General features: G+C 71.0%; 85 protein-coding genes (1 of these 85 running past the window's edge). 57 read left to right on the top strand and 28 right to left on the bottom strand.

The features are described from left to right. Nucleotides 1-71: 71 nt before the first annotated feature. Nucleotides 72-698: a hypothetical protein gene (locus tag Ate02nite_RS45855; RefSeq protein ID WP_203814265.1), complete on the bottom strand. Its 627-nt coding sequence runs from the start codon at nt 696-698 to the stop codon at nt 72-74. Nucleotides 699-775: 77 nt separating this feature from the next. On the opposite strand from Ate02nite_RS45855, the gene Ate02nite_RS45850 reads away from it, so the two are divergent. Genes Ate02nite_RS45850 through Ate02nite_RS45840 form a run of 3 tightly spaced genes read left to right on the top strand, consistent with a single transcriptional unit; the run spans nt 776 to nt 5,095 of the window. After that, complete coding sequence (locus tag Ate02nite_RS45850; protein WP_203814264.1) at nt 776-3,406, top strand: valine--tRNA ligase; 2,631 nt, start codon at nt 776-778, stop codon at nt 3,404-3,406. 13 nt (nt 3,407-3,419) lie between these two features. Next, nucleotides 3,420-4,745 (top strand): bifunctional folylpolyglutamate synthase/dihydrofolate synthase, encoded by a 1,326-nt coding sequence (locus Ate02nite_RS45845; protein ID WP_203814263.1) that lies wholly within the window; start codon nt 3,420-3,422, stop codon nt 4,743-4,745. Further along, nucleotides 4,742-5,095, top strand: a complete 354-nt coding sequence (locus tag Ate02nite_RS45840) for a DUF4233 domain-containing protein (protein ID WP_203814262.1) — start codon at nt 4,742-4,744, stop codon at nt 5,093-5,095. Before Ate02nite_RS45845 ends, Ate02nite_RS45840 begins: the two co-directional genes overlap by 4 nt. Nucleotides 5,096-5,100: 5 nt before the next feature. Here Ate02nite_RS45840 and Ate02nite_RS49650 read toward each other — a convergent pair whose 3' ends face one another. Continuing rightward, nucleotides 5,101-7,257 (bottom strand): VOC family protein, encoded by a 2,157-nt coding sequence (locus Ate02nite_RS49650; RefSeq protein ID WP_275423004.1) that lies wholly within the window; start codon nt 7,255-7,257, stop codon nt 5,101-5,103. Nucleotides 7,258-7,462: 205 nt separating this feature from the next. On the opposite strand from Ate02nite_RS49650, the gene ndk reads away from it, so the two are divergent. Continuing rightward, nucleotides 7,463-7,879 carry a nucleoside-diphosphate kinase gene (gene ndk, locus Ate02nite_RS45830; RefSeq protein ID WP_203814261.1) on the top strand — a complete coding sequence of 139 codons (417 nt, stop codon included), beginning with the start codon at nt 7,463-7,465 and terminating at the stop codon, nt 7,877-7,879. A 10-nt stretch (nt 7,880-7,889) separates the two neighbouring features. Here ndk and Ate02nite_RS45825 read toward each other — a convergent pair whose 3' ends face one another. The 4 genes from Ate02nite_RS45825 to Ate02nite_RS45810 are packed head-to-tail and all read right to left on the bottom strand — an operon-like array spanning nt 7,890 to nt 11,457. Continuing rightward, entirely contained in the window at nt 7,890-8,675 is a 786-nt protein-coding gene (locus tag Ate02nite_RS45825) for an ABC transporter permease (RefSeq protein WP_203814260.1), read from the bottom strand. Continuing rightward, nucleotides 8,672-9,427, bottom strand: coding sequence for an ABC transporter permease (locus tag Ate02nite_RS45820; RefSeq protein ID WP_203814259.1), 756 nt, complete (start codon nt 9,425-9,427; stop codon nt 8,672-8,674). Before Ate02nite_RS45820 ends, Ate02nite_RS45825 begins: the two co-directional genes overlap by 4 nt. A gap of 11 nt (nt 9,428-9,438) precedes the next feature. Then, nucleotides 9,439-10,416 carry an ABC transporter ATP-binding protein gene (locus Ate02nite_RS45815; RefSeq protein ID WP_239148197.1) on the bottom strand — a complete coding sequence of 326 codons (978 nt, stop codon included), beginning with the start codon at nt 10,414-10,416 and terminating at the stop codon, nt 9,439-9,441. A gap of 30 nt (nt 10,417-10,446) precedes the next feature. Continuing rightward, on the bottom strand, nt 10,447-11,457 hold the full coding sequence (locus Ate02nite_RS45810; RefSeq protein WP_203814258.1) for an ArsR/SmtB family transcription factor: 1,011 nt from the start codon (nt 11,455-11,457) through the stop codon (nt 10,447-10,449). Between the two features lie 59 nt (nt 11,458-11,516). Here Ate02nite_RS45810 and Ate02nite_RS45805 point away from each other — a divergent pair, with 59 nt between their 5' ends. From Ate02nite_RS45805 to Ate02nite_RS45795, 3 genes are all read left to right on the top strand, one after another. Next, nucleotides 11,517-13,049, top strand: a complete 1,533-nt coding sequence (locus tag Ate02nite_RS45805; RefSeq protein ID WP_203814257.1) for an alkaline phosphatase D family protein — start codon at nt 11,517-11,519, stop codon at nt 13,047-13,049. 247 nt (nt 13,050-13,296) lie between these two features. Next, entirely contained in the window at nt 13,297-16,425 is a 3,129-nt protein-coding gene (ileS, locus tag Ate02nite_RS45800) for an isoleucine--tRNA ligase (protein WP_203814256.1), read from the top strand. Between the two features lie 145 nt (nt 16,426-16,570). Then, complete coding sequence (locus Ate02nite_RS45795) at nt 16,571-17,245, top strand: lysophospholipid acyltransferase family protein (RefSeq protein ID WP_203814255.1); 675 nt, start codon at nt 16,571-16,573, stop codon at nt 17,243-17,245. Here Ate02nite_RS45795 and Ate02nite_RS45790 read toward each other — a convergent pair. Beyond that, nucleotides 17,242-18,414: a hypothetical protein gene (locus tag Ate02nite_RS45790; RefSeq protein WP_203814254.1), complete on the bottom strand. Its 1,173-nt coding sequence runs from the start codon at nt 18,412-18,414 to the stop codon at nt 17,242-17,244. The genes Ate02nite_RS45795 and Ate02nite_RS45790 overlap by 4 nt on opposite strands. A 99-nt stretch (nt 18,415-18,513) precedes the next feature. Here Ate02nite_RS45790 and Ate02nite_RS45785 point away from each other — a divergent pair, with 99 nt between their 5' ends. The 11 genes from Ate02nite_RS45785 (at nt 18,514) to Ate02nite_RS45735 (ending at nt 31,735) form a co-directional block, all read left to right on the top strand. Continuing rightward, nucleotides 18,514-19,368: an alpha/beta fold hydrolase gene (locus Ate02nite_RS45785; protein ID WP_307873305.1), complete on the top strand. Its 855-nt coding sequence runs from the start codon at nt 18,514-18,516 to the stop codon at nt 19,366-19,368. Between the two features lie 22 nt (nt 19,369-19,390). Next, the gene (locus tag Ate02nite_RS45780) at nt 19,391-21,886 is read left to right on the top strand and encodes a SpoIIE family protein phosphatase (protein ID WP_239148196.1); all 2,496 of its coding nucleotides are present in this window, start codon (nt 19,391-19,393) and stop codon (nt 21,884-21,886) included. An 11-nt stretch (nt 21,887-21,897) separates the two neighbouring features. Further along, nucleotides 21,898-22,224, top strand: coding sequence for an STAS domain-containing protein (locus tag Ate02nite_RS45775; RefSeq protein ID WP_239148195.1), 327 nt, complete (start codon nt 21,898-21,900; stop codon nt 22,222-22,224). 22 nt (nt 22,225-22,246) lie between these two features. Then, nucleotides 22,247-24,190, top strand: coding sequence for a TIGR03960 family B12-binding radical SAM protein (locus Ate02nite_RS45770; protein ID WP_203814252.1), 1,944 nt, complete (start codon nt 22,247-22,249; stop codon nt 24,188-24,190). Nucleotides 24,191-24,220: 30 nt separating this feature from the next. After that, complete coding sequence (locus Ate02nite_RS45765; RefSeq protein ID WP_203814251.1) at nt 24,221-24,958, top strand: TIGR03936 family radical SAM-associated protein; 738 nt, start codon at nt 24,221-24,223, stop codon at nt 24,956-24,958. A gap of 150 nt (nt 24,959-25,108) precedes the next feature. Continuing rightward, nucleotides 25,109-28,267 (top strand): Rne/Rng family ribonuclease, encoded by a 3,159-nt coding sequence (locus tag Ate02nite_RS45760; RefSeq protein ID WP_203814250.1) that lies wholly within the window; start codon nt 25,109-25,111, stop codon nt 28,265-28,267. A 164-nt stretch (nt 28,268-28,431) separates the two neighbouring features. Beyond that, on the top strand, nt 28,432-28,917 hold the full coding sequence (locus Ate02nite_RS45755) for a hypothetical protein (RefSeq protein WP_203814249.1): 486 nt from the start codon (nt 28,432-28,434) through the stop codon (nt 28,915-28,917). A gap of 145 nt (nt 28,918-29,062) precedes the next feature. Beyond that, a complete protein-coding gene (rplU, locus tag Ate02nite_RS45750; RefSeq protein WP_203814248.1) occupies nt 29,063-29,377 on the top strand; it encodes a 50S ribosomal protein L21 in 315 nt (104 codons plus the stop codon). Nucleotides 29,378-29,390: 13 nt separating this feature from the next. Continuing rightward, entirely contained in the window at nt 29,391-29,648 is a 258-nt protein-coding gene (rpmA, locus tag Ate02nite_RS45745) for a 50S ribosomal protein L27 (RefSeq protein WP_203814247.1), read from the top strand. A 71-nt stretch (nt 29,649-29,719) separates the two neighbouring features. Continuing rightward, entirely contained in the window at nt 29,720-31,225 is a 1,506-nt protein-coding gene (gene obgE, locus Ate02nite_RS45740) for a GTPase ObgE (RefSeq protein ID WP_203814246.1), read from the top strand. A 57-nt stretch (nt 31,226-31,282) separates the two neighbouring features. Further along, nucleotides 31,283-31,735 (top strand): GNAT family N-acetyltransferase, encoded by a 453-nt coding sequence (locus Ate02nite_RS45735; protein WP_203814245.1) that lies wholly within the window; start codon nt 31,283-31,285, stop codon nt 31,733-31,735. Here Ate02nite_RS45735 and trpS read toward each other — a convergent pair. Further along, a complete protein-coding gene (trpS, locus tag Ate02nite_RS45730) occupies nt 31,724-32,683 on the bottom strand; it encodes a tryptophan--tRNA ligase (protein ID WP_203814244.1) in 960 nt (319 codons plus the stop codon). The genes Ate02nite_RS45735 and trpS overlap by 12 nt on opposite strands. A 224-nt stretch (nt 32,684-32,907) precedes the next feature. Here trpS and pepN point away from each other — a divergent pair, with 224 nt between their 5' ends. From pepN to Ate02nite_RS45695, 7 genes are all read left to right on the top strand, one after another. Then, nucleotides 32,908-35,391, top strand: coding sequence for an aminopeptidase N (gene pepN, locus Ate02nite_RS45725; RefSeq protein WP_203814290.1), 2,484 nt, complete (start codon nt 32,908-32,910; stop codon nt 35,389-35,391). A 46-nt stretch (nt 35,392-35,437) separates the two neighbouring features. Continuing rightward, complete coding sequence (locus tag Ate02nite_RS45720; RefSeq protein WP_203814243.1) at nt 35,438-36,943, top strand: hybrid sensor histidine kinase/response regulator; 1,506 nt, start codon at nt 35,438-35,440, stop codon at nt 36,941-36,943. Nucleotides 36,944-36,957: 14 nt separating this feature from the next. Next, entirely contained in the window at nt 36,958-37,557 is a 600-nt protein-coding gene (gene nadD, locus Ate02nite_RS45715; RefSeq protein WP_203814242.1) for a nicotinate-nucleotide adenylyltransferase, read from the top strand. A gap of 39 nt (nt 37,558-37,596) precedes the next feature. Beyond that, entirely contained in the window at nt 37,597-37,986 is a 390-nt protein-coding gene (rsfS, locus tag Ate02nite_RS45710) for a ribosome silencing factor (protein WP_203814241.1), read from the top strand. Continuing rightward, nucleotides 37,983-38,612, top strand: coding sequence for a histidine phosphatase family protein (locus tag Ate02nite_RS45705; protein ID WP_203814240.1), 630 nt, complete (start codon nt 37,983-37,985; stop codon nt 38,610-38,612). The genes rsfS and Ate02nite_RS45705 overlap by 4 nt, the downstream gene beginning before the upstream one ends. Before the next feature lie 44 nt (nt 38,613-38,656). Further along, nucleotides 38,657-39,049 carry a hypothetical protein gene (locus tag Ate02nite_RS45700; protein ID WP_203814239.1) on the top strand — a complete coding sequence of 131 codons (393 nt, stop codon included), beginning with the start codon at nt 38,657-38,659 and terminating at the stop codon, nt 39,047-39,049. A gap of 64 nt (nt 39,050-39,113) precedes the next feature. Continuing rightward, complete coding sequence (locus tag Ate02nite_RS45695; protein WP_203814238.1) at nt 39,114-39,962, top strand: DegV family protein; 849 nt, start codon at nt 39,114-39,116, stop codon at nt 39,960-39,962. A gap of 222 nt (nt 39,963-40,184) precedes the next feature. Here Ate02nite_RS45695 and Ate02nite_RS45690 read toward each other — a convergent pair whose 3' ends face one another. Both Ate02nite_RS45690 and Ate02nite_RS45685 read right to left on the bottom strand, forming a co-directional pair. Then, entirely contained in the window at nt 40,185-41,303 is a 1,119-nt protein-coding gene (locus Ate02nite_RS45690) for a hypothetical protein (RefSeq protein WP_203814237.1), read from the bottom strand. Nucleotides 41,304-41,337: 34 nt separating this feature from the next. Beyond that, a complete protein-coding gene (locus tag Ate02nite_RS45685) occupies nt 41,338-42,105 on the bottom strand; it encodes a putative protein N(5)-glutamine methyltransferase (protein ID WP_203814236.1) in 768 nt (255 codons plus the stop codon). Between the two features lie 984 nt (nt 42,106-43,089). On the opposite strand from Ate02nite_RS45685, the gene Ate02nite_RS45680 reads away from it, so the two are divergent. The 5 genes from Ate02nite_RS45680 (at nt 43,090) to Ate02nite_RS49310 (ending at nt 48,767) form a co-directional block, all read left to right on the top strand. Further along, a complete protein-coding gene (locus Ate02nite_RS45680; RefSeq protein WP_203814235.1) occupies nt 43,090-44,007 on the top strand; it encodes a helix-hairpin-helix domain-containing protein in 918 nt (305 codons plus the stop codon). Next, nucleotides 44,004-46,514 (top strand): ComEC/Rec2 family competence protein, encoded by a 2,511-nt coding sequence (locus Ate02nite_RS45675; protein ID WP_239148194.1) that lies wholly within the window; start codon nt 44,004-44,006, stop codon nt 46,512-46,514. The genes Ate02nite_RS45680 and Ate02nite_RS45675 overlap by 4 nt, the downstream gene beginning before the upstream one ends. A 21-nt stretch (nt 46,515-46,535) precedes the next feature. Further along, nucleotides 46,536-47,081: a GNAT family N-acetyltransferase gene (locus Ate02nite_RS45670; RefSeq protein ID WP_203814234.1), complete on the top strand. Its 546-nt coding sequence runs from the start codon at nt 46,536-46,538 to the stop codon at nt 47,079-47,081. A 196-nt stretch (nt 47,082-47,277) separates the two neighbouring features. Further along, nucleotides 47,278-48,261 carry a DNA polymerase III subunit delta gene (gene holA, locus Ate02nite_RS45665; RefSeq protein WP_203814233.1) on the top strand — a complete coding sequence of 328 codons (984 nt, stop codon included), beginning with the start codon at nt 47,278-47,280 and terminating at the stop codon, nt 48,259-48,261. Beyond that, a complete protein-coding gene (locus tag Ate02nite_RS49310) occupies nt 48,258-48,767 on the top strand; it encodes a hypothetical protein (protein WP_239148193.1) in 510 nt (169 codons plus the stop codon). Before holA ends, Ate02nite_RS49310 begins: the two co-directional genes overlap by 4 nt. A 1,064-nt stretch (nt 48,768-49,831) precedes the next feature. On the opposite strand, the gene rpsT is transcribed toward Ate02nite_RS49310, so the two are convergent. Beyond that, nucleotides 49,832-50,098 (bottom strand): 30S ribosomal protein S20, encoded by a 267-nt coding sequence (gene rpsT, locus Ate02nite_RS45655; RefSeq protein ID WP_203814232.1) that lies wholly within the window; start codon nt 50,096-50,098, stop codon nt 49,832-49,834. A 128-nt stretch (nt 50,099-50,226) separates the two neighbouring features. Beyond that, nucleotides 50,227-51,183, bottom strand: a complete 957-nt coding sequence (locus Ate02nite_RS45650) for a phosphotransferase (RefSeq protein ID WP_203814231.1) — start codon at nt 51,181-51,183, stop codon at nt 50,227-50,229. A 54-nt stretch (nt 51,184-51,237) separates the two neighbouring features. Here Ate02nite_RS45650 and Ate02nite_RS45645 point away from each other — a divergent pair, with 54 nt between their 5' ends. The 4 genes from Ate02nite_RS45645 (at nt 51,238) to Ate02nite_RS45630 (ending at nt 55,176) form a co-directional block, all read left to right on the top strand. Further along, on the top strand, nt 51,238-51,771 hold the full coding sequence (locus Ate02nite_RS45645) for a DUF4240 domain-containing protein (protein WP_203814230.1): 534 nt from the start codon (nt 51,238-51,240) through the stop codon (nt 51,769-51,771). A 62-nt stretch (nt 51,772-51,833) separates the two neighbouring features. Continuing rightward, nucleotides 51,834-52,790 carry an MOSC domain-containing protein gene (locus Ate02nite_RS45640; protein ID WP_203814229.1) on the top strand — a complete coding sequence of 319 codons (957 nt, stop codon included), beginning with the start codon at nt 51,834-51,836 and terminating at the stop codon, nt 52,788-52,790. A gap of 153 nt (nt 52,791-52,943) precedes the next feature. Next, nucleotides 52,944-54,824 carry a translation elongation factor 4 gene (gene lepA / locus Ate02nite_RS45635; RefSeq protein ID WP_203814228.1) on the top strand — a complete coding sequence of 627 codons (1,881 nt, stop codon included), beginning with the start codon at nt 52,944-52,946 and terminating at the stop codon, nt 54,822-54,824. Nucleotides 54,825-54,900: 76 nt separating this feature from the next. After that, nucleotides 54,901-55,176 (top strand): GlsB/YeaQ/YmgE family stress response membrane protein, encoded by a 276-nt coding sequence (locus Ate02nite_RS45630; protein WP_203814227.1) that lies wholly within the window; start codon nt 54,901-54,903, stop codon nt 55,174-55,176. Between the two features lie 111 nt (nt 55,177-55,287). Here Ate02nite_RS45630 and Ate02nite_RS45625 read toward each other — a convergent pair whose 3' ends face one another. The 3 genes from Ate02nite_RS45625 to Ate02nite_RS45615 all read right to left on the bottom strand — a co-directional run bounded on the left by Ate02nite_RS45625 (nt 55,288) and on the right by Ate02nite_RS45615 (nt 58,766). After that, entirely contained in the window at nt 55,288-56,919 is a 1,632-nt protein-coding gene (locus tag Ate02nite_RS45625) for a PAS domain S-box protein (protein WP_203814226.1), read from the bottom strand. Between the two features lie 141 nt (nt 56,920-57,060). Further along, on the bottom strand, nt 57,061-57,918 hold the full coding sequence (locus tag Ate02nite_RS45620) for a hypothetical protein (protein WP_203814225.1): 858 nt from the start codon (nt 57,916-57,918) through the stop codon (nt 57,061-57,063). 74 nt (nt 57,919-57,992) lie between these two features. Next, nucleotides 57,993-58,766: an enoyl-CoA hydratase-related protein gene (locus Ate02nite_RS45615; RefSeq protein ID WP_203814224.1), complete on the bottom strand. Its 774-nt coding sequence runs from the start codon at nt 58,764-58,766 to the stop codon at nt 57,993-57,995. Between the two features lie 37 nt (nt 58,767-58,803). Between Ate02nite_RS45615 and hemW the strand changes: the two genes are divergently transcribed. Continuing rightward, nucleotides 58,804-60,006, top strand: a complete 1,203-nt coding sequence (hemW, locus tag Ate02nite_RS45610) for a radical SAM family heme chaperone HemW (protein WP_203814223.1) — start codon at nt 58,804-58,806, stop codon at nt 60,004-60,006. A gap of 39 nt (nt 60,007-60,045) precedes the next feature. Here the strand turns inward: hemW and Ate02nite_RS45605 are convergent, their stop codons facing one another. Then, the gene (locus tag Ate02nite_RS45605; protein WP_203814222.1) at nt 60,046-60,636 is read right to left on the bottom strand and encodes a DUF4870 domain-containing protein; all 591 of its coding nucleotides are present in this window, start codon (nt 60,634-60,636) and stop codon (nt 60,046-60,048) included. A gap of 160 nt (nt 60,637-60,796) precedes the next feature. Between Ate02nite_RS45605 and hrcA the strand changes: the two genes are divergently transcribed. Both hrcA and dnaJ read left to right on the top strand, forming a co-directional pair. Next, a complete protein-coding gene (hrcA, locus tag Ate02nite_RS45600) occupies nt 60,797-61,819 on the top strand; it encodes a heat-inducible transcriptional repressor HrcA (RefSeq protein WP_203814221.1) in 1,023 nt (340 codons plus the stop codon). A 37-nt stretch (nt 61,820-61,856) separates the two neighbouring features. Continuing rightward, nucleotides 61,857-63,002, top strand: a complete 1,146-nt coding sequence (dnaJ, locus tag Ate02nite_RS45595) for a molecular chaperone DnaJ (RefSeq protein WP_203814220.1) — start codon at nt 61,857-61,859, stop codon at nt 63,000-63,002. 166 nt (nt 63,003-63,168) lie between these two features. Here the strand turns inward: dnaJ and Ate02nite_RS45590 are convergent, their stop codons facing one another. Then, a complete protein-coding gene (locus Ate02nite_RS45590; RefSeq protein ID WP_203814219.1) occupies nt 63,169-63,801 on the bottom strand; it encodes an FMN-dependent NADH-azoreductase in 633 nt (210 codons plus the stop codon). A 96-nt stretch (nt 63,802-63,897) separates the two neighbouring features. Here Ate02nite_RS45590 and Ate02nite_RS45585 point away from each other — a divergent pair, with 96 nt between their 5' ends. Both Ate02nite_RS45585 and Ate02nite_RS45580 read left to right on the top strand, forming a co-directional pair. After that, the gene (locus Ate02nite_RS45585; RefSeq protein WP_239148192.1) at nt 63,898-64,425 is read left to right on the top strand and encodes a MarR family winged helix-turn-helix transcriptional regulator; all 528 of its coding nucleotides are present in this window, start codon (nt 63,898-63,900) and stop codon (nt 64,423-64,425) included. Continuing rightward, a complete protein-coding gene (locus Ate02nite_RS45580; protein WP_239148191.1) occupies nt 64,422-64,817 on the top strand; it encodes a nitroreductase family deazaflavin-dependent oxidoreductase in 396 nt (131 codons plus the stop codon). Before Ate02nite_RS45585 ends, Ate02nite_RS45580 begins: the two co-directional genes overlap by 4 nt. 154 nt (nt 64,818-64,971) lie before the next feature. Here the strand turns inward: Ate02nite_RS45580 and Ate02nite_RS45575 are convergent, their stop codons facing one another. After that, on the bottom strand, nt 64,972-65,283 hold the full coding sequence (locus Ate02nite_RS45575; RefSeq protein WP_203814218.1) for a hypothetical protein: 312 nt from the start codon (nt 65,281-65,283) through the stop codon (nt 64,972-64,974). A 146-nt stretch (nt 65,284-65,429) separates the two neighbouring features. Here Ate02nite_RS45575 and Ate02nite_RS45570 point away from each other — a divergent pair, with 146 nt between their 5' ends. Continuing rightward, on the top strand, nt 65,430-66,122 hold the full coding sequence (locus Ate02nite_RS45570) for a GH12 family glycosyl hydrolase domain-containing protein (protein WP_203814217.1): 693 nt from the start codon (nt 65,430-65,432) through the stop codon (nt 66,120-66,122). Nucleotides 66,123-66,156: 34 nt separating this feature from the next. Here the strand turns inward: Ate02nite_RS45570 and Ate02nite_RS45565 are convergent, their stop codons facing one another. Further along, nucleotides 66,157-66,960 carry an IclR family transcriptional regulator domain-containing protein gene (locus tag Ate02nite_RS45565; RefSeq protein WP_203814216.1) on the bottom strand — a complete coding sequence of 268 codons (804 nt, stop codon included), beginning with the start codon at nt 66,958-66,960 and terminating at the stop codon, nt 66,157-66,159. Between the two features lie 20 nt (nt 66,961-66,980). Continuing rightward, nucleotides 66,981-68,387, bottom strand: coding sequence for an amidohydrolase family protein (locus Ate02nite_RS45560; RefSeq protein WP_203814215.1), 1,407 nt, complete (start codon nt 68,385-68,387; stop codon nt 66,981-66,983). 183 nt (nt 68,388-68,570) lie between these two features. Between Ate02nite_RS45560 and Ate02nite_RS45555 the strand changes: the two genes are divergently transcribed. From Ate02nite_RS45555 to Ate02nite_RS45535, 5 genes are all read left to right on the top strand, one after another. Further along, nucleotides 68,571-69,701 (top strand): CaiB/BaiF CoA transferase family protein, encoded by a 1,131-nt coding sequence (locus tag Ate02nite_RS45555; RefSeq protein ID WP_307873306.1) that lies wholly within the window; start codon nt 68,571-68,573, stop codon nt 69,699-69,701. Further along, nucleotides 69,686-70,465 carry a citryl-CoA lyase gene (locus Ate02nite_RS45550; RefSeq protein WP_203814213.1) on the top strand — a complete coding sequence of 260 codons (780 nt, stop codon included), beginning with the start codon at nt 69,686-69,688 and terminating at the stop codon, nt 70,463-70,465. The genes Ate02nite_RS45555 and Ate02nite_RS45550 overlap by 16 nt, the downstream gene beginning before the upstream one ends. Before the next feature lie 2 nt (nt 70,466-70,467). Beyond that, complete coding sequence (locus tag Ate02nite_RS45545) at nt 70,468-71,331, top strand: DODA-type extradiol aromatic ring-opening family dioxygenase (RefSeq protein ID WP_203814212.1); 864 nt, start codon at nt 70,468-70,470, stop codon at nt 71,329-71,331. Nucleotides 71,332-71,416: 85 nt separating this feature from the next. Then, complete coding sequence (locus Ate02nite_RS45540; RefSeq protein WP_203814211.1) at nt 71,417-71,779, top strand: hypothetical protein; 363 nt, start codon at nt 71,417-71,419, stop codon at nt 71,777-71,779. Continuing rightward, the gene (locus tag Ate02nite_RS45535) at nt 71,776-72,735 is read left to right on the top strand and encodes a quinone oxidoreductase family protein (protein ID WP_203814210.1); all 960 of its coding nucleotides are present in this window, start codon (nt 71,776-71,778) and stop codon (nt 72,733-72,735) included. The genes Ate02nite_RS45540 and Ate02nite_RS45535 overlap by 4 nt, the downstream gene beginning before the upstream one ends. A 108-nt stretch (nt 72,736-72,843) precedes the next feature. Here Ate02nite_RS45535 and Ate02nite_RS45530 read toward each other — a convergent pair whose 3' ends face one another. After that, nucleotides 72,844-73,677, bottom strand: coding sequence for a sigma-70 family RNA polymerase sigma factor (locus Ate02nite_RS45530; RefSeq protein WP_203814209.1), 834 nt, complete (start codon nt 73,675-73,677; stop codon nt 72,844-72,846). 81 nt (nt 73,678-73,758) lie between these two features. Between Ate02nite_RS45530 and Ate02nite_RS45525 the strand changes: the two genes are divergently transcribed. Continuing rightward, complete coding sequence (locus Ate02nite_RS45525) at nt 73,759-74,217, top strand: carboxymuconolactone decarboxylase family protein (RefSeq protein WP_203814208.1); 459 nt, start codon at nt 73,759-73,761, stop codon at nt 74,215-74,217. Between the two features lie 32 nt (nt 74,218-74,249). Beyond that, nucleotides 74,250-74,921, top strand: coding sequence for a hypothetical protein (locus tag Ate02nite_RS45520; protein WP_203814207.1), 672 nt, complete (start codon nt 74,250-74,252; stop codon nt 74,919-74,921). A gap of 143 nt (nt 74,922-75,064) precedes the next feature. Here the strand turns inward: Ate02nite_RS45520 and Ate02nite_RS45515 are convergent, their stop codons facing one another. The 3 genes from Ate02nite_RS45515 to Ate02nite_RS45505 are packed head-to-tail and all read right to left on the bottom strand — an operon-like array spanning nt 75,065 to nt 78,217. After that, nucleotides 75,065-76,216: a vWA domain-containing protein gene (locus tag Ate02nite_RS45515; RefSeq protein ID WP_203814206.1), complete on the bottom strand. Its 1,152-nt coding sequence runs from the start codon at nt 76,214-76,216 to the stop codon at nt 75,065-75,067. Then, nucleotides 76,188-76,784 carry a class F sortase gene (locus Ate02nite_RS45510; protein ID WP_203814205.1) on the bottom strand — a complete coding sequence of 199 codons (597 nt, stop codon included), beginning with the start codon at nt 76,782-76,784 and terminating at the stop codon, nt 76,188-76,190. The genes Ate02nite_RS45515 and Ate02nite_RS45510 overlap by 29 nt, the downstream gene beginning before the upstream one ends. Beyond that, nucleotides 76,784-78,217, bottom strand: coding sequence for a hypothetical protein (locus tag Ate02nite_RS45505; RefSeq protein ID WP_203814204.1), 1,434 nt, complete (start codon nt 78,215-78,217; stop codon nt 76,784-76,786). The genes Ate02nite_RS45510 and Ate02nite_RS45505 overlap by 1 nt, the downstream gene beginning before the upstream one ends. On the opposite strand from Ate02nite_RS45505, the gene Ate02nite_RS45500 reads away from it, so the two are divergent. Both Ate02nite_RS45500 and Ate02nite_RS45495 read left to right on the top strand, forming a co-directional pair. Then, nucleotides 78,195-79,622: a serine/threonine-protein kinase gene (locus tag Ate02nite_RS45500; RefSeq protein ID WP_203814203.1), complete on the top strand. Its 1,428-nt coding sequence runs from the start codon at nt 78,195-78,197 to the stop codon at nt 79,620-79,622. The two genes, Ate02nite_RS45505 and Ate02nite_RS45500, sit on opposite strands and share 23 nt — an antisense overlap. Nucleotides 79,623-79,652: 30 nt before the next feature. Beyond that, nucleotides 79,653-80,387, top strand: a complete 735-nt coding sequence (locus tag Ate02nite_RS45495; RefSeq protein ID WP_203814202.1) for a 16S rRNA (uracil(1498)-N(3))-methyltransferase — start codon at nt 79,653-79,655, stop codon at nt 80,385-80,387. Between the two features lie 11 nt (nt 80,388-80,398). Here Ate02nite_RS45495 and Ate02nite_RS45490 read toward each other — a convergent pair whose 3' ends face one another. Next, a complete protein-coding gene (locus tag Ate02nite_RS45490; protein WP_203814201.1) occupies nt 80,399-81,235 on the bottom strand; it encodes a hypothetical protein in 837 nt (278 codons plus the stop codon). A 2-nt stretch (nt 81,236-81,237) separates the two neighbouring features. Then, nucleotides 81,238-81,645: an S-adenosylmethionine decarboxylase gene (locus tag Ate02nite_RS45485; RefSeq protein ID WP_239148189.1), complete on the bottom strand. Its 408-nt coding sequence runs from the start codon at nt 81,643-81,645 to the stop codon at nt 81,238-81,240. 148 nt (nt 81,646-81,793) lie between these two features. On the opposite strand from Ate02nite_RS45485, the gene Ate02nite_RS45480 reads away from it, so the two are divergent. The 5 genes from Ate02nite_RS45480 (at nt 81,794) to Ate02nite_RS45460 (ending at nt 87,971) form a co-directional block, all read left to right on the top strand. After that, nucleotides 81,794-82,822 (top strand): iron chelate uptake ABC transporter family permease subunit, encoded by a 1,029-nt coding sequence (locus Ate02nite_RS45480; RefSeq protein ID WP_203814200.1) that lies wholly within the window; start codon nt 81,794-81,796, stop codon nt 82,820-82,822. Next, nucleotides 82,819-83,853, top strand: coding sequence for a FecCD family ABC transporter permease (locus Ate02nite_RS45475; RefSeq protein WP_203814199.1), 1,035 nt, complete (start codon nt 82,819-82,821; stop codon nt 83,851-83,853). Before Ate02nite_RS45480 ends, Ate02nite_RS45475 begins: the two co-directional genes overlap by 4 nt. A 17-nt stretch (nt 83,854-83,870) precedes the next feature. After that, a complete protein-coding gene (locus tag Ate02nite_RS45470) occupies nt 83,871-84,632 on the top strand; it encodes an ABC transporter ATP-binding protein (protein WP_203814285.1) in 762 nt (253 codons plus the stop codon). Between the two features lie 85 nt (nt 84,633-84,717). Further along, the gene (locus Ate02nite_RS45465; RefSeq protein WP_203814198.1) at nt 84,718-86,241 is read left to right on the top strand and encodes an ABC transporter transmembrane domain-containing protein; all 1,524 of its coding nucleotides are present in this window, start codon (nt 84,718-84,720) and stop codon (nt 86,239-86,241) included. Continuing rightward, nucleotides 86,238-87,971, top strand: coding sequence for an ABC transporter ATP-binding protein (locus Ate02nite_RS45460; RefSeq protein ID WP_203814197.1), 1,734 nt, complete (start codon nt 86,238-86,240; stop codon nt 87,969-87,971). The genes Ate02nite_RS45465 and Ate02nite_RS45460 overlap by 4 nt, the downstream gene beginning before the upstream one ends. Here the strand turns inward: Ate02nite_RS45460 and Ate02nite_RS45455 are convergent. Beyond that, nucleotides 87,968-88,963, bottom strand: coding sequence for an ABC transporter substrate-binding protein (locus tag Ate02nite_RS45455; protein WP_203814196.1), 996 nt, complete (start codon nt 88,961-88,963; stop codon nt 87,968-87,970). The two genes, Ate02nite_RS45460 and Ate02nite_RS45455, sit on opposite strands and share 4 nt — an antisense overlap. Before the next feature lie 35 nt (nt 88,964-88,998). Further along, nucleotides 88,999-91,371: a beta-glucosidase H gene (locus Ate02nite_RS45450; protein WP_239148186.1), complete on the bottom strand. Its 2,373-nt coding sequence runs from the start codon at nt 91,369-91,371 to the stop codon at nt 88,999-89,001. 23 nt (nt 91,372-91,394) lie between these two features. On the opposite strand from Ate02nite_RS45450, the gene Ate02nite_RS45445 reads away from it, so the two are divergent. The 3 genes from Ate02nite_RS45445 to Ate02nite_RS45435 form a co-directional block, all read left to right on the top strand. After that, nucleotides 91,395-91,748, top strand: coding sequence for an HIT domain-containing protein (locus Ate02nite_RS45445; RefSeq protein WP_203814195.1), 354 nt, complete (start codon nt 91,395-91,397; stop codon nt 91,746-91,748). Beyond that, a complete protein-coding gene (locus Ate02nite_RS45440) occupies nt 91,745-93,124 on the top strand; it encodes a serine hydrolase domain-containing protein (protein WP_203814194.1) in 1,380 nt (459 codons plus the stop codon). Before Ate02nite_RS45445 ends, Ate02nite_RS45440 begins: the two co-directional genes overlap by 4 nt. Before the next feature lie 108 nt (nt 93,125-93,232). Continuing rightward, nucleotides 93,233-93,643: the beginning of a PhoH family protein gene (locus tag Ate02nite_RS45435; RefSeq protein ID WP_203814193.1), read on the top strand. The gene runs 666 nt beyond the window's last position; 411 of the gene's 1,077 nt are visible here — the first part of the coding sequence; the start codon lies at nt 93,233-93,235; the stop codon falls past the right edge of the window.

The raw sequence follows: 93,643 nt of genomic DNA, 5'->3' as shown, positions 1-93,643 counted from the left end.
GAGAAGGCCCACCCGGGCAACCGGGTGGGCCTTTTTGCTGCCCAAAACAAATGGCCCAAAACAAAGCAAACTCAGCGGCTTTCCACCGCGGTGCGGATCTGCTGGAACAGCGGGGCCGCTTCGGCGACCGTGCGGTTCGGGAACATCGCCAAGGCGAGGCTGCCGTGGTCGGCCCAGCCGCAGACCGGCAGCTCGCCGGCGTCCGACTTCGTGGTGCCGCACTTCATCGTGCCGCCCAGGTCGCCGGCTTCTACCTCATGGATGCCGGTGACCGAGCCCTCGTTGTCGGAGATCAGGTCGAAGGCCGTATCGAGGTCGTCCTCGGGTGTCCAGAACAGGGTCGTGCCGCCGAAGAACAGGACGTTCTTGTTGGCGCCGCCGTCCTGGTAGACCGCGGCGACCGTCTTGTCGAGATCGACCTCGGCCGCGAGCGCGGTCTGCAGGTAGTCGGCGGTGGACTTGGCGTCCTCGGACTGGTCCAGGGTCAGTGAGCCGATCGTGTCGGGAGTGGCCAGCTTCGCGTCCTTCTGGGACGAGATCTGCCAGGCGGTCCAGCCCAGCACGCCGGCGCCGCCGACCGCCACGACCAGTAGGGAGGAAAGGACGATCATGCGGGCCTTCGACCTCGGGCGGGGAGCCTGCTCGGGCTGCTCCTCGGTGAGCTCGACGGGGCCGATGTCGATCGGGGCGTCGGACATTGCGCGAGCGTAGCAATCCACCCCCGGGGGAGGAGGTGCGAATTCGGGTTCGGCGCGGGCGTCCGTAGACTTGTCGGGTGACCGATACGACCGAGACCCGCACCCCCGACAGCCGGCCCACCGGTGGCCTCTCCGCCCAGTACCAGCCGGGCGAGGTAGAGCAGCGGCGGTACGAGTCGTGGGTATCGGCGGGCTACTTCACGGCCGACCCGACGAGCGACAAGCCGGCCTTCTCGATTGTCATCCCCCCGCCCAACGTGACCGGCTCGCTGCACGTCGGCCACGCCCTCGACCACACCATCCAGGACACCCTTTCCCGCCTCAAGCGGATGCAGGGCTTCGAGGTGCTGTGGCTGCCCGGCATGGACCACGCCGGCATCGCCACCCAGAACGTCGTGGAGCGTCAGCTCGCCGCGCAGCAGCTGTCCCGGCACGACCTCGGCCGGGAGAAGTTCGTGGCGAAGGTCTGGGAGTGGAAGGCCCAGTCCGGCGGCGCGATCCTCGGCCAGATGCGCCGGCTCGGCGACTCGGTCGACTGGTCGCGCGAGCGGTTCACGATGGACGAGGGCCTGTCCCGGGCCGTGCAGACCATCTTCAAGCGGCTGTACGACGATTCGCTGATCTACCGGGCCAACCGGATCATCAACTGGTGTCCGCGCTGTCTAACCGCGCTCAGCGACATCGAGGTGGAGCACACCGACGACGACGGCGAGCTGGTCTCGATCCGGTACGGCGACGGGGCCAACGCGATCGTGGTCGCCACCACCCGGGCCGAGACGATGCTGGGCGACACCGCGGTGGCCGTGCACCCCGACGACGAGCGCTACAAGCACCTGGTCGGCACCGAGGTGGAGCTGCCGCTGACCGGTCGCCGCATCCCGATCGTGGCCGACGAACACGTCGACCCGTCGTTCGGGACCGGTGCGGTCAAGGTGACGCCGGCGCACGACCCCAACGACTTCGAGATCGGGCAGCGGCACCACCTGCCCAGCATCACGATCATGGACGAGCGCGCGGTGGTCACCGTGCCGGGGCCGTTCGAGGGCCTCGACCGGTACGAAGCCCGGCCCGCGGTGGTCGCGGCGCTGCGTGAGGACGGGCGGATCGTCGCCGAGAAGCGGCCCTACGTGCACTCGGTGGGGCACTGCTCGCGCTGCAAGACCACGGTCGAGCCGCGGCTGTCGCTGCAGTGGTTCGTGAACACCGGGCCGCTGGCCAAGGCGGCCGGTGACGCGGTGCGCGACGGGCGGGTCACCATCGAGCCGGCCGAGCTGTCCAAGCGTTACTTCGCCTGGGTCGACAACATGCACGACTGGTGCATCTCGCGTCAGCTGTGGTGGGGTCACCGCATCCCGGTCTGGTACGGCCCGGACGGCGAGGTGGTGTGCGTCGGACCGGACGAGCAGCCGCCCACCGGCGACGGCTGGCACCAGGACGAAGACGTACTCGACACGTGGTTTTCTTCGGCTCTTTGGCCTTTCTCGACGATGGGCTGGCCGGAGAAGACGCCGGAACTCGACAAGTTCTATCCGACAAGCGTGCTGGTCACCGGCTACGACATCCTGTTCTTCTGGGTCGCCCGGATGATGATGTTCGGGCTGTACGCGATGGACGACGTGCAGCCGTTCGAGGTGGTCAACCTGCATGGCATGGTCCGCGACGGGCACGGCAAGAAGATGTCGAAGTCGTTCGGCAATGTGGTCGACCCGCTGGACTGGATCGAGCGGTACGGCGCCGACGCCACCCGGTTCACTCTCGCGCGGGGTGCCAACCCCGGTTCCGACGTGCCGATCAGCGAGGACTGGTGCCAAGGCTCCCGCAATTTCTGCAACAAGCTCTGGAACGCCACCCGGTTCGCGCTGATGAACGGTGCGACGGTCGAGGGCCCGCTGCCCGATGTGTCGGAACTGTCAGCCATCGACAAGTGGATCCTGTCCCGGCTGCAGCACGTGGTGGCCGAGGTGGACGAGCAGTTCGCGACGTACGAGTACGCGAAGGTCTGCGACACCCTCTACCACTTCGCCTGGGACGACGTCTGCGACTGGTACCTGGAGCTGAGCAAGCCGGTGCTGGCCGAGGGCAGCGCGACGACCCAGCGGGTCCTGGGCCATGTGCTCGACCAGCTGCTGCGCCTGCTGCACCCGGTCATCCCGTTCGTCACCGAGGAGCTGTGGATCGCTCTCACCGGCGGCGAGACGGTCGTCCGGGCGACGTGGCCGTTGGCTGACAAGGCGCTGATCAACGACGCCGCCGAGGAGGAGCTGGCCGCGCTGCAGAAGGTGGTCACCGAGGTCCGCCGGTTCCGTTCCGACCAGGGCCTCAAGCCCACCCAGCGGGTGACGGCCGCGCTGACCGGCCTCGGCAACGTCGGCATCGACGCGCACGAGCCGCTGATCCGCTCGCTGGCCCGGCTCGACCGGCCGGACGACAGCTTCACGGCCACCGCGACCCTGGCGATCACCGGTGCCATCACCGTCGACCTGGACACCCGGGGCACGATCGACGTGGCCGCCGAGCGGGCCCGCCTGGAGAAGGACCTGGGCGCCGCCGAGAAGGAAGCGGCCCAGTGCCGGGCCAAGCTCGGCAACGATTCCTTCGTCGGAAAGGCCCCCGAACAGGTGGTCGCGAAGATCAAGGACCGCCTGGCCACGGCCGAGGCGGATCTCACGCGAATTGCGGCAGCGCTTTCCGCGTTGCCTACGGCATGAGGAAGACAAGAGCATGAGCGAGTACGACGAGGTAGTGGCCGCGCTGGACAAGCGCGGCTTCACCCGCATGGTGTTCGACATGCGCAAGATCCGGGACCTGATGGACGTGCTGGGCAGCCCGCAGCGGGCGTACCCGGCCATCCACCTGACCGGCACCAACGGCAAGACCAGCACGGCCCGGATGATCGACGCGCTGCTGCGGGCGCACGGCCTGCACACCGGCCGATACACCAGCCCGCACCTGGAGACGGTCCGCGAGCGGATCGCCCTGGACGGCGAGCCGATCTCCGAGGAGCGGATGGTGGCCACCTACGAAGAGGTCGCCCCGCTCGCCGACCTGATCGACGCGCGCAACACCGAACCGCTTACCTACTTCGACATGACGACCGCGATGGCCTATTCGGCCTTCGCGGACGCGCCGGTGGACATCGCAGTGGTCGAGGTGGGCCTGGGCGGCGAGGAGGACGCCACCAACGTGCTCGAGGCCGGGGTCTGCGTGATGACCCCGATCGGGCTCGACCACACCGAATGGCTCGGCGACACCATCGAGGACATCGCCTGGGCCAAGGCCGGCATCATCCACAAGGGCGCCACCGTGATCAGCGCGCTGCAGACCGAGGAGGCCGCTCGGCCGATCCTCGAGCGCTGCGCCGAGATGGGGGCCACTCTGGCCCGCGAGGGCAGTGAGTTCGGGGTGGTCGAGCGCAACCAGGCGGTCGGCGGCCAGGTGCTCACCCTGCAGGGGCTGGGCGGGATCTACGAGGAGATCTTCCTGCCGCTGTTCGGGGCGCACCAGGCGCAGAACGCGGTGCTGGCGCTCGCCGCCGTCGAGGCGTTCCTCGGCGCCGGCAAGGACAAGCAGCTCCAGGCCGACCTGGTCCGGGAAGGCTTCGCCCAGGTCGACTCGCCGGGCCGGCTGGAGCGGGTGCGCAGCGCGCCGACGATCCTGCTGGACGGCGCGCACAACCCGCACGGCATGGCCGCCACGGTCAGCGCGCTGGAGGAGGAGTTCTCCTTCCGGCACCTGGTGGCGGTGGTCGCGGTGCTCGGCGACAAGGACGCGTCCGGCCTGCTCGACCTGCTCGAGCCGGTGGCCGCCCGGATCGTGGTCACCCAGAACAGCTCGCCGCGCTCGATGCCGGTCGACGAGCTCGCCGAGGTGGCGATCGAGCTCTTCGGCGAGGACCGGGTGACCGTCGCGCAGAACATGCCGGACGCGATCGAGGAGGCCGTGGTGATCGCCGAGGAGGACACCTCCGGCGAACTCAGCGGCGTCGGTGTGCTGATCACCGGCTCGGTCGTGACGGTGGCGGACGCACGGAAACTGCTGAAGCGATGACCGAGCAGGCGCCGCGCTCCGGCCTCAAGAACCCCCAGGCAGCGGTACGCGGTCTGGGGGCGGGCACCCTGGTGCTCGAGGCGATCGTGCTGCTCCTGGCCATCCAGCCGATCCGGATCATGGGTGGTCACCTGAGCGGCTGGGGCATCGGAGCGGTGGTCGGGCTGGCCGTGCTGGCCATCCTGCTGGCCGGGATGATGAAACGCCCGTGGGCCTGGCCGGCCGGGGCCGTGCTGCAGGTGCTGCTTGTCGCGTGCGGCCTGCTGCACTGGTCCCTGGCCGTGCTCGGCATCATCTTCGGCGCAGCCTGGGCGTACGCCGCCTATGTTCGTAAATCGATCCTGGGCTGACCGCCTCAGCGGGTGGCCCGCCACTGGGTGATCGCGATGTTGTGGTCGTCCGGGTCGCGGAAGGTGGCCGACCACAGCTCGAGCCGGTCGCCCCGGTTCACCGGCTGGGGCGGGTGCACGAAAGTCACGCCCTTTGCGGACAGCTCGGCGTACACCGCTTCGACGTCGCCCACCTCGAGGTTCAGGTAGATCAGCCGGCCCGCCTCGGCGGACAGGCCGCTCACCGTGCGCAGGACCAGCCGGGTGTCGCCGGAGGCGAGCACGGCGCTGCCGTCGCCGCTGTCGATCTTGTTGAAGCCGAGCGTGTCCTGGTAGAAGGCGACCGACCGGGCCAGATCGGTGACCAGCACCGTGATGCCCACCCCGTAGATGGCGCCGGCCGGGCCGGTCCGGGCGCTCGGGTACGCGGTGATCACGTCGTCCGCGTGCTCGTCGGGCGGCGGGGTGACCGGGGGTGGATCCGACCACGGGCCGGCCTCCGGGGTGTCCCGGGCGGCGGCCGCAGTCGGCGCGGCCGCGGTGTCCGCCTGATCGGGGTGGCCGACCTTCTTGACCGCCGCGAACGCCGCAGCGGCCGCGGCGCCCACCGCGGCGGCTGCGCCGGCGATGACGCCGGGGTGGGCGGCGGAGCGCGCGGCCGCGGACGATTCCTCGTCGTGGGCCGCGTTGGTCATGAACTGAGTGGTCGGCCGGTCGCTGGAGTCGACGATGTCGTCGGCCGGCGATGTCGTCGCGGCCGGAGCGGGCTGCTCCTGGACCGGCGAGGCGATCGGATCCGCCGCCGTGGCGGCCTCGGATCGCGCCGGCGGCGGAGGGAACGGATCGGCGGCCGTGCCGGTGGGTGCCGGCGGCGGAGCGAACGGATCGGCGGTCGCGGCCGGGCTGGTTCGGGCCGGCGGTGGGGCGAACGGATCGTCGGTCACGGCCGGGCCGGTTTGGGCCGGCGGTGGGGCGAACGGATCAACGGTCGCGGCCGGGCTGGTTCGCGCCGGCGGCGGGGGGAACGGATCGTCGGTCACGGCCGGGCTGGTTCGGGGCGGCTCGGGGTCGCCGTCGAGGGGCAGGTCGAGCGGGTCCCAGTCGGTCCGCGGCGGCTGGGCGGCCGGGCGCCGCGTGGACGGCTCGGGTGCGACGGGCGGCGGCTGCACCGGTTCCGGGGCGGTCGGGAAGGCGCTCGTCGGCGACGGCGTCGCGGTCGTCGCGGCGGCGGTCGGCTCGGGACGCCGCAGCGGCTCGGGGGCCGGTTCCGGGTCGTCGAGCGGCAGGTCCACCGGCGTCTCGGCGGGAAGGTCGGCGGGCGGTGCGGTGCGCTGCGCCGGGGCCGCGAACTCCTGGTCGGCGGCCGGCGCGGCGGCGGTGGTCTCCGGTTCGGCCGTGGCGGTGGCGGTGCCACCTCGGCGGTGCGGGCTCGGCCGCCCACCGGCGGGACGGCTCGCGGCGGCACCGGCAGCGGCTCCCGCCGCGGCACCTGCGGCAGTTCCCGCCGCGGCGGCGGCGCCGGGGGCCGACGCGCCCGGGGCCCGGCGGGGCAGCGGCTGCGCGGTCTCGTCGTGGTCGACCAGCTCGCCCTCGAGGATGGTGCCCTCGGGCGTGTGGTGCACGACGACCGTCTCGGCGCCGGGCGGCGGGGGCGGCGGCGGCTCGTCGACCGGGTCCCACTGGCGGTCCCGGGTCGTCCACGGCGGCGGTTCCGGGTCGCCCAGCAGATCGTTGTCGAGGTCGTCGGTGAGGTCCTGGTCGTAGACGGTGAGCGGCACCGGCGGCGGGTCCTCGCCGCGCTCGTGCGGGGTCGCCTCGTCCCAGTTGATGCGGACCCGGCGCATGTCGTCGACGTCGACGGTGATCGGGAGCGTGTCGCCGATCACCGGCCACTTCACCACCGGCACCCGCGGTTCCCGAATGACCACCTCGGAGGTGGGCAGGCCCGGCGCGACCACCACGGCCTGAATCTCGGCGCGCCCGTAGACGGCCGACGAGGTGGGTGGCGGCGAGATCGCCCGGACCTCAGCCGTGCCGGTGACCCAGGCGCGGGCACCGCGCCGCACCACATTGACCATGCCCAGTGCGATGGAGAGGGCGAGCACGGCCAGGCCGAACACCACCACCCCCCAGCTGGACATGCCGAGGCCGAGCGCCACGACGAAGACGGCGATGGTGCCCATGACGGCCGCCACCAGCTTGCGCGCTGGTGCGATAGGACGGCCGGTCTGGTTTGCCAATGTGGACCTCCCGCTGTTCACGTCAGGTTATTGCCCGTCCCCGTCCGAGCGAAAGTGCGGTAGTCCCGGCGTTGCCGCCTGCCGCAAACCTGGTACCGATAGGCTGAACCTCGCGCGTGTTGCCGCACAGCTAGTTCTGGAGGACTTCGTGACCAGCCCCATCGAGCGTTCCCTCGTGCTCGTCAAGCCCGACGCGGTGCGCCGCGGCCTGCTCGGCGAGATCATCTCGCGTTTCGAGCAAAAGGGTCTGGCGATCGAGGCGATGGAGCTGCGCTCGATGGATGCGAGCCTGGCCGACCAGCACTACGCCGACCACGTGGAGAAAGCGTTCTACCCGCCGCTGAAGGAGTTCATGACCAGCGGCCCGCTGGTGGCCCTGGTGCTCGGCGGCGACCAGGTGATCGAGGTGGTCCGCGCGATGATCGGCGCGACCGACGGCCGCAAGGCGGCCGCCGGCACGATCCGCGGCGATCTCTCCCTGTCCAACCGGGAAAACCTGGTGCACGCCTCCGACTCGCCGGAGAGCGCGGCCCGCGAGCTGGCGCTCTGGTTCCCCAAGCTCTGATCTTTCCGCGCTACAGCGTCTCCAGGCTCGCCGTCCGGCGCGACTCGAACTCGAAGACTTTGAGAAGCACGGCGGCGAGCACCGCGTAACCGAGGCCGACAAGCGCCTCCCGGCCCAGCTGCGGCCCGGCCGCCGACCAGCCCTGCCCGGCGGCGAACTGCCGGGCCGCCTCGGCCGCGTGGGTGATCGGCAGGTACTGCCCGGTCGTCGCCATCCAGCCGGGCAGGTTGGCCCGGGGCACGTTCACGCCGGTGAGCAGCATCAGCAGGGCCACCGCGACGTTGGAGATCACCCACACGTCGCGGAAGCGCAGGCCGAGCGCGCCCAGCGTGAGCCCGAAGAAGGCGGACGCCAGCGAGCCGATCGCCATCGCGGTCAGCAGGCCGGGCACCGCCCCGATCGGGATCCGCAGGCCGAGCATCAGCGCGCTCACGCTGAGCGTGAACACCGCGATGAATAGGCCGTTCGCCCCGTACGGCAAGGCCCGGCCGAGGAACACGGCGGTGCGGCTGCGCGGGGACAGCAGCACGTGGCCGAGCGTGCCGTAGCGCCGCTCGTTGCCGACCGCGAGGGTGCCGCCGAACACCCCGGCCAGCGTGGCCGCCAGCACCGCGTTGCCGACCAGGTAGAAGCGGTCGTCGGCGACCTGCAACTGGCGGCCCAGGTAGGCGAAGAACAGCAGCTGGAACAGCGGCCCGATCAGCAGGGTGCCGATGAAGATGCTCGGCCTGGTCCAGTTGAACAGGGCCCGGTAGGCGATCACGCCGCCCACGGTCATCAAACGGATCGTCTTCATGCGAGAGCCAGGGTCGCGGTGGCACGAGCGCGGCGTTCGACGTACGTCAGGGCGAAGCTCCCCAGAATGAGGCAGACGATGCTGATGGCGAGGCAGATGCCGGCCGAAGGCCACACCGGCCCGCCGGTGGTGGCCTCGCGCAAAGCGCGGGCCCCCCAGGTGGTCGGCAGCACCGCGGCGATCGGGCCGGTCCAGGCGGGCAGCACGGTGATCGGGACCAGCATCCCGGAGACCAGCCAGATCGGGTATTCAAGGGCGTTGGTCAGTGCGTTCGCGTTGCGCATCAGCACGAAGGTGGCGGCCAGCAGCAGCCCGAACATGCCGAGCGCCACGATGCAGACCACCGCCGCGACCACGAACGCGGCCGGGTGCACGAAGTCGAGCCGGATGCCGTAGAGCAGCCGGCCCCAGGCCAGGGTGGCGAGCAGCGAGTAGGCGCCGGTCAGGCCGGTGGCCAGGGTGATCGGCAGGATCACCAGCACCGGCCGCCGGGGCGCCAGCATGATCATTTCGAGGGTGCCCTGCCAGCGCTGGTTCTGGATGGCGCCGCCCGAGCCGAACAGCACCGAGGACCAGACGCCCATCAGGCCGGCCCCGACCGCCGCCTCGATCAGCCGGTGCTGCTCGCCGCCCGAGCGGAACAGGTAGACCGCCAGGGTGGCCTGCACGATCGGTACGACCATGGCGATCGCCACCTCGAGCGGGGAGCGGCTGATCTGCTTGATGTGGGTGATCGTGCCCAACAGCAGCATGCGCAGCGTCCTCAAGAGGAGCTCACGATCGCTACGTACGCGTCTTCGAGGGTGGGCTCCCGGCTGGAGACCCGGCCGAGCCGGATGCCGGCCAGTTCGCGCAGGATGTCGCTCTGCACGTCGACGTGCGCGTCGGACTGGACGGTGAGCAGCTGCAGCGCGCCCCGTTCCTCGACCGCGGTCTCCCGCACCCCGGGCAGTCCGCGCAGCGCGGAGACGGCGGTGTCCGGCACGCCGTACGCCTCCACCTCGACCACCCGGCGGCCGTCCGCCCGGTGCCGCAGCTCGGCCGGGGTGCCGAGGGCCTGGATCCGGCCGTCGGCGATCACCGCGATCCGGTCGCACAGCTCGTCGGCCTCGGCCATGTAGTGCGTGGTCAGCAGCACGGTGGTGCCGCCGGCGGCCAGGTCGGCGACGGTGCGGCGCAGCTCGCGGGCGGCCACCGGGTCGACCCCGATCGACGGCTCGTCCAGGAACAACACCTCGGGGGCGTGCAGCAGGCCGCGGGCGATGTGCAGCCGCTGGCGCATGCCGCGCGAGTAGCCCTCGACCCGCTCGCGCTCCCGGCCGGCCAGGCCGACCAGGTCGAGCAGCTCGGCGATCCGGCGCTTCTGGTCGCGCGGGGCCACGCCGTACAGCTCGGCGAAGTACCGCAGGTTGTCGAGAGCGGACAGCCGCTCGTAGAGGCCGCGGTCGCCGCCGAACACGTAGCCGATCCGGCGGCGTACCTCCCGGGTCTGCCGGACCACGTCCTGGCCGCACACCACCGCCGTGCCGGAAGTGGGGATGAGCAGGGTGTTCAGCATTTTGATGGTGGTGGTCTTGCCGGCGCCGTTCGGGCCGAGGAGGCCGAACAGCTCGCCGCGCCGGACCGTGAAGGACACTCCGCGCACCGCGTCCACCTCGGTGCGGCGCGGTCGCAGCCATCCGGTCCGCCCCCGATAGGTGCGGCGTAACTGATCGGCCTCGATGGCGTACTCGCTCCCCATGGGCCGGAACGCTAGGGGGAGAACGCGGGCCTAGGAAACGAATTCGGCTCCGGCCGAATCTCCGCCGAGCAGGTTGACCAGTGCGATCCCGGCCGGTTCCAGGCCGTAGAGGACGCGGCGCCCGGCCCGGCGGCGATGCACGACCCCGGCGGCCTGCAGGCCGGCCAGGTGTTCGGAGACCGTGCTGGGGGCCAGGCCGAGCGCGGTGGCCAGCCCGGTCGTGGAGGCCGGCACGGTCAGCGCGCGCAGCACGGCGGCCCGGCCCCGGCCGACCAGGATGGCCAGCCGGTCGTCGGCGTGCGGTGCGGGTGCCGCGGCGAGCAGGGCGGAGCCGCGCGACTGGTAGGTCACCATGATCACGTCGGGATGGTCGGACGAGCAGCTCAGCGCCCCGCGCGAGAAGATCAGCGGCACCAGCAGCAGGCGCTGGTCGACCGCCTCGAAGGAATACTGGAGCGGCTTGACCAGGGTCAGCACTGGCGGTTCCCAGCGGATCCGCTCGTGCAGCTGGGCGAGCAGGGCGTCCGGGCCGTCGGCGGCCAGCGCCCGCGCCCGTAGCAGCACCTCCTCGTCCAGCGCGGCGCGCATGGCCGGCCAGTGCGGTGCGATCGCCGCGTCCCAGTACGCGGCGATGCCGTCGGCGAGTCGGTTCAGCGCCGCCTCGCGATCGTCGCGGAATGGGCGCAGCAGCTCGGGGACGTCGCCGTTCGGGTAGTACTTCGCGAATTGCTCGGCGATGACCTCGGCGGGCGTGACGCGGAACCGGTCCAACTGCTCGCCGATGGTCGAGACGGCGGTCTCCGGGATCGGGTCGAGGAAGTCCGGCGAGCTCGCCGGCAGTTGCAGATAGAGCGAAACCGGCGCGGTCGCGGGGACGGTCCGCAGGATCTCCCGGGCCCGCAGCGCCCAGGTGTCATAGGGCCACGGCGCTCCGGCCGGGTTGCGCTGCAGCAGGAACAGGCTGCACACGACCTCGGCGAACGGGCTGATCGCGATCCGGGTGCGGGCCAGCGTCGGTTCATCGAGCTCGATGCGGATCACGGGGTGAAGTTTAGGGAACGGCTACTCGCAGGCCACGTCCGATCGATAGGCATCAGGGTATGACCTCGATCTCGCGACGCAATCTGCTGCGCGCCGGTGCCGTCGGCCTGGCCGGCAGCGCTCTTCTCGAAGCTCCCGCGTTCTCCTCGGCCGGCGTGCGGCCGCTGCTCACGCACGGCGTGCAGAGCGGCGACGCCACCGCCGACTCGGCCATCGTGTGGAGCCGGGCCGACCGCCCGGCGCGGCTCTGGGTGCAGGTGAGCCGCCGGCCCGACCTGCGCGGTGCCCGCCTGCTGCGCGGTCCGGTGGTCACCCCGGACACCGACTTCGCCGGCAAGCTGCGGCTGCGCAATCTGCCGGCCGACTCCAAGATCTACTACCGGGTGCGGGCCGAGAGCCTGGACCGGCCCGGCCTCTACGGTTCGTCGCTGGACGGCTCGCTGTCGACCGCCCCGGTGCGACGGCAGGACATTCGGTTCGTCTGGACCGGTGACGTGGTCGGTCAGGGCTGGGGCATCGATCCGGCGTACGGCGGCCTGAAGCTCTTTGAATCGATGCGCCGCAGGCGCCCGGACTTTCTGCTGCACTCGGGCGACACCGTTTACGCCGATGGGCCGCTCACCGAGACCGTGACGCTGCCGGACGGCCGGATCTACCGCAACCTGGTGACCGAGGAGAAGCTCAAGGTCGCCGAGACGCTCAAGGAGTACCGCGGGCAGTACGCCTACAACCTGCTGGACGAGCACTACAAGCGGTTCGCCGCCGAGGTCGCCCAGATCAACCAGTGGGACGACCACGAGGTGCGCAACAACTGGTTCCCGGGGCAGATCCTGGACGACGCCCGGTACACCGAGAAGTCGGTCGACGTGCTCGCCGGCCGCGCCCACCAGGCCTATCACGAGTGGACGCCGATTCCGGGGCAGAGCGGCCCGGTCTATCGCAAGCTCTCCTACGGCCCGCTGCTCGATGTGTTCATCCTCGACATGCGGACCTTCAAAGACCCCAACGACGGCAATACGTACGCCGATCCGCAGCGCGGTCTGCTCGGGCGGGAGCAGCGCGAGTGGCTGATCCGCGGTCTCCGCCGGTCGACGGCCACCTGGAAGATCATCGCGAACGACCTGCCGCTCGGCCTGGTCGTGCCGGACGGCGCGGCCGCGCAGGAGGGTGTCGCGCAGGGTGACAACGGCGCGCCGAAGGGTCGCGAGCTCGAGTTCGCCCAGGTGTTGCTGGACGCGCACCGGCACCACGTGAGCGGGATCGTGCTGCTCACCGCGGACGTGCACTACACCGCGGCCCAGCACTACGACCCGTCCCGGGCTGCGATCGGGGACTTCACGCCGTTCTGGGAGTTCGTCTCCGGTCCGGCGCACGCCGGTGCGTTCGGCCCGAACGCGCTGGATGGCACGTTCGGCCCGAAAACCGAGTTCGTGCACGCCCCGCCGGTCGCCAACACCTCGCCGGCCGACGGCTACCAGCACTTCGGCGAGGTCGAGATCGACGGGCACTCGGGCGACCTGACGGTGTACCTGCGCGACCGCGAAGGGGTCTCGCTCTGGTCCACCACGCTGGCCGCACCTCGGCGGAGGTAATCCGGGTGAAGGAATCCCGGGGTGGCCGGTATCGTTGTGCCCACGCAGGCACTGAACCGGCCATCACCGGGGAGCCTCCGGAAGAACGAGCCCTCGGGCTTCAGTAGAACCGGGCGGATCGGACCGCGCATCGTAAATCCGGCGAACGAGCGGGCGTCTCCATGACGCCAAGCGAGGTGGTACCGCGGGCCGCAGAGGCTCGTCCTCGCAGTCGCATCTGTTGACTGCATCGAGGAGAACCGCCGACATGGCCTATCCCAAGCACACCGACGCCACGGGCGTACCGGCCAGCCCGGACCTGCCCGCGGTCGAGCGCGCCGTGCTCGACCACTGGGCGGCCGACAAGACCTTCGAGGCGTCCGTCGCGCGTAACCCGGCCGGCGAGAACGGCAGCAACGAGTACGTCTTCTACGACGGACCGCCGTTCGCCAACGGCCTGCCGCACTACGGACACCTCTTCACCGGGTACGTGAAGGACCTGGTGCCGCGCTACCAGACGATGCGCGGCAAGCACGTGGAACGCCGCTTCGGCTGGGACACGCACGGCATGCCCGCCGAGATCGAGGCGGAGAAGCAGCTCGGCATCACCACCAAGGCGCAGATCGTCGACCTGGGCATCGACAAGTTCAACGAGGCCTGTCGCACGTCCGTGCTGGCCTACACCAAGGACTGGGAGGGGTACGTCACCCGGCAGGCCCGGTGGGTGGACTTCGAGAACGACTACAAGACGCTCGACCCCAGTTACATGGAGTCGGTCATGTGGGCGTTCAAGACGCTGTCCGACAAGGGCCTGGTCTACGAAGGCTTCCGGGTGCTCGCGTACTGCTTCCGGTGCGAGACGCCGCTGTCGAACACCGAGACCCGGATGGACGACGTCTACCGGGACCGCACCGACCAGGCGGTGACCGTCACGTTCCGGCTGGACAGCGGCGAGGACATCGCGGTGTGGACGACCACGCCGTGGACGCTGCCGTCCAACCTGGCGCTGGCCGTCGGACCCGACATCGAGTACGCGGTGCTGCAGAACGGCGAGGGTCGCAAGCTCATCGTGGGGGCGACACGGCTCACGGCGTACGCGAAGGAATTGGAAGGTTTTGATCGGGTTGGTTCGGTCTTCGGGCGGGACCTGGCCGGGCGTCGGTACACGCCGATGTTCGACTTCCTGGTCGAGGCCGGTGGACCCAACGCCTTCCAGGTGCTGGCGGCCGATTACGTCACCGACGAGGACGGCACCGGGGTCGTGCACCAGGCGCCGGCCTTCGGTGAGGACGACCAGAACGTCTGCAACGCGGCCGGCATCCCGACCGTGGTGGCGGTCGACGAGCACGCCCGGTTCACCTCGCTGGTGCCGCCGTACCAGGGTGTGCAGGTCTTCGACTCGAACAAGCCGATCATCGCTTCGCTGCGCGACAAGGGCGTGCTGGTCAAGCAGGAGAGTTACACGCACTCGTACCCGCACTGCTGGCGCTGTGACACCCCGCTGATCTACAAGGCGGTCTCGTCGTGGTTCGTCGCGGTGACGAAGTTCCGGGACCGGATGGTCGAGCTCAACCAGGAGATCACCTGGACGCCGGCGCACATCAAGGAGGGCTCGTTCGGCAAGTGGCTGGCCAACGCCCGGGACTGGTCGATCTCCCGGAACCGGTTCTGGGGCTCGCCGATCCCGGTGTGGAAGTCGGACGATCCCACGTATCCCCGGGTGGACGTCTACGGTTCCTTCGCGGAGCTGGAACGTGACTTCGGGGTCGAGGTCACCGACCTGCACCGGCCGTTCGTCGACGAGCTGACCCGGCCCAACCCGGACGACCCGACCGGCAGGTCGACGATGCGGCGCGTGCCGGAGGTGCTGGACTGCTGGTTCGAGTCCGGCTCGATGCCGTTCGCCCAGGTGCACTACCCGTTCGAGAACAAGGACTGGTTCGAGCACCACTACCCGGGTGACTTCATCGTCGAGTACATCGGGCAGACCCGCGGCTGGTTCTACACCATGCACGTGCTGGCCACGGCGCTGTTCGACCGGCCCGCGTTCCGCAGCTGCCTGAGCCACGGCATCCTGCTGGGCGAGGACGGCCGGAAGATGTCCAAGTCGCTGCGCAACTACCCGGACGTCTACCGGGTGTTCGACAGCTACGGCTCGGACGCGATGCGCTGGATGCTGATGTCGTCGCCGGTGCTGCGGGGTGGGGACATGCCGGTCACCGAGGTCGCGATCCGCGACTCGGTGCGCCAGGTGCTGCTCCCGCTCTGGAACGTCTGGTACTTCTTCAGCCTCTATGCCAACGCTTCTGGCTATGTTGCGAAATTCCGGACAGATTCCAAACACCTGCTTGACCGGTACGTCCTGGCCAAGACCGGTGAACTGGTCACCGACGTGCAGCGGCAGATGGACGAGTACGACATCTCCGGTGCGGCCGCGTCCGTGCGGTCATACCTGGACGCACTGACCAACTGGTACGTGCGCCGTTCGCGGGACCGCTTCTGGGCCGGTGACGAGGATGCGTTCGACACCCTCGCGACCGTGCTCGAGACGGTGTGCCGGGTGGTGGCGCCGCTGGCGCCGCTGACCGTCGAGGAGATCTGGCGCGGCCTGACCGGGGAGCGGTCGGTGCACCTGACCGACTGGCCGTCCGCGGCCGACTTCCCGGCCGACCACGAGCTGGTCGCCTCGATGGACGCGGTGCGGGACGTCGCCTCGGCGGCGCTGTCGCTGCGCAAGGCCCGGGCCCTGCGGGTGCGGCTGCCGCTGGCCAAGCTGACCGTGGCCAGCGCGGACGCCGGCAGGCTGGAAGCCTTCGGCGACCTGCTCTCGGACGAGGTCAACGTCAAGGACGTGGTCTTCACCGACGACGTGGCCGCGTACTGCGAGCAGGTCCTCACCGTCGTGCCGCGGGCCCTCGGCCCGCGTCTCGGCAAGCAGGTCCAGCAGGTCATCCAGGCGGTAAAGAAGGGTGACTGGCAGCTGGTCGACGGCGCGCCGGTCGCGGCCGGGGTCGCCCTGCAGGAGGGGGAGTACGAACTGAAGCTGGTCGCCTCCGACGTGGTGAACTCGGCGCCGTTGCCGGCCGGGGCCGGCGTGGTCGTGCTCGACAGCGTGGTGACGCCGGAGCTGCTGGCCGAGGGGCTGGCCCGGGACGTGATCCGAGTGATCCAGCAGGCCCGCCGGGACGCCGACCTGGACGTCTCGGACCGGATCGCGCTGACCGTGTCGGCCCCCGACATCGTCCGGCTCGCGGTGGATGCTCACCGGGAGTTCGTGGCCGGGGAGACCCTGGCGACGTCGGTCGCGTTCGGTCCGGCCGGATCCGACGGGTCCGGCGGGTTCGCCGGTGAGGTCGGCGACGGCGAGCAGGTAACGGTTTTCGTGCAGCGGGTGTGAATCTGTTAACCCGGCCCGGGCATTTGCCGCCTTCGCGGTGATTGTCCGGGCCGCTTGGCAAGCTCGGCGGGGACTTCCCGGGTGCCTTCCGATAACCTCAGCGTGCCACCCCCACTGCACCACCCCGTACCGGAGGATCCCCAAGTTGCCGCTGCTCTACTCCATCGGCAAAGTCACCGTCGGCAACATTTTGTCGCTCGGCTGGCGTCCGCGCGTCGAGGGCCTCGAGTTCGTGCCCCGCACCGGCGGCGCGATCTTCGCGGGCAACCACCTCTCGGTCGCCGACGAGCTGTTCCTCGGCGCGGTCGTGCCCCGGCACCTGGCCTTCTGGGCCAAGTCCGAATACTTCGACGGCACCGGCCTCAGCGGCTGGTTCACCCGTAACCTGCTCAACGGACTCGGCGCGATCCGGGTCCAGCGGGCCGGCGGCCGGGACGCGCTCGCCGCGTTCGACGGCGCCATCCCGGTGCTCAAGGCCGGCGACTGCGTGGTCGTCTACCCCGAGGGCACCCGCTCGCCCGACGGCCGGCTCTACCGCGGCCGCACCGGCGCGGCCCGGCTCGCCGTCGCGGCCGGCGTCCCGATCATCCCGGTCGGCATGCTCGGCACCGACAAGGTGCAGCCCATCGGCCAGCCGTACCCGATGCCGTTCCGCGGCAAGATCACGGTGAAGTTCGGCAAGCCGATCGACACCACCGGCCGGGCCGACGACCGCACCTCGCTGCGCGCGCTCACCGACGAGATGATGGGCGAGATCCAGAAGCTGACCGGCCAGGAGTACGTGCCGCGCTACGCCCCCGCGAAGCCGACGGCGTCCTAGCCCGGGGTCAGCACCTGGCTGCGCAGGGTGCTGACCAGCTCGGCGCTGTCGCTGATCGAGCGGCGGGTCAGCAGCACGGTGGCCAGGCTGCCGTGGTCGGCCCATGCGCACACCACCACTGAGGAGCCGTCCACCCGGCCGGCGCCGCAGCTCTCGTGCGCGCCGGTCTCGCCCAGGTCGAACGACTGCACCTGGGACAGGTGCAGCTGATCGGTCAGGTTGTCCAGCTGCGCCTGCACGTCCGACTTCGGGGTGAACCGCCAGCCGGTGACGCCGAAGACGGTGACCCGCTTGCCGCGGCTGTCGCCGTAGACGCCGGCGAACGGGGCGCCGTCCGTCGCGGTGGCCCGCAGCTGCTCGGCGAGCCGGTCGGCGGCCCGCTTGCTGGCGTTGTCGTCGCGCAACTCCAGGTCGGAGAAGGACGTCGGCAGCTTGGCGGTCACCGGATACTGCCGGGCCGCCGGGAACTGGAAGTAGGCGAACGGCAGGCCGCAGCAGCAGAGCACGCCGAGCACGGTTAGCAGGGCCAGCCGGCGTCCCCAGCGGCGTTTGCGGCGCGGCGGGGGCAGTGGTCGCTGCGGCGGGCGCGCGGCCCAGGGCGGGACCGGCGGGAGTTGTCCCGGCCGGGTCTGGACCGGCAGGCGATTCGCCGGGGGACGGGCGGCCTGCGCTTGCGCGGCGCGGGCGGCGGCCTGCGTGGCGGCCTGGGTGGCGGCGGCCAGGGCTGCCTGGTTGGCGCGTTCGCGAGCCTTGCGCTCGCGACGGCTGGGCTTGGGCGGAACGGGCGGCCGCTGCGCCGCGGGCGCCGCAGGCGCTTTGGGCGCCGCGACCGGGGCGGGCGTGGGCGGCGGGGGAGCGGCGGGCGGCGGCTCGATGCGGGTCGGTGGCATGGCTGCCGGGTGGTCGAGCTTGGTGGGATCGGTCTCGGCAATTTCCGGTACGGCGGGGAACGGGTCCCATGGCGTGTCCTGACCGGCCCACGGGTCGACGGCCGGGATCGCGGCCCGTTCGTCCGGCTCCGGCCGCCGCCGGTTCCATCGCGACTTCTTCGGCGTGGGCGGCGGCACGACGGCGGACCCGCTCCAGCGAGCCGGGGCGTCCACCGTCGACGACTCCTCGCCGTCCTCGATGCGGGTCGGGTCAAATTCACCCGGCCGGGTGTCGCCCATCGGTCGATCTCCTTCGCTGCCGGTGTGCCGGCCTCCGAAGCCAGGTTAGATGCGGTGCGCCACCAATCAGGAACGGTGCGTTCCGGATTCCAAACCTGAATGCCGGACAACCAGGGCGATGTGCCGGACGGTCTGGAGCCGTATGGTTACCGAGACATGAGAACGACACAGAGAAATGCCGTCACTTTGACCGGGAATGACCTCGGTCAGCCGATGGTGTTCGCTCATGGGTATGGCTGCGACCAGAACATGTGGCGCCTCGTCGCCCCGGCCTTCGCGGACACGTATCGACTTGTCCTGTTTGATCACGTAGGCAACGGTAAATCCGACCTGTCGGCCTACCACGATGACCGCTACTCCACGCTCGACGGTTACGCCGACGACGTACTCGAGATCCTGCACGAGAACGACCTGTGGGACGTCGTCTTCGTCGGCCACTCGGTGAGTTCCATGATCGGCATCATCGCCGCGATCAAGGAGCCGGAGCGCTTCGCCAAGCTGGTCCTCATCGGGCCGTCGCCGCGCTACATCAATGAGCCGGCCGACGGCTACCTCGGCGGCTTTACCCACGCGGACCTGGACTCCCTGCTCGACTCGCTGGACAGCAACTACCTCGGCTGGTCCAGCCAGATGGCCCCGGTCATCATGGGCAACCCCGAGCGACCGGAGCTCGGCGAGGAGCTGACCAACAGCTTCTGCCGCACCGATCCGGAGATCGCCAAGAAGTTCGCGCGCGTTACGTTCCTCGCCGACAATCGCGACGATCTGCTGAAACTTCGTACTCCTTCGTTGATCCTGCAGTGCACGGATGATGTGATCGCTCCGACGTTCGTGGGCGACTACGTTCACAAACACACCGCGGGCAGCACGATGGTGTACATGAATGCGACCGGGCACTGTCCCAATCTCAGTGCTCCGGAAGAAACGATCGACGCGATCAAGTCCTGGCTGTAGAGCACAGAACGTAGAGCGGAACGTGAGTGATTCTGGTGGGCCGGACGTGACCCAGGAGTTACGGCTGCCCTGGGACGATGACCCGGATGACCTGTACGAGCACGCGCCGTGCGGGTATCTGACCACGCTCCCGGACGGCACCATTGTGAAGGTCAATCAGACCTTCCTGGTCTGGACGGGATACACCCGCGCGGAGCTGGTGGGACACCGCCGGTTCCGGGACCTGCTCGGCTCCGGCGGGCAGATCTACCACGAAACCCACTACGCCCCGCTGCTGCGCATGCAGGACGAGGTGCACGAGATGGCCTTCGAGGTGGTCTGCGCGGACAACACCACGCTGCCCACCCTGGTCAACTCGGTGCTGTCCCGCGGGCCGGCCAAGGAGCCGCGGGCCATCCGCACCACAGTCTTCAACGCCACCGAGCGGCGCAGCTACGAGAACGAACTGCTGCACGCCCGCCGCCGCGCGGAAGAGTCGGAACGCCGCGTCCAGGTGCTGCAGGAGATCGTGGCCGACCTGGCCGCGGCGCCCACCGAGGCCGAGGTCGCCGAGGCGGTGGTGCGCGCGCCCGAGCCGGCCTTCGGCGCCGCGAGCAGCAGCATCTATCTGGTCGACGTCGAACGCGACCTGATCGTCGCGGTCTCCTCGACCGACCCGACCACCGGCAACTGGGACGACATGCCGCGCTCCTCGCCGCGTGCCGTGGCTCGGGTGGCCGACCGCGGTGACCTGCACGTGGTCGGCTCGGTCGCCGAGGCCCGGGAACACTTCCCCGACCTGGTCGACAACATGCGCAAGTCGGGCCGCAACACCGTGGTGCTGCTGCCGCTGACCACCGGCGGCTCCGACGAGCGGGTCGGCACCGAGACCCTCGGCGTGCTGGCGTTCAGCTTCACCGGCGAGCGGAAGCTCGGCGACAACGAGCTGCGCGTGGTCCGGCTGCTCGGCCAGCAGGCCGGCCAGGCCCTCGATCGGGCCCGGCTGTACGACGATGCCCGTCGCCGCGAGGAACGCACCACCTTCCTCGGCGAGACCACCCGCACGCTCGACGAACTGCACCGGCTGCTGCCCCGGGCCCGGCGGCTGGTCGACCGGGTGGTGCCGGAGATCGCCGACTGGGCGCTGCTGCAGCTGTCGATCGGCGGCGGGATACACGAGGAGTCCGGCGGCCCGGCGCCCGACCTCGGCCTGCTGGAGCCGGCCGAGCAGCGGGCGATCCGGGCGAGCGTGCCGGTCTTCCCGGCGGCCGGTGATCCGCTCGGGTGCGTGGTGCTGCCACTTACCGCCCGTGGCCGGGTGCTCGGCACGCTGTCGATGCGGATGGCCCCCGACCGCCGGGGCGCCGCGGCCGAGCGGGCTTTCCTGATCGACCTGGCCGACCGGGCCGGCATGGCACTGGAAAATGCCCGGCTCTACGAGCAGGAACGGGAGACCGCCCGCACGCTGCAGCGCAGCCTGCTTGCCGCCGACCTGCCGAGCGGCGACTCCCGGTTCGCGGTGGAGACCCACTACCAAGCGGCCGGGCAAGATCTGGAGGTCGGCGGCGACTGGTTCGACGCCTTCATGATCAACAAAGACCGGCTGGCCATCGCGGTCGGCGACGTGGTCGGCCGGGGGATCGACGCGGCCACCACGATGGGCCAGCTGCGCAGCGCGATCCGGGCGCTGGCCGGCGACGGGGTCGGCCCGGCCCGGCTGCTGGAGGCACTGGACCGGTTCGTCGACCGGGTCGAGACGGCCCGGATGGCGACGGTGGCCTACGCGGAGGTCGACCTGGTCACCGGCGAGCTGGTGTACGCCTGCGCCGGACACCTCCCGCCGCTGTTCCAGGCGCCGGTCGGGATACCGGAGTTCCTCCTGCAGGCACGTTCGGCGCCGCTCGGTTCCCGGGCGGGTGACCTCCGGCGCACCGAGCAGCGGCAGCCGCTGCCGGCCGGCAGTCGTCTGCTGCTCTACACCGACGGGCTGATCGAGCGGCGCACCCGGCCGATCGATAAGGGCTTCGAGGTGCTGGCCCGCGAGTTCGCCCGGCGGCGGGACGCGCCGCTGCCCGGCCTGACCGCCGCGCTGGCCGACCTGCTGGTCGGCCGCGACCACGCGGACGACGTCTGCCTGCTCTGCCTCTCGCTGGGCAGCGAGGAGCGGATCGAGCGGTCCCTCGGCGCCGACCGGATGCAGATCGCGCAGTTACGGTCCGAGCTGCGCGGTTGGCTGGTCGCCCACGGCATCGAGGCGGACTGCCGGGACGCGGTGCTGCTGGCCTGCTCGGAGGCGGTGGCCAACGCGATCGAGCACGGTTACCGGGACGACCCGTTCGGGATGATCGACGTGGTGGGCACGGTGACCGCCGACGCGGTCGAGGTGCGCGTCACCGACCGCGGCACCTGGCGGGGTGCGGTGACCGACGTGGCGCGCGGCCGCGGGCTCCAGCTGATCCGGGAGTCGATGGATCAGGTGCTCTTCGACCGGACCGACGGCACCACGGTCATCATGCGGCGCAGCCGGGGGGACTTGTGACCGACCAGTGGGTGAGCTTCTCCAGATTCGGTGACGCGCAGTTGGTCAGCCTGACCGGCGAGATCGATCTGGCCAATGCCGGCGAGATCGGGAAGACGATCGTGGACCGGCTCAACGACGGCGGCAAGGTGCTGATCGACCTCACCACGGTCTCGTTCCTGGACAGCGCCGGGGTGCGGCTGCTCGACGCGCTGGTCGGCGACCTGCTGATGCACGGCACCCGGACCCGTCTGGTGGTGGGGGAACGCGGCGCCGCCCGGATGACCCTGCAGCTTTGTGCCTTTCGCGAGGATGTGCTGACAACGGACTTGGAGCGGGCGGCGGCGGAGTTGAAATAGGGTCCAAGTACCCTGGACTTCCATGAGTGCTCGCTCCGTCTTCCCACAGCTCGAACAGTTGCTCCCCCGGGTCAGCAAACCAATCCAGTACGTGGGTGGCGAGCTGGGCGCCGTCGTCAAGGATTGGGATTCCACCACCGTCCGCTGGGCGCTGATGTACCCCGACGCCTACGAGGTCGGACTGCCCAATCAGGGCGTCCAGATCCTCTATGAGGTGCTCAACGAGCAGGAGGATGTGCTCGCCGAGCGCACCTACGCGGTCTGGCCCGACCTCGAGGCCCTGATGCGCGAGCACGGCGTGCCGCAGTTCACCGTCGACGCGCACCGGCCGGTGCGCGAGTTCGACGTGCTCGGCCTGTCGTTCTCCACCGAGCTGGGCTACACCAACATGTTCACCGCGCTGGACCTGGCCGGCATCCCGATGCTTTCCGCCGACCGGACGATGGACGACCCGATCGTGCTGGCCGGCGGGCACGCCAGCTTCAACCCGGAGCCGATCGCCGACTTCATCGACGCGGCCGTGCTCGGCGACGGCGAGGAAGCCGTCCTCGAGATCACCGGCATCATCCGGGAGTGGAAGGCCGAGGGCTGCCCCGGCGGCCGCGACGAGTTGCTGCTGCGCCTGGCGCGCACCGAGAGCATCTACGTGCCGCGCTTCTACGACGTGGACTACCTGCCCGACGGCCGGATCCAGCGGGTCGTGCCCAACCGCCCGGACGTGCCGTTCCGGGTCTCCAAGCGCACGACGATGGACCTCGACGCCTGGCCGTACCCGAAGAAGCCGCTGGTCCCGCTGGCCGAGACGGTCCACGAGCGGTACGCGGTGGAGATCTTCCGGGGCTGCACCCGGGGCTGCCGGTTCTGCCAGGCCGGCATGATCACCCGGCCGGTCCGGGAGCGGTCGATCACCACGGTGGGCCAGATGGTGCGGGAGGGGCTGGAGTTCTCCGGCTTCAACGAGGTCGGCCTGCTGTCGCTCTCCTCCGCCGACCACTCCGAGATCGGCGACATGTGCTCCGGCCTGGCCGAGCAGTACAGCGGCACCAACGTCTCGCTGTCGCTGCCGTCCACCCGGGTGGACGCGTTCAACATCGACCTGGCTCAGGAGCTGTCGAAGAACGGGCGCCGGACCGGCCTGACCTTCGCGCCCGAGGGCGGCTCCGAGCGGATCCGCAAGGTCATCAACAAGATGGTGACCGAGGAAGACCTGATCCGGACGGTCGTCACGGCGTACTCGAACGGCTGGCGGCAGGTGAAGCTGTACTTCATGTGCGGCCTGCCCACCGAGACCGACGACGACGTGGCGCAGATCGGCCGGATGGCGCACGAGGTGATCAAGGCCGGCCGGATCGCGGCCGGCACCAAGGACATCCGCTGCACGGTGTCGATCGGCGGGTTCGTGCCCAAGCCGCACACCCCGTTCCAGTGGGCGCCGATGGCGCGGCCCGAGGTGATCGACGCCCGGCTCAAGATGCTCAAGGACGTGATCAACAGCGACCGGGGGCTGGGCCGGGCCATCGGTTACCGCTATCACGACGGCGAGCCGTCGCTGATCGAGGGCCTGCTGTCCCGGGGCGATCGTCGCGTCGGGGCAGTGATCCGGCGTGTCTGGGAAAAAGGCGGACGTTTCGACGGCTGGAGCGAGCACTTCTCGTACTCCCGCTGGGTCGAGTCGGCGGCCGAGACGCTGCCGCAGTTCGGCGTCGACCTCGACTGGTACACCACCCGCGACCGGGAGCAGGCCGAGGTCCTTCCCTGGGACCACCTCGACTCCGGCCTCGACAAGGACTGGCTCTGGCAGGACTGGCAGGACTCCCTCAGCGAGTACGAGCAGGACGACTGCCGCTGGACCCCGTGCTTCGACTGCGGCGTCTGCCCGTCGATGGACACCGAGATCCAGATCGGTCCCACCGGTAAGAAGCTGCTTCCCCTGACCCCGGTGAACAACCTGCGGGTCCCTGCCTAGGAGAAGGACATTCCCCCGAAGAATCAGCCGGTGGGCGGTCAGGCGCCGGTCGTCCAGCGCATCCGCCTCCGGTACGCCAAGCGCGGCCCGCTGCGCTTCACCTCGCACCGGGACTTCGCCCGCGCCTTCGAGCGGGCACTGCGCCGGGCCGGCGCGCCCATCGCGTTCTCCCAGGGCTTCACCCCGCACCCCAAGATCTCGTACGCGAGCGCGGCGCCCACCGGCGTCGGGAGCGAGGCGGAGTACCTGGAGATCGGCCTGCGCGCCGAGGTCGACCCGGAGCAGCTGCGGCTGGCCCTGGACGCGGCTCTCTCGCCCGGCCTCGACGTCCTGGAGGCGGTGGTGGCCGGCGAGGGCAGCCTGGCCGACCGGATCGACGCCTCCCGGTGGCGGATCGAACTGCCCACGATCGATCCGGCGGTGGCCGCGGCGGCCGTCAAGGGCTTCCTCGACGCCGAGGAGGTGCTGGTGGAGCGCATGACGAAGCAGGGTCGCCGGTCCTTCGACGCCCGCGCCGCGGTGACCCATGTCTCTGTGACCGAGCAGTCCGACCCACCTTCCGGGGCGGACGGCGCACCGTGTGCGATAATCGACCTTGTCGTACGACAGGTAACGCCCGCCGTACGGCCCGATGACGTCCTTTCCGGCCTGCGTGTAGTAGCTGGCCTGGAGCCGCCGGTGCCCCCACGGGTGACCCGGCTGGCCCAGGGCACGCTCACCGCTCAGGGGGAGATCGTCGATCCGTTGGACGCGGATCGACAGGATTGATCCATCGGAGGTCGTCGGCTGCACCACGGCCGGCGCCCGTCGGCAGACTTCGGACGCCCGTCCGACCAACGGCCGGGACCGAAATACTTGCGGCGATCCTGCGTGGCAGCGCTCACACGCGCCCGGGGTCGCCAGAACTGGAGAGCGCCCATGCTCGATAACGAGCCAACGGGCGGTGAATCGGACGGAGCGGTTACGCCGCCCGCCGAGACCGCCGATAGCACATCAACCACCCCTGCGCGCCGGACGAGGACTACCCGCCGAAAGGCGGCCGCTCCGGCAGCGGAAGCGCCGGCCGAGGGCGCGACCGCCGAACCGGGTGCCGCGATCGAGGCAGCCGCGTCCCCGGACGCGGTCACCGAGGACGCACCGGTCAAACCGGTGAAGTCAACCCGCAGCCGCCGTAAGGTCGCCGCTCCGGCGGCCGAGCCCGCCGCCCCAGCCGCCCCAGCGGTTGAGGATGCGGAGGTGGCCCCGGTCAAGGCGACCCGAGCCCGGCGCAAGAAGGCCGTGCCGGCCGCCGCACCCGAGCCGGTCGAGGTCGAGGTGGCGCCTGTCCCGGCGCTGCCGGTGGCCGACCTGGTCGTGGCCGAGGAACCGGAAGTCGAGGAAGAGGCCGAGGAAGAGCCGGAAGCGGCTCCGATCGTCGGCGTGCTGCCCCTCGACGACGACTTCGTCGAGGAGGAGAAGCCCGCACGGCGTAGCCGTCGGGCGGCACTGCCTCCGGCCGTACTCTTCATGCCGCCGGAAGCCACCGAGGAGCCCGCGCCGGTCTCCGCGGCCGGCCGCCGCTCGCGGCGGCCGGCGACCGTCGCACCTGTCGCGCCCATCGAGCCCGAGGTCGCCGAGACCGAGGCCGTGGTGGCCGACCTTCCGGTCGACGAGCCGGTCGAGGTCTCCCGCCGCAGCCGGCGCCGCCGGCGCGGGGGCGCCGAGGAGATCGCCGAGCCGGTCGAGGCCGTCGCCGCGATCACCGAGCCGGCCGTCGACGATGTCGACGAGAGCTCCGACGATGTCGAAGAGGGCATCGACGACGATTCCGATGATGAGCTGTCCGCCGCGCGGCGCCGCCGCCGTCGGGGCCGCCGTGGCCGTGGCCGCGGCAAGGGCCCGGCCGAGGACGGCGACGAGTACGCCGAGGGCGAGGAGCCGGTCGAGTCCTCCGCCGAGGAGGAGCCCGAGGAGGGCGACGACGAGGCCGAGGAGGGTGACGGCGTCACCCGCCGCCGCCGTCGCCGGCGCCGCAAGGGTTCCAGCGGCGACGCCGAGACCGGTGGCATCGAGGACGGCGTGCACACCGTCGTGCGGGTGCGCGAGCCGCGCCGCACCGACGAGGTGCAGGGCGTCTCCGGTTCGACCCGGCTCGAGGCCAAGCGCCAGCGCCGCCGGGACGGCCGCGAGCAGCGCCGCACCCGGCCGCCGATCCTGAGCGAGTCGGAGTTCCTGGCCCGCCGGGAAGCGGTCGACCGCGTCATGGTCGTCCGGCAGAAGCCGGACCGCATCCAGATCGCCGTGCTCGAGGACGGCGTGCTGGTCGAGCACTACGTGGCCCGGGCCACCTCCGGCACCATGGTCGGCAACGTCTACCTCGGCAAGGTGCAGAACGTCCTGCCGAGCATGGAGGCGGCCTTCGTCGACGTCGGCCGAGGCCGTAACGCGGTGCTCTACGCCGGCGAGGTCAACTGGGACGCCACCGGGCTGGAGGGTCGCTCGCGCTCGATCGAGCAGGCACTCAAGTCCGGCGACGCGGTGCTGGTGCAGGTCACCAAGGACCCGATCGGGCACAAGGGCGCCCGGCTGTCCAGCCACATCGCGCTCTCCGGCCGGCACCTGGTCTACGTGCCCAACGGCAACGCCTCCGGGATCAGCCGCAAGCTGCCCGACACCGAGCGCAAGCGCCTGCGGGACGTACTGAAGAAGCTGGTGCCGGACGGCGCCGGGGTGATCGTCCGGACGGCGGCCGAGGGCGCCAGCGAGGACGAGCTGGCCCGCGACGTCAAGCGTCTGCAGGCCCAGTGGGAGGACATCCAGCGCAGGGCCGCCGAAGGCCACGCGCCGGCCGCCCTCTCCGAGGAGCCCGACCTGGTCATCCGGGTGGTCCGGGACCTCTTCAACGAGGACTTCCGTGAGCTGATCGTGCAGGGCGAGCAGGCGTACGCCGAGGTGGAGGACTACCTCAACTCGGTGTCGCCGGACCTGGTCGAGCGCCTGCACCGGTACACCGGGGTGGCCGACGTCTTCGCCGACAAGCGGATCGACGAGCAGATCCTCAAGGGCCTCGACCGCAAGGTGTTCCTGCCCTCGGGCGGCCACCTGGTGATCGACCGCACCGAGGCGATGACCGTGGTGGACGTCAACACCGGTAAGTACACCGGTGCCGGGGGCAACCTCGAGGAGACGGTCACCCGGAACAACCTCGAGGCGGCCGAGGAGATCGTCCGGCAGCTGCGGCTGCGCGACCTCGGCGGCATCGTGGTCATCGACTTCATCGACATGGTGCTGGAGAGCAACCGCGAGCTGGTGCTCCGGCGGCTCACCGAGTGCCTGGGCCGGGACCGCACCAAGCACCAGGTCACCGAGATCACCTCGCTCGGCCTGGTGCAGATGACCCGCAAGCGGATCGGCTCGGGTCTGCTCGAGGCGTTCAGCGAGACCTGTGACCACTGCAAGGGCCGGGGCGTGCTGATCCACACCGAGCCGGTGCCGGAGAAGCGTGGCAACGGCGGCGGTGGCAACGGCAACGGCAGTCCGGCCGGCACCAGCCAGGTGAAGGCGGTCGCCGCGGCGCCCCGCACCGAGCAGCCGCCGGTGGTTCAGCCGACCTCGACTTCGACGTCGTCGCGGTCGCGCCGGCGTCGTGGTGGCGCGGAGCCTGCCGCGGTCGAGGCGGCCATCGCCATCGAGGCGACGGTCGTCGAGGGGGAGCCGATCGCTCCGCCGGAGCCGATCGTCGAGAGCCCGGTCGCCATCGCGGCCGACCTGCCGCCGGTCATCAGCTCGGGCGTGGTCGGCTCGGGTGTCGTGGGTTCGGGTGTCGTGGGTTCGGGCGTGGTCGGCTCGGGCATCGTGTCGGCGGGACCGCCGGCACCGACCGCGGCCGAACCGGCCGCGGAGTACGACATCAGCGGCTACGACCTGTCCCGCTACGAGACGTCGGAGCCGGCCGAGCCGCTGCGGCTGACCGGCGCGGACGATCCGGACGCGGTCGACGATGAGGACGACGAGGACGAGGACGACGAGCCGGTGGGCGCCGGCGCGGGCCGGCGACGGTCGCGGCGCGGTGGAGCCCGGCGGCGTACGCGTCCATAGCTCTCTGACGGTGCGGCGAGCGATTCGGTAAAGAAACTTAACTACTGAACCGCTCGCCGCCGCCGGAGTCGGCTACCCTCGCGGAGATCGCCCTTCCACCGCCCCGCCGCCGCCCTTGAGCGGACTGAAGGCGGGGTCCCTTTCCCCCGAGGAGACCGGCTCCGATGCGACGCCTCGCATTCCTGATAGTCCTGCCCTTCCTGGCCGCCGGCTGTTCCGGTGGTGACGACACCGCGACCGCCGCGACCCCGGCCGTCACCGGTGCCTCTCCGGCCGCGGTTGACCCCTCCGTGGCCGCGGCCGGCGACAAGGCGCTCTCCGGCAACACCAAGGCGATCTGTGACCAGGCCGCGCGCACCAGCACGAGCTTCGGCCAGACCTTCATCACCGACCTCAAGCTGAAGATCGACGCCGCGAGCCAGGGCAAGGCCGCCGAGAGCCAGGCGCAGGAGAAGATCGACCGGGACGTGTCGAACTACTCGGACGCGCTCGCACAGATGGCCAAGCTGGCCGATGACAAGACGCTCAAGGCGGCGCTGACCCAGATGAGCAAGCAGGTGAAGGCGCTCAAGGGCGATGTCACGAAGCTCAATGCGGACAAGATGTCGACGATCACGGGTAGCCTCGACAAGGCCTGCGGTACAAGCTGAGTCCCCGGTTTGGGTTCGGCGTGGCTGATGAAGTACGCTTGCCGACGGCGCTTTTCATGCGCCGTGACCCGGTGACATTTCTCGGGACAGCACCATCCGCCAAGCAGCGGTCATCGCTGCGTAAGTCTCAGGGAGTCCGCGTCCGATGTACGCGATCGTCAAGACCGGCGGCAAGCAGTACAAGGTTGCCGAGGGCGACGTGATCGAGGTCGAGAAGCTCGCGGGCGTGCCCGGCGATGCGCTCAAGCTCGCCGCAGTCCTCCTCGTCGACGGTGACAACCTGGTGACCGACGCGGCCAAGCTTGCCAACGTTACGGTGTCCGGCGAGATCGCCGAGCACACCAAGGGTCCGAAGATCCGGATCCACAAGTTCAAGAACAAGACCGGCTACCACAAGCGCCAGGGGCACCGTCAGCCTCTGACCAAGATCAAGGTCACCGGCATCAAGAGCGGGAAGTAGGGGCGGATCACTCATGGCTCACAAAAAGGGTGCGTCCAGCTCGCGCAACGGCCGTGACTCCGCCGCCCAGCGGCTCGGCGTCAAGCGGTTCGGTGGCCAGCTGGTCAACGCCGGCGAGATCCTGATCCGCCAGCGTGGCACGAAGTTCCACCCGGGCGACCTGGTCGGCCGCGGTGGCGACGACACGCTGTTCGCGCTGGCCCACGGCAACGTGCTGTTCGGCAAGAACCGCGGTCGCAAGACCGTCAGCATCGTTCCGGTCTCGGAGTAGTTTTTTCCTACAGCGGGCCACGGACCCCCTCGGGGTCCGCGGCCCGCTGTTGTGTTTAGGGAGTTGAGCAAGTGACCACGTTCGTCGATCGGGTCGTGCTGCACCTGCAGGCGGGTGACGGCGGGCACGGCTGCGTCTCGGTACGCCGGGAGAAGTTCAAGCCGCTCGGCGGTCCCGACGGCGGCAACGGCGGGCACGGTGGCGGCATCACGCTCGTCGTCGACCCGCAGCAGCACACGCTGCTCGACTTCCACTTCCACCCGCACATCAAGGCGGCCGGCGGCGTCAGCGGCGCGGGCGCGAACCGGGACGGCGCGAACGGCAAGGACCTGACCGTGCCGGTGCCGCCCGGCACCGTCGTGCACGGCGAGGACGGCGAGGTGCTGGCCGACCTGGTCGGCGAGGGCACCACCTACGAGGTGGCCCGCGGTGGCCGCGGCGGGCGGGGTAACGCCTCGCTGGCCAACACCCGGCGCAAGGTGCCCGGCTTCGCCGAACTGGGCGAGCCCGGCGACCGGATCGACGTGGTGCTCGAGCTCAAGAGCGTGGCCGACGTGGGCCTGGTCGGCTTCCCGTCGGCGGGCAAGTCGTCGCTCATCTCGGTGATCTCGGCGGCCAAGCCCAAGATCGCCGACTACCCGTTCACCACGCTCGTGCCCAACCTTGGCGTGGTGCAGGCCGGCGACCAGACGTTCACGGTCGCCGACGTGCCCGGCCTGATCCCGGGTGCGGCCACCGGCAAGGGTCTCGGCATGCAGTTCCTGCGGCACATCGAGCGCACCTCGGTGCTGGTGCACGTGCTCGACGCGGCGACGCCGGAGATCGACCGCGACCCGCTCGCCGACCTGGACGCGATCGAGGCCGAGCTGTCGGCGTACGGCGGTCTCGAGGACCGGCCGCGGCTGGTGGTGCTCAACAAGATCGACATCCCGGACGGCCGGGACCTCGCCGAGATGGTCCGCCCCGACCTGGAGGCCCGTGGCTTCCGAGTCTTCGAGGTCAGCGCGATCACCCGCGAGGGGCTCAAGGAGCTGGTCTACGCGCTCGCGGCCACGGTCGCCGAGCACCGGCTGGCCACGCCCGAGCCGGAGGCCACCCGGGTCGTGGTGCGCCCCCGCGCGGTCGACGAGAGCGGCTTCACCGTCGAGCAGGACGAAGAGGGCGTGTTCGTGGTGCGCGGCGCCCAGGTCGAGCGCTGGATCAAGCAGACCAACTTCGACAACGACGAGGCCCTGGGCTACCTGGCCGACCGCCTCGAGCGGCTCGGCGTCGAGGCCGCGCTGGGCAAGAAGGGCGCGAAGGCCGGCGACCCGGTGCGGATCGGCGTCCAGGAGTTCGACTGGCAGCCCAACGCCGGGGAGTTCGTCTCCGGTCCGCGCGGCACCGACGCCCGCCTCGAGGAGGAGAGCCACCGGGCCAGCGCCTCGCAGCGGCTCGCCGCCCGCAAGGCACGCCGGGTGCGCTCCGACGACGAGCTGCTGCACATGGCGCCGGACGGCACGGTCACCACGCTGGCGAACGCGAAGCGGCCGGTGCTGGTTACCGACGAGGACGATGAGGACGACACCGGCGAATAGGGCGTCGTCCAGCTTGTCGCAACCATCCGGAAACTGTGCTCGCTTAGAGTCACCGGCGTGCTGATCGAATCCCGTCCCGCGCTGGACCCCGAGCTTGGTGCCCTGGTCACGGCCCAGCAGCAGGAGATACGGGAGATCGACGGGGGGATGAACACCACGGTGTTCATCCCCAACGATGACGCTGCGTACATGGTGGCCGTGGTTGAGTACCGGGCCGTGGCCTGCGCCGGCTGGCAGGCCATGGAACCCGGGGTGGTCGAGCTGCAGCGGATGTACGTGCGGCCGGCCTTCCGGGGCCGGGGCATCGCCCGCCAGATGATCGTCGCGGTCGAGGAAGAGGCGCTGGCCGCGGACCGGCCGGTCATCCGGCTGGAGACCGGCACCTACCTGCCCGCGGCGATCGCTCTCTACCAGTCGGCGGGTTACCACCAGATCCCGGCGTACGGGCCGTATGTCGGCAACCCGTTCAGCGTGTGCTTCGAGAAGCGCCTGGCCGCGTTAGTTCAGTAGCCCGATCGCGTCACGCGTACGCCGTACCGTCGCCAGCGCCGCAGGCCGCACCCGGGCCTGGCCCTCCGCCAGGATCTCGCGGACGTAGCCGGGGTCCAGCTCCGCATAGCGGGCGCGGATCGGCTCGAGCAGCGCGACCACCGCGTCGGTGACCTCGCGTTTCAGCGCGCCGTACGAGGTGAACTCGCCGGGTTTCTCGTCGGTGCACGCGGCCAGGATGGCCAGCAGGTTGCTGACGCCGGGCTGATTGTCCGGATCGTGCCGGACCACGCCGACGGTGTCGGTGACCGCGCGGGAGATCGCCTTGCGGATCGTCTCGGGCGGGTCGAGCAGCCCGATCCGGCCGGCCGGCGACGGCGCGCTCTTGCTCATCTTGCGGGTCGGATCGGACAGGTCCATGATCCGTGCGGCCGACTCGGGGCGAATGCCCTCGGGCACGGTGAAGGTGTCCCCGTAGCGCGCGTTGAACCGTAGCGCGAGGGTGCGGGCCAGTTCCAGATGCTGGCTCTGATCGTCGCCGACCGGCACCTGCTCGGCGTCGTGCACCAGGATGTCGGCGGCCATCAGCACCGGGTAGGTGAGCAGACTCAGCCGCACCGGCCCGCCGCCCGCCGACTTCTCCTTGAACTGGATCATACGGGCCGCCTCGCCGAAACCGGTCGTGCATTCCAGCAGGTAGTGCAGCTCGGTGTGCTCGGGGACCTGCGAGTTCGCGATGATCGCGGTGCGGCCCGGGTCGACGCCGGCCGCCAGCAGCAGGGTGGCCACCTCGAGCGTGTTCGCCCGCACCGCGGCCGGATCATGCTCCATGGTCAGCGCGTGCAGGTCGGCGATCATGGCGATCGAGTTGGTCGTCGGCTGCGCCTCGACCAGCGGGCGCATGGCGCCCAGCAGATTTCCGAGGTGCAGGTTTCCGGTCGGCTGAAAGCCGGTGAGTCGCTTGATCATGGCGAGATTCCTTCCGTACGGGCTGGGGCGCCCCGCCGGAGATGGGCCGTGACATGCGAAACGGCCGCCCGGAAGGGGCGGCCGCGGATGAGGTCATGCGCGTGTGGGTGAGCCGCCCGTCAGGGCAGCCACCAGCAAAGGTTCATCGTGCGCACCTCTGCATCGTACCCCTCGTGCCGCTCTTGATCCGCGAGGCGGCGGTGTGCCTGCCGGGCCGGACGGGCATGATGGTCGTCATGCCGCTGACCCGCTCCGAGGCCACCGCCCGGGCTGCCATCATCGACGTCCATTCGTACGAGGTGCACCTCGACGTGACCACCTCCGGGGATACCTTCGGCTCGCGGGCCGTGGTGCGTTTCGGGGCGCGGCCGGGCTCGTCGACCTTCCTGGAGTTCGAGCCGGTCGCCATCTCGTCGATGACGCTGAACGGGTCGCCGGTGCCGTCCGGGTCGGCTTCGGACGGCCGGCTGACCCTGGCCGACCTGGCCGAGGAGAACGAGCTGGTGGTCGAGGCGACCATGCGGTATTCCAACGACGGCGAGGGCCTGCACCGGTACACCGACCCGGCCGACGGGAACGTCTACCTCTACCAGCACCTGTTCATCAACAACGGGGGCCGGGTGCTGCCCTGCTTCGACCAGCCCGACCTGAAGGCGTCGTGGCAGGTCTCGGTCAGCGCGCCCGCCGACTGGAAGGTCGCCACCAACGGCGAGCTCGTGTCGCACGAAGCCGGCGAGTGGCGGTTCGCGGCCACCAAGCCGATCTCCACCTACCTCGCCTCGCTGTTCGCCGGGCCGTTCCACGCGGTAACCGACGAGCACGACGGCATCCCGCTGGCGCTGTACGTGCGGGCCGCCCTGGCCGAGCACCTCGACCGGCAGGCCGAGGAGTTGTTCACGATCACCAAGCAGTGCCTGGACCGCTATCACGAGATGTTCGAGATCCGGTATCCCTTCGGGCACTACCAGCAGGCGTTCGCGCCCGAGTTCAACTTCGGCGCCATGGAGTACCCGGGACTTGTCGTCTTCCGGGACGAGATGATCTACCGCTCGGCGGTCACCGACAGCCAGCGGGAGAGCCGGGCCAACGTCATCGCGCACGAGATGGCCCACATGTGGTTCGGCGACCTGGTCACCATGGCCTGGTGGGACGACCTGTGGCTGAACGAGTCGTTCGCGGAGTACCTCGGCACCCGGGTGGCCGGCGAGGCCACCCGCTTCACCGGCACCTGGACCACGTTCGCGATGCAGCGCAAGGCGTGGGGACTGCGCGCCGACCAGCACCCGTCCACCCACCCGGTGGCCCCGGTCGAGGTGCGCGACACCGAACAGGCACTGCTGAACTTCGACGGCATCTCGTACGCCAAGGGCGCCGCCACCCTCAAGCAGCTTGTCGCGTTCGTGGGCGACGAGGCCTTCCTGGCCGGGCTGAACGAGCACTTCACGGCGCACGCCTACGGCAACGCCACGCTCGCCGACCTGCTCGGGGCCCTGGCCAAGGCGAGTGGGCGGGACCTGTCCGGCTGGGCCGAGGTGTGGCTGCGCCGGGCCCAGGTCAACACGCTGAAGCTGGCCCTGTCGCCGGCCCGGGTCGAACAGACCGCCCCGGCCGACCACCCGACGCTGCGGCCGCACAAGATCGGCATCGGGCTGTACGACCGGGCCGCCGACGGCACCATGGTGCGGCGTTCCCTGTTGCCGGTCGAGGTGGAGGCGGCTGCGCAGACCCTGGTGCCGCGGCTTGACGAGGAGGCCGCCGCCGACCTGGTGGTACTCAACGACGGCGACCTGACGTACGCCAAGATCCGCCTGGACGAGGCGTCCACCGCGGCCGTGCCCACCGCCCTGCCGCTGATCTCCGACTCGCTGGCCCGGGCCGTGCTCTGGGCCGCCACGCTGGACGCCGTGGTCGACGGCGAACGGCCGGTCGCCGAGCTGGTCACGCTGGTGCTGACCGCGCTGCCGGTGGAGTCCGAGGTGGTGATCGTGGAGGACGTGCTGCGAGCCACCCGGAGCCTGGTCGACCGCTACTCGACGCCGGAGACCCGGCCGGCCGCGCTCGAACTCGTCACCCAGGCCGCCGACCGGTTGCTGGCCGTCTCCGAAGCGGGTGGGTCCCGGCAACTGGCCGCGGCCCGGGGCCTGATCGGCGCCACCAGCGAGACCGGGCGGCTGCGGGGCTGGCTGGCCGGTGAGGGTGTGCCGGACGGGCTGGCCATCGATGCCGACCTGCGCTGGCTGATCCTCTACCGGCTGGTCGTGCTGGACGCGGCCGGCCTCGCCGAGATCGACGAGGAGTTCGCCCGGGACCGCAGTGCCACCGGGGCCCAGTGGGCCGCCCGGTGCCGGGCCGCGGTGCCCACCGCCGAGGCGAAGGCCGCTGCCTGGCAGGCGATCGTGTCGGACGTTTCGCTGTCCAACCGCCTGGTCGAGATGACGGCGTCCGGTTTCTGGCATCCCGAGCAGCTCGGACTGCTGGCGTCGTACGTGCCGCGGTACTTCGCCGAGATGCCGGCGATGATGCGGGTGCGGGGCGGGATGAGCGCGGAGCGGACCGCCGGGTACGCGTACCCGGAACTGGCGGTTGATGCGGAGACCCGGCGGCTGGCCGCCGAGCTGTTGGCCCGGGAAGATCTTGATCCGATTCTCCGCCGGGTCGTGCAGGATGCCGACGACGACATGCGCCGCGCAGTCGATGCTCGCTTTTAGGGCAATTCTCGCTTTTCGGGATCGACGCCTTCGCTAGCCTTCGTTGGTGGAGTGGTCCGAGGAACTCGCCGGTGGTCTGCTGCAGGCTGCCCCGGACGCGATCCTGGTGATGGACGGGTACACCATCGTGCTCGTCAATGACCGAGCCGTGGAGCTGTACGGCTACTCGCGCGAGGAACTGCTCGGCCAATCCATCGAGATGCTGGTCACCGACGATGCCCGCATGATGCTCCCGGAGCGCCGGCGGAGGATCGACGAGGGCCGCCCCGGGCCGATCGGGGCGGCCACCTCCACCATCCGGCGTCGCGACGGCACCGAGATCCCGGTCGAGTCCTCGGTCGCGATTGTCGACACCAAGGAGGGGCGGCTCGCCGTCGCGGTCATCCGGGACCTGAGCGAACGCGCCCGCGCCGAGCAGGACAAGGCCCGGCTGCGGGCCGAGGCGCACGTGCACCGCAGCCAGCGCCTGGAAAGCCTCGGACAGCTCGCCGGGGGCGTCGCGCACGACTTCAACAACATGCTCGGCGTGATCGTCAACTACGCCAGCTTCGTGATCGAGGAAGCCACCTCGCCGACCCCGGATCTGTCCGCCATTGCGGCCGACGCCGAGCAGGTCGTGCAGGCCGGCAAGCGCGGCACCGACCTCACCCACCAGCTGCTGTCCTTCGCCCGGCGCGAGGTGGTGCGTCCGCAGGTGATGGACCTCAACACGGCGATCGGTGAGGTCGAGGAGATGCTGCGCCGCTCGATCGGGGAGCACATCAACCTGATCGTCCGGCCCGCCGACGGGCTGCCGTCCGTGGTCTGTGATCCGGGGCAGATCTCGCAGGTGCTGGTCAACCTCGCGCTCAACGCGCGGGACGCGATGCCGGGCGGCGGCGATCTGGTGATCGACACCGGCCGGCACGGGGAGCAGGTGCGGCTGCGGGTCGGCGATTCCGGCACCGGGATGGCGCCCGAGGTGGTCGAGCGGGCCTTCGAGCCGTTCTTCACCACGAAGGGGAGCGGGGCCGGCACCGGGCTGGGTCTGGCCACCGTCTACGGGATCATCACGCAGGCCGACGGGGAGGTCAGCATCGCCTCGTCGCCCGGGGTGGGCACCACGGTGACCGTACTCTTGCCTGCTTCTTCTGATTTATCGTATTTTTCGGATAAGGCGGCTAAGCTGCCGCCGGCTCCCTCGCGGGGCGAGACGTTGCTGGTGGTCGAGGACGAGGCGGCACTTCGGGATGTAGCCGGGCGAATCCTCTCCGGGGCCGGCTATCGGGTGCTCGCGGCGGAGTGCGGAGCGGCCGCGCTGGAGTTGGCGGCGGGGCACGACGGCGGCATCGATCTGCTGGTCAGCGACGTGGTGATGCCCGGGATGCTGGGCAAGGAACTCGCCGAGCGGCTGGTCTCGGTGCGGCCGGACACCCGGGTGCTCTACATGTCGGGGTATGCCCAGCCGGTGCTGCACTCGCAGGGAACGCTCGACCCCGGGGTGGCGCTGCTGGAGAAGCCGTTCACGGCCGACGACCTGCTCACGGCAGTCCGCAACCGCCTAGACGATTGATCTATATTTCTCTGATGCGCCGGATCGGGATTATGGGTGGAACTTTCGATCCGATCCATCACGGTCACCTGGTGGCGGCCAGCGAGGTGCAGGCCCGCTTCGACCTCGACGAGGTCGTCTTCGTGCCCACCGGCCAGCCTTATGAGAAGGGCAAGGTGTCGCCGGCCGAGGACCGCTACCTGATGACGGTGATCGCCACCGCGTCCAACCCGCGCTTCCACGTCAGCCGGGCCGACGTCGACCGGGACGGCCCCACCTACACCGTCGACACCCTGCGGGACATGCGGGCCATCTACGGTCCCGACGCCCAGCTGTACTTCATCACCGGGGCGGACGCGCTCTCCCGCATCCTGGGTTGGAAGGACGCGCTCGAGATGCTGACCATGGCGCACTTCGTCGGCGTCACCCGGCCCGGCTTCGAACTCACCGGCGACCACCTGCCGGCCGACTCGGTCACCCTCGTGGCGGTGCCGGCCATGGCCATCTCGTCGTCGGTCTGCCGGGCCCGGGTGGCCGGCGGCGAACCGGTCTGGTACCTGGTGCCGGATGGTGTTGTGCAGTACATCAACAAGCGGGGCCTCTATCGGGGCTCGGGAAATGTCACACCGGTGTGAGACGCTTGTAGTCCTAGAACACCGATTGAGGGGACGCTCTTGCCCGTCACCGAACGCGCTCTTGAACTGGCGATGACGGCCGCTCAGGCCGCCGCCGACAAGAAGGCTCAGGACATCGTCGTCATCGACGTCGCCGAGCAGCTCTACATCACCGATGCCTTTGTGATCGCCTCGGCGTCGAACGAGCGACAGGTTGCCGCCATCGTCGACGCGATCGAGGAAGCTCTGGTCAACCTCCCGGAGAAGGCCAAACCCGTGCGCCGCGAGGGTGAGCGCCAGGGCCGGTGGGTGCTTCTCGATTACGTCGACATCGTGGTTCACGTCCAGCACGCCGAGGAGCGGGAGTTCTACGCCCTCGACAAGCTGTGGAAAGACTGCCCGTCCATCCCGTTCGTCGACCGTGACATGGTCGAGGCCGACGCGTCGTGAGTCGGCTCATCGTTTGGCGGCACGGCAACACCGACTGGAACGCGAACCATCGCGTCCAGGGCCAAACCGACGTGCCGCTGAACGCGCTGGGCCGGCAGCAGGCGGTCGACGCCGCCGAACTGCTCATCAAGCTGAAGCCCGACGCGATCGTCTCCAGCGATCTGCACCGGGCGTCCGACACCGCGGCGGCGCTGGCCGCGCTGAGCGGCCTGTCGATCAGCTACGACAAACGCCTCCGCGAGCGTTATTTCGGCGCGTGGCAGGGCCTCACCATGACCGAGGTGGCCGAGCTCTACCCCGACCAGCACACCCGGTGGACCTCCGGCCGAGAGGTCGGCGGTGACGTCGAGTCGCTGACCGACCTGGGCAAACGGGTCTCCGAGGCGCTGCATGCCGCCGCCGGGCTGGCCCCGCCGGGCGGCACCGTGGTGGTGACCACCCACGGCGCGGCCGCTCGGCAGGGCATCGGGCATCTGCTCGGGTGGCCGCTGGAGCAGTTGCGCACGCTGCGCGCGTTGCAGAACTGCCACTGGGTCGAGCTGAGCCACTCGCGGGAACGGGCCTGGCAGGTGGCGGCCTACAACGTCGGGCCATTCACCGATCGGCCGGTGCCGCCCCCGGTTTGAGCCGGACTGAGGAACCTCGCTTGATCCGGTAGCGTCCAACCATCATGTTGACCCGACGCGCCACTGCCGGCCTGGCCCTGTTGCTGTGCCTCGCCGGCTGCGCCAACCAGACCTCGTCCGCTTCGGATTCGCCGGCCTCTTCAGTTTCGTCCCCGGTGCCAGCTACGTCCGCCGCTTCGCCCTCGGAGCCGGGCGTCCCCACCGCGACCGGCGCGCAGACCATCACCGGCACGGTCGAGGCCGGGGTGGAACCGAACTGCCTGCTGCTGCAGGACGGCAAGGGTTCCCACCTGCTGGTCTTCGACGATTCCGCGATGCGGGCCGACGTCGGTGTGGGCAAGAAGTTCACCCTGACCGGGCGCTCCGAGCCGGGCATGATGTCCACCTGTCAGCAGGGCATCCCCTTCATCGTGACCTCGGTGACTCCTGCTTCATGATCATTTTTGCCGCATGATCGGCGCCCGTGCGGCCGCACGGGCGCCGATCGGTTAACGTGCCCGCATGCCCGTCGCGGTCGTCACCGACTCCACCGCGTACCTGCCCGCCGAACTGAGCGGCTCGTATGACCTGACCGTCGTCCCCCTCACCGTGGTGATCAACGGCGTCGAAGGCCTCGAGGGCCGGCAGATCCAGCCGGCCGAGGTGGCCCGTGCGCTGAACGTGCGCCGGTCGGTGGTGAGCACGTCCCGGCCCGCGCCGTCCCAGTTCGTCGAGGCCTACCGCCGTCTCCTGGACGCGGGTGCCGACGGCATCGTGTCCGTGCACCTGTCCGCGAAGCTGTCCGGGACGTTCGAGGCGGCTGGCCTGGCGGCGGCCGAGGTGGGGGACCGGGTCCGGGTGGTGGACAGCCAAACCACCGGCATGGGCCTGGGATTTGCCGCGCTGGCCGCGGCGGCGGCCGCCCGGGAAGGTCAAGACCTGGATGCCGTACGGGCGGCAGCCGCCGACCACGCCGCCCGGGTCAGCACCCTCTTCTACGTGGACACGCTGGAGTTTCTCCGCCGGGGTGGCCGCATCGGAGCCGCCTCGGCCCTGCTGGGAACCGCCCTGTCGGTGAAGCCGATCCTGCACGTGGTGGACGGCGCGATCGTCGTGCGCGACAAGGTCCGCACCGCCGGCCGAGCCCTCGCCCGGCTGGTCGACCTGGCCGTGGAGGCGTCCGGCGACGGCGAGGTCGACATCGCCGTGCACCACCTGGAGGCCGCCGACCGGGCCACCGCCCTGGCCGACGCCGTGGCGATGCGCCTGTCCGACCGCCTGCGCGACTGCTACATCCTCGAGATCGGCGCCGTGGTGGCCGCCCACGTCGGCCCCGGCCTGGCCGGCGTCGTAGTCCACCGCCGCTCCTGACACCCTGCGGTTGGGCGTCCGCCCTGGCCGCCGCGTTGTCCTGATCGCCGCGTCGGTGATCGGCCCGGGATGCCACTCGGCGCGGGGTGCCACTCGGCCCGGGGTGCCACTCGGCCCGGGGTGCCACTCGGCCCGGGGTGCCACTCGGCCCCGGCGGCTGCGGCCCGGGGTGGCACTCGGCCCCGGCGGCTGCGGCCTTTCCGCCCCTCCCGGGCCGCGGCTTCAGGCGGGTGGCCAGCCGGTGACCAGCCAGCGGGTCGGCTCGAAGCCGGGCGCCATCGTCAGGTGGGCGGCCAGTTCCGCCCACCGGCGCACGTTGTCGCCGACCTGGACCTCGTCGGCGGTGGGCAGCAGGGTCGGTTCATCCCGTTCCCAGACCGCGCGGGTGCGCCACCCTTCTTCACCGGCGTCCACCAGCCGCAGCTCGGCCAGCTTCGGCCGGTCTGCCTGGTCTGCCCGGTCCGCTCGGCTATGCGGGCCCGCGTCGGCGGTGTCCGGCTGGGCGGCCTGACGGGCGTACTCCCGGATGGCCAGGACGCGCTCGGCGCGGGTGACCGCGCGATGCAGCGGAGTGCCCGGCGGTGCCTCGTAGGGCACCGTGCAGCCGTTCTCGTCGCTCGCATACGCCATCGGGGTGATCGGCCGCGACGATGCCGCGTAGATCCCCTCCACCTGCGCGAACAGGCCCTCCAGGTGGTCGCTCCGGTCCGCCGTGACCAGGAGCGTGCCGCGCTCCGGAGCGAACGCCACCGGGACGCCGCCCACCTGACCGGCAAGTCGCTCGAGCCAGTGCGGCAGCAGCAGGTGCGACGTCCAGTAGGCGTCACCGTCGTCGACGAACCGCACCACCACCACCGGTTCCTTCGCGATCCCGTGCAACACCGCCCCGGACAGGTTCGATCGAGCCGCCTCGAAGACCTCCTCCGCACTCACCCCCCAACCAGCCGGTTGTTCCGGCCCGACATAGGTCATCGTGTCCGGGCTGTCGACCACCACGAACTCGAACAGGAACGGCAGGACCGGCCGCCGCAGCGGTGTTCCGGGCGTGCCGCCGCGCAGCACCGGGCGTAGCAGCGGGCACGCCTGAGCCCAATCCAGCGGAAGCCCGGGTGACCTCGCCAGGCCGGCGACGAACCGGTCGACTCGCTCCCGTCGGCGCCCACCCCGGGTGGCCAGGAGCGGGGCGAGCTCCAGAATCGTCGGTGTCTCGTCGCCGTCCGCGGTGAAGCGGACCCGGAAACCGCGTGCGTCGTATTTCGCGTCGGCGAACCCCGCCCGACGTAACCGCCGGATGACCAGGCCGGCCAGTCGTGCCCGGGCAACCCTCCGCAGCAGGCCCACCCGATGCCTCTTCTCTCCCTGAAGCTCGCCGACCTTATCGCACGGGGACGACAGTTTTCCGCCCCCGGATGACGCTCGCTTCCAGATCCTCATCGGACCGCAGGTCAGCCTCGAGTCCGGCGGCCCGCAGTGCGGTGCCTGCCGCCTCGGCCTGAGCCTCGGTGATCTCGGAGAGCATGATCCCGCCCGGGGCGAGCCACTCGGAAGCCCCGGCGACCACGGCCCGGAACACGTCGAGCCCGTCGTCGCCACCGTCCAGCGCGGTGTGCGGTTCGTGATCGCGTGCCTCGGCCGGGAGCAGCGGAATGTGCCTGGTCGCGACGTAGGGAACGTTCGCCAGGAGCACCGCGACCCGGCCGCGCAGGATCGCGGGCAGGGCATCGAAGAGATCACCCGGATAGACGCCGGTGTCCAGATTGTCCCGTGCGCAGGCGACCGCGACCGGATCGACGTCCGCCGCGTACAGCTCGATTGCCGGCTGCTGGTGCCGGACGGCCAGGCCGAGCGCGCCGGACCCGCAACAGAGATCGACCACGACATCCCCCGGCCGGGCGACCTCGGCCGCGATCCGGACCAGGAGCTCACTGCGTACCCGCGGAACGAAGACGCCCGGACGCAGGCGCACCCGGACGCCGCAGAAGTCGGCGTAGCCGACGACCTGCTCCAGCGGCTCGCCCAGCGCGCGCCGATCGACCAGCTTGGCCAGCTCGCTCTCGTCGGCCGCCGAGGCGGCCAGCACGTCCGCCTCGTCCTCGGCGAAAACGCAGCCCGCAGTGCGTAGCCGCATGATCGCTTCGGCCATCGCCGGAGCCGCTATCCCCGCTGTCACACGGAGTCTCTAGCACAGATGCGCCGGTCGTGGGAGTTATCCACAGTTCGGGGTTATCCACAGGGCCGTCGGTGCCGGATCGGCGAAATCCCTAACGTGCCTGGCGTGCGAGAGGACGACGTCGTAGCGGAAAGGCTGCGGTCGGTCATGGCCGCGACGCCCCTTCGGGTACGCGACCAGACCGCCACCGCCGAACAGGGCCGTCCCCGGCCCACGAGTCCCGGGGCCCGATCTCGGTACGACTCGGCCCTCGGTGACCTCGCCGAGGTCGGCGAACCGTTGAACTGGTCGGACATCGTCACCGGCTGGCCGGACGACGTCGACCTCGGCCCGGCACCCGACCCGCCGGAGCAGGCGCCGCCACCGCGGATCGAGCTCGGCGCCACCCCGCGGATCAAGCTGGGAGCTACCCCGCGGGTCGAGCCCGAGGGTCCCCCGCGAGAACCCCTGTCGGAGTTGACCGGTGGCTACCCGCCCGGCACACCCTGGGCGTCGCCGCCGGGAGCCGTCCCGATCGACCGCCCACCGGCCGCGCCTGCTCCGGCACCTCCTCGCCCAGCGGCACCGGCCACGCCGGGTCAGGTGCCTCCGCCGCCGAGGGCGATGCCCAACCCTTCGCACGGGCCTGTTGGCCCAGCGGCGCCTGCGCAGGGACCGTTTCGCCCGGCGGCGACCACGCCTGTTCAGGGGCCACCGCGCCCCGAGGCGCCGACCAACCCTCCTCAGGGGCCAGTTCGCCCGACACCTGCTCAAGGACCGCCTCGCTCGGTGACGGCCACGCCCGTTCAAGGGCCCCCTCGTTCGGCTGCGCCGGTCAACCCTCCTCGCCAATCGGGGCCGGCGGCCTCGCCCTGGGCGTCGCCGTTGGGAGGCGCTCCGGTCCGGCATGCGCCGGAGCCGCCCGCCACGTCCCTCGGCAGCGCTACCGATCCCTTCCCCGACCAACTCGGAGACTTCATGGACGAGGCTGATCCGTTCCGGCCCTACCGGGCACCTGCCGTCCGCCCGGCCGGCCCGGAACGGCGTCCCCTGCCGCCGCCCGCGTGGGTGCTGCCCGAGGCGGATGACCTGCCGCTGGACCGGCCGGGGAGCGCCGGCCCCGCGTGGCCGGTCTCCCCGGGGCCGCTCGGCTCAGACCGGTACCCCGAGGATGACGAGCCGTCCCTGAGCGCCGCCGGCGCCTTCGGCGGCGATACGCCGGACGGCGGGCGGCGTTTCGGCGTGGGTGCCTTCGACCCCGGCCGACGAGGTGTCAAGGCGCTGGCGGCGGTCGCCGCCGTGGTGATCGTGATCGCGGCGTTCCTCGCCTGGCGGGCGCGGCCGAGGGTCGACACCGTCACACCGCCGTCGTTCGACTCGACCGCTTCACCGGCTGGGCCGGTCACGACCGCCGGTCCGGTCGGTGGGGCGGCCGCGGCAACACCGGGCGCCTCGGCGGCGGAAGTGGTGGTCGCGGTCGGCGGCAAGGTGGGCAAGCCGGGCCTGGTGCGGCTGCCGCCGGGAGCTCGGGTGGCCGACGCGTTGACCGCCGCCGGTGGCGCCGACCCCGGCGTCGATGTCGCGATGCTCAACCTGGCCCGCAAGGTGGTCGACGGCGAGCTGATCCTGGTCGGTGTCACCCCGTCGCCGGGCGTGGTGATCCCCACCGGCCCGGCCGGCACCGGCGGTGCGGCGCCCGCCGGCGGCCCGGTCAACCTGAACACCGCCACCCTGGCCGACCTGGACACGTTGCCCGGGGTCGGCCCGGTGCTGGCGCAGCGCATTCTCGACGCCCGGGACGCACAGGGCGGCTTCAAGTCGGTGAGCGACCTGCGCAAGGTCGACGGCATCGGCGACGCCCGATACGAGCAGCTCAAGGACCTGGTGACGGTATGACCGGGGGAGTGCCTGACCTGCGGCTGGCCGGGTTCGCGGTGGCGACTTGGCTGTCGTCGCTGACCGCGCTCTACCTGTCCGCCCGCTCCGGCATCCTCCTCGGCGCCGCCGCACTCGCCTGCGCGGCCGTGACGGTGGCCGTCGCGTCCCGCCGGGGACCGGTGTCCATTCTCCGCAGGCTGGCGCCGGCACCCGGCTCTCGCCGGACCGTCGCTGGGGCGGCACCCGGCCCTCGCCGGACGGCCGGTGGGGCCGCGGGGGTCGGTTCTCGGCGGCCAGCCGCATCGGCGACGCAGTCTCGCGGGACGGCGATGCCGGAGTCGCGGCGGACGGCGGCGGGGGCGGTGCGCTGGATCGGGCTGACGATCTTGCTCGGGGTGGGATGCGGGGCGGTGGCGACCGGGGCGCGGGTCATGGCTCGGGAGTCGGGACCGCTTGTCGCGCTGGTGCGGGCCGGTGAACCGGTGCGCATCGAGGCGGTGGTTCGCGACGATCCACGGGCTTTGCGGGGATCGCCGGCCATGCCGCCGACCTATCTGGTCGCGATCGACCTGCGTGCCGTCGGCGCGGAGGACGCGGCGCCGCTGCGGCTGGAGGCACGGGCTCTGGTTCTGGGCAGCGACCCGGGCTGGCGGGGTCTGCTGCCCGGCCAGCGGTTCACGGCTCGCGGAAAGCTGATGCCGCCGCGCGGCGGGGACCTGCGAGCGGCCGTGGTCTCGGCGAAGGGGGCGCCGGAACTGATCGGCCGGCCGTCCTGGGCGCAGCGCGCGGCCGGGGTACTGCGGGCCGGCCTCCAGCGCGCCTGCGAGCCGCTGCCGGACGACTCCGGTGGGCTGCTGCCCGGACTGGTCGTCGGCGATACCAGCCGCCTCGACGAGGCACTGAGTGACGACTTCCGGACGACCGGAATGACACATTTAATGGCGGTAAGTGGCGCCAACGTGGCAATCATCTTGGGCGTCGTCCTGTTCACCGCGCGACGGACGCGGGCGGGGCCCCGGACGCAGGCGGTGGTCTGTGCGGTGGTGCTGGTCGGCTTCGTGATCCTGGCCCGGCCGTCGCCGAGCGTGGTGCGGGCCGCCGCGATGGGCACCATCGGGCTGGTGGGTCTCGCCTCCGGGCGGCCGAAGGCGGCGCTGCCGGCGCTGGCAGCGGGGGTGGCGGCGCTCATCCTCTACGACCCGGAACTGGCGGCCGACCCGGGCTTCGCGCTGTCGGTGCTGGCCACCTCCGGGCTGCTCCTGCTCGCCCCGGCGTGGCGGGACGCGTTGCGCCGCCGTGGCTGGCCGGCCGGTGCGGCCGAGGCGCTGGCCGTTCCGGCGGCCGCGCAGGTCGCCTGCGGTCCGGTGGTCGCCGGGCTGTCCGGCACGGTAAGCCTGATCGCGGTGCCGGCCAACCTCGTGGTGGTGCCGGCCATCGCGCCGGCCACCCTGCTGGGCGTCGGCGCGGCCGTGCTGTCGCCGGTGTGGGCGGGTGGCGCCGAGTTCGCGGCGTGGCTCGGGCACTGGCCGGCCAAGTGGTTGGTGATCGTGGCGACCTACGGCGCGCGGGTGCCCGCGGGCGCGCTGCCCTGGCCGGACGGGACCTGGGGCGCGCTGCTGCTCGCGGCGATCACGGTGGCGGTGCTGTTCGCCGCCCGACGGCCGGTGCTTCGCCGGCTGGCCGTGGTGATGACGATGGCCGGGATGCTGGGCGCGATGCCGGTGCGGCTGCTCGCGTCGGGCTGGCCGCCGGCCAACTGGATCGTGGTGACCTGCGCGGTCGGGCAGGGCGATGCGGTGGTGCTGCCGGCCGGGCCGTCCCGGGCCGTGGTGATAGACGCCGGGCCGGAGGCCGATCCGGTCGACCACTGCCTGCGGCGGCTCGGCGTGCGGCAAGTGGCGCTGTTCGTGGCCAGCCACTTCCACGTCGACCACATCGGCGGGGTGGCCGGGGTGTTCCGCGGGCGGCAGGTGGGTGCGGTCGCCGGACCGGACTGGCCCCAGCCGCCGGCCGGGCGGGCTTCGGTGGCCGCCGCGGCCCGGCCGGTGCAACTGCACGCGATCGGTCCCGGCTGGTCCTACCAGGTCGGCGCGCTGCGCCTGACCGTCATCGGGCCGTTCGAGCCGCTGCACGGCACCAACTCCGACCCGAACAACAACTCGCTGGTCCTGCGGGCCGAGGTGGGCGGCGAGATCGTGCTGCTGCCCGGTGACGCGGAGACCGAGGAGCAGGACGAGCTGTTGCGTCATCTGGGACCGGAGGCGCTGCGGGCCGACGTTCTCAAGGTCTCGCACCACGGAAGCGCTTACCAGTCGCCGGCTTTCGTCGACGCCGTCGACCCGGCGGTGGCCCTCGTGTCGGTGGGGAAGGACAACGACTATGGACATCCGAACGCTTCGCTCCTGGCGCGGCTGGCCCGCGGCGGCGCACGGGTACTGCGCACGGACGAGTCGGGCGACCTGGCCGCGGTCGCCGCCCGCAACGGCCTCGCGGTGGTCGCCCGGGGTGACCCGCCGGACAGCTGACGGGTCGATGAGAATGCGGGGGTGGAGCGAGAGACGATCACCGCCGGGGACCTGACGCTGCGGCCGTTCGTGGACGATGACATTCCCTGGGTGTACGAGGTGTCGCTCGACCCGGCGGTGCAGCGGTTCCTGGAGCTGCCGATCCCGTACCGGAGGTCGGACGCCGAGTACTTCGTGCGGGAGATGGCGGTCGCGGCCTGGAACCGGCAGACCCGGGCCGAGTTCGTGATCGAGGGCGGCGCGGGGGAACGGCTCGGGCGGGTCGGGTTCGGGCTGGACGGGCGCGGGGCCGGGCAGATCGGCTACTGGCTGGACCCGGCGGCGCGCGGGCGTGGGGTGGCCACCGCGGCGGTGCTGATGCTGTGCGGGTGGGGATTCGAGCGGCTCGGGCTTGCCCTGATCGAGTGGCGGGCCGAGGTGGGCAACGTCGCTTCCCGGCGGGTGGCGGAGAAATCCGGCTTCCGGATCGAGGCGACGCTGCGGCAGCGTCTGGTGCATCGCGGCGTCCGGGTGGACGCGTGGATCGGGTCGATGCTCAGCTCCGAATTGCCGACACGCCCGGGTTAGGCGGATTGGTCAGCATTCGGGGCGGTCGATGGGGAATGCTGACCGTTCGGTTATCGGCGCAGACATTCAGCCTGATCGAGCGACTCTACGACGGCCGTGACATGGCAGGCCGCCGATATGTCTGCTTTCGCATTCGGTGATCGTCCGTCTGCGCGAAGGAGTGAGCCTCGCGGAAACGTCAGGCCCCCGTGCGACGATGTTGAGCGTGAACACCGCACCTCCCGATCCGTTAGTGCTCGTCCTCGGCGACGAGGAGCTTCTCGCCGCTCGCGCGATCACCTCGACGGTCGACGCGGCCCGGGCGGCCGAGCCCGGCGTCGACATCCGGGAGTATGAGGGTGCCGCGATCGCGGCCGGCGAGGTCGCCGAGATGTTGAGCCCGTCGTTGTTCGGCGGGCGCCGGGTGCTGGTGATCCGCAGTGGACAGGACGCGCGGAAAGACCTGATCACCGCCCTGCTGTCCTACGCCAAGAACCCCGACCCCGAGGTGACGCTGATCGTCGCGCACGTCGGCGGGGCCAAGGGCAAGGCGCTCGCCGACGGGCTGCGTTCGGCCGGTGCCACCGTCATCGCGGCGGCCAAGCTCAAGGGTGACCGGGAGCGCATCGCGTTCGTCCGGGACGAGTTTCGCCGCAACGGGGGCCGGTGTGACGAGGCGGCCGCGTCCGCGCTGCTCGCGTCGGTCGGCAATGACCTCCGGGAGATCGCGGCGGCCTGCTCGCAGTTGCTCGCTGACACCGACGGCAAGATCACCGAGGGCGTGGTGGCGCGCTACTACAAGGGGCGCGCCGAGGTGAGTGGCTTCACCGTGGCCGACGCCGCGATGATCGGTGACGTGCCGGGTGCGCTCGAGGCGCTGCGGTGGGCGCTGCACGTCGGGGTCGATCCGGTGCCGATCGCCGACGCGATCGCCGACGGCGTCCGCACGGTCGCCAAGGTGGCCTCGGCCGGCCGGGGCAACCCCTACCAACTGGCCAGCTCGCTCGGCATGCCGGCCTGGAAGATTCAGCGAGCCCAGGAGCGCAGCCGCGGGTGGACGCCCGAGGGCCTGGTCGACGCGATGCGGGCGGCCGCCGACTGCAACGCCGCGGTCAAGGGCGGCGCCGAGGATCGCGGCTATGCCCTGGAACAGGCGGTCTTCGCCGTCGTCGCGGCCCGCCGTGCGGGTGGGGCGCGATGAGGGCGGCGCGGCCCGAGGCGGCCCCTCGCCCGGTGGCCTCCCGCCCGCTGTACGCCCGGCTGCTCCGGCTGCGTCACGTCGCGCCCAGTGGCTTCCTCTGCTTCGTCTTCCTCGAGGGTGCGGTCGCCCTCGGCATTCTGCTGGCGCTGGCCGAGCTGGTGAGCTGGTGGGGCGTCCTGGTCCTGCCGCTGACCGTCGCCGCGATGGTCAAGCTCAACGACACCATCGCCGGCGCGCTGAGCCGCTCGGCGGCCCCGGCGGCGGCCGGCTTCCCGCGTGCGCAGTCTCTGCGTCCCGCGACCGCGACCGGCCCCACCGGGCTGGGCACGCTCGGCGCGACGGCCAGCCGGGCCACCCCGCCGTCCGACCTGGCCGGCCAGGCCACCACCCGCCTGCCCGGCGTCATCAGCCGAGACCAGGGCCCCCCGATCATGCGCCCGTGGGCCGAAGAGGCCGAGGCCCACCAGCAGCGAGTCCGCCAGTCCGCCAGAGGCCGCTACGAATAACCACCACCAAGCGAGCCGAGCCCCGAAACAAGCGAGGCCGAGGTCCTGACCGCCCACTGGCACGACATCCGGCCGGGCCAGCAGGCCGAGGGCCTGAGGCTGTTGCCGCCGCCGAGGTCGCCGCCGCCGCCGCGGTCGCCCTCGCCGCCGCGGCCACTGCCGCATCGGCTGGCATGGGGTCGGGGTGCGAGAGGTTGAGGCGCGGTCAACGCTTGGTCTGGGCATTGAGGGCCGCAGCGCAGACGCCTGCGCCCGTTACGGCACCGCGGACCTGAAGCGCCGGAATCCGGCGCTGAAGGTTGGGCCCGGATCTCGAAGGCTGTCGGCGAGACGCGCATGGCTTGCGTTCAGCGCTGGCCCTGCCAGGCCACTGGTGCGGGGCCACTGGTGCGGGGCTGCCGGCCTGCGGGGTTGCCGGCCTGCGGGCTGCGGACCTGCTCGCCTGCCCGCCTGCGGACCTGCTGGCCTGCGGTGCTGCCGGCCTGCGGACCTGCTGGCCTGCGGTGCTGCCGGCCTGCGGACCTGCCGGCCTGCGGTGCTGCCCGCCCGCGGACCTGCCGGCCTGGTGCTGCCCACCCGCCGACCTGCCCGCCTGCGGACCTGCCGGCCCGCGAGGCTGCCCCCCTTCCGGCCCGCGAGGCTGCCCCCCCTTCCGGCCCGCGAGGCTGCCCGCCTTCCGGCCTGCCCGCCTGCGAGGCTGAGGGCTGGAGGGCTGGGCATGAAGGTGCCTGGGTTTGGGCGCGGAGCGGCCTTGGGGTTGCCACTTACGCAGAATGAAGGGCTCGGGCCGGCGAAGCTGGGCCCCGGCCCGGCCTCGGCGGGAGCAGCGGTCCGTACCACCCACTCAGGCACGACATCCGGCTCTTGAAGTTGGTTTGAACCTAAACGAATCGTCCTTGACGTTGGCTCTGAGCTGGGACGACTCGCTGTTGGTGTTGTTTGGGGCGGAAACGACTCGGGCACCGGCGCGGACGATGGTCCGGCGGTGCCCGGGTTTGGTCGATGACCGGCTCGCTGTGCGAGCTTGGCGCGGCTGCCTCCGTGCTGCCGCGCCCCTGACTGGGTCAGGCAGACAGCGAGGAGATCCGCTTGGCGATTGCCGACTTGCGGTTCGCCGCCTGGTTCTTGTGGATGACGCCCTTGCTGACAGCCTTGTCCAGCTGACGCGAGGCGTCACGCAGCAGGGTCGTAGCCGACTCGACGTTGCCCGCCTCGCTCGCTTCGTTGAGCTTGCGAATCACGGTCTTCAGCGACGACTTGACCGACTTGTTGCGCAGCCGGGCCTTTTCGTTCTGCCGGTTGCGCTTGATCTGGGATTTGATGTTCGCCACGCGACAGCCTTGTCCTGACTAGTGTTCGGGAAACGGACTCTAGCGGTGGTGGCTGGAGCAGCGAACAGCGGCGCGTCACCACACGCGATGAGCCAGACTATCAGGGCCGGGGCGGCCTACCCAAACCGCTACCAGCCACGACGGTCCGCGAGCCAGGTCAGAGCCTGTTCGCCACTGAAGCGTTGGTGCTGGCGACTGTGCGGGGAAGCGCTGCTCGGGCCGCCGTCGGCGCGCACCAACCAGTAGCCCGCCAGGGCGGCCAGCGCGCCGTCCACTCCCTCGGCCGGCGGGTCCCACGGAGCCAGGTAGGCGTCGGCGTCCAGGCCGCTCGCGAAGGCGCTGATCAGCAGCGTGATCGTGTCGAACCAGGGTGCGCCCAGGCAGGGCCAGGTCCAGTCGCAGAGGCGGGCCTGGCCGGTGCGGTCGATCAGGACGTTGTCGATGCGCAGGTCGCCGTGCAGCATGCCGGGGCCTTTGACCAGGTTCGGCAGGGCTTGTTCGAGGGCGGCCAATTCCGGCAGATGGGCGGGGGCGACGGTGTTTCGGGCGGTACGCGGCATTGGCTCGCGGCCCGCCGCTATCTCCGACCACCAGGACATTTCACCCCGGATGATCTCGGCGAGAGGCGGCAGGCCGGGCGTGGTGGGGGTGGTCAGCGCGGCGGCGGCGGTTGACCAGGCGGTCAGGGCGGCCTGGAGATCGGCCGGCTGCCACGGCAGGGCGGGGACGTGGCCGTCGATCGCCTCGAGGCACAGGACGAAATAGCCGGAATGCTCCATGGTCCAGCGCGGGCGGGCGGCGTTGACCTCCACCGGGAGGGCGGCGGTGATCGCGGCCTCCCGGGCGTACCACTCGGCGTTCGGGTCACGTAGCGGCGCGGCCTTCACGAAGACGTGCTCGCCCTCGGCCGTGCTGAGCAGGGCGGCGAAGGCCCTGGTGAAGCCGCCGCCGGCACTTCTTGCCTCGGCGATCGGCGCGCCCAGCCGCGCCGCTATCCCGGTCCGCAGGCTTTTCGGCAGGTCGGACCACTGCGGGCGGACGGCGGTGGCGCCGTACGGAACATCGGGGAGTGAAATCGGCCGCACCCGACCATCCTGCCGTCCCGAGTTTTGTCGTACCCGACTGGCAGGATCCTCGCCATGAGAACCGACGATTTCTGGGCGGTCATCAGCCGCGCGACCGCCGATCGGCCCGCCTCCCCGGCCGAGGTGGCCAAGCGGGCCGCTGCCGACCTGGCCACCCGCGATCCGGAGGAGATCGTCGCCTGGGCTCGTCACCTCGACAAGGTGATGGTCGCCTCCGGCACCGAGGACCTGTGGGCGGCGGCCTATGTGATCCACGGTGGGTGTTCCGAGGATGGGTTCGACAACTTCCGCGGCTGGCTGATCGCGCACGGGCGGGAGACCGTCGCGCGTTCCGTCAAGTCGCCCGATGCGCTGGCCGACCTGCCGGCCGTGCGCGCGGCCGCCGAGAGCGGTGCCGTCTTCGAGGCGGAAGAGGTGCTGTCCATCGCGGCCGAGGCCTATCGGCAGGCGACCGGGTCCGAGTTGCCGGCCGGGGAGACGGCGGCGACCAGGCCCGACGCCGCCGACCTGTGGGATTTCGACAACGAGGAGGAGATGCAGAAGCGGCTGCCGCGTTTGTCCGCTCTGTTCCTCGAGCCGCCGGACTGAGGGCGCCGGATTGCGGCGAAACCGGGTCGCGGTGACGGTGACGGTTCACCGAGACTCGGGGCATGGAGCCTGAGCAGGGAACGGTGGCGGCGGTCAGTTGTAACGACGTGTATGCGTTCACCAAGCCGGTTCGGGACGAGATCGTCCTGATCGCGGGGGTCGGTGTGGAGGGCGACGTCCACGCCGGGGTTTACGTGAAACACCGGGGGCGGGTGCGGAACGATCCGACGCAGCCGAATTTCCGGCAGGTGCATCTGATTCAGCAGGAGCTGTTCGGCGAGGTCGGCGCGAAGGGGTATGACGTCGCGGCCGGCAACCTGGGGGAGAACGTGACCACCAGTGGCCTCGACCTGATCGGGCTGCCGGTGGGGACGATCCTGCGCTTCGGCCCTCCAGAGGGCGCTGAGAGCGCTGAGGGTGCTGGCGGCGCTGAGGGTGCTGGCGGCGCTGAGGAGACGGTGGCGTCGTCCGGCGGCGGGAGCACTGGGGTGTCCGGGGAGACGGCGGCTTCGCGGTCGAGCGGGGCCGCTGAGGCCGCGCGCGAGGGGGCGCACGGCCTCGCTGAGCCCGCCGGGGCTGCGTCCGGGGCGACGGGCGCTGCGCCCGAGGTGGCGGACGGCTGGGCCGGGGTCGGCGGGCCGCTGGCGGCGGTCCTTGAGGTCGCGGCGGCCGCGCGCCTGGATCCGCCGACGGCACGCTCGGCGGTGGCACTCGCGGCGGCCGCCGCGCGGGAGCGCGACCGGGAGCAGGCGCGGGAGCGCACGCGGGAGCAGGCGCGGGACCTGGGCGAGGATTCCGGGCCGGCGATCGTGGTGGCTGGGCTGCGGAATCCGTGTGGGCAGATCAACGGGTTTCGGGAAGGGCTGCTCAAAGAGGTCATCGGGCGGGATGAGAGCGGCAACCTCGTCCGCAAGGCCGGCGTCATGGCGGTCGTTCTGCGCGGTGGGGTCATCCGGCCCGGCTACGTGGTCACCGTCGAGCTGCCGCCGTTGCCGCACGCCTCGCTGGAGCGGGTCTGAGCGCCCGCTGGAGCGGGTGTGGGCGGGGGCTCCCGTGCGGGCGTGGGACGATAGAACGCGTCGGCACTCTGCCGGCGGACCTGGACGGCCGGCCCGCGGTGCCTCGCACCTGCTCCGCCGGTGTCAGTTGAAGCTTGAGAAGAACGGACGAACGTGCCTGGACCGCTCGATCCCGCTGTGAATGTGATCGGGGCTACCGACCCGAGTCGCATCCGCAACTTCTGCATCATCGCCCACATCGACCACGGCAAGTCGACGCTGGCCGACCGGATGCTGCAGATCACCGGGGTGGTCGACCCGCGGCAGATGCGGGCTCAGTACCTCGACCGCATGGACATCGAGCGGGAACGCGGCATCACCATCAAGTCGCAGGCCGTGCGGATGCCGTGGGTGGTGCGTCAAGGGGACAAGCAGGGTGACACCGCGGTCCTCAACATGATCGACACGCCGGGGCACGTCGACTTCACCTATGAGGTCTCGCGCAGCCTGGCCGCCTGTGAAGGGGCGGTCCTGCTTGTCGACGCGGCGCAGGGCATCGAGGCGCAGACGCTCGCGAACCTGTACCTGGCGATGGAGAACGACCTCCACATCATCCCCGTGCTCAACAAGATCGACCTGCCGGCGGCGCAGCCCGAGAAGTACGCCGAGGAGCTGGCGAAGCTGATCGGGGTCGAGCCGGAGTCGGTGCTGCGGGTGTCCGGCAAGACCGGCATCGGCGTCGAGCACCTGCTCGACGAGATCGTCCGGGAGTTCAAGCCCCCGGTCGGCGACGCGGCGGCCCCGGCCCGCGCGATGATCTTCGATTCGGTGTACGACGTCTACCGGGGCGTGGTCACCTACGTCCGGGTCATCGACGGCCGGATCGAGGCCCGCGACAAGATCAAGATGATGTCGACCGGCGCGGTGCACGAGCTGCTCGAGATCGGTGTCGTCTCGCCCGAGATGGAGAAGGCGGGCGCGCTCGGCGTCGGCGAGGTGGGCTACCTGATCACCGGCGTGAAGGACGTACGCCAGTCCAAGGTCGGCGACACCGTCACCGGCAACGTCCGGGCCGCCACCGAGCCGCTGGGCGGCTACAAAGAGCCCAAGCCGATGGTCTACTCGGGTCTCTACCCGATCGACGGCTCGGACTACCCGGCCCTGCGGGACGCGCTCGACAAGCTCAAGCTCAACGACGCCGCCCTGGTCTACGAGCCGGAGACGTCGCTGGCGCTCGGTTTCGGATTCCGCGTCGGCTACCTCGGCCTGCTGCACCTGGAGATCATCGGCGAGCGGCTGGAACGCGAGTTCAACCTGGACCTGATCTCCACCGCGCCGAACGTGGTCTACCGGGTCTACACCGAGGACGCCGAGGAACGGGTCGTCACCAACCCGAGTGAGTTCCCGGACGGCAAGATCGCCGAGATTCACGAACCCGTGGTGCGGGCCACCGTGCTGGTGCCGAACGAGTTCGTGGGTGCGGTCATGGAGCTGTGCCAGAGCCGGCGCGGCAGCCTGCTCGGCATGGAATACCTGTCCGCCGAGCGGGTCGAGCTGCGGTACACCCTGCCGCTCGCGGAGATCATCTTTGACTTCTTCGACCAGCTGAAGAGCAAGACCAAGGGGTACGCGTCGCTCGACTACGAGCCCTCCGGCGAGCAGGTTGCCGAACTGGTCAAGGTGGACATCCTGCTGCACGGCGAGCCGGTCGACGCGTTCAGCGCGATCGTGCACAAGGACAAGGCCTACAACTACGGCGTCACCATCGCGTCCAAGCTGCAGAAACTCATCCCGCGGCAGCAGTTCGAGGTGCCGATCCAGGCGGCCATCGGCAGCCGGATCATCGCCCGCGAGACGATCCGCGCGATCCGCAAGGACGTCCTGGCCAAGTGCTACGGCGGTGACATCACCCGTAAGCGCAAACTGCTCGAGAAGCAGAAAGAGGGCAAGAAGCGGATGAAGATGGTCGGCCGGGTGGAAGTGCCGCAGGAGGCCTTCATCGCCGCCCTCTCGACATCCGACTCCGGGGACACCAAGGGAGCAACCAAGAAATAAGTCGGTTTGGTTTCTCCGAAGGTCGGGAAATCTGAGGCTCGACGGACGCAACGAGCTTCATCCCCCAGGAGGAACCATGACTGTCACCGGCATCATCACCGCTCTTATCGTCGGCCTCATCATCGGCGCGCTGGGCCGCCTGGTCGTACCCGGTAAGCAGAACATCCCGATCTGGCTGACCCTGGTCATCGGTGTGGTGGCCGCGCTGCTCGGCACCGTGATCGCCCGCGCGATCGGTGTTGCTGACACCAAGGGCTTCGACTGGACCGAGCTGCTCTTCCAGATCGTTCTGGCCGCCGTCGGTGTCGCCCTGGTCGCCGGCGTCGGCAGCCGTCGTCGCATCACCCGATAAGCGAGACGCCAGCACAGACGCGGTATCACCCAGCGACGCCGCGGGATGAAATGAGGCGCCGGACCGGCAACGGTCCGGCGCTTCACCATGTGCGGGAAAACCGGGAAGAAATCAGTACCGGAATTTGTGCTGAGCGCTCCGGCGATTGATCCAGGCCGGCAGTTCGTCGACGTGGTCGCGGTGCGGATGCTGCTCCTGCGGGTCGTGGCCGTCGGTCACGTTGCGCATGGTGACCACATAGCCCTGGACCAGGCGGTCCTCGCGCAGGTCGCGGTAGGTGGCCTCGACCAGGATCTGGGTCTCGTCGGACCGGCGCAACGCGCAGAACAGTTTGCCGTCGCCGTTCGACTGGAACGCGCGGCGGACCGGGCTCTGGTCGTCCGGGTGGACCAGATCGGTGAGGGTGGCCAGCGGCGACAGTTCGTCCTGGCCGAGCAGCTTGCGCACGGCCGGGCTGGCGTACCGGATGCGCTGGTCGTCGTCGATCACCAGCATCAGCTCGGCGGTGTTGCTGATCACCGTGCGCAGGTACTGATCGCTGTCCCGGCGACCGACCGCCTCGACCAGCATGATCCGGTCGAGGGCCATGGCGGCCTGACCGGCCAGCACCTCGAGCGCGTCGTGGGTCGCGGCCAGCAGGTCGCGGCGGGCGGTCACGATCAGGGCGCCGCCGCTCGGCCGGGCCACGGCCATCGGTTCCAGCCACAGTGGGCAGACCAGCGTGCCGTAGTCGCCGTCCTTGTTGGCCAGCCAACTGCGCCGGTGCGGCCCGGACCCGGTCGGCTCGGCTGACAGGCCGGCCTCGGCGAGTTTGCGGTTGTCGGTGGCGAAGAGCACCGAGGTCGCCGGTAGCAGCTGGCCGACCGCGGCGTGCACGGCTTCCTCCACCGCGCGCTGGTCGGCCGCGGCCACCAGGGCGCCGCTGGCGGTGCGGAGTGCGCGTTCCCGGGCCGCGGCCCGGCCGTTCTGCATCACCGAGTCGGCCAGCCGGGTGATGGTGAGCAGCAGGGTGATGCCGCCGACCACCGCGATCACCACGCCGTCCTGGACCCCGCCGTTCAGCGCCTCGATCAGCAGCACGGTCGGCGGGGTCGCCACCGAGGCGCACAGCAGCACCGCCCAGTGGCCGCGCCACTGGGTCGGGCTCGGCGGCATCGGCTCGGTGAGCCTCTTCATCGACGGGTGCAGCGCGGCCAGACCCCACGTCACGTACAGCACGATGTAGCCGGTCTCGGTGACCCAGCCCTCGGCCATCGGGTAGACGACGTCGCTGATCAGCATGCCGATCGAGCCGGCCAGCAGCAGGCTCGCGGACACGTTGCGGCCGGCCGCCAGCACCAGCCGGACGGCGACCGCGATCAGCACCAGGTCGCCGATCACGTCGGCGGCCGAGATCTTGCCGATGGTGCCCTGGTCGCCGATCAGGAAGACCCAGATCACCAGCAGCGTGGTGCATGAGGCGGCGAGCAGGTCGATCAGCCTGGCCCGGTCACCGAGCAGCGAACCGAACCGGGTGAACTGCAGCAGCGCGGCCGCGACCAGCAGGAACATCGAAAGGTAGAAGGTCTCGGCGACGCTGTCGGCCTTGATCGCGTAGAAGATGTCGCCGATCGCGAGGCTGGCCACCGATCCGGCGAGAAGCGTCCATGGGCCGATGCGAGCCGGCCGGTGCCATCGGACGCCGACGATGATCGCCAGACAGCTCGTGGCACCCAGCAGAATCCATTCGATGGCCCTTGACACGTCCTACTTAGTACCAGGGCGGTAGCTGTCTGTCCATGCGGCTATATACGCTCAGCGATTGTTCAGCGGAAACGGCGAACATCACCCTGAGCTACCGACAGGTACGGCACTTTTGATGCCGGAGGGCAACAAACTCGGACGTCAACTGAACACCTGAGCGATCACTTGGCGTTCGTCGGCACCACCGTCCGCCGTCACCTTCTGCCACTTGCCGTCCGGCGCGTGCCACTCAAGATCGGCGAAACGTACCCGTTCGAGACCGGTGGCCGAGGCGTGCGACACCAGCCAATGCGCGTACCTCCAGCCCGTACTCGCATCGGAGACCGCGACCGTGAGCCCGGCCGCCTGCGCGGCCGCCGGGGTTTTCGCCAGGCCCTTGCCCCAGTCGAGCTTGAGGTTCTGCAGCAGCGCGGTCGCGGCGGCGGCGCCGCGCAGCACCGGCGAACCGGACACCGTGCAGGCCACCGCTCCGGTCGCCCGGCCGGTCAGGGCTCGAGCCAGCACCGCCGACTCGTCGGCCCACTTCTCGTAGGCGTTCGGGTAGGCCGAGCGCTGCACCTTCTGCGCGGCGTCGGTGACCCGCATCTTCTGGTAGCCCTTGACCTTCTTGAGGGCGGTGTAGAACTTGTCCGCCGCGTACCTCGGGTCCTTGATCTTCTCGACCGTGCCCCAGCCCTGGCTGGGGCGTTGCTGGAAGAGGCCGACCGAGTCGCGGTCGCCGTCGTCGAGATTTTCCAGCTTGGATTCCTGCAGCGCGGTGGCCAGCGCGATCACGACGGCCCGCTCCGGCATGCCGCGCCGGATGCCGACCGCGGTGATGGTCGCCGCGTTGGCCATCTGCACCGAGTCGAGGGTGACCTCGCCGTCGGCCTTCACGGTGCACTCGGGCCCGAGGCTCGGCAGCTTGATGTCGCTGGGCAGGTTGTTGACCACGACCACCACGCCCAGCACACCGACCAGTGCGAGCAGCACGACCACCACGGCTGGTGTCCTGCGCACTCACACCTCCTCGACGCGCCCCGCGAAACGGGGCTCAGGCAACAAGAGTAGTCAACGACCGCACCGGCCGACCGTCACTGCTGGTCGGGGACCCAGGCCGCCGGGCGTTTCTCCCGGAAAGCGGTCACGCCCTCGCGGCCTTCGGCCGATCGGAAATAACCCCCGGACCGCTCGGCCAGGCCGGCCAGTTCGGCTCGGATCGAGGCTTCCGGCGTACGCCGTAGAAGCTGTTTGGTACCGGCCAGCGCGAGCGGGCCGCCCTGCACCAGCGCGGTGCAGTAGCCGGCGACCGCGGCGTCCAGGCCCTCGGCCGGGACCGCGGCCGTAACCAGGCCGACCTCCGCCGCCCGGGTCCCGTCGAAGACGTTGCCGGTGAGATAGAGCTCGGTGGCCGCCCGCGGGGTCAGCCGGGGCAGCACGGTGGCGCTGATCACCGCGGGGATCACACCCAGGCGCACCTCGGTGAACGCGAACGTCGCCTCGCGGGCGCAGACCGCGATGTCGGCCGCCGCGATCAGGCCGAGCCCACCGGCCCGGGCCGGGCCGCCGACCCGCGCCACCACCGGCTTGGGGAACTCCCAGAGCGCGGCCAGCACGTCGGCCAGTTTCTCGGCCGGCACCCGGCCGGCCTCGCGGGCCTCGGCGGTCTCCTTGAGATCGGCGCCGGAGCAGAAGACCGGGCCGGTGTGCGAGAGCACCACGACGCGCACCGCGGAGTCGGTCAGCGCGGCGCCGAGGGCGTCCAGGAGCTGGGTCATCAGGGGGGTGGAGAGGGCGTTGCGGTTGGCGGGGCTGTCCAGGGTCACGGTGGTCACCCCGGCGGCTGTGGCGGAACGGACCAGATCCATGGCCGGAACCCTATCGGGGGGAGTGCACACTTGTCGGATGGCCGGTGCGCTTCCCGATGGTGATCCTGTTCCGCTGGACGGGTCGCTCCCGCACGCCGCCGCGGCGGCCGCCGGCCGGAACGGATTCGCGGTCTATGTCCACGTTCCGTTCTGTGCGAGTCGATGCGGGTATTGCGACTTCAACACCTATACCGCCAGCGAACTGGGCGGAGGGGCCAGTCGCGACGAATACGCCGACACGGTTCTGCGTGAGCTTCGCCTCGCCCAAAACACTATAAATCCGGAAAAAGTGGACACGGTGTTCATCGGCGGCGGCACCCCGACGCTGCTCGGTGCCGATGATCTCGGCCGGATCCTCGAGGGCATCGACAAGACGTGGGGGCTGGCCGCCGACGCCGAGATCACCACCGAGGCCAACCCGGAGTCGGTGACCCCCGAATACCTGCGCACGTTGCACCGCCACGGCTTCACCCGGATCAGCCTGGGCATGCAATCGGCCAGCCCCACGGTGCTGCGGATCCTCGACCGCAAGCACACCGCCGGCCGGGCGCCCGAGGCCGCCCGGGAGGCCCGCGAGGCCGGCTTCGAGCACGTCAACCTCGACCTGATCTACGGGACCCCGGGGGAGACGGCCGACGACTTCGCCGCCTCGCTGCAAACCGTGATCGAGGCGGGTGCCGACCACGTCAGTGCGTACGCGCTGATCGTCGAGGACGGCACCCGGATGGCCGTCCGGATGCGTCGCGGCGAGCTCCCGTACCCGTCCGACGACGTCGCCGCCGACCGCTACCTGGCTGCCGAGGCGGCCCTGACCGCGGCCGGTTTCGACTGGTACGAGGTGTCCAACTGGGCGAAGGGCGCGGACGCCCGCTGCCGGCACAACCTGCTCTACTGGACCGGCGCCGACTGGTGGGGGCTCGGCCCGGGCGCGCACAGTCACGTCGGCGGGGTGCGCTGGTGGAACGTCAAGCATCCGACGGCGTACGCGAAAAGGCTGGCCGACGGTCATTCGCCGGGTCACGCCCGGGAGATCCTTACCGACGACGACCGGCGGGTCGAGGACATCATGCTGCGGGTGCGCCTGCGCGACGGCATCCCGCTGGCCGGGCTCGACGCGGCCGGCGCGAAGCAGGCTCTGGCCGACGGCCTGCTGGAGCCGGCGGCGTACGCGGAGGGGCAACTCGCGCTGACCCTCCGGGGCCGCCTGCTGGCCGACGCCGTCATCCGCGACGTCGTATGAGGGCGCCGGGCCCCCCGACCCGGCGCTTCGGAACGACCGCTACTTGATGATCGAAACCGTCATCGGGTAGTTGTACGGCTGGTTGTTGCTGGCCTTCACGCCGGCGATGACACCGAAGACGATCCCGATGACCATCGCGGCGAAACCGACGAAGATGCCGATGATGATGCAGGACAGGATCCAGCCGACGAGCGCGATGATCGACCAGAGGATCTGGAAGTTCAGCGCCTTGACGGCCTCGGCCCGCACCTGAGGCGACTGCGGGCCCCGGGCCAGCAGTGCGACGAGCGGGGCGATCCAGCCCGCGCAGCCGCCACCGAGGAAGGCGCCGGCCGCGCCCCCGAAGTGTGCGACCAGGATCCAGGTGCGGTCGTCACCGGCGATGGTGCCGCCGGCCGGAGCGCCGTACCCGTACTGCTGCGGGGGCGGGTTGTAGCCGCCGGGCGGCGGACCGTAACCGCCGCTGGGCGGCGGGGCGTACCCACCGTTGGGCGGCGGCGGGGCAGCGGGCCCGCCGGACGAGGGAGGCGGTACCGAACCCGAGGTCGGGTCGTTACCGGCATATGGGTTGAATGGCGCCGTGGGATCGTTCTGATTACCTTCACCAGGCGGGCGAGGCGGTTCTGTCATGGCTGACACCGTAGGACCGCAGCTCAACCGGGTACAGAGCGACATGCACTCGGAGTCGATGAATAGACAGAGCCACTCGATCATCGCGCTGCCGCCTGCGGCGACGTAGACTGGCACTCTGTCTCCAGGAGTGCCAGCACAAGACGAGGGAGGGGTCATAGTGAGTCTGGATGACCGCAAGCTCGAAGTGCTGCGGGCAATCGTCGAGGACTACGTCGAGACCCAGGAGCCGGTCGGCAGCAAGTCACTGGTCGAGCGGCATCAGCTCGGCGTCTCCCCGGCCACGGTGCGCAACGACATGGCCGTGCTGGAGGAGGAGGGCTACATCCGGCAGCCGCACACCAGTGCCGGCCGGGTGCCCACCGACGCCGGTTACCGGCTGTTCGTCGACCGGCTGTCCCGGGTCAAGCCGCTGAGCCCGGCCGAGCGCCGGGCGATCGAGCGCTTCCTGATCGGTGCGGTCGACCTCGACGACGTGGTGCATCGCACAGTCCGGCTGCTCGCCCAGCTGACCCGGCAGGTCGCGGTCGTGCAATATCCGTCGCTGGCCCGCTCCTCGGTGCGCCATCTGGAACTTGTCCCGATCTCCACCACCCGGATCATGCTGGTGATGATCGCCGACACCGGCCGGGTTGAGCAGCGGCTGGTCGAGCTCCCGGCCCCGGCGACCCCCGACGACGTGATGGAGTTGCGCCGCAAGGCCAACGAGAAACTCGCCGGTCAGCGGCTGTCCGACACCCCGCCGCTGGTGGCGTCCCTGGTCGACGAGTGCGCACCGGACCGCCGCGGCACGATGGCCTGCCTGGCCAGCGTGCTGCTGGAAACCCTCGTCGAGCGCAGCGAGGAACGCCTGATGCTCGCCGGAACGGCGAACTTGACTCGGGGAGGTGTGCTGGACTTCCAGGGCACACTTCGTCCCGTGCTCGAGGCCCTCGAGGAGGAGGTCATCCTGCTCAAGCTCATCGGCGACCTGGAACCGAGCAAGACCCGGGTGCGCATCGGCGACGAGAACGAGATCGACAACCTGCGCTCGACCTCGGTGGTCAGCACCGGCTACGGGCCGGGCGCGACTATCGTCGGTGGGCTTGGTGTGCTCGGCCCCACCCGGATGGACTACCCCGGCACCATCGCCACGGTGCGAGCGGTGGCACGCTACGTGGGCGATCTGCTGGCACAGAATTGACGACGGAACCGCGCTGACATTGAGGACTCCAAACCCCGTGGCCAAGGATTACTACGGCATTCTCGGCGTGAGCCGGGAGGCGACCGACGACGAGATCAAGCGCGCCTACCGCAAACTGGCTCGGCAATTCCACCCCGACGTCAATCCGGACCCGGAAGCGCACGAGAAGTTCAAGGACATCAACGCGGCCTACGAGGTTCTGTCCGACGACCAGAAGCGGCAGATCGTCGACCTCGGCGGTGACCCGCTCGCGCCCGGTGGCGGCGTCGGTCCCGGTGGCCCCGGTGGTGGCCCGGGCGGCCCGTTCGTCGGTTTCCAGGACATCATGGACGCGTTCTTCGGCACTGCCGCCGGCGGCGGCAACCGGGGTCCGCGCCCGCGCACCCGCCCCGGCGCCGACGCGATCCTGCGTCTCGAACTCGACCTGGTGGAGACCGCGTTCGGCGTCGAGGCGCCGATCACCGTCGACACCGCGGTCCTGTGCACCCAGTGCTCCGGCGCCGGCACCGCGCCCGGCACCCACCTGGCCACCTGCGAGACCTGCGGCGGCCGCGGTGAGGTGCAGAGCGTGCAGCGCACATTCCTCGGCCAGGTCGTCTCGTCCCGCCCCTGCTCCACCTGCCAGGGCCACGGCACGGTCATCCCGCACCCCTGCCCCACCTGCGCCGGCGACGGCCGGGTGCGCACCCGTCGCTCACTCACCGTGAAGATCCCGGCGGGCGTCGAGGACGGCATGCGCATTCGCCTGGCCCAGCAGGGCGAGGTCGGGCCCGGCGGCGGCACCGCCGGTGACCTCTACGTGGAGATCAGTGAGCGGCCGCACGACGTCTACTCCCGCAAGGGCGACGACCTGCACTGCCGGGTCACGCTGCCGATGACCGCGGCCGCGCTCGGCACCCGCCTGACGATCAAGACGCTGGACAGCGAAGAGGCGATCGAGGTCAAGAACGGCACACAACCCGCCAGCACGCTGCGCATCCGCGGCAAGGGCGTGCCGCACCTGCGTGGCCAGGGCCGCGGCGACCTCTTCGTGCACCTGGACGTGAAGACGCCGACCAAGCTGACCGCCGACCAGGAACGCATGCTGCGCGATTTCGCCAAGACCCGCGGCGAGGACGTGGCCGAGCTGAGCAAGCAGGGCGGCTTCTTCAGCCGGATGCGCGACGCTTTCAACGGCCATTAAATTCAAGATGTCGTAGCTCGGTGGTGGGTGACAGACCGTCGCTCCCGCCGGGGGCGGGCCGGGGCCCAGCTTTGCTGGCCCTGGCCCTTCATTCTGCGTGCGTGGTTGCGCAAAACGCCGCCGGTGAGGCTCACCGGCGGCGTTTCGGGTTGGTGCGGGGGTCAGCTCAGCGGTCGGCGATGGTGCGGCCGGCGTGCGCGGCGGCCTCGTGCGCGGCCTTCTTCAGCAGGTCAGCGGCATCCCGGAGGGACTCCATCGCCGGGCTGACGTGGGCCAGGGTCAGTTCGCGCTCGACCAGGGTGAGGTCGGCGCCCCAGACGTCCTCGACGATCCGCCGGATGAACGAGGTGTTGTGGTCCCAGCCCTCACGCGGGGTGCCCGGGCTGTAGCCGCCGCCACGGGTGGTCACCACGATGGCCGGCTTGCCGTCGAGCAGCCGCTCGCCGTTGGGGCCGCCGGCCAGGACGAGGTCGATCCAGATCTTGGCGTGCTGGGAGACGCCCCAGTTGTAGAGCGGCAGGGCCAGGATGACCGCCTCGGCGTGCCGGACCTCGTTGTTGAGCTGCTGGGCCAGGGCCACGGCGGCCTGCTGGTGCTCGTTGCGCTGGTCCTCGGGGGTGAAGGCGCCGCCGATGGCGTTCTGCCAGGCGTCCGCGGGCAGCGGCTCGGAGCCGAGGTGGCGCCGGATGAACTCGGTGCCCGGCCGGACCGCGAGCCACTCGGCCTCGGCCACGTCGGCGAGCTCGGAGCTGGCCGAGTTGGGCCCCTGGATGCTGGCGTCGATACGCAGGACGGTCACAGGTTCTCCCTAGGTGGAGCTGTTGAATGTTCAACTCGATAGTGCCACGGTTCGAGTTGAATGTTCAAGTCGCCTGGTTGAGTTACAGTTCCGTTTGTGAACAGCGCCACCCCGCCTCCGGACCCCGACGAGGTCCCCTGGTTGTCGAACGACGAGATGACCGCCTGGATGTCTCTGACCGGGATGCTCATGACGCTGCCCGCAGCCATCGATGCGCAGCTCAAGCGCGATTCCGGGCTGAACTTCTTCGAGTACTCAATCTTGGTCTCGCTGGAGCGCCCCGAAGATCACAAGGTGCGGATGAGCGTGCTCGCGATGATGGCCGGCGGCTCGATGTCCCGGCTGTCGCACGCGGTGAGCCGGCTCGAGAAGCAGGGCTGGGTGCGCCGGGTGGCCTCCGAGGGGGAATCGCGCTGCATCTCGGCCGAGCTGACCGAGGCGGGCCTGGCCGCGCTGGTAGCGGCGGCCCCCGGGCACGTGCGTGAGGTCCGCCGCCTGGTCTTCGACCCGCTGAACGGCACCCAGGTCAAGCAGATGCAGCGGATCTGCCGCGAGGTCGTCGGCGTCACCGATCCGGCCGCGGCCGCGACGGTCGACGAGATAAGCCAGCTGATCGAGGGGTGAGGGAGGCGTGGCTGGGGCTGCTGAAGCACTCGCTCAACCGGGTCACGGTCCCGCTCGCCCGCGCCGGCCGGGGCCCGTTCGCCCTGGTCCGGCACGTCGGCCGGCGTTCCGGCCGCCCCTACGAGACCCCGCTGCTGCTGGCTCGCCGGGGTGACGACTTCGTGGCCGAGCTGACCTACGGCCCGAACGTCGACTGGTACCGCAACGTCGTAGCAGCCGGTCACTGCCAGGTGGTCACGGCCGGTGTGGTGCACGAGATCGACCGCATCGAGGTCCTGCCGCCCGACGATGGCCTGCGAGCGTTCGGAAACCCCGCGGCCGCCGTCCTGCGCCTGCTACGGCGCCGCGACTTCCGCCTGCTGCACGTAGCGGCTTTTGACTCTCGCACGTAGTAGTGCGTTTTCGCGGCAGGCGATTCGCGCGAAAGGCGCGCTGCGGCCGTGCGTGGCAATGGGCCGCGATGGGCGGCCGAGAGTGTGCGGGTTTGGCGGGGGAGGGGTCGCCGCGTACTTGAAGGATCTTTTTTCGCGTTCTTGAATGGATCTTTTAAAGGAGGGCCTGGGCTCGGTCCACCAGGAGGGGGAGTAGGTCGATTCGCCAGGTTTGTAGGTGGATGTGGCCGCTGGAGAGGCCGCCGTGGGCGAACTCGGGGCGGTAGACCGAGGGCTCCAGCTCGGCGAAGAGGTCTACGCCGACGATGCGGTTGAAGGCGGTGTAGAGCATCGCCTCGGCCTCGCCCAGGGTGGGCGGCAGGTAGGTGTCGCCCAGGTGGTCGCGCATTGCCTGCCACACCCAGGGATCGCCGCGCAGGCCCCAGACCTGGGGTTCGGGGTCGAAGAGGTCGGCCACCAGCTTCATGAGATCAGTCTGACCCGCCTCGCGGAGGTCCGCACGCCGGCAGATGAAGCAAACCTTAAATTGATTTGCATCACTTGCCGGGAGCGCGGTCGGGCGGCCTAGCGTCGATTTGTCCTTGGCGTCCGAAACAACCGCAAGGAGGCACTGTGCTCCGTTCCCTCCGCCTCGCCATCGGGGCGTTCATCGTCGCGTTGACGCTGGCTTTCACCGCCGGCACCGCCAACGCGGCCGTCTGGTACTCGACCGATCGTTGGGGTACCTGGACCAGCGGCAGCTACACGCTGTACAACAACGTCTGGGGGTCCGGTTACGGTCCGCAGACGATCTGGGCCAACTCCACGAGCAACTGGGGAGTCTGGGCCAACCACCCGAACACCGGCGGGATCAAGTCGTATCCGAACGCGACCCGCTACATCGGCCGGACGGTCAGCTCGCTGGGCACGGTGACCAGCAGTTTCAACGTGACCGTGCCGACCAGCGGGGTGGCGTTCACGACGGCCTACGACATCTGGTCGTCGGACAACGCGCACGAGATCATGCTGTGGATGAACTACTACGGCGCGGTCGGGCCGCTGGGCACGCTGCAGACCACCGCTACCGTGGGCGGGCACACCTGGCGGATCTACCGCGGTTCGAACGGGTCGAACAACGTGTACTCGTTCGTGCGCACGAGTAACACCAGCTCCGGCACGGTGAACGTCGCGCAGATCGCGCAGTGGATCCGGACGGCCGGCTGGTTCGGCAACGTCACGATCGGCAATGTCCAGTTCGGATACGAGATCACGTCGTCCTCGGGCGGCAAGGACTTCGTCACGAATTCCTTCTCCGTCTCGGGCTGAGGCTGGTGCGCGGGGTGCGTGGGACCCCCGCGCTTCAGACCGTTACGGCGGGGACCGCGGCGGTCAGTGACCAGTCGTGGCTGATGTCGGCGGCTGCCCGCAGAAGCTTGGGCAGGTGGTCCTCGAGCAGGGTTTCCACTGTGGTTTCGGCGGCGTGGACGGTGACGTTGATGGCGGCCACCACGTTGCCGTCGCCGTCGCGCACGCCGGTCGCTATCGACCGGACTCCCGGCGCCAGGTCTTGATCGGCCAGAGCCCAGCCCTTGGCCCGCACCTCGCGCAGGGAGGTCTCCAGCTCGGCGGACGACGGCTGCCAGCGCGGGGTGATGCCGGAACGGGACGCCTCGTCGACCACCTTCAGCAGCGTCGTCGGCGGCAGGGCCGCCAGTAGCACCTTGCCCATGCTGGTGGCGGGGGCCGGGAAGCGGGTGCCGATGGTGACCGACAGGGTGACGATCTTCGGCACCGCCACCCGGGCCACGTAGACGATGTCGGCGCCGTCGAGCTGGGCCATCGACGTGGACTCGTTGGTCTGGGCGACCAGTTTCTCCATGTGCGGGCGGGCGACGTCCCACATGCTCAGCGAATTGACGTAGGCCATGCCCAGCTCCAGGACGCGCGGGGTCAACGCGTAACCCCGCGCGGCCTGGCGGACGTAGCCGAGCGCCTCGAGCGTGATCAGGATGCGGCGGACGGTGGGGCGGGCGAGGCCGGTGTGGCCGGCGATCTCGCTGAGGGTCATGGCGGGCGTGCCCGGCCGGAAGGAGCGCAGGACGTCGAGGCCACGCGCGAGGGCCTCGATGAAGTCGGGCCCGGCGCCCCTCCCAGTGTCGGTCATGACCTCATGCTTTCATTGCTTTACTTCGTGTACTGATAGGGGTTGGTAAGGATCCGCGACTCGGGGATCTCCGGGTTCATGCCGCGCTGCCAGAGATCCTCACCCATGGTCTCGCGCAGGTAGTCGACCGTGGCGCCGACCTTGGCCCGGGCGGCGGCCAGATCGACCCCGACCAGCTTGCCGTCCTGCTTGACGACCTTGCCGCCGACCAGCACGGTGTGCACGTCGCCGCGCTGCGCCTGGTAGGCGACGTGGCCGTAGGGGTGCAGCACCGGGAACATGGCGGGCGACGCGTCGTTCTTGATCAGCACGACATCGGCCTTGCGGCCGGGGGTGATCGCGCCGATCTCGGAGTCCATCCCGAGGGCCTTGGCGCCGCCCCGGGTGCCCCAGTCGACGACCTGCTCGGCGCGCAGGTGGTGGTGGGTGATGGTCTCCTTGGCGGCGTGCGCCTCGAGGTGCTCGCGGGACCGGTCGGCCGACAGCGTGGTGCGCATCGCCGAGAACAGGTCGCCGCTCCACCAGACGCTGGTGTCCATCGACAGCGAGACCGGGATGTCGTGCTTGCGCAGCACCCAGGTGGGCGGGTAGCCCTGGCCGGCGCTCTGCTCGCTCTCGGTGGAGACCGAGACCGAGCCGCCGGTGGCGGCGATCCGGTGGTAGGAGTCGCTGCTCAGGGTGGCCGCGTGCACGTAGACGGTGCCGGGCGTCATGAAGCCGTTCTCATACATCAGCCGGATGCCGTCGTCGTTGGTGGCGCCCCAGACGCCGGCGTGCGTGGTGACCGTGACGCCCAGGTCGCGGGCCACCTCGAAGGCGGCTTTCTCCTGGAACGCCGGGTCGCCGGGGATGTCGAAGGCCAGTTGGAAACCGGCCAGCTTGCCGCCGTCGATGCGGCGCCGGTAGAAGTCGCGGAACTCGGGCGTGGTCGACCACTGCCACGGGCCCTGCTGGATGTTGCCGTAGGCGAGGACGAACCGGCCGGGCACCGCCTCGAGGGCGTCGACCGCCGCGTCGGCGTGGTCGATGGTCTGCAGGCCGTGTGACCAGTCGACGGTGGTGGTGACGCCGGAGTCGATGGCCTCGATCGCGCCGAGCAGGTTGCCGGCGTGCACGTCCTCGGGGCGGAACAGCTTGCCGGACTCCAGGTAATACCAGACGAAATACTGCGTAAGGGTCCAGTCAGCACCATATCCGCGCATGGCGGTCTGCCACATATGCCGGTGCGTGTCGACCATGCCGGGCATGATGATGCCGTCGGTGGCGTCGATCTCGAGGGCGCCGTCGGGGGCGGTCAGGTTGTGCCCGACCTCGGCGATCCGGTCGCCGATGACCAGCACGTCGGCGTTGTTGAGCACCGTGTGCGAGTCGTCCATGGTCAATACGAGGCCGTTGCGGAGGACCACCGGCCGGTCGCTGTCGCTCATCGCCCATCCTTTCAAGGTTTTCCGGACCGCTGTCCGCTGAGCGGGCAGGGCGAGTGGCGCCAGTGTGCTCCCGGTCACGTGCAGCGTCAATAGTGTGTTTCGACTTGATTAACCGCCCATTGACAGGCCTGCTGCCGGGGCGGAAGCTGTTTCAGCGGACAGGTGTCCGCAGAACGGGCGGTGATGATGACGCAGGGCCCTCTGCACGGTCTGCTGGTGGCGGATTTCTCCCGGATCCTGGCCGGGCCGTACGCGACGATGCTGCTCGCCGACCTCGGCGCTCAGGTGATCAAGGTGGAGGGGCCGGGTGGGGATGACACCCGCACCTGGATGCCACCCACCCGCGACGGTGTCTCGACCTACTATCTGGGCATCAACCGCAACAAGCGGTCCATCGCCCTGAACCTGAAGGATCCGGACGATCAGGCCGTGGCGCGTGCGCTGGCCGGCCGGGCGGACATCATGATCGAGAACTTCAAGCCGGGCGGTCTGGCCCGGTTCGGTCTTGATTTCGACTCGGTTCTTTCGGAAAACCCGAAGATCATCTACGCCAGCATCAGCGGCTTCGGCTCCGGCGAGGGGGCCAACCTCCCGGGGTACGACTTGATGGTCCAGGCCATCTCCGGCCTGATGAGCCTCACCGGCGACCCGGACGGATCGCCGTTCCGGGCCGGCATCTCGGTCTTCGACGTGATGGCCGGCATGCACGCCACCATCGGCATCCTGGCCGCCCTGCGGCACCGGGGCGAGACCGGCCGCGGCCAGCACGTCGAGGTCAACCTGCTCAGCTCGGCCCTGTCCGGCCTGGTCAACCACTCGAGCGGTTACGTCGCCGGCGGGACCATTCCGTTCCGGATGGGCAACGCGCATCCCAGCCTCTTCCCGTACGAGCCGCTGCCGTGTGCGGACGGTGAGCTGATCGTGATCGCCGGGAACGACGGGCAGTTCCGCAAGCTGTGCCAGGTGCTCGACCTGCCGGAGCTGCCGGACGATCCGCGTTTCGGGCGTAACCAGGACCGTACGGCGAATCGCGAACAGTTGCGGCCGATCCTGGTCGAACGGCTCAGCAAGCGGACCAAGGACGACTGGTTCCGCGACCTGCTGGCGGCCGGGGTGCCGTGCGCGCCGATCAACACGATCGACGGCGGCGTGGCCTTCGCCGACGAGCTGGGGCTGAACCCGGTGATCGACGCCGGTGGCGTGCCGGCGGTCCGCAACCCGATCACGTTTTCCGAGACCCCGCCGGCGTACGAGCTTCCGCCGCCCGGTCTGGACGAGCACGGCGAGGAGATCCGAGCGTGGCTGAAGAATTAAGTTTCCCGACCGGGCTGGGCACCTCGACCCCGGAAACGATCTCCTTGCTGGGGCAGGACCTCGCGGCCGACCTGATGGGCAAGGTCGGCTTCGGTGAGCTGGCGTTCTGGCTGGTCGCCGGGCGCCGTCCGTCGTCGTCCGAGGTCCGGCTGTTCGAAGCCGTGCTGGTCGCGCTGGCCGATCACGGCTTCACGCCCACCGCGATCGCGGCCCGCCTGACGTACCTCTCGGCGCCGGATTCCCTGCAGGGAGCCCTCGCCGCCGGTCTGCTCGGCGGCGGTTCCCGCTTCCTCGGGGTGACCGAGGACTGCGGCCGATTCCTGGCCGAGACGCTTGTCGCGGCCGGCACCGAGCGCGACTACGACGTGATCGCGCTGGAAGCCGTCAAGAAGGCCCGCGAGCAGAAGAAGTTCATCCCGGGCCTCGGCCACCCGGTGCACAAGGAACTCGATCCGCGCACCCCCGTGCTGATCGCGATCGCCGAGGAAGAGGGCCTGCGCGGCCCGCACCTGCGGTTGTTCGAGGCGATCGGCCGGGTGCACCCGCAGGTGCTCGGCAAGACGCTGCCGCTCAACGGCGCCGGCGTGTGCGGCGCGGCCCTCGCCGACCTGGGCCTGCCGACCGACCTGCTGCGCGGGTTCGCCCTGCTGGCGCGGGCGGCCGGCCTGCTCGGGCAACTGGCCGAGGAGCGCCGCCGGCCGATCGCCAACCAGATCTATCTCACCGTCGATCGCAACGCCGTCTACGAACCCCGGGAGGACTGACTATGGCCAGCATCGTCGCGGTCATCGCCTCGACTCACCATCCCTTCTACTACCGGGCCAGCACCTCCACCGGCGAGGACCGTCCCCCCTTCGCCGACGAGTGGGTCCGGAAGATCACCGCGTTCCGGGAGACCCTGACCCGGGCTAACCCCGACGTGCTGGTGATGGTCGGCTCCGACCACTTCCATCAGCTGTGGCTGGACAACATGCCGCAGTTCCTGGTCGGCAAGGCGCCGTTCTACGACGCCAACTGGTACAACGAGGAGCGCGAGTTCGGCCTGCCGAAGATGCTGCTCAAGGGCCAGGAAGACCTGTCCGCGCACATTCTGCGGGCCGGCCTGGACTCCGGTTTCGACCTGGCGTTCAGCAACGAGCTGCGGATCGACCACAGTGTCACCTGCCCGATCATCACGCTGCGGCCGGAGGCCGACCTGCCGATCGTGCCGATCTACACCAACATCTTTGCGCCGCCGCTTCCGCAGCCTTCGCGCTTCGTCCAGCTGGGTGAGGCGATCCGGCGCATCGTCGAGGAGTGGCCGTCGCATCTGCGGGTCGCGATCATCGGCACCGGGCACCTGTCGCTGGAGCTGGGCGGGCCGCGCCAGTTCGGGCCGCACGGACCGGACCCCGAGTTCGACCGCCGGGCCGTCGAGTGGATCGCCAGCGGTGACCTCGACAGTTGCCTGCGCGAGGTGTCGCTGGACAGCCTGCACGCGCCGGGCAACGCCACCCACGGCTTCATGGACTTCATGCTGATGATGGGCGTGGCCGGGGCCGGGGCGAAAGCCGACCACGTGGACACGCTCGACCTGTTCCACACCATGGAGGCCTACTTCACCTGGTACCCGAACGGAGTTCCGGCATGACCGCCTGCACCGAGCGGCACCCAGCCGCACCGGCGGACGGCGTTGCAGGTGAGGGCCAGAAGGGCATGCCTAAGGAGGGCTCAGCATGAGCAAGTACTTGCTGAACAAGTTCCTGTACACAGTCGACCGCGACCCCGAGCTCGTCGAGCGGTACCGGGCCGAGCCCCACGAGCTGGTCACCTGGTGGGAGGCGGATCGGGCCAACGCGGTGCTCAACTGCATCACCGACGAGGCGAGCACCTGGCTGCGGTTCACCGACGAGGAGCGGGCGGCGCTGATCGATCATGATCACTGCAAGCTCTTCGAGCTGGGGGCGCACCCGTTCCTCACGCTGACGCTGTTCATCGCGATGTTCGAGCGGGACAACGCCGAGCCGCTCGAGTATCAGAAGGCGTACGGCGCGCGGATGGCCCACTTCGCGATGCCCTACCCGGACATCGCGACATGATCCCCGCGGCCGTGCTGCGCGTCTGCGGCCGGCCACCGTCGCTGGAGAAGCGACGGCCACCCGTGCCGGGCGCCGGCGAGGTGCCGATCTCCGTGGCGGCGGCGCCGATCACCCCGCTGGACCTGCTGTGTGCCTCAGGCACCAGCTATTTCGGGACGCCGGCGACGCCGTACGTGCCGGGAGTGCAGGGTGTGGGCTACCGCGACGACGGTACGCCGGTCTGGTTCGCCACCTCGGCCGGAATGCGGCCCGGCGACGGCAGCATGACCGCGGCCGTCTCGGTGCCGTACGTCGACGTCGTGCCGTTGCCCCGAGGCGTGCCGCTGCCGTTGATCGCGGCGCTCGGCCTGTCCGCCGTGGCGGCGCACTCGGCGCTGACCCGGACCGGTGGGCTCACCCCCGGTGAGACCGTCGTCGTGCTCGGGGCCGGTGGGGTGGTCGGGCAGGCCGCGGTTCAGCTGGCCCGGCTCTGCGGTGCCGGCCGGGTGATCGCCGTGAGTCGCTCGGCGGACGCTCTCGACCGGGCGGTCCAGTTCGGCGCCGACGGGATCGTCGCACTACGGCCCGACGACGACCCGATGTCGCTGGCCGACCGGCTGCGCGACGCGTCCGGGCCGGCCGACCTGGTGCTCGATCCGGTCTTCGGGGTGCCGGCCGCGGCCGCGTTGCGGGTGCTGCGACCCGGCGGCCGGCTGGTCAACCTGGGCAGTTCGGCGTCGCCGACCGCACCGATCGACTCGGCGACGCTGCGCAGCGGCTCGCTGCAGGTGCTCGGCTACACCAACAACGCGCTGTCCACCGCGCGGCGTGCGGAGTCGCTGACCGAGGTGGCCGAGCACGCGGCGGCGGGCCGGCTAACCGTGGCGCACGAGGCGGTGCCGTTCGCCGACGTCGCCGAGGCCTGGTCACGCCAGGCGTCCGGCGACACCGAGGGCCGCATCGTCTTGACGCTCTAGCCGGCCTTGGTTCGGCCCGGCCTTGGTTCGGCCCGGTCCGGCCTGGTCCGGCTCGGCCTGGCCGGGCTCTTCAGTTGGCTTGGCACTTTGGCTGGGCCGGCCTGGCTTTCAGAGGGGCTGGATTGCCAGGTTGGCGAGGTCGGCCGGGCTGGTGATCGCGTCCATTGTGGTAATTCGGCCGTTTGTGACGGTGATTCGGGTGGCTACCTTTACCTGGCCGTTGACGATTACCGCGAAGCCGATGGCGCCGTTGATCAGGGCGGTGCGGGCGGCTCGGGCTCGGCCGGCGAAGAAGCGGGCGACGGCGTCGGCGCCTTGGTTCTGGACTACCTGGTCTACGCGCATTTCGACGTCCGGGTCGAGCAGGGCCAGCAGGGTGCCCAGCTCGCCGCCGCGGGACGCGGTCAGGAACGCGTCGACTACCTGACGGTCGGCCGGTGCGTCCTGCTCCTGCTCCGGCGGCGTGGCTCGCACGCGGCGGCGGGCGCGGCTGGCCAGTTGCCGGGCCGCGTCGGGGGAGCGGCCGACGATCGGGGCGATCTCCTCGAACGAGACGGCGAACAGGTCGTGCAGCACGAACGCGAGCCGCTCGGCCGGGGTCAGCGTCTCCAGGACCACCAGCAGCGCCAGCCCGACCGAGTCGGCCAGCAGCGCCTGCTGCTCGGGATCGTCGCCGGCGGCGGGCGGTTCCGCCGGGAACTCGTCCTCGCGGCGGGCGGTGCGCTGCCGCAGCATGTCCAGGCACACCCGGCCGACGACCGTGGTCAGCCACGCGCTGAGGTTGTCCACCCCGTCGCCGGCGCGGCTGAGTCGCAGCCAGGCCTCCTGCACCGCGTCGTCGGCCTCGGCCGGGGAGCCGAGCATCCGCAGCGCCACCGCGCGCAGCCGGGGCCGGTTCTCCTCGAAGTGGGCCGCGAGTTCGTTTTGTGTCCTATGCCACATTGGTCACGTTCGCCTTCCCGGGTTCGTCACCCCTTTGACGGAACAGAGCGCGCCGATGTGACGGCGCCGGAGGGAGAAATCATGCAGGCTCGGATCGAGAACCCGGCGTACCTGCTGCCGGAGTCCGTGAAGGCGATCAACCTCCTCTACAAGGAGGCCCACTCGGCCGGCGTCGAACCGGCCACCCTGGAGCTGGTGCACCTGCGGGCCAGCCAGATCAACGGATGCAGCCCGTGCGTCGACTCGGGTGCCCGCAACGCCCGCAAGAACGGCGAGACCGAGGAACGGCTGTACGCGGTGGCGGTATGGCGGGAGACGCCGTATTTCACCGAGGCCGAACGAGCCGCGCTCGCCCTGGCCGAGGCGGCCACCCGGCTGGCCGACCGGCCCGACCCGGTGCCGGACGACATCTGGGCCGCGGCCGCCGCGCACTACAACGAGAAGCAGCTCGCGGCCATCGTGCTGTGGATCGCCACCACCAACTTCTTCAATCGGATCAACGCGGCCACCAAGCAGCCCGCTCCGCAGAATTGGGGATGAGGTCTCGGCGCGACGTGACTAGCATCCCCGGCATGACGGGGATTGATACGACTACGCCGCGTGTGGTGCGAGTGGCGGCCTGGCTGACGCTGGCATTGGCGCCGGTCGGGCTGCTGCTCGTGCTCGACGGCATCCTGGAACTGCAATGGTGGGGCAGCGCCGAGTCGAAACACCTGCTCGCGGCGCTCGACAGCATCAACACTGAGTACGGCATCACGCCGCCCGCCTTACTGCGTGGCCGGGAGGGGGCCGTCGAGCTGATCGTTCTCGGGGTCCTCTGCATCGCCTACGCCATTCTTGGCATCTGGCTGCGGCGCGGCCGGCTCTGGGCTCGCAGCTGGGCGATCGGTGGCGGATTGCTGACTCTCCTGCTGGGAATCATGGGCGTCGGCTCGGACGCCACCGAGTCGCACACCGTAGCGGCCTACTTCGAGCAGCTGCACGGCTCGGCGATCGGCGATCGGGTCCCGGCGGTGCGAGAGCTGCTCTTCCCGGGGTGGTACCCGTGGGCCGAGGACATCATCCAGGGCGCGCAGGTGCTCCTGACGCTGGCCGCGCTGGTCGCGCTGGCGTCCGCGATCATCTCGCACGGCGACTATTTCACCGGCGGCCGCGAAGTGGACGCCCCACCGGACGAGTGGGACTCGGCCCTGTCCCGGGTGCGCGACCAGTCCCGCCGCCAGCGCGAGGCCGACGAGTCATAGGCTGCGTGGTCGGCCAGCCGTGGGCCGGGTTGGTCGTGGCCGGTCTGAGGCTGCGTGGCCGGCCAGGCATGGGCCGGGTTGGTCGTGGCCAGTCAGGGCCGCGTGGTTGGCCAGGCAGAGGCCGTGGTTGGCCGGTTATCGGCTTACAGCCAGGGCACTCGGGTTTGTCCGCGGGTGGTGCCGGGCACCGTGGCTCGGCCGGTGAAGACGCTGGTCAAGCCGGGTGGCCCGGCCGGTGGGCGAGGCCGCCGGGTGCGGGCTATCAGCACGATGACCAGGGCGGCCGTGCCGGCCAGCGCTAGTGCGATCAGCAGCGTGCGGGCGAACGGCCGTCCCCGGTTGGCGTTACCCGGGGCCGGCAGGATGGTCTCGGCGGTGAGGGTGCCGACGGTGATCGACGCTCGCGCGGGCAGTGCGTCGGGGGTGGGAAAGCGCACCAGATAGCGGTCGCGCAGGGTGGACTCGACCTGGTCCAGGGCGGGCACCACGACCGGCTCGCCGACCGGGGCGAAGAAGCCGCCGGTGGCCGTGGCCGCCGCCGACCAGTAATCGCCGGCCGCGGCCGTGCCGACCACCACCAGCATCGTGCCGTCGCGGCGGAACTCCTCCGCGACCCGCGCGGCCGTCTCGTCGCCGGCGGCCGGCGCCGACGTGTACATCACCACCAGCCGGCGGCCCGCCGCGGCCGGTGGGAACTGGCCGCGGGCCAGGGCGAGTGCGGCGGCGGTGTCCCTTTCGCCTTCGGGGCGCACGGTGGCGAGCGCCTCCACCACGCCGGCCGCACCGAGCTTCGGTGCGGTGAGTGCGGCGGCCGGGCGCCGGTCCGGGACGACCACGGCGTCGGTGCCGATCGGCGCCTCCAGTACGAAGCGGGCGGCCGCACTCAGCCAGGCGGGCAGCGTCCCGGCGCCGGCCTCGGCCGCGTCCACCACCAGCGCCACGCTCAGGCCGTCCGACATCACCGGCAGCAGGTCGGCGTCCACGGTGTGTCCGTCCACAGTGACCCGGGCCGAACGCCGGTCAGCCCCGGCGAGAGTGGCCAGGTCAACCACCACCGTGGTTTCGCCGCCACCGGAAAGCACTCCGGCGACCGGCAGCGGCGCAGCCGCGGGCGGCAGCAGCACCTCGGCGCCCGCCGCCGGAGCGGCGACCGCCAGTCGTGCGGCGGCTGGTGGGTGTGGGACGGCGGCCTGGGCTGGCAAGGCGGCTTGGGCTGGGGCGGCGGCCAGCAGGGCCGCTACCAGCGCGGTCAGGGCGGCGGTGACCCTATGCGGGGTCGGCGAAGGCGATGACATTGTCTCGGTAGCTGCCGCGGGACCGGTCGAAGCTGCCGCCGCAGGTGACCAGGCGGAGGGTGGGGTCGAGGGTGGGGGCGTAGACGACGTCGGTGGGGAACTCGACCTTCGGCACCCGGGAGATGTGGGTGATGCGGAAGGCGGCGTAGGTGCCGTCGGAGCGGTCGATCCGGACGGTGGTGCCGGGACGCACGGCGGCCAGGCCGATGAAGATGCCCGGGCCGGTGGTCGAGTCGACGTGGCCGAGGATCACGGCGGGGCCGGGCTGGCCGGGACGGGGGCCCTGGTCGTACCAGCCGGCTACGTCGGTGCGGGACGGCACCGCGATCGTGCCGTCGGCCCGCAGGCCGAGCGTCTGCACCGGGCTGTCCACGTGCAGCGCGGGGATGCGCAGCCGGACCGGCACGGCGACGGCGTCGTAGGTGCGGTCCGCATGGAAGGCCGGCCGCGGCGACGGTGGTGCGGACGGGGACGGCGCCGGCGCCGAGGCCGCCGGCCTGCTGCCCAGGCCGGCGAGCAGGCCCAGGGTGAGCGCGGCGAGGGCCGGGATACGGGCGTACGGCGGCATCAGCGGCCCGGTCTGGGGGAGGACGCCACGACCGTGGCCATCCCGTCGAAGCCGGTCTGTGGCCGCGCTGCCACGACTGTGGCCATTCCGCCGTAGCCGGTCTGTGCCCCGCCTCGCGGCAGGCGCGCCGCCACGCTTGCCCCGAACGCGTCGGCCATCGTTCGGGCCAGGTCGAACATCTCCTGGTAGGTCTGGTAGGCGACGTCGTGCGCGGTGGCGTAGTCCTTGCCCGCGTACGCGTCGGCGTGCCGCATCAGCATCGTGTCGTGCTGCTGGAGTGCCGCGGTGAGCCGGCCGGTGGCGATGCGCTCGCCGGTCGCGCCGGACAGGAAGGTGCCGAGTTTGCGTTCGATGCCGGCCATCGCCGTACGCGCGGAGTCTTTGTTGCCCTGGGCGTAGGCCACCAGCTGCTCGACGTGATCGGCCCAGAGTGACTGGAACTGCCGGGCCGCGGCCGGGCCGAACAGCGTGTCCATCGCCGCGGCCAGGTCGCGGGTGTTGCCGTTGATCATGTCGCCGGAGGCGGCGAAGTCGGGGGTGTTGGTCACGGCCGCCCGGGTGAGGTCTTCGACCAGCACCGCGTGCTCGGCGAGCAGCTTGCCGAGCTGGGACCGCAGCCGCCACAGCGGCTCGCGCAGGGTGGCGGCGTCGGCGGCGGGCAGCAGCGCCTCGGCCAGGGTGAGCCCCAGGTCGTACGTGTGCTGGTAGCCCATCCGGTAGAGGTCGTCGGCGGTGGCGTAGTCGCCGGCCGCGTACGCGTCGGCCTGGCCTGTCAGATGTCCGACATGCGCGACCACCGCCTGCCGGGCCGCCGCCGGGCTGAGCCGGCCGTGTGACGCGCCCGCGAAGAAGTCACCCAGCTCCACCTCATATTCGGTGAGCTCGTGCAGGGCGTCGCCCTTTGCCTTGTCGTCGCGGGCGGCGAGCGCCCCGGCGTAGGCGACCAGCTCGACGATGTGTTCCGACCACAGTGGACTGAATTTATCCGCCGTCCCGGTGCCGAACAACTGCCCGACCAGGGCGGCCATGTCCTTGGTGTTGCGGCCCAGGGCGGTGTTGGCGGCCTGCACGAAGTCGTCGTCGCCGCGGATGCGGCTGCGCATCAGGTCGGCGGCGAGCACGGAGTGCTGCCCGAGCAGCGCCTCGAACCGGATTGCCAGGTCGGCGGGCGCCAATGCCGCGTGCGCGACCTGCACCCGGGGCTGCACGGGGGTGAGAAAGAGCAGGCCGGTGCAGAGGAGCGGCAGCACCCGCCAGAGCTGACCTTTGCCGTGTTTCCACATATGCGCGTCGCCAAGACCGGAGGATTTACGGATCAGAGGAAGCCATGGATCAATGGACTGCCGCCGACCATACGCCCGCGGGTCGAGCGGGTCGAGCCCGGTGTATCGATGCAGTAGCGTCCCGTACATGGTGACGGTGGGGGAACTCATCGCCGGTCGGTACCGGGTTCTGCACCCGCTCGCCACCGGCGGGATGAGCCGTCTTTGGCTTGCCCACGACGAGGTCGAGGACACCGCGGTGGCGCTCAAGAAGTGCGCCCTGCCGGAGGGCCTGAGCCCGGACGAGGAAGACGTGTTCCGGGTGTGGACGGCCCGGGAGGCCCGTTCGTTCACCCTGGTCGATCACCCGAACGTGGTCCGGACGCTGGACGTGCTGCCGGCCGACGACGCGCCGTGGATCGTGATGGAGTTCGTGCCGTGCCGGTCGCTGCAGCAGGTGCTCGACGAGTCCGGCCCGCTGCCGCCGGCCCGGGTCGCCGGCATCGGCCTGGCCGTGCTGGAGGGGCTGCTCGCGGTGCGCCGGGCCGGCCTGCTGCACCTCGACATCAAACCGTCCAATGTGCTGATCGCGACCGACGGCCGGGTGATGCTCAGCGACTTCGGCCCGGCGGTGACTTCCGAGGGCGTGCACGCGCTGGCCGGTGCCGGCATCGTCCTCGGCTCGCCGAAATACCTGGCCCCGGAGCGGCTGCTGGACGGGGTGGCACTGCCCGAGTCGGACCTGTGGTCGCTGGGCGCGACCCTCTACCACGCGGTGGAGGGCCGGCCGCCGTTCGTGCGGGCCAGCACCACCGAGACGTTGCTGGCGCTGGCCGAGGAGACGCCGGAGCCGCCGCGGCAGGCCGGGCCGCTCACCGAGCTGATCGTGGCGCTGCTGCGCCGTAACCCGGCCGCCCGGCCCGAGCCGGCCATGGTCGAGGCCGCCCTGCGGTCGGTGACCGGTCAGCCGGCCGCGCATCCCGACCTGCACCCGGAGCCGAGCGCCCGGCGGGCGAGCCGGAAGGGCGGGCTGGCCCTCGCCGCCGCGCTGGCCGTGATCCTGGCCGTGGCGGCCGCCGTGGTGGTCCTGCGCCCGGACGACCGGTCCGGCACCCCGGCGGTGGCGGCGAGCCCGGCCGCCCCGGCCCGGGGCTGGTACTGGTATGTCAGCGGGACGGGCATGCGGGTGATGCTGCCGTTGGACCTGAAGGCCGAGGAGTCCGGCCTCGGGCTGGCCGCCGCCGACTACCCGAACGGTCCCCGGCTGCGGGCCGAGCCGCTGCATCCCACCCCGCCGAACCTCATCGAGGCCCTGACCGAGATGGAGCGGCTCAGGTCCATGGGCGTGCCCGGGTACCGGCGGATCCGGATCGAGCAGGGTCCCGGCGCGGCCGGCGCCGACTGGGAGTACACCGCCGTCACCGGCCCGTCGGAGATACACGGCATCCAGCGGCTGATCAACCGGGGCGGGCAGGTGTACTGGTTCAGCTGGGAGGTGCCGGCCAACGCGTGGGCGTCCGAGCTGCCCCGCTTCACCGAGGTGATGGACAGCTTCCAAGCTCCGCCGGGCGGCTGACGATCGGGCGGCTGACGATAGGGTCCGGGGGTGTCCGCACCCCTGTTCCTGGTCGACGAGTTGCCGGTCGGTTCCGCCTACACCCTCGACGGGCCGGAGGGGCATCACGCCGCCACCGTGCAGCGGCTGCGGGTGGGTGAGGTGCTCGTGCTCGCCGACGGGCGGGGCGGCAGCGCTACCGCCGAGGTCACCGCGGTCGGCCGGGGCAGCGTCGAGGTCACCGTCACCGGGCGGGCGACCGTGCCGGCACCCGACCCGCGGCTCGTCGTGGTGCAGGGCATCGCCAAGGGCGACCGGGGCGAGCTGGCCGTGCAGGCGATGACCGAGATCGGGGTGGACGAGATCCTGCCGTGGGCGGCGTCCCGATCGGTGGTGCAGTGGCGCGGCGACCGCGGCTTCAAGGCCCGGGACAAGTGGGCCTCGACCGCCCGGGAGGCGGCCAAGCAGGCCCGGCGCTCCTGGCTGCCGCGGGTGGGCGGCGATCCGGATTGCTCGACCAAGCAGGTGGCGGCGCGCCTGGCCGAGGCCGCGGCCGGCTTCGTCCTGCACGAGGAGGCGACCGAGCGGCTGTCCATCGCGACGCTGCCGGCGACCGGGGAGATCGTGCTGGTGGTGGGCCCGGAGGGCGGCATCAGCGACGCCGAGCGGGCGGCGTTCGAGGCCGCGGGTGCGACCGCCGTGCGGCTCGGCCGGGAGGTGCTGCGCACCTCGACCGCCGGGGTGGCCGCGCTGTCGGTGCTGTCCGCTCGCCTGGATCGCTGGTAAAGCCAGAAGGCTCAGCGCTGGCGGATCAGCTGACGGCGGTCCAGGCCGGGCAGCGTGATGTGCTCGTCGAGGCCGTCGCCGGTGGCGATCTGCCCGGCGACCCGGGCCGCGACCCGGCGGGTGATCAGCCGGCGCACCCCGCGGGCCCGGATCTCGCCGTGGAACTCGCCGGTGAACCGGCCCAGCCGCGCGGCCTGCTCGGCGATCGACGGGATGAGCTCGGCGAACGGCACGTGCAGGGCCTCGGTGCTCGGCGAGCCGAGGTAGGCGAACGGCTCCGAGCCGGCCATCGGCGCGAAGCGCACGCCGATCAGTTTGAGGTTGCGGTGGGCGCGGTGGTCCAGCATGGCGACGATATGGCGTACGCCGGCCAGCCTGCCCGCGTTCAGGAAGGTCCGGTAGAGCAGCGAGCTGACGGTCAGTCCGGAGCGGCCACCGCGGTACGCGGGCAGCACTGCGAGGGTGGCGAAGTCCCAGATCCGGCCGTGGTCGAGGTTGTGCACGGCGACGATGGCCGACAGCGAGGTGTCGATCAGGTCGGGCGCGTCGTCCAGGGTCTTGCCGCCGCCGTCGATGACCCGGGCCGCGCCGGCCGGCATCCCGGTCTTGCGGTCGAGCACGATGAAGAACAGGCTGTCGTCCTCGTAGCGCCGGTATTCGGCGGCCATCTGGGCGGCGCCGTTGCCGAACGACGTCTCGAAGACCTGCCGTTCGAGGTCGCGGGCCACGTCGGCCATCGGGGAGGCGGCCCCGACCGCGAGGGCCACGAACCGGCCGGCCGAGGGGTGCGCGGCCAGGGCGGCCGCGGTGCGCAGCCGGACGGTGCTCGCGGCGAGGTCGTACGACACGGTCAGAACCCCTTCGCGACGATCTCGGTGGTGCGGAAGTACTGCTCGGTGAACTCGACGACCTTGGCCGGGTCGAAGGCCTTGCAGGTGTAGACGTCGACGCTGAAGAACGAGACCGGGCGCTCCCAGGAGTAGAAGTGCGCGCCGGAGGTCTCCCAGTGGATCCAGCCGGCCCAGCCGTACATCTCGCTGACGTGGGTCACCGGCTCGATGATCGTGATCATGTCGGTCACCACCGAGAGCTTCGACAGATAGTCCTTGATGTGCTCGTCGGTGATCACGAACGTCGGGTAGCCCTCGACCACCAGTCGCTGACGGTGGATCATCGGCGCCAGGTCACGGTACGCAGCGGCGTCGTCCGCGATGGTGTCGTTACCGAGGGTGATGGCGTTCGGGAGCGCGAGCGTCATGTCACTTCTTCCTGGCAGGCATTTCCGGGTGAATCGGACTCATACGACTTTAGCCAAAAACTACGCAGAGTCAATGCGGCCGACATTACAGAGAGTTAGCCCACACGCGGATCATGACCGGCGAAGTTGGTTAGGCTAGCCTTCGGTCATGGTCTTGACGCGCACCGTGAGCGATGCGCGCCCGGCCCTTCGGCGAGGCGCCGTGCTGGCCGTTCTGCTCGGCGTTCTCGCCCTCGTCTGTCTGCTCAGCGTCGCGATCGGCACCCGGGCGATCGCCCCCGGCACGGTCTGGGACGCCCTCGTGCACCACGGCGCCGGCGACGATCAGACCGTCGTGCGCGACCTGCGGGTGCCACGGACAGTTCTCGGACTGCTGGCGGGTGTCGCTTTCGGACTGTCCGGAGCGGTCATCCAGGCGGTCACCCGCAACCCGCTCGCCGACACCCAGATCCTCGGCGTCAACTCCGGGGCTGGGCTGTTCATGGTCGTCGCGATCGGCTTCCTCGGCCGCACCGACGTCAGTCAGTACCTGTGGTTCGGCTTCGGCGGGGTGGCGTTCGCCCTGCTCGGCGTGTACGTGCTGGGCTCGGCCGGCCGGGGTGGCGCCACCCCGATCCGGCTCACCCTGGCCGGGGTCGCGCTCGGCGCGGTGCTGGACGGCATCTCGGCCGGGGTCCGGCTGGTCCGCCCGCGGGCGTTCGACTACATGCGCTTCTGGGATGCCGGCACGATCGCCGGTCGGCCGCTCGAGGTGGCCCGCACCATCCTGCCGTTCGTGCTGGCCGGGACGGTGGTGGCGCTGCTGGTGGCCCGGTCGCTGAACGCCGTCTCGCTCGGCGACGACCTGGCCCGTTCGCTGGGCGCCGGCATCGGCCGTACCCGTCTCCTGGCTGTTCTGGCCGTCATGCTGCTGACCGGGGCGGCCACCGCGGCGGCCGGGCCGATCGGCTTCATCGGGTTGATGGTCCCGCACGTGGTGCGCGGGTTCGCCGGGCCGGACCAGCGCTGGATCTTCGCGTACACCGTGGTGTGCGGTCCGGTTCTGCTGCTGGCGGCCGACATCGTCGGCCGGGTCGTGATCCGGCCCGGTGAGCTGCCGGTCGGCATCGTCACCGCGTTCGTCGGTGCCCCGGTCTTGATCTGGTGGATCCGCCGGGCCAAGGTCGGTACCCGATGAGTCTCGACTTCGGCCGCCGCACGATCGTGCTGCGCCCGGTCGCCCGCGTCCCGGTCCGCCCGTTGGTGGTCTGCGCCGTGCTGGTGCTGGCCGCGCTGGCCACCGCCGTGCTCGCGCTCGGCACCGGCGAGGTCGACATCCCGCCGGTGGACGTCCTGAAGGCGCTCGCCGGGCAGGGTTCGGGCGCCTATCACCTGGTGGTGGTCGAGTGGCGGCTGCCGCGGGTGCTGCTCGCGCTGATCCTCGGGGCGGCGCTCGGGATCGCCGGGGCGATCTTCCAGGCGCTCACCCGCAACCCGCTGGGCAGCCCCGACGTGATCGGGTTCAACACCGGCGCGGTAACCGGGGTGCTGGTCACCACCGTGGCCGTCGGCACCGGCTACTACGTCACCGCGGCCGGGGCGCTGGTCGGCGGGCTGCTCACCGCGGCCGCCGTGTACCTGTTCGCCTACCGGCGCGGGGTGCAGGGCTTCCGGCTGATCATCGTGGGTATCGCGATCGGCGCCGTGCTGACCTCGGTCAACCAGTGGTTCATCATGCGGGCCGACCTGACCGTCGCGCTGGCCGTCTCGATCTGGGGGCAGGGCACCCTCAACAACGCGGCCTGGCGCAGCGTCGGGCCGGTCGCGGTGGTGCTCGGGGTGCTGGCGGTGGTGCTGGTGGCGATGGGCCCGCGGCTGTCGCTGCTGGAGATGGGCGAGGACGCGGCGGCGGCGCTGGGCGTACGGGTGGAGCGCGCTCGCCTCGCGTACCTGGTCATCGGGGTGGCCCTGACCGCGGCCGTGGCCGCCGCGGCCGGGCCGATCTCCTTCGTCTCGCTCGCCGCCCCGCAGCTCGCCCGGCGGCTGACCGGCACGCCGGGCGTCGCGATGGCACCCGCCGCGGCGATGGGCGCGCTGCTGCTGATCGTCAGCGACTGGCTCGCCCTGCACGCGTTCGCGCCCACCCAACTGCCGGTCGGCGTCGTGACCGTGGCGGTCGGCGGGGCCTATTTCGCCTGGCTGTTGCTCAGGCAGGGGAGGAAGCAGTGAGTCTCGCCGCGCGCGACATCACCGTCGGGTACGACCGGAAGATCATCAGCGAGCACCTCGATCTGGAGGTGCCGGACGGCCGGTTCACCGCGATCATCGGACCCAACGCGTGCGGCAAGTCCACCCTGCTGCGGGCGCTGGCCCGGCTGCTGAAACCGAAGCTGGGCACGGTACTGCTGGACGGCGCCGACATTCACGGCAAACCGGCGAAGCAGGTGGCCAGACGGCTGGGACTGCTGCCGCAATCGTCGATCGCCCCGGACGGGATCATCGTGGCAGATTTGGTGGCCCGCGGCCGTTTCCCGCATCAGAGCCTGATCCGGCAGTGGACCGCGGCCGACGAGGAGGCGGTGGTGTCCGCGATGGCCGCGACCGGCGTCACCGAGTTGTCCGGCGAGCTTGTCGACACGCTGTCCGGCGGGCAGCGGCAGCGGGTCTGGGTGGCCATGGTGCTCGCCCAGCAGACCTCGATCGTGCTGCTCGACGAGCCGACCACGTTCCTCGACATCGCCCACCAGATCGACCTGCTAGAGCTGTGCGTGCGGCTCAACCGGGAGCAGGGCACCACGATGGTCGCCGTGCTGCACGACCTCAACCAAGCCGCCCGGTACGCCGATCACCTGATCGTCATGAAGGACGGCCGGATCGTCGCGCGCGGCAACCCGGGCGAGGTGATCACCGCCGAGCTGATCGAAGACGTGTTCGGCCTGCCCTGCGTGATCATCACCGACCCGGTGGCCGGCACGCCGCTGATCATCCCGGGGCGGGCGGCGGCATGACCGCCTGCACCGAGCGGCACTTCGGTGAGTTGCACGCCCAGGCTGCAGGCGAGGGCCAGAAGGGCATGTCTAAGGAAGGCACAGCATGAACATCCTGTGGCGGGCGATCGCCCGTAACCGCTGGCGGCTGCTGGCCGGCTGCCTGCTGATCGCCCTGCACCAGGCGTGCGAGACGTTCGTGCCGATCGTCATCGGCGAGACCGTGGACCTGGCCGTGGCCACCGGCTCGGTGTCCCGGCTGGTCACCTGGGTGGGCCTGCTCTGCCTGCTGTTCCTGCTGCTCACCACGGCCTACCGGAACGGGGCCCGGCAGCTGATGCGGGCCCTGGCCGACGAGTCGCACGCGCTGCGCCTGGAGGTGGCCGCGAAGGTGCTCGACCCGCGGGCCGAGGTGCGCACCGGGGACGTGCTGACCATCTCCACCACCGACGCCGACCATGCGTCCTACCTGCTCGACTACGTGCCGCGGATCGTGGGCGCGCTGGTGGCGACGGCGGTCAGCGCGGTCGGGCTGTGCCTCATCTCGGTTCCGCTGGGCCTGGTTGTCCTGCTCGGCACCCCGCTCGTGCTGATCGCGCTGCAGCGGGCCGCACCCCGGATCACCCGGCGGATCGCCACCCGGCAGGAGGTCGCCGGCCGGGCCTCGTCGGTCGCCACCGACCTGGTCACCGGCCTGCGGCCGCTGCGCGGCATCGGCGCGCAGGAGGCCGCCGACACCCGCTACCGCGAGGTCAGCGGCGAGTCGCTGCGCGCCACCCTGCTGGCGGCCCGCACCCAGGGCCTGTTCCAGGCCGCGTCGAACAGCATCAGCGCCCTGCTGGCCGGTGGCATCGCCATCCTGGCCGGCTGGTTCGCGCTGACCGGCCGGATCAGCGCGGGGGAGCTGGTCACCGTGATCGGGCTGGCCGCGTTCCTGGGGGAGCCGTTCGGCACGCTGTCGGCCGCGCCCGGCTGGATCGCCACCGCGCGGGCCTCCGCCGACCGGATCGCCGACCTGGTCGGTTCGTCCCCGGCGCCGGCCCCGGCCGGCAGCCCGCCGATCCTGCCCGCCACCGGCGAATGCCTCGGTGTGGTCGCCGAGGCCGACGCCGCCGAACTGGTCGGCCGCTACGACGACGGCTCGCCGGACGTGCTTGTCGCGCCGCACCACCCGGAGCTGTTCTCCGGCACGATCCGGGAGAACATCGTGCTGTCGGCCGACCGCGAGCTGGACGCGGTGCTGCGGGCCTCGTCGGCCGACGACGTGGTGGACGCCCACCCGGACGGGCTCGACCACCCGATCGCCGAACGCGGCTCGGCCCTGTCCGGTGGTCAGCGGCAGCGTCTCGCCCTGGCCCGGGCGCTGCTCGCGCATCCCCGGCTGCTGGTGCTGCACGACCCGACCACCGCGGTCGACGCGGTCACCGAGCACTCCATCGCCCGTGGCATCCGCGACCTGCGGCACCGCCCCGGCTCGCAGCTCGGCACGCTGATCGTCACCACCAGCCCGGCCCTGCTCGCGGTCACCGACCGGGTGGTGATGCTGCGGGACGGCGAGATCGTCGCCACCGGCACGCACGCGTCGCTGGCCGCCCTTGATCCCGCCTACCGGGCGGCGGTCCTGCGATGACGGCCATGACCGCCCTGCCCGTCGCCACGCCGGCGCAGACCGGTGGCTGGCTGCTCGCCCAGCTGCGCACCCGCCGCCTCGAGCTGGCCGTCACCACCGCGGCCGGGCTGGTCGCGGCCACCGCGTCGGTGGTGCCGGTGACCGCGCTGGGCCTGCTCGTCGACCTGGTCCGGGACGGCGAGTCGCCGTCCGCGCTGCTGCCGATCGCGGCGGTCGTGGTGGCCGCCGCGATCATCGGCGGGATCGCCACCGGCGCGACAAGCACCCTGGTGAGCCGGCTCGGCGAGCGCATCCTGGCCGCCCTGCGCGAGCAGACCGTGGCCACCGCGCTGCGGCTGCCGGCCACCGTGCTGGACCGGGCCGGCCGCGGTGACCTGCTGTCCCGGGTCGGCGCGGACGTCGCCGCGATCGGGACGGCCGCGGCCGAGGTGCTGCCCACGGTCATCTCGGCGGTCCTGCTGGCCGCGCTCAGCGTCACCGCCATGTTCGGCCTGGACTGGCGGCTCGGCCTGGCCGGGGTCGCGACGCTGCCGTTGTACCTGGTGGCGCTGCGCTGGTACCTGCCGCGGTCGGCGCCGATCTACGCCCGGGAGCGGACCGCGATCGCGGATCGAAGTCAGTTGTTGATGGAGAGTCTGCAGGGGGTACGCACCGTGCATGCGTACCGCCTCGAGCAGCGGCATCTCACCGGCATCGAGCACGCCTCGGGCCGGGCCCGGGACCTGTCGATCGGCGTGTTCACCCTGTTCACCCGGTTCGTCGGGCGGATCAACCGGGCCGAGCTGGTGGGGCTCGCGACGATCCTGGTGGCCGGTTTCTGGTTCGTCCGCTCCGGCTGGGTCACGGTCGGCGAGACCGCGGCGACGGCCGTGCTGTTCCACCGGCTCTTCAACCCGATCGGCATGATCTTGTTCACCTTCGACGAGATCCAGGAGGCCGGCGCGGGCCTGGCCCGGCTGGTCGGGGTCGGCACCCTGCCGGTGGCGCCGGCCGGCACGGTCCGCCTCGACAAGGCCGACCTGACGCTGAGCAACGTGTGCTTCGCCTACGACGAGCGGGTGCCGGTGCTGCAGGACATCAACCTGCGGGTCGCGCCGGGCGAGCGGGTCGCGCTCGTCGGTTCGACCGGCGCCGGAAAAACCACTGTGGCCTCCATCGCGGCCGGCATCCTGCGGCCCCTTTGCGGTACGGCCTCGGCCGGCGGAATTCCGGTCGACGAGCTGGCCCCGGGCACCGTGGCGGTGGTCAGCCAGGAGACGCACGTGTTCGCCGGGCCGCTGATCGAGGACGTCCGGCTGGCCCGCCCGCACGCGCCCGCGGAGCTGGTCCGGGACGCCCTGGACACGGTCGGCGCGCTGGACTGGGCGCTGGCCCTGCCGGACGGACTGGAGACCGTGCTGGGGGAGGGCGGGCACCCGCTCACCGCCGCGCAAGGTCAGCAGCTGGCGCTGGCCCGGCTGGTGCTGCTCGACCCGGCGGTGGCCATTCTGGACGAGGCCACCGCCGAGGCCGGCAGTGCGGGCGCGCGCGCCCTGGAGGAGTCGGCGCTGGCCGCCACCCGGGGCCGTACCACGCTGTTGGTGGCGCACCGGCTGACCCAGGCCGCCTCGGCGGACCGCATCGTGGTGCTGGAACACGGCGCGGTCCTGGAGGAGGGCACCCACGACGAGCTGGTGGCCGCCCACGGCCGGTACGCCGAGCTGTGGGAGGCCTGGCAAAGCCGTACCTAAAGCTCGTTGACCTTGGTGTTGGGGTCTCGGTCGGTGGCGTTCTTCAGCTCGGGCAGCAGCTTGTCCAGCGCGTAGAGCAGGGCGTCGGGACCGGAGTAGGACAGCGCGCCGGCCAGCGGCGTCTCGAACGACGTGTACAGCGTGCGGTCCTCGGCGACCACCTTCAGCCTGCTGAAGACCGGCGACGTGAGCATGTCGGCCTTGGTGGCGCCGTTGATGAACAGCACGTCCCGGTCGGCCAGGTCGAGCCGTTCCTCACTGACGTCCTCGCCCTGCTCCTGGGTGGCGAAACCGAGCGCGTCGAACAGCGACCGCCGCGGGTCCTTGGCCGGGATCAGCCAGTGCTCGCCCTTCTCCGGGCCGTAGTCCTCGACCAGGACCTGGCCGGCGAACTGGGGGTTGGCCTTCTTGGCCTCCTCCACCTTGGCGTTGACCTTCTCGACCAGGGCCTGCGCCTCGGCCGCCTTGCCGAGGGCCTTGCCGGTGGTCAGCGTCTGCACGTCCCACGGCGTCTCCTCGTCCTTGTAGTCCGCGGACTGGATGACCGTGGGCGCGATCGCGGAGAGCTTGTCGTACGTCTCCTTGGTGATCGTCTCGTAGATGGCCAGGATCAGGTCCGGCTGCTGCTTGACGATCGCCTCGAAGTTGATCTCGGCGGAGAACGTGGGCAGCGCCTTACCGCCGAGCTTCGCCGACACCCACGGATAGGCCGGGTACTCGGTGAACCACTCCCGGGTGCTGACCGGCACCTCGCCGAGGGACAGCACGAAGTCCTGGTCGTTCCAGCCGACCGTGACGATCCGCTGCGGCTTGGCCTTGATCGTGGTCTCGCCGAACTTGTGCGCGATGGTGACCGGGAAGCCGGTAGCAGCACCCGACCCGGCCGACGCCGGGGTGGCGGTGTCGTCGCTGCCGCCACCGCACGCGGCCAGGGCACCGATCAGGATGGCGGCCGCGGCGGTGGCGAACACACGGTTGAGGGGCAGAATCATGAGGTTAGGTTAGCCTCACCTGTCTGCCCCGGAGATCACGAGATCGTCACCGTCGACTCCAGACGCTCGTCGTCCAGGGCGTGCGCCGCGATCACCCGGTAGTCGCCGGGAACCGTGGTCCAGCCGTCGTCCCAGATCTGCCAGGTGCGCGGCGGCAGCGGAATCCGCACGGTCACCGTCTCGTCCGGATGCGCCGACACGTTGGCGAAGCCGGCCAGCCAGCGCTCGGGACGATCCCGGTCCGCGCCGGCCGGTCCGACGTACACCTGCACCACCTCGCGCCCGGCCCGCCCGCCCGCGTTGGTCAGGGTGACCACCGCCTCGGTCGCGGTCACCGCGATCTCGTCGTAGTGCCAGGTCGTGTAGCCGAGACCGTGGCCGAACGCGTACAGCGGTTTCTGGCCGGCCCGCAGCCAGCCGCGATAGCCGACGAACACCCCCTCGTCGTAGGCGACGACGCCGTCGCGCGGGGTGATCTCCAGCACCGGGCAGTCCTTCTCGCGCCGGGGCCAGGTCGTCGGCAGCCGGCCGCCCGGCTCGGCCGCGCCGAGCAGCACGTCGGCCAGGGCCGCGCCGCCCTCCTGGCCGGGGAACCAGGTCAGCAGGGTCGCCGCGACCTCGCCGGCCCACGGCATCAGCACCGGCGAGCCGGCGTTGACCACCACGATCGTGCGCGGGTTGGCCGCCGCCACCCGGGCGACCAGCTCGTCCTGCCGGCCGGGCAGGGCCAGCGAGGTGCGGTCGAAGCCCTCCGACTCGACCTGCTCGGTGGTGCCGACCACGACCACGGCCACGTCGGACTCGGCGGCCAGCGCCACCGCCTCCGCGATCAGCCCGTCCTCGTCGGGGGACGGCGGGCGGTGCCCCAGGGTGGTCGCGACCGAGTGGGCCAGGCCGGGCACGATGGTCTGCTCCAGCACGATCGACACCGGCTCGCCGGCTCGCAGCACGGCCGTGACCCGTTGCTCGCGGGGCGACAGCAGCAGGTCGGCGCGGCCGGTGCCGGGCGGGTGCAGGGTGCCCTCGTACCGGACCTCACCGTTGATCTTCAAGCGGAACGTGCCGAACCCGGAGACCGCGAACGTGTGCTCGCCGCTCTCGGCCGGGGTGACCGTGGTCTCCAGGCGCAGGCCGTCGACCGACTCCATCGGCAGGCCGCCCGGCAGCGAGCCGATCCAGCGCACCGCGGCCGGCTCCACCTCGAACTCGTGGGTGCCGATGGTGACCCGGGTCGGGCTGTGCAGGGCCGGCAGGAACGGGCGCGGGTCGGCGCCCACCGCGTACTCGACGTCCACCCCGGACAGGGCCCGGCGCAGGCCGTCGAGCGGGGAGACGGTGTGCGGCGGGGACACCTGGGCGCTGCCGCCGCCGAGCACTCGCGCGTCCATCGCGAGCGCGCCGATCACCGCGACCTTGGTCAGCCCGGCCGGCTCCAGCGGCAGCGTCCAGTTCTCGTTGCGGACCAGCACGAACGAGCGGGCCGCCACCTCGTGCGCGACCTGCTCCCCATCCAGCTCGTCCTCCTCCGGCGCAGCTTCGGTGCCGAGCGCGCCGACCCGCAGGGCGAGAAGCAGCACCCGGCGTACCTTCTGGTTGATCGCCTCTTCCGGCACCTCGCCGGCCTTGACCGCCGCGATCAGCTTCTCCCCCCACGGGTTTTCCAGCTGCGGCATCGCGATGTCCAGGCCACCCAGCGCCGACCCGACCGTCGACCGGGCCGCCCGCCAGTCGGAGACCACCACCCCGTCGAAGCCCCACTCGCCCTTGAGCACCTCGTCCTGCAGCCGCCCGTTGGCCGCCATCGGTGACCCGTTGACCCCGTTGTAGGCGCTCATCACGCCCCAGCCGCCGGCCTCGACGACCCGCTCGAACGGCGCCAGGTAGATCTCCCGCAGCGCCCGCTCGCCGATCCGGACGTCGACCTCCATCCGGTCGGTCTCGAAGTCGTTGCCGACCAGGTGCTTCACCGTGGTGCCGACGCCGTGCCGCTGCACACCGCGCACGAAACCGACCGCGATCTCGCCGCTGAGCAGCGGATCCTCCGAGTAGCACTCGAAGTGCCGGCCCCCCAGCGGGGTGCGCTGCAGGTTCACCGTGGGCCCCAGCAGCACGTGCACCCCCTTGCGCCGCGCCTCCTGGCCCAGCAGCAGACCGGCGGTCTCGGCCAGCTCCGGATCCCAGGCCGCCGCCAGCGCGGTCGGGCTCGGCAGGGCCACCGACGGATCGTCCGGCGCCCAGCCGATGCCCCGGACCCCGATCGGCCCGTCCGACATCACCAGTGAGCGCAGCCCGATCCGCTCGATCGCCGGGAGCGACCAGAAATCCTGCCCGGCCAGTAGGGAGACCTTCTCGGCCAGGTCCAGTTCGCCGAGAAGGTGTTCGACATCGGCCATCGCTCGCGTACTCATTCCCTCACCCTAAGATCGTCGGGGTGGACAACGACTGCCTGTTCTGCCGCATCGTGGCCGGTGAGATCCCCGCGACCGTGGTGCACGAGACCGAAACGACCCTCGCCTTCCGTGATATCGACCCGAAGGCGCCCGTCCACGTACTGGTGATTCCCAAGGCTCATCACCCCGACGTGGTCGCCCTGGCCCGGGCCGATCCGGCCGGCTCCGCCGACCTTCTGGCCGCGGCGGCCGCGGTGGCCGAGGCCGAGGGTCTGCTCACCGACGGCTTCCGGCTGCTTTTCAACACCGGGGGGTACGCCGGTCAAGAGGTGTTCCACGTGCATGCCCATGTCCTCGGCGGCACCTCGCTGGGCCCGATGCTGGCACCCCGATGAGTGTCACCGCCCGCTACGCCCGCGCCGCCCGCAAGGCCCAGGCCACCGGCCGGATCCCGGCCCTGTCGGTGGCGCTGCGCCGGGCCGACCGGGAGCCGTGGATCTTCACCGTCGGCGATTCCGGCAATCCGGACTTCCCGCTGGACCGGGACACCCGGTTCCGGATCGGCTCGGTCACCAAGACGTTCACCGCGGTGCTCGTCCTGCAGGCCCGGGACCAGGGGCTGCTCGACCTCGACGAGCCGATCTCGGCCTACCTCGACGTGCCCGCGCACGGCGACGCCACCATCCGGCGGCTGCTCTCGCACACGGCCGGCTTCCAGCGGGAGGCCCCCGGCGACATCTGGGACACCCTGATGCCGCCGTCGTCCGCCGAGATGCTCGCCCAGCTCGACCGGGCCGAGCGGGTGCTGCCGCACGCGCTGCGCTTCCACTATTCGAACCTGGGCCTGGCCGTCCTCGGGCATCTGGTCGCCCGGCTGCACGACACCACCTGGGAGAAGCTGCTCGCCGACCGGATCCTCGACCCGCTCGGCCTGGCCGCCACCACCGTGCTGCCGCCGGCCCAGGCGGCCGTCGGCTACCTGGTCGACGCCTACTCCGACGCCGCCCGCCCCGAGCCCTACCTGGACGCGGGCGGGGTGGCCCCGGCCGCCCAGCTGTGGAGCACCGCCGCCGACATGGCCACCTGGGGCGCGTTCCTGGCCTCGCCGGAGACCGTCGACCCGGACGGTGCCGTGCTGGCCGCCACCACCCTGGACGAGATGCGCTGGCCGCACACCACCCGCGACGAGACCCAGTGGGTCAGCGGCTTCGGTCTCGGCCTGCTGCTCGCCCCGCAGGGCCGGCGGGCCGTGCACGTCGGCCACAACGGCGCCATGCCCGGTTTCCTGGCCGGCGTCTACGGCCGGCGCGGCGGCGAGGGCGTCCCGGCCGGGCTGGGCTGCGCGGTCCTCGGTTCCTCGACCACCGCCGCCGAGACCCTCGACCTGGTGCACGAGCTGCTGCGGCTCGCGGTCGAGCTCGATCCGGCCGACATCGAACCGTGGCGCCCGGCGGCGCCCGCGCCCCGGGAGTACCGCTCGGCGCTCGGCACCTGGTGGAGCGAGGGTTCGCCGTTCACGTTCGCCTGGCACGCCGGGGCGTTGCAGGCCCGGGACGCCGACGCGCCGGCCGACCTGCCGCCGTCGATCTTCGCGCCGATCCCGGACCGTCCCGGCGTGCTGCGCACCGTCTCCGGGCGGGAGACCGGGGAGCTGCTGCGGCTCACCCGGGACGACACCGGAGCGGTCGCCCGGATGCACTGGGCGACCTACCGGTTCACTCGCCTGCAGGACGGCTTCGACGGCGGTCTCGCCTCGGACGGGCCGGAGTAGCCAACCCGGCGATAATGGCATCGGCGTCCGGGCGGCGTAGCGGATACGATGGCATCTCCTTCGGCAAACGAGTATGAGAGCAGGTGGCGGAGGCCCCCGGGCCGCCCTATGACCGGTACGCCGAACCCTTCCAGCGCGGGCTCCAACGGCGCGGCGCGGGTGCAGACCAAGATCTCGGTTTCCGACCCGAAGATCATGGTCAACCTGCTGGGTGCCAAGGATGAAATCCTGCGGCTCATCGAGCGAACCCTCGCCAGCGATGTGCACGTCCGCGGTAACGAGATCACCATCACCGGTGACCCGGCCGAGAACGCCACCGCCGAGCGACTCTTCTCCGAGCTCATCGAGCTGATCGAGAAGGGCGAGACGCTCTCCGTCGACTCAGTGCGGCGCACCGCCGCCATGCTCGAGCAGAACACCACCGAGCGGCCGGCCGACGTGCTGACCCTCAACATCCTGTCCCGGCGCGGGAAGACCATCCGCCCCAAGACGCTGGGCCAGAAACGCTACGTCGACGCC

The organism is Paractinoplanes tereljensis, from assembly GCF_016862435.1.
GTDB lineage: Bacteria > Actinomycetota > Actinomycetes > Mycobacteriales > Micromonosporaceae > Actinoplanes > Actinoplanes tereljensis.
This window is presented reverse-complemented; position numbering and strand designations above follow the sequence as displayed.

What these genes read in the sequence shown, in the direction of transcription:
- Ate02nite_RS45855 (WP_203814265.1), bottom strand. Translation starts at nt 698, where the DNA reads ATGTCCGACGCCCCGATCGACATCGGCCCCGTCGAGCTCACCGAGGAG.
- Ate02nite_RS45845 (WP_203814263.1), top strand. Translation starts at nt 3,420, where the DNA reads ATGAGCGAGTACGACGAGGTAGTGGCCGCGCTGGACAAGCGCGGCTTC.
- Ate02nite_RS45840 (WP_203814262.1), top strand. Translation starts at nt 4,742, where the DNA reads ATGACCGAGCAGGCGCCGCGCTCCGGCCTCAAGAACCCCCAGGCAGCG.
- Ate02nite_RS49650 (WP_275423004.1), bottom strand. Translation starts at nt 7,257, where the DNA reads ATGGGCACCATCGCCGTCTTCGTCGTGGCGCTCGGCCTCGGCATGTCC.
- Ate02nite_RS45825 (WP_203814260.1), bottom strand. Translation starts at nt 8,675, where the DNA reads ATGAAGACGATCCGTTTGATGACCGTGGGCGGCGTGATCGCCTACCGG.
- Ate02nite_RS45820 (WP_203814259.1), bottom strand. Translation starts at nt 9,427, where the DNA reads ATGCTGCTGTTGGGCACGATCACCCACATCAAGCAGATCAGCCGCTCC.
- Ate02nite_RS45815 (WP_239148197.1), bottom strand. Translation starts at nt 10,416, where the DNA reads ATGGGGAGCGAGTACGCCATCGAGGCCGATCAGTTACGCCGCACCTAT.
- Ate02nite_RS45805 (WP_203814257.1), top strand. Translation starts at nt 11,517, where the DNA reads ATGACCTCGATCTCGCGACGCAATCTGCTGCGCGCCGGTGCCGTCGGC.
- ileS (WP_203814256.1), top strand. Translation starts at nt 13,297, where the DNA reads ATGGCCTATCCCAAGCACACCGACGCCACGGGCGTACCGGCCAGCCCG.
- Ate02nite_RS45790 (WP_203814254.1), bottom strand. Translation starts at nt 18,414, where the DNA reads ATGGGCGACACCCGGCCGGGTGAATTTGACCCGACCCGCATCGAGGAC.
- Ate02nite_RS45785 (WP_307873305.1), top strand. Translation starts at nt 18,514, where the DNA reads ATGCCGGACAACCAGGGCGATGTGCCGGACGGTCTGGAGCCGTATGGT.
- Ate02nite_RS45770 (WP_203814252.1), top strand. Translation starts at nt 22,247, where the DNA reads ATGAGTGCTCGCTCCGTCTTCCCACAGCTCGAACAGTTGCTCCCCCGG.
- Ate02nite_RS45760 (WP_203814250.1), top strand. Translation starts at nt 25,109, where the DNA reads ATGCTCGATAACGAGCCAACGGGCGGTGAATCGGACGGAGCGGTTACG.
- Ate02nite_RS45755 (WP_203814249.1), top strand. Translation starts at nt 28,432, where the DNA reads ATGCGACGCCTCGCATTCCTGATAGTCCTGCCCTTCCTGGCCGCCGGC.
- rplU (WP_203814248.1), top strand. Translation starts at nt 29,063, where the DNA reads ATGTACGCGATCGTCAAGACCGGCGGCAAGCAGTACAAGGTTGCCGAG.
- rpmA (WP_203814247.1), top strand. Translation starts at nt 29,391, where the DNA reads ATGGCTCACAAAAAGGGTGCGTCCAGCTCGCGCAACGGCCGTGACTCC.
- trpS (WP_203814244.1), bottom strand. Translation starts at nt 32,683, where the DNA reads ATGATCAAGCGACTCACCGGCTTTCAGCCGACCGGAAACCTGCACCTC.
- pepN (WP_203814290.1), top strand. Translation starts at nt 32,908, where the DNA reads ATGATGGTCGTCATGCCGCTGACCCGCTCCGAGGCCACCGCCCGGGCT.
- nadD (WP_203814242.1), top strand. Translation starts at nt 36,958, where the DNA reads ATGCGCCGGATCGGGATTATGGGTGGAACTTTCGATCCGATCCATCAC.
- Ate02nite_RS45700 (WP_203814239.1), top strand. Translation starts at nt 38,657, where the DNA reads ATGTTGACCCGACGCGCCACTGCCGGCCTGGCCCTGTTGCTGTGCCTC.
- Ate02nite_RS45695 (WP_203814238.1), top strand. Translation starts at nt 39,114, where the DNA reads ATGCCCGTCGCGGTCGTCACCGACTCCACCGCGTACCTGCCCGCCGAA.
- Ate02nite_RS45685 (WP_203814236.1), bottom strand. Translation starts at nt 42,105, where the DNA reads ATGGCCGAAGCGATCATGCGGCTACGCACTGCGGGCTGCGTTTTCGCC.
- Ate02nite_RS45680 (WP_203814235.1), top strand. Translation starts at nt 43,090, where the DNA reads ATGGACGAGGCTGATCCGTTCCGGCCCTACCGGGCACCTGCCGTCCGC.
- Ate02nite_RS45675 (WP_239148194.1), top strand. Translation starts at nt 44,004, where the DNA reads ATGACCGGGGGAGTGCCTGACCTGCGGCTGGCCGGGTTCGCGGTGGCG.
- holA (WP_203814233.1), top strand. Translation starts at nt 47,278, where the DNA reads ATGTTGAGCGTGAACACCGCACCTCCCGATCCGTTAGTGCTCGTCCTC.
- Ate02nite_RS49310 (WP_239148193.1), top strand. Translation starts at nt 48,258, where the DNA reads ATGAGGGCGGCGCGGCCCGAGGCGGCCCCTCGCCCGGTGGCCTCCCGC.
- Ate02nite_RS45645 (WP_203814230.1), top strand. Translation starts at nt 51,238, where the DNA reads ATGAGAACCGACGATTTCTGGGCGGTCATCAGCCGCGCGACCGCCGAT.
- Ate02nite_RS45640 (WP_203814229.1), top strand. Translation starts at nt 51,834, where the DNA reads ATGGAGCCTGAGCAGGGAACGGTGGCGGCGGTCAGTTGTAACGACGTG.
- Ate02nite_RS45630 (WP_203814227.1), top strand. Translation starts at nt 54,901, where the DNA reads ATGACTGTCACCGGCATCATCACCGCTCTTATCGTCGGCCTCATCATC.
- Ate02nite_RS45615 (WP_203814224.1), bottom strand. Translation starts at nt 58,766, where the DNA reads ATGGATCTGGTCCGTTCCGCCACAGCCGCCGGGGTGACCACCGTGACC.
- hemW (WP_203814223.1), top strand. Translation starts at nt 58,804, where the DNA reads ATGGCCGGTGCGCTTCCCGATGGTGATCCTGTTCCGCTGGACGGGTCG.
- Ate02nite_RS45605 (WP_203814222.1), bottom strand. Translation starts at nt 60,636, where the DNA reads ATGACAGAACCGCCTCGCCCGCCTGGTGAAGGTAATCAGAACGATCCC.
- Ate02nite_RS45575 (WP_203814218.1), bottom strand. Translation starts at nt 65,283, where the DNA reads ATGAAGCTGGTGGCCGACCTCTTCGACCCCGAACCCCAGGTCTGGGGC.
- Ate02nite_RS45565 (WP_203814216.1), bottom strand. Translation starts at nt 66,960, where the DNA reads ATGACCGACACTGGGAGGGGCGCCGGGCCCGACTTCATCGAGGCCCTC.
- Ate02nite_RS45560 (WP_203814215.1), bottom strand. Translation starts at nt 68,387, where the DNA reads ATGAGCGACAGCGACCGGCCGGTGGTCCTCCGCAACGGCCTCGTATTG.
- Ate02nite_RS45555 (WP_307873306.1), top strand. Translation starts at nt 68,571, where the DNA reads ATGATGACGCAGGGCCCTCTGCACGGTCTGCTGGTGGCGGATTTCTCC.
- Ate02nite_RS45545 (WP_203814212.1), top strand. Translation starts at nt 70,468, where the DNA reads ATGGCCAGCATCGTCGCGGTCATCGCCTCGACTCACCATCCCTTCTAC.
- Ate02nite_RS45540 (WP_203814211.1), top strand. Translation starts at nt 71,417, where the DNA reads ATGAGCAAGTACTTGCTGAACAAGTTCCTGTACACAGTCGACCGCGAC.
- Ate02nite_RS45535 (WP_203814210.1), top strand. Translation starts at nt 71,776, where the DNA reads ATGATCCCCGCGGCCGTGCTGCGCGTCTGCGGCCGGCCACCGTCGCTG.
- Ate02nite_RS45530 (WP_203814209.1), bottom strand. Translation starts at nt 73,677, where the DNA reads ATGTGGCATAGGACACAAAACGAACTCGCGGCCCACTTCGAGGAGAAC.
- Ate02nite_RS45525 (WP_203814208.1), top strand. Translation starts at nt 73,759, where the DNA reads ATGCAGGCTCGGATCGAGAACCCGGCGTACCTGCTGCCGGAGTCCGTG.
- Ate02nite_RS45520 (WP_203814207.1), top strand. Translation starts at nt 74,250, where the DNA reads ATGACGGGGATTGATACGACTACGCCGCGTGTGGTGCGAGTGGCGGCC.
- Ate02nite_RS45515 (WP_203814206.1), bottom strand. Translation starts at nt 76,216, where the DNA reads ATGTCATCGCCTTCGCCGACCCCGCATAGGGTCACCGCCGCCCTGACC.
- Ate02nite_RS45510 (WP_203814205.1), bottom strand. Translation starts at nt 76,784, where the DNA reads ATGCCGCCGTACGCCCGTATCCCGGCCCTCGCCGCGCTCACCCTGGGC.
- Ate02nite_RS45500 (WP_203814203.1), top strand. Translation starts at nt 78,195, where the DNA reads ATGGTGACGGTGGGGGAACTCATCGCCGGTCGGTACCGGGTTCTGCAC.
- Ate02nite_RS45505 (WP_203814204.1), bottom strand. Translation starts at nt 78,217, where the DNA reads ATGAGTTCCCCCACCGTCACCATGTACGGGACGCTACTGCATCGATAC.
- Ate02nite_RS45485 (WP_239148189.1), bottom strand. Translation starts at nt 81,645, where the DNA reads ATGACGCTCGCGCTCCCGAACGCCATCACCCTCGGTAACGACACCATC.
- Ate02nite_RS45480 (WP_203814200.1), top strand. Translation starts at nt 81,794, where the DNA reads ATGGTCTTGACGCGCACCGTGAGCGATGCGCGCCCGGCCCTTCGGCGA.
- Ate02nite_RS45475 (WP_203814199.1), top strand. Translation starts at nt 82,819, where the DNA reads ATGAGTCTCGACTTCGGCCGCCGCACGATCGTGCTGCGCCCGGTCGCC.
- Ate02nite_RS45465 (WP_203814198.1), top strand. Translation starts at nt 84,718, where the DNA reads ATGAACATCCTGTGGCGGGCGATCGCCCGTAACCGCTGGCGGCTGCTG.
- Ate02nite_RS45460 (WP_203814197.1), top strand. Translation starts at nt 86,238, where the DNA reads ATGACGGCCATGACCGCCCTGCCCGTCGCCACGCCGGCGCAGACCGGT.
- Ate02nite_RS45455 (WP_203814196.1), bottom strand. Translation starts at nt 88,963, where the DNA reads ATGATTCTGCCCCTCAACCGTGTGTTCGCCACCGCCGCGGCCGCCATC.
- Ate02nite_RS45450 (WP_239148186.1), bottom strand. Translation starts at nt 91,371, where the DNA reads ATGAGTACGCGAGCGATGGCCGATGTCGAACACCTTCTCGGCGAACTG.
- Ate02nite_RS45440 (WP_203814194.1), top strand. Translation starts at nt 91,745, where the DNA reads ATGAGTGTCACCGCCCGCTACGCCCGCGCCGCCCGCAAGGCCCAGGCC.